Below are 113940 nucleotides of genomic sequence, written 5' to 3' on the forward strand. Positions count from 1 at the left end.
ACTCCCCCGCCCCTCCGCCGGCGCTGCCGAGGCCGCCCTCCATCCGACGCATGCGCTCGCGCAACTGGTCGAGATCGACCCGGTTGCCACCATCGGCGAGGACTACATTCGGCACTCATCCATGTTCGAACATTTGTTCGAACAACGCAAGTGGCGGGGAGGGTCCCCGAAGGTCTCAGGCGCGCATCAGACGAGCGCGGCGACGTACGACTCGACGCCGGCCCGCTCGGAGGCGCCGAGGACCGCCAGGACCTCCGGGGCGGCGAACTGCGGACGCAGGGTGCGGTCGAGGTTCATCGCCCGGAAGAGGTGGGCGACGGTGAGCCCGTGGTCGGGCCTGTGCAGGATCTCGATCTCGTCGCCGGCCTGCAGCGAGCCCTCCTGGAGCACGCGCAGGTACGGGCCCGGACGACCCTCCTGCATGAAGCGCTTCACCCAGGCCGTGTTGTCGTGCCCGGTGACGCCCATCCAGTTCTTGAAGTCGTTGCAGGGGGTGCGGATCGCGCAGATCTCGAGCTCCACCGAGCCGATCCGCCACCGCTCCCCCACCAGCGCCTCGTTGACGTCGATCCCCTCGGTGGTGAGGTTCTCGGCGAACTGGCCGTTGCGCAGCTCGACGCCGAGCCTCTCGCCCCACGCGTCGAGATCCTCGCGGGCGAAGACGTAGACCGCCTGGTCGCGGCCGCCGTGGTGCTTGGTGTCGGAGACGACGTCACCGACCAGGCCGCTGTGGTGGACCTTGACCGCGCCGTCGACCGCGCGCTTGTCGATCGACGTGTAGCCCAGACCGGCCCACTCGACGTCCTTGGGGCGACCGACATTGACGGAGATGACGCGAGGCATGGGCGGCATTCTGCCGTGCCGGAGGGCCTCGTGTCCTACGGGTTCTCCGTGTGGGTCCCCGCCATCTTCGTGAGGCCGGGTCCTCAGCCCTGCACCGCCTTGGTGATCGTCAGCATCATCGAGGTCCAGGAGCGATCCGGCGCGGCGTTGGTCAGCAGCTCGTCCTTGATGTTGACCAGCATCCGCACGATCACCCAGTCGCGCGCGCGGTCCTCGTCGAGCTCGGCGCCGTCGACCAGCGCGAAGAACCGGTCGCGGATGGCCTCGCGCTCGCGGCCGGCGTACTCGTCGAAGCGGTTCCACAGCATCGGCGCCAGCTCGTAGTGCGGGTCGCCGGAGAGCGGCTTGGGGTCGATCGCACGCCAGACGTCGCCGGCGCGGTCGAGCAGGACGTTGGCGAAGTGCAGGTCGGTGTGGACCAGGGTGCCGTCGCACGCCGGGTCGGAGGCGAAGTCCTGCGCGAGGGACCGGGCGTGCTCGACCATCCGGCGGGGCAGCGGCGCGTCCTTGGGCAGCGCGCCGAACTCGCCGACCCAGCGGGTCGCCTGCTCGGAGAGCAGCCGGAGCTGCGGCGGCGCCGGCACGTGCAGCTGCCGGTAGAGCCCGGCCACGATCCCGCAGGCGTCCAGGTCCCACAGGTCGACGAGGTCCTCGGTGTCGAGCCGCTCCAGCAGCAGCGCCCAGCGGTGCGGGTCGGCCCGGAGCAGCTGCACCGCGCCGCGGCCGTGCCAGTGCTGCAACGCGAGCGCCTCGTGCTCGGCCTCGGGGTGCGGCCAGCCGATCTTGAGGACGGCGGGCCGCCCGCCCGTGGTGCGTACGGGCAGGACCAGCGCGGTGTGACCGTGCATCGCCGCGCCGTCCGGGGTCAGCGACCACTCCTCGACCAGCTCGCGCACGAGCCGAGGGAGCCGCTCGATCCACGCCGCCCACACCGGTCCGCGCTCGGCGTACGCCAGCAGGGACTCGGGAAGGGCGGTCACACCGTGACCCTAGCCAGCGTCAGTGCGCCGTGCCGACCAGGTAGGCCGTGCGGAGGGCGCGGTGCTGCACGGTCGTGAGGTCGTAGACCTCGCGCACCCACCACAGCGGGTGAGTGCGGATCACGCCGTCGTCGCGGCGCGGGCCGTACACGTCGCCACCGTCGTCACAGGAGTAGTAGCCGACCCACCGCGGGTGGTCCTTCGGGGTGGCCCAGGCACCGCCGACGCGCAGCCGGCAGGTGTGGCCGTCGAAGAGTCTCATCGCCAGCGGGGTCGGCGTGGCGGGCTTCGCGACCTGCGGGAAAGCGCCGACGTACCGCATCCGGACCAGGGTGTGCTCCAGCGGGTTCCGCAGGCAGAGCACGGTGTGGTGGGCCGATCGCCAGCAGGCCGGGAGATAGGCCGCCGACGGGGAGCACGACACGATGCCCGCGCGTACGGCCGAGACCGCCGCCCCGTCACAGGACGCGCGGCCGCGCTCGCGGTGCACGGTCCAGCCCGCTGCCGGCGTGCCGGCCGCCGTCACCGGCCGCACCACCCGGATCGCGGTCACGGGTCCGGACGCGGTCGCGCGGTCGGAGGAGGCGGCGTACGTCGGCGGGGCGACGGTCACCGCCAGCCCGGTGATGAGCAGCAGAGCGGTCAGGATCGCGCGCACGGAAAACCTCCAGCGGAGAGGACGGGTCGTCCCTAGGACGCTTACCCCTGCCCCTGAGGTTGCATGCTCGCGACACCTCGTGAGGTCAGTAGGCGGCGATGAGCCCCAGCACCGTGACGACTGCGGGGACCGCGACGGCGGCCCGGGCCTTGCCCGAGCGCAGCTCGCCGATCGAGCCGGCCGCGACCATAGCGCCACCGACGGTCGCCGCGCAGCTCAGGATCGCCCAGCCGATGTGGCCGGTGATGAGCATGACGAGGGCGGCGAGGCCGCAGGCCGCGAGCGCCGCCGAGCGGCGGACGACGACGGAGATATCAGCAGAGCGGGACATGGGCAGACCCTACTCGGGCCCTCAGGAGCCGACGTGGTCCCAGGTCTCGGTCAGGATCGCGCGGTGCGTCGGGAGTGCGTCGCGGTGCATCATCGCACCGGCCGAGGTGAGGCAGACGAAGACGCCGCGGCGGTCGTCGGCGCAGATGTCGCGACGGACCAGGCCCGCCTTCTCCAGACGGGCGACAGCGCGCGACAGCGCGCTCTGGCTCAGGTGGCTGTCGCCTGCGAGGTCCTGCATGCGATAGCTGCCGCAGTTGGCGTCGACCAGCCGATCGAGGGTCTCGAACTCACTGAGCCCGATGCCGTGCTTGTCCTGCAGCGCCTTCTCGAGCGCCGCGCTGAGCACCGCGTGCCGGTCGAGCAGGGCCCGCCATTCGTCGAGCCTCTCCCGTGAACAACCGGACGGCGTCGCCACCGCCGAAGGAGCCGCCGAACCTGTTGCCATATCGCGCATCCTAGCCGACTTTGCGGAAGATTGCACCTGCATTATTTGTGCTTGCATTCAATGCACATGCATGGAATCGTCATGGTCATGTCCTCCACAACACCACCCGATGAGCACATCCAGGCGACCGGCATCTCCTGGCAGGCACGCACCTGGGCCATGCTGATCACCCTGTGCATCGTGCTGTTCCTCGACGGACTCGACGTCTCGATGATCGGCGTCGCGCTCCCCTCGATCGGCAAGGAGCTCGATCTCTCCACCTCGACGCTGCAGTGGCTGGTGAGCGGCTACGTCCTCGGCTACGGCGGCCTCCTGCTCGTCGGCGGGCGTACGGCCGACCTGCTCGGGCGCCGGCGGGTCTTCCTGATCGCCCTGGCCGTGTTCGCCGTCGCCTCCCTCGCCGGCGGCCTGGTGAGCACCGGCCCCCTGCTGATCCTCACCCGGTTCGTGAAGGGCCTGGCCGCGGCCTTCACCGCCCCGACCGGACTCTCCATCATCACGACCAACTTCGCCGAGGGCCCGGCCCGCAACAAGGCCCTGTCGATCTACACCGTCTTCGGCGCCGGCGGCTACTCCTCCGGTCTGATCTTCGGCGGCCTGATGACGAACGTGGGCTGGCGGTGGACCTTCCTGCTGCCCGTGCCCGTCGCCCTGATCGCCCTCGCCGCGGCCATCGTCCTGGTGCCTCGCGACCGGCCCGCCGAGGAGGGCGGTCACGACCTGTGGGGTGCGCTGCTGTCCGCTGCGCCGATGCTCCTGCTCGTCTACACGGTCGTCCAGGCGCCCACCCACGGCTGGGCCTCCGTACGGACGATCGGCTCCTTCGCCCTCGTCGCGGTCCTGTTCGCGGCGTTCGTCCTGGTCGAGCAGCGGGTCAAGCACCCGCTGGTGCGCCTGGGCATCCTGCGCAAGCCGACCCTCGCCCGGGCGAGCCTGGCGATCATCGCGATCGCGGGCTCCTACTTCAGCTGGCAGTTCCTGGTGACGCTCTACCTGCAGGACACGCTCGGCTGGTCGCCGATCCACCTCGCCATGGCACTGCTGCCCGTGGGGCTGATGGTCACCGCCTCGGCGTTCGTCTCCGGTCGACTCGTGGACCGCTTCGGCACCGGTCGGATCATCGCGGTGACGATGGCCGTGATGGCGGTCGGCTACTTCGCGTTCCTGCGGATCGACACCGCGCCGTCGTACTGGACGATGCTGTTGCCCGCTGTCGTCCTGATCGGAGTGGGCTGGATCGGCTTCCCCGCCATCAACATCCAGGCCACCAGCGGCATCGACGACGAGGAGCAGGGCCTCGCGGCCGGGGTGCTCCAGACCTCGATGCAGGTGGGCTCGGCGATCGTCCTGGCGATCACCACCGCCATCGTCGCCTCGGCCCCGAGCGGCGACGCATCGCCGCAGGCGGTGCTCGACGGCTTCCGACCGGGCCTGATCTTCGCCGGAGCGGTGGCGATCGCAGGTGCTGTCATCGCCCTGCTCGGGCTGGTCCAGCGCCGGCAGGAGCCCGGCGAGGACGTCGAGCTCGACGTCGACCTCTCGGAGGAGCTCGCCGCCTGAGCGACGATCTCAACCTCCCACCAGCGGGTCCGGGCGCACCACGCGCTCGGGCCCGCCCGGCGTTCGACTACTTCTTGGCCTTCTCCGCCGGCTGGGTAGTGGAGAGGGCGGCGACGAAGGCCTCCTGCGGGACCTCGACACGGCCGACCATCTTCATCCGCTTCTTGCCCTCCTTCTGCTTCTCGAGCAGCTTGCGCTTACGGCTGATGTCGCCGCCGTAGCACTTGGCAAGGACGTCCTTGCGGATGGCGCGGATGGTCTCGCGGGCGATCACGCGGGCGCCGATGGCGGCCTGGATCGGGACCTCGAACTGCTGGCGCGGGATGAGCTCACGCAGCTTGCCGACGAGCATCACGCCGTAGGCGTAGGCGGCGTCGCGGTGCACGATCGCGGAGAACGCGTCGACCGGCTCGCCCTGGAGCAGGATGTCGACCTTCACCAGGTCGGCGGCCTGGTCGCCGGAGAACTCGTAGTTGAGCGAGGCGTACCCCTTGGTCTTCGACTTGAGCTGGTCGAAGAAGTCGAACGCGATCTCACCCATCGGCAGGATGTAGCGCATCTCGACGCGGTCCTCGGAGAGATAGTCCATCCCGAGCAGGGTGCCGCGCTTCATCTGGCACAGCTCCATGATCGTGCCGATGTAGTCGCTCGGCGACAGGATCGTCGCCTTCACGATCGGCTCGCGGACCTCGTTCACCTTGCCGTCGGGGTACTCCGAGGGGTTGGTCACCTCGATCTCGGTGCCGTCCTCCATCTTCACGTTGTAGATCACGTTGGGAGCCGTCGAGATGAGGTCGAGGTTGAACTCGCGCTCGAGCCGCTCGCGGGTGATCTCCATGTGGAGCAGGCCGAGGAAGCCGATCCGGAAGCCGAAGCCCAGCGCGCCGGAGGTCTCCGGCTCGAAGGTCAGCGCAGCGTCGTTGAGCTGCAGCTTCTCCAGGGCGTCGCGCAGCGTCGGGTAGTCGTCGCCGTCGATCGGGTAGAGGCCGGCGAAGACCATCGGGTTGGGGTGCGAGTAGCCGCCGAGGGCCTCGATCGCGCCGTTGTGCTGGCTGGTGACCGTGTCGCCGACGCGGGACTGGCGCACGTCCTTCACCCCGGTGATGAGGTAGCCGGTCTCACCGACGCCCAGGCTGTCGCACTTGAGCGGCTCGGGGCTGATCACGCCGAGCTCGAGCATCTCGTGGGTGGCACCGGAGGACATCATCTTGATCCGGTCGCGGTGGGTGAGCTTGCCGTCGAAGACCCGGACGTAGGTGACCACGCCGCGGTAGGTGTCGTAGACGGAGTCGAAGATGAGGGCGCGCGCCGGGGCGTCGGGGTCGCCCACCGGGGCCGGCACCTGCTTGACGATCTCGTTGAGCAGCTCGGTCACGCCGAGGCCGGTCTTCGCGCTGGTCAGGAGCACGTCCGACGGGTCGCAGCCGACCAGGTTGGCGAGCTCCTCGGCGTACTTCTCGACGTTGGCGCTCGGCAGGTCGATCTTGTTGAGCACCGGGATGATGGTGAGGTCCGCGCCCATCGCCAGGTAGAGGTTGGCCAGCGTCTGGGCCTCAATGCCCTGGGCGGCGTCGACCAGCAGGATCGCGGCCTCGCACGCCTGCAGCGAGCGGGAGACCTCGTAGGTGAAGTCGACGTGGCCCGGGGTGTCGATCATGTTGAGGATGTACGTGCCGGCGCCGGCCTCGATGTCGTGCTCGGCGGCCGCCTCGGGCGTGACGGTCCACGGCATCCGTACGGCCTGCGATTTGATCGTGATGCCGCGCTCGCGCTCGATGTCCATGCGGTCGAGGTACTGCGCCTTGGCCTCACGCTCGCCGACGACACCCGTCAGCTGCAGCATCCGGTCGGCCAGCGTCGACTTGCCGTGGTCGATGTGGGCGATGATGCAGAAGTTGCGGATGATCGCGGGATCAGTGGATCCGGGCACAGGTGCGGTCATGGTGCGGCCATCATCCCTTGCCAGGTCCCGTCGAGCCAAAGGCCCGCACTCCCCTACTCGGGGCTGTCCAGGAACTCCCGGGTCTTGGCGATGGCGAAGCCCCAGCCCTGCTGCACTGTCGGCTTGGGCGGAACGGCGACCTCGTCGGGATTGGTCAGCACGTCGACCAGGACGGGACCGGGGTGGGCCAGCGCCTCGGCGAGCGCCCGGTCGACCGCCCCGGCCTCCGTGACCCGGATCCCCTTCACGCCGACCGACTCCGCTACCGCGGCGAGATCCGGGTTGTGCAGCACCGTGCCGTACTCCGGGAGGCCGACCTGCTCCATCTCCAGCTTCACCATCCCGAGACGCCCGTTGTCGAAGACGAGCAGCTTGACCGGCAGGTCGTGGGTCGCGGCGGTGATCAGATCGCCGAGCAGCATCGTCAGGCCGCCGTCGCCGCAGAACGCGATCACCTGGCGGTCCTTGTCGAGCGCCTGGGCGCCGAGCGCCTGCGGCATGGCGTTGGCCATCGAGCCGAGGTTGAACGACCCGAGCAGGCGCCGCTCGCCGCGCATCCGGACGTAGCGGGCCAGCCAGGTGGTCGCCATGCCGGTGTCGGTGGTGAAGACGGCGTCCTCAGCGGCGAGCCGATCGGCCGCTGCCGCCAGGACCTCGGGGCGCACCCGGCCGTCGGGGTTGTCCACCTTGCGGCGCAGCAGCCCGACGGGCTTGCTCTCGTACGCCGGGTCCGCGATGGCGTCCTGACGCTCGCGCCACGACGCGTACGCCTCGCGGGCCTTGTCGAGGTGCGCCGTGTCGTCCTTGGGACTGAGCTGGGCGAGCAGCGCCTGCAGCGTCAGGCGGCTGTCGCCCACCACCGCATGGTCGACCGGGTGGCGCCGACCGATCGAGCCACCGTCGATGTCGAGCTGCACGACGGTCTTCCCGCTGGGATAGAACTCCTTGTACGGGAAGTCCGTGCCGACCATGAGCAGCAGGTCGCAGCCCTCGAAGGCGACTGCCGAGGCGTGCCCACCGAGCAGGCCGGACTGGCCGACCTCGTACGGGTTGTCGCGCTCCAGACCCTCCTTGCCCTTGAGCGTGATCACCATCGGCGCGCTGAGCCGCTCGGCGACCTCCAGCACCTCCGCGCGCGCATGCCGCGCGCCCTGGCCGACCAGCATCGTCACCGAGCCCGCCGCGTTGATCGCCTCGGCCGCCTCCTGCACGGAGGTCGGGCTCGGCGGCAGCGGCGGGTTGTCGGTGACGAAGCGCGGCGTACGGGTGTGCTTGGCGACGTCGAGGCCGCCGACGTCGCCCGGCAGGGTGAGGACCGCGACACCGCGGTGCTGCAGCGCCGCGTTGCCGGCCCGCTCGATCAGGTTGGGCAGCTGCGCGGGGTCGGTGACGGTCGCGTGGAAGACCGCGACGTCGGAGAAGAGAACCTCGTTGTCGACCTCCTGGAAGAAGTCCGAGCCGATCTCGGGACGCGGCACCTGTCCGCAGATCGCGAGCACCGGCGCATGGGACTTCTTGGCGTCGTACAGGCCGTTGAGCAGGTGGATCGAGCCGGGGCCGACCGTGCCCATGCAGACGCCGAGGCGGCCGGTGAGCTGCGCCTGCGCGCCGGCGGCGAAGGCGCCCACCTCCTCGTGACGTACGCCCATCCAGGTGATCCGGTCCTCCTGCCGGATGGCGTCGGTGACGGGGTTGAGGGCGTCGCCGACGACACCCCACACATGGGTCACGCCATGCTCGGCGAGGGATTCGATGAGCAGCTCGGCAACGGTGGTCACGATGGTCCTCCTCGGGGCCGACGGATCGGCGGATCGATCAGGGGCGAAAGCGGTCGGGGTCGGCCAGCTCCCAGTCGCGCACCCAGGTGGGGGGCGGCGACGTGTACAGCTGGCCGGGGCTCAGGTGGTCGAAGATCTCGTCGTAGCCGAGGATCGTCTGGTGGTCGACGCGCCGGCGCAGCATGTGCGGCCGCAGCTCCTCGAACGAGCTCAGCCCCATCGAGGCGACGACCTGGGCGGCCTGCTCGACGACCGCCTTCTGATAGTTGAAGACCCGCTCGGACTTCGACGGCACGTCGAGGGCGCGCATCCGCTTGGGATCCTGCGTCGCGACCCCCACCGGGCAGTGGTTGGTGTGGCAGCGCTGCGACTGGATGCAGCCCACCGCCTGCATCATCGCGCGGGCGGCGTTCGTGTAGTCGGCGCCCTGGAGGATCCGCTTGACGACGTCGACGCCGCTGGAGACCTTGCCGCTGGCCCCGATCCTGATCCGGTCGCGCAGGCCGACGCCGACCAGGGCGTTGTGCACGGTCATCAGTCCCTCGGTGAGGGGCATGCCGACGTGGTCCTCGTACTCCAGCGGGGCGGCGCCGGTGCCGCCCTCGGCCCCGTCGACCACGATGAAGTCGGGCGTGATGCCCTCCTCGACCATCGCCTTGCAGATCGCGAGGACGTCCACCCGCGAGCCGACGCAGAGCTTGAAGCCGACCGGCTTCCCGCCGGCCAGCTCGCGGAAGCGCGCGAGGAAGCGGACCAGCTCACGCGGCGTGGAGAACACCTGGTGGTACGCCGGGGAGACGCACTTCTCCCCGACCGGGATCCCGCGGGTGTCGGCGATCTCCTGCGTCACCTTGGCCCCGGGCAGGACCCCGCCGATCCCGGGCTTGGCTCCCTGGCTGAGCTTGAGGCTGACCATCTTGACCTGGTCGTCGGCGGCCTTGGCGGCGAACTCCTGCTCGTCGAAGCCCCCGTCCTTGGTGCGGGCGCCGAAGTAGCCGGACCCGATCTCCCAGACCAGGTCGCCGCCGTTGCGGTGGTACGGGCTGATCGCGCCCTCACCGGTGTCGTGGGCGAAGCCGCCCATCGCCGCGCCGCGGTTGAGCGCCTCGATCGCGCGGGCCGAGAGCGAGCCGAAGCTCATCGCCGAGACGTTGAGCAGCGCCATGTCGTACGGCTGGGTGCAGTCCGGCCCGCCGATCCGCACCCGCGGCGGCTCGGGCGCGGGATCCACCGGGACGGTGGAGTGCAGCAGGTACTCGTAGCCGATCTCGTCGAGGTCGCGCTCGGTGCCGTACGGCTGCTCCTCCTTGATCCCCTTGGCGCGCTGGTAGATCGCCGAGCGGGTGTCCCGGTCGAACGGGCGGCCGTCGTAGTTGCGCTCGATGAAGTACTGCTGCATCTCGGGGCGGATGGACTCGAGCAGGTAGCGCATGTGCCCGACGACCGGGTAGTTGCGCAGGATCGAGTGCTTGCGCTGCACCAGGTCGTAGACACCGAGCACCAGGAGCGCGACGACGAAGGCGGCCAGCAGCAGCCAGCCCCACCCGCCGATCGCGGCGGCGAGGACGGCGACCAGTGACAGCGCCGCCAGCACGCCGAGGACCAGGAATCTGAGCACGAGACGCCGTACCCGGCAGGCGACCCGGGCAAGCGCCACCGCACCTGGACAGATCCTGGGAGCGCGGTCCTGGCAGGATGGCGCGGGTGAGTGGTGTGATCCCCGTCGACTATCCCGTCGGGCGGACCGCCCGCCGTCTCGGCTGGGTGCACCTCCCGCCGCGCGTGCGGGCCGAGGTGGAGCGTCGACTCGGCTCGGCGGTCGTCGAGGACCGGTCCAGCGAGGCCGGCTTCACGCCGGGCCTGGCCGCGGTGCTGACCTGTGCCGACGGCTCCCGGCACTTCCTCAAGGCGGCCTCGACCAAGGCGCAGAAGGTCGTCGCCGACGCGTACCGCGGCGAGGTGTCGCAGCTGCGCGCGCTGCCGCCCTCCGCGCCGGCTCCCCGGCTGCGGTGGTCGATGGAGGTCGAGGAGTGGGTGGTGCTGTGCATCGAGCACGTCGACGCCGTCTCGCCTGCCCGGCCGTGGGCTCCTGCTGATCTCGCGGCGTGCTCGGCCATGCTCGTTCGCGCCGCCGAGGCACTGACTCCGGCACCGGGCATCGGCACGCCGTCCTTCGCCGAGGAGGTGGGCAGCTGGGCCGGGCTGTGGCACTCCCAGCTCTCCCACCTGCCGCACGCGGCCGAGTGCGGCGCGCTCGCTGCGCGGATCGACGAGGTGGCCGCCGGCGCGACGCTGGTGCACGGCGACCTGCGCGAGGACAACCTCCTGCTGTCGACGTCGGGCGAGCAGGCGTGGCTGTGCGACTGGGCCTGGCCCTCGCGCGGCGCGGCCTGGATCGACTCGCTGCTGCTCCTCATCGGGCCGCGCGGCGACGGCCTCGACGTCGAGGCGCACCTCGCGGCGCACCCGCTGCTGAGCCGTGTCGCAGCCGAGGACATCGACACCGTCCTCGCGCTCCACCTGGGCTATTTCACCGTCGCCGCGGACCTGCCGCGGGTGAGCAACTCCCCCTGGTTGCGCACGATGGCGGCCTGGCATCGAGACGTGTTGCACGACTGGCTGGCCGAGCGGCGGGGCTGGCGGGTCTGATCGTGGGGCATGAGCGGATTTGAGGGCACTCCCGCGCCGCTGCTAATCTCGGTAGTCGCGTGTTCGCAGTTGGGCCTCTCCCCTCTGATTTCCCCGAGGGGCCGGGCGGATCGCACCGAAGACCTAACTGAGCCGAACCCCAAGGACTGAAAGAAGCACATGGCGAACATCAAGTCGCAGATCAAGCGCAACAAGCAGGCCATCAAGGCGACCGAGCGCAACAAGGCCGTCAAGAGCGAGCTCAAGACCGCCATCCGCAAGTTCCGCGAGGCCGCGGACGCCGGCGCCGAGAACGCCGCCGAGCTGGGCCGCGCCGCGACCCGCCTGCTCGACAAGGCCGCCTCGAAGGGTGTCATCCACAAGAACCAGGCCGCGAACCGCAAGTCGTCGGTCGCCAAGAAGGCCTCTTCGCTCTGATCTTCTGAGCATCTCGTCGGCCCCGTCTCGCAAGAGGCGGGGCCTTCGTCGTTTCGCCGAGTCGGCCCTCCGGCACCGCCGACTCGGCCCTCCCGCACCGCCGACTCGGCCCTCCCGCACCGCTGACTCGGCCCTGCGGCACGGCTGAGTCGGCCGTCCGTCAGCGGCGCAGACCAGTGATCGTCAGCACGAGCCGCTCGAGGGTGTACTCGGGATCGCTCGCCGCGCCCTTGAGGTCGGCGTCGGCCTGGGCGACCGCGCGGATCGCCGCGGCAAGCCCCGCCTCGTCCCAGCCGCGGGCGACGGACGGCAGCTTCTTGAGGGCGTACGGATTGATCGACTTGCGGTTGCCGCCGACGTAGTTGGCCAAGGTGCGGAGCTGTCCCGCGATGCTGCTGAGCAGGTAGACGGCGCTGGTGCCGGACTCGATCGCCCATCGCACGCCTTCCATCGCCTCGAGCCGCTGACCGGCCAGGAGCGCGTCGGCGATCTCGAAGTTCTTCACCTCGGCGCGGCCACCGAAGTACTGCGCCACCTGCTGCTCGCCGATCGTCGTGCCCGGGAAGTCGCTGACCAGCTGTTCGAGCGCCGAGGAGAGCATCCGCAGGTCCTCCCCGACCGCCTGGATCAGGAATGCGGCCGCGTCCGGCTCGATCCGGGCGCCGTGTGCCTTCGCCTCCGCGGTGACGTACTTCGGCAGGTCCCAGGTCTTGATCGACTCGGACTTCACCTCGGTCACGGTGGGCAGCTTGCGAAGCTTGGCCAACGTGCCGCTGCCCTTGGGGCCGCCGCCGTGCACCAGGACCAGCGCGACCTCCTCAGCCGGTTGGGTGGCGTAGTCGACGAGGCCGGCGACGGACTCATCGGGGAGGTTCTCCAGGGCGCGTACGACGACGCAGCGCACGCTGGAGAAGAGACTGGGCGCGCTGAGCTCGCCGAGGGTGCCGAGGGTGAGGTCGTTGGCGAGAGTATCGGCGAGCTCGGCCTCCGGGTCGTACTTCTTGACCGCGGCTCGCACCGAACGCACGGTCCGCTCGCTGAGGAACTCCTCCTTGCCCGTCACCAGGATCACCCGGCCCAGGACGTCGGCAGCGCTCGGTGTGCTCGTCATGATGGCGTCAGCCTGCCACATCGGCCGGAGGGCCGAGTCGGCGGTGCGGGATGGCCGAGTCGGCGGTGCGGGATGGCCGAGTCGGCGGTGCGGGAGGGCCGAGTCGGCGGTGCGGGAGGGCCGAGTCAGCGGGTCTCATAGCCCATTCCGGCGCCATCCACGGTGACCGCGACGGAGCCGTCCTGGTCGGTCCGCAGCACCCTCACACCGTCGGTGGTGAGCGGAATCAGGGTGGAGGGAGCCGGATGGCCGTACTCGTTGTCGGCGCCGACCGAGGCGATCGCGAGCCGGGGGTGGAGGCCGAGGAGCCAGTCCTCGTCCTGGTAGCGCGATCCGTGGTGCGGGATCTTGAGTACGTCGACGTGCAGGCCCGGCACGCTGCGCGCGATCGCCTCCTGCCCGTCGGGCTCGACGTCGCCGGTGAGCAGGATCGAGAGCCCGTGTGTACGGGCGAGCAGCACGACGCTGGCGCCGTTGGCGGTGGAGCCGTCGCCCGGCCCCGTCGTCGGTGAGTCTGCGGTCGGCCAGAGCACCTGGAGCGTCACCTCCCCCACCTGCACGGTCGCCCCGTACGGCGCCGGGAGCGGCACCACGCCCGCCCGGCGCGCCGCGCGCTGGACCTCGGCCACCCCCTCCGGCGGGTCCTGCAGCCGGGTGGTCCAGATCCGGCCCACGCGGCGGCCCTCGACGACCGCCTCGATCCCGCCGACGTGGTCGGCGTGGAAGTGGGTGAGCACCAGCAGCGGCACGTCCCGGATGCCGAGGCGGTCGAGGCAGTCGTCCATCGGCCGCGGATCGGGACCGGCGTCGATGACGACGCCGGCGTGCGGGCCGCTGCGCAGGACCGTCCCGTCGCCCTGCCCGACGTCGCACACCAGATAGACCCAATCCGGCGGTGGCCACCCCGGCGCCGGCCAACGGATGACCGTGACGACAACCAGACCGAGGCAGCAGAAGGCCCCGGTGCCGCGACGCCGCAGCACGCGCGGCATGCAGAAGGCGATCACGACGACGAGCAGCGTGAGGACGCCGATCGCGATCGCCCCGGTCCCCCAGCCGATCGCCGCGGTCGGCAACGCCGCGGTGCGCTGGGCGACCGTGACGATCCAGGCGACGCACCACCAGGCGAGCCAGCCGACGCACCTCCCCAGCCAGGGCCACACCAGCCCGAGCAGACCGCCGAGGAGTCCGAGCACGGTGGCCGGGCCGACCGCCGGCTCGGCCAGCAGGTTCGCCAGCACCGCGACGATGCTGACCTGTCCGGAGATCACCGCGATCAGGGGCGTACAGGCCAGCTGGGCGGCGGCCGGGACGGCGATGGCCTCCGCGAGCCACCGGGGCAGCCAGCGGGCGAGAGCATCCCGCCACGACGGGGCGAGGAGGAGGATCCCGGCGGTCGCCAGCACCGAGAGCGCGAAGCCCATCGAGGTCGCCAGGGTCGGGTCGAGCAGCATCAGCACCAGGACGGCGCCACCCAGTCCGCGCAACCCGCGGGACCGGCCGTTGTGCCCCATCGCCAGCAGTCCGACGGCGCCCATGGCGGCGGCGCGCAGCACGCTGGGCTCTGTCCGGGCGAGCACCACGAAGCCGACGATGCCCAGGGTCGCCACCACCGGCAGCCAGCGCCCACGCACCCCGACCCAGCGCGCCACGATGAGCAGGAAGCCGACGACGAGCGTCAGGTTGGTGCCGGAGACGGCCAGGAGATGAGTGAGCCCGGTCGTCCGGAAGTCATCGCTGATCGTATCGTCGACCCCGCTCTCGTCCCCATCGACCAGCGCCGGCACGATCCCGCGCTCCGGGTCGGGACGGCCTGCCACCGATGCTCGTACGGCGGCACGCAGCTGTGCGGACGCCTGCCACCACACGTCGGGACCGTCGAGGCGCCGCGGATCGGCATCGGCCAACACCAGCGCTGCGGTGTCGGGCTCGTCGGCCACGACCAGGCGTCCCGAGGTGGCGACGGTCTCCCCGAGCGGCACGTGCGCCCAGGCGGTGTCACCGAGCAGCACGACGGGTGCCCGGACCGAGAAGGTGTGGCCGCGGCCCGTCACCACACGCACCTGCGCGCGCAGAAGCTGCCGCGTGCCGTGCGCCTCGACGATCGTGCGCGGATCCGAGGTCACCACCGCGACGACCTGCACCTCTGCACCGCGTTGCGCGAGCCTCGCCACCGGGTCGTGCCGGATCTGCAGGGTCCGGAAGCCGGCCACGGCGAGCACCGCGAGCAGGACCGCGATCGCGCCGACCGCGGTCGCGCGGAGCGCGGGTCGCCGAACGGCCATCGCAGTGGCGCCGCCCAGGGCGACGACGCCCGCGGCGACGGCTGCCCCCGCCTGATGGGCGGCCAGCGCCGCGAGAAGTCCGCCCGCCCAGGCGCACAGGCCGATCAGCGGCAGCCGGAGGTCGCGCGTGGCGACGGATCCATCACCCGACAAGGACGGAGCCATCACTCAGCGTCAGACGGTGACGTGCGGGGTCAGCTTCTCCAGCGTCGCGGGGCCGATGCCATCCACCTCGAGCAGCTCCTGGACCGACGTGAAGCCGCCGTTCTGCTCGCGCCACTCGAGGATCGCTTGGGCGGTCACCGGGCCGACGCCGGGCAGGGTGTCCAGCTCCTCGGCGGTCGCGGTGTTGAGGTTGACCAACCCACCGTCGCCCGTGGCGCCTGGCAGCGGCACTCCCGATCCGAGGCTGGAGGCAGCGACCGGAGCACCCACGACGACCTGCTGGCCGTCGGCGAGCACCGCCGCGAGGTTGAGACCTCGCAGCGTGCCGCGGCGCGGGACACCGCCCGCCGCCTTGAGGGCATCGGTGACCCGCGAGCCGGTCGGCAGGATCACGATCCCCGGTCGGCGGACCTTGCCCTCGACGTCGACGGTCACCATCGCGGCCGCTGACGTCGCGCTCGGTGCGACCACAGCGGTCGCGGTGGCGCCACCTCCGGTGGCAGCGAGCGGTACGAGGGGCGATGCGGCCGCGGTGGGCGCCGAGACCGGGGACAGATCGGTGGCCCGACCACGGGCGAGCCACCAACAGGTGAGCGCGAGGGCGGCGGCGAGGACGAGCGCGATCACGGTGAGCTGGGAGGGCCCCAGCCGAGCGCGCCCCTGGAGGGCCTCCGGGAGCCGCGGCCGCATCGTGAGCGAACGGCGTGCGGCATGGCGCCCGGGCTCCGGGACCAGCGCCACCACCGGTGACTCCGGCACCGCAGGTGACGCCCCCTCCGCCGCCTCCACGCCGGGCCACGCCACCGCCGCGGTGTGCGCCGTCCACCACGCGCTCTTTTCCGGAGTGCCCTCGGCAGCGGTCTCGGCACGCACCAGGGCGAGCCGCCTGCTCAGGGTCTCCTGCTGCACGTCGGGTCGAGTTCGCATGCCGCGACGCTAGGCCGGACCGACGACCGCCGCAGCCGCCCGAAGACGTCCTGGGGACAACGATGCCCGCGGGCCACCCTGTGGACGGGAAGTGGCTCGAACCGCACCCTCCGGCACCCGAGCGACCGCCGAGCGAGGAGCGAGCGCGACGCCTTGGCCACCGAGCGCGGGCAGCGCTAGAGCGCCGGCGCCACCACGACCGAGAGCATGCCCGGACCCACATGCGCGCCGAGGCCGGCGCCGACCTCGCCCACGTGCACGGGGACCGCGAGGCGCTCCCCCAGGCCGGCGGTGAGCGACTCGGCGAGCCGCTCGGCCCGCTCGGCGGCAGCGAGGTGGCCGACGGCCACCTCGACCTGACCCTCGGGCACCGCCACGAGCGCGAGCTCCTCCATCCGGGCGAGCGCCCGCTGCGATGTGCGCACCTTCTCCATCACCACCACCCGGCCGTCCTCGAACGTCAGCAGGGGTTTGACCGCGAGCGCCGAGCCGACGAGAGCGGCCGCAGTGCCGATCCGCCCGCCGCGTCGCAGCGGCTCCAGCGAGTCGACGTACATCAGGGTGCGGGTGGCCTCGGCGCGCGCCTTCGCGATCCGGGCGGCCTCCTCGATCGAGGCGCCGCCGCGTACGGCCTGCAGGGCTGCTGCTGCGGCGAAGCCGACCGAGGGTCCGACGGCCCGGGTGTCGAGCGTGGTCACCGGGATCGACACCTCACGCGCCGCCAGCTGGGCCGACTCCAGAGTGCCGCTCAGCTCTGCGGAGAGGTGGATCGAGAGGATCTGGTCGTGGCCCTCGGCGGCGAGCCGGGCGTAGACGTCGCGCATCGTCGCCGGCGACGGGCGTGACGTGCTGACCTTGCGCTTGGCGGCGAAGGCGGCCAGAACGGCGCTCGGCGAGGCCTCCTCGTCGCCCTCGGCGAAGCACTCCTCGTCGATGACGACCTGCAACGGCACGACCGTCACGCCGGCGGGCATCTCCCCGGTGGGAAGGAGCGCGGTCGAGTCGGTGACGACTGCGATCGACGATGCCATGGCCTAGACCCTAGCGGGTGACGGTCGCCACTCGCTGGGTCGAGATCGGCGTCACGCCGATCACATCGTCCACGTTCGTGACAGTGGACCTCAGACATGGGTACAGAGCACGTCATGACCATCGAGATCAATGAACGTGGGCAGTCCCCCGACGCCGCTGAGCTGCCCGGGGTCATCCTGCTCGTCAGCCTGGTGGCGATCCTGACGCTGATCTGCTGGCTCAGCCTCTGACGTCGTCGGCGCGCCGGCCCCTCTGCCCCGCGACGATCTGAACCTAGGACACAGCCGCACGATCAGAAGACCGGCGCGCCCCGCAGAACGCGTACGTCCGCGACGACCTGGGCGAGGACCAGCGACGGTGCCGTGGAGGAGCGCGACGATTCCGGCGTGCTCGATGCCCGACCGGGCGATGTCAGCCCGGCCGGGCGATGTCAGCCCGGCCGGGCTCGTGGCGCCGACACCGGGTTGCCGACGACCACGCACGCCTCGAGAAGTGACCTCTCGGGCCGCAGAAAGTGACTTCTCGACTCAGACGACGATGTTGACGAGCTTCGGCGCCCGGACGATGACCTTCTTCGGCACCTCACCACCGAGGTCGACCGCAGCCAGCGCGAGCGCCTCCAGGTCGCCCTCCGAGATCGAGGGCGGGACCTCGAGACGGGCGCGGACCTTGCCCTTGACCTGGACGACCGCGGTGACGGTGTCGTCGACCAGCAGCGCCTCGTCGATCGCCGGCCAGCCGGCGCGGGCGACCGTGGTGTCGAGCTGCGGGTTGCGGCCGAGCCGCTCCCACATCTCCTCCGCGGTGTAAGGCGCGACCAGAGACAGCAGGATCGCGACGGCCTCGACGGCCTCCCGTACGGCGGGGTCAGCGGCGCCGGCACCCGAGTCGATGGTCTTGCGGGTCGCGTTGACCAGCTCCATCGTGCGGGCCACGACCACGTTGAAGCGGTAGCTCTCCATGAGGCCCTCGACCTCGTGCAGCGTCTTGTGCGTGACCCGACGCAGCGCGACATCGCCCTCGGCGGCGTCGACGCCTGGGGCCGAGGTCACGTCGGTCGCGAGCCGCAGCGCACGCTGCAGGAAGCGCACCGAGCCGGCCGGCGAGACGTCGGCCCAGTCGATGTTGTCCTCCGGCGGGCCGGCGAAGACCAGCGTCAGGCGGACGGCGTCGACGCCGAACTCGTCGAGCTGCTCGCCGAGGTTGACGCCGTTGCCGAGCGACTTGGACATCTTCTTGCCCTGGTTGATCACGACGCCCTGCGACATCAGCCGGGTGAAGGGCTCCTCGAACTCGAGGTAGCCCTTGTCGTGCAGGACGTAGGTGAAGAAGCGCGAGTAGAGCAGGTGGAGCACCGCGTGCTCGACGCCGCCGACGTACTGGTCGACCGGGCCCCACTGCTTGAGCGCCTCCACGTCGAAGGGCGCGGTGTCCAGGTGCGGGGAGACGTAGCGCAGGAAGTACCACGACGAGTCGACGAAGGTGTCCATCGTGTCGGAGTCGCGCTTGGCGGGACCGCCGCACTGCGGGCACTCGACGTTCGCCCAGGACTCGATCGCGGCCAGCGGGGAGCTGCCCTTGGGCTTGAGCTCCTCGCCCTTCACGTCGTCGGGCAGCCGGACGGGCAGCTCCGACTCGGGCACCGGGACCTCACCGCACGTCTCGCAGTGGATGATCGGGATCGGGGCGCCCCAGAAGCGCTGGCGCGAGAGCAGCCAGTCGCGCAGGCGGTAGTTGACCGTGCCCTGCCCGGTGCCGGCGGCCTCGAGCTTGGCGATCGCCTCGGCGACCGCGGCCGCCTTGTCGTACGGGGGCGCGTCCTCGGAGTCGTCGTAGACCGGCACGATCGGCAGGTCGAACTTCTCAGCGAACTCGCGGTCGCGCTGGTCGTGCGCGGGCACGGCCATGATCGCGCCGGTGCCGTAGTCGGCCAGCACGTAGTCGGCGGCCCAGACCGGGATCTGCTCACCGGTCAGCGGGTTGGTCGCGGTGATGCCCAGGTCGACGCCGGTCTTCGGGCGGTCGGTGGCCAGGCGATCGATGTCGGAGGCCTTGCGGGTCTCCTCGACGTACGCCTCGAGCACGCCGGCCTGCGCGGGGGCGACGACCTCGGCGGCGAGGGCGGCGTCGGCGGCGACGACCATGAAGGTCGCGCCGGCCAGCGTGTCGGGGCGGGTGGTGAAGACCGTGACGGTCCGCTCCTCGCCGGAGGCGAGGCGCATGACGAAGTCGACGTGAGCGCCCTCGGATCGACCGATCCAGTTGCGCTGCGAGGCGACGACGCGGTCAGGCCAGTTGCCCTCGAGCTGGTCGATGCCGTCGAGCAGGCGCTGGGCGTAGTCGGTGATCTTGAAGTACCACTGCGTCAGCTCCTTCTTGGTCACCACCGCGCCACAGCGCTCGCAGGTGCCGTCGGCCAGGACCTGCTCGTTGGCGAGCACGGTCTGGTCGTTGGGGCACCAGTTGACCGGGGAGTTCTTGCGGTAGGCCAGGCCCCACTCGCGGAACTTCAGGAAGAGCCACTGGGTCCAGCGGTAGTACTCGGGGTCGGAGGTGTGCAGGCGCGTGGACCAGTCGAAGGAGACGCCGTAGCGGCGGAAGGACTCCGCCTGGGTCTCGATGTTGGCGTAGGTGTACTGCGCCGGGTGCTCGTTGCGCTTGATGGCCGCGTTCTCGGCCGGCAGGCCGAAGGAGTCCCAGCCGATCGGGTTGAGGACGTCGTAGCCCTTCTGCCACCAGTAGCGCGCGAGCACGTCGTGCAGCGCCATCACCTCGGCGTGGCCCATGTGCAGGTCACCCGACGGGTAGGGGAACATCGTCAGCGCGTAACGCTTCTCGGCGCCCCCGAGCAGCCCCGCCTTGAACGGATCGATCCGCTCCCAGACCGGTCGCCACTTCTCCTGCAGCGCCTCGACGTCGTACGTCGTGGCCTCGTGCTGCTCCTGCGTCATCGCCCTCGTCCCTCTACCGTCCGGTGAAACCTGGACGATCATCCCAGACCGAGGGGTCAGACTCCTACGCAGTGCGCCTTAGCGCTCTCCGCTCACAGGTGCCTACGCGGGCAGCAGCAGGGCGGGCAGCAGCTGGCGCAGCGACAGCTCGATCTGGTCCAGCGCCGGCGTCGGGCGGTCGTGCATCCTGAGCAGCGCCTGCTGGAAGAGGCCGTCGACGATGGCGTACGCGATCTGCGGCGAGACCGCGATCTCGCAGCCGGCGAGCTCGGCGTAGCGCGAGACGACCCGCCAGACCATGTCCAGCAGCCAGCCGTCGATCAGGTCGACGGTCTCGCGCAGCGGCTCCTCGAACATGCTCGCCGAGCGCAGGTCGTACCAGAGGCGGTGCATCGGCGCATCCGAGCTGAGCGTCAGGCGCAGCTTGGCGATGAAGCCCTCGACGAGCTCCTCGGCGGTGGTGGAGCGGGCGATGATGTCGTCGTAGCGCTGCACGCAGCGCGACTTGTGGAACCGCACGCAGTAGACGATGAGCTCGTTCTTGTCGCGGAAGTAGTAGTGCACGACGCCGTGGCTGAACGGGGAGTTCGCGGCGATGTCGCGCAGACCGGTACGGGCATAGCCCAGCTCACCCAGGGTGACGAGCGCCGACTCCGCGAGCTGGTCGCGGCGCGTCTGGTGCTTGTCCTCGGTGCTTCGGCGTGGGTGAAGGACCACGCCCTCCTCGGCGGCAGCGCTACTCGCGACCATGGTGAACTCCAATCAGCGGCCAACCCCCCGAGCAGCAACCCTAACCCCGCGAACGCGTCCCTGGGTACGAATCCGACGGGTCATTGAAGGTCCCGGTTTCCGTGTCTAGACAGGCGTGAAATCCCTCCACCTGACCAGAAATGTTCGACACCGAATGATTTGGTGACGTGTACCTCACGTGTGAAGATGTCCGTGCGCCGCTGACCTGCTGCGTGACCCAGGCGAAGACCCCCCCATTTCGTCAGGGCCACTGCCGGGTCAGCGGCGTCCTTTCATCCCCGGGACGGGTCGATCAGGATCTTGGCGTGCTCGCCGGCATCCGCGAGCTGGTCGAACGCCTCAGCGACGCCCGTGAGGCCGACGGTCCCGGTGACCAGCGGCGCCGGGTCGACGCGGCCGGAGGCGATCCACTGCAGGGTCTCGTGGAACTCGGCCGGGTCGTAGCCGAAGACGAATCGCAGGTCGATCTCCTTGCCGATCGCGACGGCCGGGCGGATCTGGTCGGGCTCCATGCAGACGCCGACGACCAGGACCCGCGAGCGCAGCGGCGCGTCGGCGATCATCCGGTCGATCATCCCGGGGATGCCGACGCACTCGAACACGACCGGGCCCTGGGGGACCTGCCCGGCCCGCTCGGCCAGGCGCATGGCCCGCGCCCACGGCAGGAGCGGTACGGAGCGCAGGCCCCGCATGCTGCCCAGCGCCAGGTCGAAGAGCTCGGTCGCGCTGCGGATGTGCCCGCGACGCTTGCCGTACGCGTCGAACGGGTCGGTCACGCGGGGGTCGACCACGATGTCGGCGCCGCACCGCGCCGCCAGGTCGCGGCGGGCGCCGGACAGGTCGGAGGCGACGACGGTCCGCACGCCGGCGGCCTTGAGCATGAGGATCACGGCCAGCCCGATCGGGCCGCAGCCGACCACGACCGCGACCTCGCGGGTGCCGATCTGCGCGCGCCGCACGGCATGGTGGGCGACCGCCAGCGGCTCGACCAGCGCGGCGTGATCATCAGGCACGGAGTCCGGCACCGGGAACGCGAAGGCCTCCGAGACCAGCACCTGCTCGGCGTAGGCGCCGGGCGCCTTCGGGGAGAGGCCGGTCAGGTGGACGCCCTCGCGGGTGCCGAGCATCGGCAGCGCCACCATCCGCGTCCCCTTCGCCCAGGCTCGCCGCGTCTTGGGACCGTACGCCGCGATGGTCCCGACGAACTCGTGGCCGAGCACGACGCTGTCGCCCGAGCGCATGAAGGCGTCGTAGCCCATCTCGGCGAGCGCGTCGGCGGTCACGTCCCCGTGCGTACGGGCGTGGAGGTCGGATCCGCAGATGCCGCAGCGGGTCACGTCGAGCAGGATCTGGCCGGGACCGGGCTGGAGATCGGCGACGTCGGCGACCTCCAGCCGGCCCTCGTGCGTGGTGACGGCTCTCATGCCGCCGAGTCTGGCACGGCCTCGATCCGGTCGATCCGCGTCGCCGTCAGGTAGACCACGACGGCGAGGATCGCCACCAGGAAGCCGACGCTCGGCCACAGCGTGCCCAGCCCGAGGCCGCCCTCGGACCTCTCGGAGGCGAGGTAGTCGCCGATGTTGGCGCCCAGCGGGCGGGTGAGCACGAAGGCGACCCAGAAGGTCAGCACCGGGTTGATGCCAGCCTTCCAGGCGACCAGGCACAGCGCGATCAGGCCCAGCGGCAGCAGGATCGAGGCCCCCGGGGACCAGCCGGTCAGCTCGACGGTCCAGTCACCCAGGGCGGTGCCGAGGGCGAAGGTGACGAGGATGGTCAGCCAGTACCAGCCCTCACGCGAGGTGGTGTTGATCGCGTGGATCGACAGCGTCCGCTCGCGGGCGTACCAGGCCCCGAAGACGGCGATCAGCAGCACGGTGAAGACGGTGCTGCTGATCCACAGCGGCACGTCGTGACCGTCGGTGAGGTTGTCGGTCAGGAGGGTCCCCTCGACGCTGACCAGCACGACGGTGAGCCAGTAGATCCAGGGCGTGTACGCGCGGGTGCGGAACTGGTAGGCGAGCGCCGCGACCAGGGCCACGCCGAAGAGGACCGTGGTGTTGACCAGGCCGAAGCCGAGGGTCTCGTTGATGTAGTCGGCGAAGCTCTCGCCGACGCTGGTGCACAGGATCTTGATCACCCAGAAGTAGACGGTGACCTCAGGGACCTTGTTGAGCAGCGCCACCCGAGCCGGCGGCGAGGCAATGTTCGTCGTCATGGCCCCACCGTGGCGGCGGCGGGGTGCCGACAACCTGACTGAGCTGCTCAGACGCCGCCGGCGGTCACGATCGCGTCGGTGAGGAACCCGGCGGTCAGGCCGATGAGCAGACCCACGGAGAGGAGGTCCGTGCGACGGGCCCGGGCCGCGACGCCGATCAGCTGGATGACGACGTAGAGGATCGAGCCGGCGGCGAGGGAGAGGAAGACGACGCTGACCGGCTCACTGGTGAAGCCGTGGCCGATGACCGTGCCGAGCAGCGTCGGACCCCCGCCGATGAGGCCGAGGAGCAGCAGGTACGGCCAGCTGGGCCGCTCCCCCTCGGCGCCGAGCGGCGCGACGATGCCGAAGCCCTCGGTGGCGTTGTGCAGCCCGAAGCCGATGACCAGCAGCACCGCGAGACCGATCTCGCCGGACGCGGCGGACTGCCCGATCGCGAGCCCCTCGGCGAAGTTGTGCAGCCCGATGCCGATCGCGATCATCATCGCCAGCTTGCGACCGTCGAGCTCCATGCCGGGCAGGCGGCGCTCGTACCCGACCAGGGCGAGGAGGCCGACGCCGACGCCGACGAGCATCAGCAGTCCGTACCCGATCGCCTTGCCGAGACCGCCGTCGCCCTCGTGCAGCGCGCCGAGCGCGCCGTCGATCGGCTCCCACGCGGCGGAGAGGACGTCCCACACCAGGAAGACCAGGACACCGACCGCGATGGCGGAGAGCAGCTGGCGCAGCACGGGTGCCGGCTTGGTCAGGCGGCCGATCGGGAGGCCGAGCACGATGGTCGCGCCGGCGATCAGGCCCAGGAGGAGGGTCTCGGAGAAGCTCACGGGGTGAAGACTAGGTTTGCCTTACCTCACGTGGCTACCGTGCTGTTCGTCACGTACGCAAAGATGAGGCTCATGCGGGTCCACCATCTCAACTGCGGCACGATGCGGCCGCCCCTGACTCCGGAGCTGGTCGCCCACGTGCTCCTCGTCGAGACCGACCGGGCCGGGCTGGTGCTCGTCGACACCGGGTACGGCCTCGCCGACGCCGCGGACCCGGGTGCCCGCCTCGGCCCCGGCCGGCACCTGATCCGGCCGGTCCTCGACCCCACCGAGACGGCGTTGCGCCAGGTCGAGGCGCTCGGCTTCGCCGGCTCCGACGTACGGCACATCGTGCTGACGCACGCCGACATGGACCACATCGGTGGTCTCGCCGACTTCCCCGAGGCTCGGGTCCACCTGACCACCTCGGAGGCGCGCGCCGCCCAGCAGCCGCGCAGCCGGCTCGAGCGGACGCGCTACCGCGCCGCCCAGCTCGCCCACCGCCCGCATCTGGTCGAGCACTCCCCCGTCGCCGGCGAGGCCTGGCGGGGCTTCGCCGCGGCCCGCGAGCTGACCGAGATCTCGCCGGGCATCGTGCTCGTCGCGCTGCCCGGCCACACCCGCGGGCACGCCGCCGTCGCCGTCGACGCCGGAGAGCGGTGGGTCCTGCACGCCGGGGACGCGTTCTACGACGAGCGGCAGCTCTCCGGCGGCCGTACGCCCGCCTCGATCCTGCTCTCCGAGCGGTCGTTCGCCCACGAGTGGCGCCTCGTGCAGCGCAACCACGGCCGGCTCGCCGAGCTGTGGGCCCAGCGCGACCCGGGGCTGCTGCTGGTCAACGCCCACGACCCGGCGCTGCTGCGGCGCGCTCAGCGATGACGGAGGGCTCAGGCGTGAGCGCATCGGTGCTCTGGTTCCGCCGCGACCTGCGGCTCGGGGACCATCCGGCTCTGGCTGCCGCGGCCGAGTCGGCCGCGGACCGCGGCGTGGTGCCGCTGTTCGTGCTCGACGACGCGCTGCTGCGCGCCTCCGGCCCCGCCCGGACCGCGTGGGTGCTGCGCTCACTGACCGCGCTCGACCGGGATCTGCGCGCCCACGGCTGCGGGCTGCTGGTCCGGCACGGGCGACCCGAGGACGTGGTGCCGGACGTGGTCGCGCAGACCGGAGCCGGCAGCGTGCACGTCAGCGCCGACTTCGCGCCGTACGGAAAGCGCCGCGACGAACGCGTCCGGGCGGCGCTCGCCGCGCTGCCCGAGCCGGTGCCGCTGATCGCCACCGGCTCGCCGTACGCGGTCGCGCCCGGGCGGGTGCACACCAAGACCGACAAGCCCTTCCAGGTCTACGGGCCGTTCTACCGGGCCTGGATGGCACACGGCTGGCGGGCGCCCGCGTCGAGCGACCCGAAGGCGATCGCGTGGGCGTACTCACCCTCCGGCGACCTACGCAGCGAGCCCCTGCCCGTGGAGCCGGACGTCGCCGGGATCGCCCTGCCGGAGCCCGGCGAGGCCGCGGCGCTGGCGGCCTGGGCCGCCTTCCGCGAGCAGCTCGCGGACTACCCCGAGGACCGGGAGCGGGCCGACCGCGACGGGAGCTCGCGGCTCTCGCCCTATCTGAAGATCGGCAGCATCCACCCGCGCACCCTCCTGGCCGACCTCGGCCCGGAGGACGACGTCTTCCGTCGGGAGCTGGCGTGGCGCGAGTTCTACGCAGCCGTGCTCCACGCCTGGCCGGCGAGCGCGCGGGACTACTTCCGCCCGCAGCTGCGCGGGCTGCCGTACGTCACCGGCGAGGAGCTCCGTGAGCGGTTGAGTGCCTGGCAGGACGGCCGGACCGGCTATCCGCTGGTCGACGCCGGGATGCGGCAGCTCCTGGCCGAGGGGTGGATGCACAACAGGGTGCGGATGCTGGTGGCGTCGTTCCTGGTCAAGGACCTGCACATCGAGTGGCAGCACGGCGCTCGCCACTTCCTGCGACACCTGATCGACGGAGACCTGGCCAGCAACCAGCACAACTGGCAGTGGGTCGCGGGCAGCGGGACCGACGCGGCGCCGTACTTCCGGATCTTCAACCCGGTCACGCAGTCGCGGAAGTTCGATCCCGACGGGGCCTACATCCGACGCTGGGTGCCGGAGCTGCGTGGGCTGGCCGGGCGCGACGTGCACGAGCCCTGGCGACGCGTCGAGGGCCCGCCGGCGGGATACCCGCCGCCGATCGTCGACCACGGCGAGCAGCGTGCCGAGACCCTGGCCGCGTACGAGGAGCTGCGCCGCCGCGGGTAGGCGACCAAGCGAGCGACAGCGCGAGCGAGGGACGAGCTCAGGTGCTGGCCGCGAGCGCGGGAGCCAGGCGCGAAGCACCTAGGCGACCAAGCGAGCGACAGCGCGAGCGAGGGACGAGCTCAGGTGCTGGCCGCGAGCGCGGGAGCCAGGCGCGAAGCACCTAGGCGACCAAGCGAGCGACAGCGCGAGCGAGGGACGAGCTCAGGTGCTGGCCGCGAGCGCGGGAGCCAGGCGCGAAGCACCTAGCGCTTCGGCGGGCGCGGCACCAGCTTCGGCGTCCGGGCGGCGTAGTCGGCCCACCCGGGTCGTCCCTGCATGCGTCTCTCGGTCGGCTTCACCCCGGTGACCTCCGCGAGGAACCAGGTCATCGCGATCGGCGCGGGCAGCGTCGCCAGGGCTGCGATCGGACCGGTCGCCACCCCGCCGGCGAGCCACAGGCCCCACCAGACGCAGGCGTCGCCGAAGTAGTTCGGGTGCCGGGTCCAGGCCCACAGCCCGCGATCCAGCACCGGGCCCCGCTCGGGGTCGCGCCGGTAGGCCGCCAGCTGGGCATCGCCGACCGCCTCGAAGGCGACCCCGAGGAGCCACGCGGCCGCCCCGAGCCACACCGCCCAGGGCCACCGGGTCGCGGTGGCGACACCGACCACGACCGGTGCCGAGACGAAGGCAGCCGCCGCGCCCTGGTTGACGAACACCCGCCGGACGATGGTGCCGAAGGGGACCTCCCGGTACGGGCCGCCGAGCATCTCCTCGTAGCGAGGATCGTCATGCTCGGCGGTCGTGACCCGGCGCAGGAGGTGGAGGCTCAGCCGCAGCCCCCACACCGCGACCAGGGCGACCAGCAGCCACCGCCTGATCGGCCCCCCGGCATCGAGCGCCGTGGCGACCACGCCCGCCGCCACCGCGACGGTCACGAACGCGATCCCCCAGGCGGCGTCGACGACCATGAAGCGCTGCAGCCGCCGCGACCACAGTGCCGCGGCCGTCATCACCGCACCGGCCGCGACCAGGGTGGTCGCGACCAGGGCCCACGCCGTGGTCATCGGCTCTCCCGCTCCGTGAGGCTGCCACGCTCGAAGCGCAGCTGGAGGACGTCGAGGTATCCGGCCGCGAAGCCCGCCCGGGAGTACTCCAGGTAGAAGTGCCACATCCGCGCGAAGACCTCGTCGAAGCCCAGCATCGCGACCTCGTCGGCCGCGACCCGGAAGCGCTCGTCCCACTGGCGCAGCGTCTCGGCGTAGTGCGGGCCGAGCGAGGTGCGGTGCGTCAGCCGCAGCGCGTGGCGCCGCCCCTCCTGGGCGAGCGCCTCCTCGGAGGGCAGGAAGCCGCCCGGGAAGATGTACTTGTTGATCCAGGTGTAGGTGTCACGGGTGGCGAGCATCTGGGCGTGCGGCATCGTGATCGCCTGCAGCGCGATCGTGCCGTGCGGGGCCAGCAGGCGTTCCAGGGTGCCGAAGTAGTCGCCCCAGTGCCGCCACCCGACCGCCTCGATCATCTCCACCGAGACGATGGCGTCGTACTGACCCTCGACGTCTCGGTAGTCGCACAGCTCCACCTCGACACGATCCGCGAACCCGGCCGCGGCGATGCGGCGACGAGCGAGCTCCTGCTGCTCCACCGAGAGCGTGACCGTGCGCACGGTGGCGCCGCGCCGGGCCGCCCGGATCGCCAGCTCGCCCCAGCCGGTGCCGATCTCGAGCACCCGCGAGTCGCGCCCGACGCGGGCCAGGTCGAGCAGGGCGTCGATCTTGCGGTGCTGGGCGGTCGTCAGGTCGTCGCCCGGCATCGGGTCCCCGAGGGCGTCGGTGGCGAACCACCCGGCGGAATAGGTCATCGTCGGGTCGAGGAAGAGGGCGAAGAAGTCGTTCGACAGGTCGTAGTGGTGCGCGATGTTGCGCTGGGTGTCCTCCCGGCCGCCCCGGTCCTGGACGGGGGTCCGCTGGCTCGTGATCGCCCGGGCGGCCCGCATCCAACGCGGGGTGAGGTGCTCGACGTCGGCGGCGAGGACGGCGAGGAAGCCGGCCAGGTCCTCGGCGTCCCACGCCCCGGTCAGGTAGGCCTCGCCGAAGCCCACCAGCTTGTCGCGGCCGAGCCGGGCGAAGAGCTCCTCGGGGCGGTGGACGACCATCTCGGGTCCGCCGCGGCCGTACGTCCCGCCGTCGCCCCTCAGGCGCACGGTGACGTCCAGGCGCTCGACGGCGCGCAGGAACACCCGCCGGGCGATGCGGGCGCTCAGCGCCGTGGCCGCGCCGCCGGGGACGCGGTCGAGGTGGGCCCAGGTCTCTCGGGACGGGGCCGTGGGGCAGTCGGTCGTGGTCATGACACGCCTTCCTGGTGGTGGACGGGACGGGGTCGGATCGGGAGGCCACGGCGCCACAGCCGCAGCCCGTGCAGGCGGATCAGCAGCGCGTCACGCAGCCCGGTGAGGCCGGCGGTCCGGGCGGTGACGCTGCCGCGCCCCACCCGCCGGCCGCGCAGCGATGCGTTGAAGACGGTGCCGTCGGCCGTCCGGAGACGGACCGCGATGTCGAGGCGCTCGCCGGGGAGCGGCGCCCGTACGTCGTACTCGCCGTCGACGCCGTGGAAGGGCGAGACGTACATCTGCTTGGCGAGCGGGGCCGGATGCTCCGGATCGAGCAGGTACACGTGCCGGTCGCCGTAGGTGTTGTGCACCTCGACGACCGTGGCCAGCGGGCTGCCGTCCGGTCGCTCGCACCAGAAGACGCTGATCGGGTTGAAGCAGAACCCGAGGGCGCGCGGGTGCGCGGCCAGGAGCACACGGCCCTCGCCGAGGTCGACGCCGTGCCGGGAAAGGAAGCGCGCGAGGTTCTCGCGGACGCTGAGGCCCGGATCGCCGAGGTGGTCGCGGGCCTGGATGCTGCCGCGCCAGAGCGCGCGCCAGCCGCGTGTCGCGGGCAGCGCGTCCAGGTCGGCCAGCCAGAGCGAGGAGCGATGCTCGAACTCCCGGCGCCAGGGCGTCCGGCGCAGGTGGCGCACGGTGGTGCGGTAGACCTGCGGTGCCGTCGGCGCGGCCGGTGCGACCCGTGTGACTGTGCCGGACGCGCCGGTCCTCGTCGGACCCAGCCCGAGCCGGCGGGCGGCCTCGAGGCCGGAGCGCGCCCCGTCCTCGTGGAACCCCCACCCGTGGTACGCGCCGGCGAACGCGATCCGCTCGGTCCCGATCTCGGCCAGCCGGCGTTGCGCCGCGACCGAGTCGGGCGTGTAGAGCGGGTGCTCGTACTCCCGGCGCGCGATGACGAGCGCCGGGTCGATCAGGTCCTCGCCGCCGAGGGTGACGAGGTAGCGCGTGTCGGTGGCGAGTCGCTGGAGTCGGGTGAGGTCGTACGTCACCACGACGGGGCCGGCGTCGTCGCGGACGCGCCGGAAGTTCCATGACGACCAGGCCCGCGGCGCGGAGGGCAGCAGCGAGGTGTCGGTGTGCAGGATCGCGGTGTTGGGCGAGTAGCTGATCGCACCGAGCACCTTCTGCTGGGCCGGGGTGGCCTCGGGCAGCATCGCGAGTGCCTGATGCGGGTGGGTGGCGACAACGACGGCGTCGTAGTGCTCCTCGGATCCTCCGGCGGTGCGCACCCGGACGCCGTTCTCGTCCTCCCGCACCTCCACGACCGGCTCGCCGACCCGGACCTCGTCGAGGCCTTCGGCGATGCGGCGGACGTATTCGTGCGAGCCATCGGTGACGGTGCGCCACGCGGGGCTGCCGGTGATCGAGAGCATCCCGTGGTGCTCGAGGAAGGAGAAGAGGTAGCGCGCCGGATACGTGGTCGCGACGGTCGGGTCGCACGACCAGACCGCCGCGACGAGCGGCTCCATGTAGTCGCGGACGAACCGCTCGGAGTAGTCGCCCACGGCAAGGAAGTCGGCCAGGGTCTGGTCGACGTCCTGCTCGTGCGGCGTCGCGAGCAGGGCACGGGCGCGGCGGTGGAAGCGTGGGATCTCGGCGAGCATCCGCAGGTGCCCCGGATCGGCGAGGCGTCGGCCGGTGGGGAACAGGCCGCCGAGGCCCCGGGCACCGGCCCACTCCACAGCGCGGCGCGGGTCGGCGATGGACATCGACATCTCCGACTCCTGGGTGGCGACCCCGAGCTCGTCGAAGATCCGCGTCAGGACCGGGTACGTGCGCAGGTTGTGCACGATGAACCCGGTGTCGATGCGCAGCGTCCGGCCGTCCTCGTGGACCTCGTGGGTGTCGGCGTGGCCGCCGAGCCGGTCGTCGGCCTCGTAGAGGGTGACGTGCGCGGACGTACGGGCGCTGTGCGCCGCGACCAGGCCGGCCACGCCGGAGCCGATCACGGCCAGGCGCGGCCGCGGGTCGTGGGTCTCCTCGGTGTGCATGCGGGTGATTCGGAGCCGATGCGCGATCGGATGGGTCGCGATCCGATCCGGGGCTCGGCTCCGAACAGTCCTCATGAGCACTCGCCCCGGCCCTCGGGCCCTCCACCTCGCCGTGCGCCTCACCATCGGGCCGGCCGTCGGTGCCCTGGGGCTGGCCGCGGGCCACCTCACCGCCGCGTTGACGACGCCCGCCGCATCGCCCGTGCTGGCGGTGGGATCGACGGTGATCGACCACACTCCGACGCCGGTCAAGGAGTGGGCGATCGCCCACTTCGGGACGCACGACAAGACCATCCTGATCGGCTCGGTGCTGGTCGGTGTGCTCCTGCTCGCCACCGCTGTCGGGCCGCTCGCACGCCGCCGCCTGGTGTACGGCGCAGGGGCGCTGGGGGTGCTGACGCTGGTCGCCGCCGCCTGCGCGCTGCACCGGCCGGCCGCGCACCCGGGCTGGGTCGTCCCGAGCCTGGTCACCGGCGCGGTGGCGATCGGGGCGCTGGCCGCAGTCGTCGGCACGCAGCGGCACAAGACGGTCGACGTCGCGCCTGGCGAGGGCCACCCGACCTCCGGCACCGGAACCACCCGTCGCACCGCGCTCGCGCTCGGCGCTGTCGTCGCCACCGCGGCGACCCTCGGAGAGACCGGTCGCCGCGTGATCGGTCGCCGGGCCCGCGCCGAGGACGTCACGCTGCCGGCGGCCTCCGACCCGGCGGCGCCCTTCCCCGCGGGGATCGACCGGATGGTCCCGGGGATCACGCCGTTCCGCACCCCGATCGACCACTTCTACCGGGTCGACACCCGTCTCGACGTGCCGGTGGTCGACAGCGGCAGCTGGTCGTTGCGGATCGACGGCGACGTCGCGCATCCGTACGAGATCGACTACCGCGAGCTGCTCGCCATGCCGATGATCGAGCGCGACATCACGCTGACCTGCGTCTCGAACAGCGTGGGCGGCCCGTACGTCGGCAGCGCCCGCTGGCTCGGCGTGCGTCTCACCGACCTGCTCGACCGTGCCGGCGTGGGCGGCTCCGCCGACCAGATCCTGAGCACCGACGTCGGCGGGATGACGATCAGCACGCCGCTGGCGCTGGCCACCGACGGCCGCGACGCCATGCTGGCCGTGGGGATGAACGGCGAGCCACTTCCCCGCGAGCACGGCTTCCCGGTGCGGATGGTGATCCCCGGCCTCTATGGCTTCATCAGCGCGACCAAGTGGGTCAACCGGCTCACCCTGACCACCTATGCGCAGAAGCGGGCGTACTGGACCCGGCGCGGATGGGCCACCGACGCGCCGATCAGGATCTCCAGCCGGATCGACACGCCCCGCCCGCTCGCCACCGTGAAGGCCGGCGACCAGGTGATGGGCGGCATCGCCTGGGCGCAGGAGAACGGCGGCGTGGCCCGCGTCGAGGTGAGCATCGACGGCGGCCCCTGGACCGCGGCCCACCTCGGGCCGAGCGCCGGCAACGACTACTGGCGCCAGTGGTACGCCCCGTGGCATGCGACGCCGGGCTCGCACCAGCTCGCCTGCCGCGTCATCGACGGCGCCGGCCACACCCAGTCGCCGATGCGCGCGGAGCCCTTCCCGTCGGGCTCGAGCGGTGTGCAGAGCATCTCGGTCGACGTCGTCTGAGATTCGACCAATCCAGTGGTCGTACCACTCCGAATCACCAGCAGAGGAACAACACCTCACCCTGACTCACCACCGGAAGGCATCGCCATGAAGATCACCACCCTGCGTCGCTCCAGCGCCGTCGTCGTCGCCGCCACCGCCCTGACCCTCGGCCTGGGCGCGTGCGGCAGCAGCGACAACACCGCCGGCGACACGAGCAGCGACTCGACCCCGATGTCCGCCTCCAGCCCGACGAGTGCGGCCGCGATGTCGGGCGCCGCGTCCCAGACCTTCGGCCCGGCCTGCTCGGCGATCCCGAAGAGCGGCGCCGGCTCCTTCGACGGCATGGTCAAGGACCCGGTGGCCACCGCCGCCAGCAACAACCCGCTGCTGAGCACCCTGGTCACCGCCGTCGGCAAGGCCGGCCTGGTCGACACGCTCAACGGCGCCGACGGCCTCACCGTCTTCGCCCCGACCAACGACGCCTTCGCGAAGCTGCCCAAGGCGACGCTCGACAAGGTGCTCGCCGACAAGGCGACGCTCACCAAGATCCTGACCCACCACGTGGTCGCCGGCCAGCTCGACCCGACGAAGGTCGTGGGCGCCCAGACCACGCTCAACAAGGACGGCGTCACCGTCAGCGGCGACACGAACGGCATGAGCGTCGACGGCGCCAAGGTGCTGTGTGGAAACATCCCCACTGCGAACGCGACCGTCTACGTGATCGACACCGTTCTCATGCCGAAGGGCATGTGAGCACGACCTGACGGGGATCGAGGACCCATGAACGACCTACGGCCCGTCCCGGGCGGCGCCCCCGAGGAGGGGGCGCCTCCCGGCGCCGACCTGGCAGCCCTGCTCCAGCGCTCGGCTCGCGGCGACGAGCAGGCCTTCGCCGCCGTCTACGACGCCCTCTCGGCCAAGGCCTACGGCCTGGCTCTGCGGGTGGTCCGCGACCCGGCCCAGGCCGAGGAGGTCGTCCAGGAGTCCTTCCTCGAGGTCTGGCGGATGGCCTCGCGCTACGAGGCCGACCGTGGCAGCGCCGCTGCCTGGATCCTCACCATCGTGCATCGTCGCGCGGTCGACCGGGTCCGCTCCGCGGAGTCGGCCACCCGCCGCGACGCGGCGTACCACGACCGCAACCAGCCGGTCAGCCACGACGAGACCGCCGAGGCGGCCACCGCCTCGCTGGAGGCGCACCGGGTCCGCTCCGCACTGGCGACGCTGACGCCCGTGCAGCGCGAGGCGGTGGAGCTGGCCTACCTGCGGGGCTATACGCACAGCGAGGTGGCACGGATGCTTGACCTACCGGTCGGCACCGCCAAGACCCGGATCAGGGACGGCCTGATCCGACTACGAGACACGATGGGAGTGGGGAGCCTCCGATGAGCATTGATCCGACGCGAGCCGACATCCACGCCCTGTCGGGGGCCTATGCCGTCGACGCCCTGGACGACATCGAGCGCGCCGAGTTCGAGCGGCACCTGACCGGATGCCCGACGTGTCGCGACGAGGTCGACGACCTGCGCGAGACCGCCGCCGCCCTGGCCGAGGCCACCTCGGTCGAGCCGCCGGCCGCGCTGCGCGAGCGCCTGCTCGCCGAGATCCGTACGGTCCGCCCCCTCCCCCCTGTCGTCGAGCCCGCCGCCCACCCGATCCGCGCCCGCCGGCGCTGGATCGCGCTGGTCGCGGCCGCCGCGGTGATCGCGCTCGGCGCCGTGGCCTGGCACCCCTGGACGTCGCCGTCACCGACCCAGCTCACGGCGGTGGCCCAGGTCCAGCAGGCGCCGGACGCCCAGCACTTCACCACGCACCTGGACGGTGGGACGGTCACCGTCTACCGCTCCGTCAGCCTGGACCGTGCTGCGCTGGTCTCCCGTGACGTGGGGGCCGCCCCGGACGGCAAGGTCTACCAGGTCTGGCTGCAGAACCCGGCCGGCGCGATGGTGCCGGCAGGCTTCCTCCAGCCGGGGTCCAGCGCGTCGGTCGCCCTGTCGGGCGAGGCGGCGAGCGCGACCGCGGCCGGCATCACCGTGGAGCCGGCGGGCGGGTCCCCGCGACCCACCTCCGACCCGGTGGCTCTGGTGGCCTTCGCGTCGTGACCGAGATCGCCGGGCCGGCTGCTGGACCGGCCCGGCCGAAGCGTCGACACTGAGCCCATGGCGTACGACGAGGCCCTCGCTGCCCGGATCCGCGACCACGTGCTCGACCTGGCTCCGGACGCGGCCGAGCAGAAGATGTTCGGCGGTCTCGCGTTCCTCATCGGCGGCAACATGGCGGTCGCCGCGAGCGGGAACGGCGGCATCATGCTGCGCTGCTCGCCGGCGGACACCGACCGGCTGCTCGAGGAGCCCGGCGCCGAGACCATGGTGATGCGCGGGCGGGCGATGGACGGCTGGCTCCGCGTCGACGACGCGGAGATCGACGAGGCCGCCTTCGCGCGCTGGGTGCGCATCGGGGTCGACTTCGCGTCCTCGCTGCCGCCGAAGCGCTGAGGAGAGCCGTGCCCTGGATCGTCCTCGCCGTCCTCGCCGTGGTGCTCGTGAGTGGTGGCGTCCTCCACCTCCGCCAGCGCGCCGATCTCCTCGCCGCGCGCTCGCGGGTCCTGGAGCTCGAGGCGGCGGTGCACCGGCTGGAGACGATCGCCGCCGATGCGCTCGGCGAGCGGCCCGAGAGCCGTACGGCCCGCGTCGCACGCGGTGCGGCCCGTGCCGCCGTGGTGGCGACCGGCCGGCTGCGCGAGGGCGGCGTGGGCGGCCTCGTCAGCGCCTCGTTCGACGATCTGGCCCGGTTCGTCACCGAGGACCGCGTCGAGATCGAGCGGATCGCCACCCCCGACGGCACGATCACGATCCTCTTCTCCGACATCGTGGACTCCACCGCGACCAACGAGCGCCTCGGCGACAAGGACTGGCTCAAGGTCCTGCGCGCGCACGACGACGTCATCCGCCGCGAGGTCGGGAGCCGCCGCGGCCACATCGTGAAGTCCCAGGGCGACGGCCACATGGTCGTCTTCCCCGACCCGCTGGCCGGCGTACGTGCCGCGCTCGCCATCCAGGAGTGCCTGCCGGCAAGCCGCCGGCTGCGCCTGGCCGACATCCACGTGCGGATCGGCCTCCACACCGGCCGGGTCCTCTCCCACGAGGGCGACTACTTCGGTCGCAATGTCGCGATGGCCGCCCGCGTCGCCGCGCACGCCTCCGCGGACGAGGTCCTGATCAGCGACGCCGTACGAGAGGCCGTCGTGCACGCCCCCGCCCTCGCCACCGACCTCGTCGCCACGACCGAGCTCAAGGGCCTCGCCGGCGAGCACGACCTCTGGCGAGTCACCACCGTCATCCCCGACTGAGCGACGCCCGCCGTCGGCGCTCGGACGTGCGAAGGAGCCGGCGCCTCCTCCGAGGAACCGGCTCCTTCTCGCTCACGTCAGATCGGTGCGTCGCACCGTTGTCCTCGCTCGCTCACACCACGAGCAAGCTCGAGCGCTCGCTCACTTCAGATCGGTGCTTCGCACCTCGGTCCTTGTTCGCTCGCGCCACGAGCAAGCTCGCGCGCTCGCTCACTTCAGATCGGTGCTTCGCACCTCGGTCCTTGTTCGCTCGCGCCACGAGCAAGCTCGCGCGCTCGCTCACTTCAGATCGGTGCTTCGCACCTCGGTCCTTGTTCGCTCGCGCCACGAGCAAGCTCGCGCGCTCGCTCACTTCAGATCGAAGCGGTCGTTCTCCATGACCTTGACCCACGCGGCGACGAAGTCCTTGACGAACTTCTCCGACGCGTCAGCCGCCGCGTAGACCTCGGCGAGCGCCCGCAGCTGCGAGTTCGAGCCGAAGATCAGGTCGTTGGCGGTGGCGGTCCACTTCACCGCGCCGGTGGCGTTGTCGCGGATCTCGTAGACGTTGGCCTCGTCGGCCGATGCCTTCACCTGGGTGCCCGGGGCGAGCAGGTTGGTGAAGAAGTCGGTGGACAGCACGCCGGCCCGCTCGGTGAGGACACCGTGCTTGCTGCCGGCGGTGTTCGCGCCGAGGGCGCGCATGCCGCCGACCAGCACGGTCATCTCGGGGGCCGAGAGACCCAGGAAGTAGGCGCGCTCGAGGAGGAGCGTCTCGACCGGCAGCTTCTCGTCCGGGCGGACGTAGTTGCGGAAGCCGTCGCCGCGCGGCTCGAGCACCTTGAAGGAGTGGACGTCGGTCTGCTCCTGCGAGGCGTCCGTGCGGCCCGGGTGGAACGGCACGGTGACGCTGACCCCGGCGTCCTGAGCGGCCTTCTCGACGGCCGCGGAGCCCGCGAGCACGATCAGGTCGGCCAGCGAGATCTTCGCGCCGTCGGCGTTGAACTCGGCCTGGATCTGCTCGAGCTTGGCGATCACGTCACCGGTGCCGGCGTTGACCTCCCAGCTCTGCTGCGGCTCCAGGCGCAGGCGGGCGCCGTTGGCGCCGCCGCGCTTGTCGGTCGAGCGGTAGCTCGCGGCCGAGGCCCAGGCGGTGTTGACCAGCTGGGAGACGGTCAGGCCCGACTCGAGGACCTTGGCCTTGAGCGTGGCCACGTCGGCGTCCGAGACGAGCTCGTGGTCGACGGCCGGGACGGGGTCCTGCCACAGCTGCGGCTCGGGCACCCACGGGCCCAGGTAGCGGCTGACGGGGCCCATGTCGCGGTGGAGCAGCTTGTACCAGGCCTTGGCGAACGCCTTGGCGAACTCGTTGGGGTTCTCCATGAAGCGGCGCGAGATCGGCTCGTAGATCGGGTCGAAGCGCAGCGCGAGGTCGCTGGTGAGCATGGTCGGCTTGCGCTTCGGGGAGTCGGCGGCCGGACCGGGGATGATGTCCTCGGCGTCCTTGGCGACCCACTGGTGCGCGCCGGCGGGGCTCTTGGTGAGCTCCCACTCGTAACCGAACAGGATCTTGAAGAAGTCGTTGCTCCAGCGCGTCGGCGTGGTGGTCCAGGTGACCTCCAGGCCCGACGTGATCGCGTCGGCGCCCTTGCCGGAGCCGTACGACGACTTCCAGCCCAGGCCCTGCTCCTCGAGCGGCGCGCCCTCCGGCTCGGGGCCGACGAGCGCGGCATCCCCGGCTCCGTGCGTCTTGCCGAAGGTGTGACCACCGGCGATGAGGGCGACGGTCTCCTCGTCGTCCATCGCCATCCGCGCGAAGGTGTCGCGGATGTCGAGCGCCGAGGCCAGCGGGTCGGGGTTGCCGTTCGGGCCCTCGGGGTTCACGTAGATCAGACCCATCTGGACCGCGCCGAGCGCGTCGTCGAGACGGCGCTCCTCGGCGGTCGCGTAGCGCTCGTCGCCGAGCCAGGTGTCCTCGGGACCCCAGAAGATCTCCTCCGGCTCCCAGACGTCCTCGCGACCGAAGCCGAAGCCGAAGGTGGTGAAGCCCATGTCCTCGAGCGCGACGTTGCCGGCCAGGACGAGCAGGTCGGCCCAGGAGATCTTCTGGCCGTACTTCTGCTTGACCGGCCACAGCAGGCGGCGGGCCTTGTCGAGGTTGCCGTTGTCGGGCCAGGAGTTGAGCGGCGCGAAGCGCTGGGCGCCGTCACCGGCGCCACCGCGACCGTCGTAGATGCGGTAGGTACCGGCGGCGTGCCAGCTGAGCCGGATCATCAGACCGCCGTAGTGACCGAAGTCGGCCGGCCACCAGTCCTGCGAGGTGTTGAGCACCTCGACGACGTCGCGGCGCAGCTCGGCCAGGTCGAGCGTGGCGAACGCGGCCGCGTAGTCGAAGTCCTCGCCCAGCGGGTTGCCGGTCTTGTTGTGCGCGTGCAGCACGCTCAGGTCGAGCTGGTTGGGCCACCAGTCCTTGTTGGTGTGCGGGCGACCACCGGTCTTGGGCTGCGGGGAATCCAGGCCGGGGTTCTCGCTCTCGCTGCCCTGGCCGGTGGCGCCGTCGTGCATGACGGGGCAGCCGCCCTCCGCCTTGCGGTCGATGCCCTGGGGGCTCTCCTCGGTCATGTTCAATCCCTTCGTATGGGTCCGTGCGGGTTGTCAGATGCGTGCGGTGGAGCAGTCGGAGCAGGTGCCCCAGTAGATGACCTCGGCCTCGTCGATGTGGAAGCCGTTGTCATCGCTCGCGTTCAGGCACGGCGCGTGCCCGACCGCGCAGTCGACATCTGCGATGGCTCCGCAGACGCGACACACGACGTGGTGGTGGTTGTCCCCGACCCGGGACTCGTAGCGGGCGACGGTGCCGCGCGGCTGGATGCGGCGGACGAGGCCTGCCTCGGTCAGCGCGTTGAGACCGTCGTAGACCGCCTGGTGGGAGACCTCGGGCAGCGCGACGCGCACCGCGCTCAGGATCGAGTCGGTGTCGGAGTGCGGGTGCTGGTGCACCGCGTCGAGGACGGCCAGCCGCGGGCGGGTGACCCGCAACTCGGCGCCCCGGAGCATCTGCTCGTAGTGCGGCCGGGACGACATGTTCCGCAGTCTTCTCTCTAATCTTGAAAGAGTCAAGAAAAGAATCAGGGAAGATCCGGTGACCCCTCGGGGACCGTGCGCGCCGTCCTCAGCAGCACGCTCGCAAGCCCGGTCGCCGCCGCCCGTACGGCCGCCACGTGCTGCTCGGGACGGAACCTGCCGACCGGCCCGGTGACGCTGATCGCGGCCAGGGCGGCTCGGCCGGAGACGTCGAGGACCGGGGCCGCCACGCAGCGCAGCCCGACGGTCGACTCCTCCTGCTCGAAGGCGACGCCCTGCTCCAGGACGGCGTCGAGCTGGCGACGCAGCATGCCCGGCGCGACGACCGTGTGCGGCGTGCGCCGCTCGAGAGGCCCGGTGAGCACGGCGCGCTGGGTCGCGGGGTCGGCGTGCGCCAACAGCACCTTGCCGATGGCGGTGCAGTGCATCGGCATCCGCCCGCCCGTACGCGACGGGGCGGCGACCTGCCGGTGGCCGCCGATCTTGGCCACGTAGACGACCTCGCGGCCCTCCGCCACGCCGAGGTGGACCGTCTCGTGGGTGCGCTCGTACAGGTCCTGCAGGAACGGCATGGCCAGCTCGAGCAGGCTGCGCTCGGCCGAGGCGCGCAGGCCCAGCTCGAAGAGGCCGCCACTGAGCCGGTAGCCGCCCTCGACCTTGTCGAGCAGGCGCAGCTCGACCAGGTCGGCGGCCATCCGGTGGACGGTGGCCTTCGGGATCGCGGTGCGGCGCGCGAGCTCTGCCAGGGTCAGGACGGGCTCCTCGGGGCCGAAGGCGCGCAGCAGCGCGACCGCCCGGCCGAGCACACTGTCGAGTCCGGCACCCATCGCGCTACTCCTCGACCTGCCAGCACATCACCCAGTACTGCACGCCGTAGGGCGCGTCGTCGTAGAGCACCTCGGCACGGGCGCCATCGACGAGCGCGGCGAGCTCCGGCAGGGCGGCGACGTCGGCCCACAGCTCAGCGGCCAGGGCCGCGTCGGGATCGGCGAGGGCCGCCGGGTCCTCGGTGAGGGCACGGCGCAGGGCGTCGTCGTACGCCGCGGCACGCTCGTCGAGGAAGCCCGGCGCCTTCTCCGTACGACACGCGGAGCCGTTGGCCACCACGAGCACCGAGCGCTCGTCGGTCGCCGCGGGCCGCACCGCGGCGAGCACGGCCTCCGCGACCGGGCTGCCCTGCTCGGTGGCGATGATCTCGACGTTCTCCCCGAGCCGGGAGACCGCATCGTTCACGGCGGCGCGCAGCTCGGCGACGGGGTCGTGCAGCGACGCGTGCTGGGGCAGCAGCGCGAGCACACCGGGGATCAGGACGACTCTCACTGGATCCCCCGGATGGCGCGGGCCGGCGCGCGGCGCCCGGCGATGGTCCAGGCCATGTCGACGACCTGGCGGGTCTCCTCGACCTGGTGGACGCGGTAGATCCTGGCGCCGGCGCTCGCGCAGATGGCGGTGGCGGCCAGGGTGCCGAGGAGGCGCTCGCCCACCGGGCGGTCGAGGGTCTCGCCGACGAAGTCCTTGTTGCTCAGCGAGACCAGGACCGGCCAGCCGGTCCCGACCATCTCCCCCAGCCGGCGGGTGACCTCGAGGGAGTGGAAGGTGTTCTTGCCGAAGTCGTGGGCGGGGTCGATGACGATCGACTCGCGGTCGACGCCGGCGGCGTGGGCCCGCTCCGCGTACGCGAGGGTGTCGTCGAGCACCGCGCGCATCACGTCGTCGTACTGGATCCGGTACGGGCGGGTGCGGGGCGTGACCCCGCCGGTGTGGGTGCAGATGATCGCGGCGTCGTACTGCCCGGCGACGTCCACCAGCTCGGGGTCGGCGCCGCCCCAGGCGTCGTTGAGCACGTCGGCGCCGGCCTCGCAGACCGCGGCGCCGACCTCGGCGCGCCAGGTGTCGACCGAGATGACGAGCCCCGGGAACTCCTCACGGACGCGCGCGACGAAGTCCACCACCCGGGCCTTCTCCTCCGCGGCCCCGATCTCGACGCCGGGTGCCGCCTTGATGCCGCCGATGTCGACGATCTCGGCGCCCTGCTCGACGACCAGCCGAACCCGCTCGAAGGCGGCGTCCTCGGCCCAGGTGGCGCCCTTGTCGAAGAACGAGTCGGGCGTGCGGTTCACGATCGCCATCATCAGCGTCTCGTCATCGGCGAAGCGGTGCTTGCGCAGGCGCAGCGTCATCGGACCTCCAGGGCCGGGGGGCGCTCGTGGATGCCGACCTCGCGGGGCGTGCGCGCGATGCCGGTCTCGCTGGGCAGGAACTGCTGGACGCCGATCCGGTCGACGCCGTCGACGGCCGCGGCGGCGGTGCCGCCCTGACGGCGCGCGACCGCGGCGAGCAGCTGGGTGGCCATCAGGCCGAGGTCGAAGAGGTCCTGGTGGCGGTGGCCGCGCCGGCCGAGGTCGACCTGGGCGATCGCGTCGACGCCGGGGCCGGCGAGGGTGTCGACCAGGGCCGCGATCTCGACGGCGTACCCGACCGGCACCGGCAGCGTCTCGAAGAGCGAGCGTCGTACGGCCCACTCCCCCGCGAGCGGTTGCACGAGCCCGGCGAGCTCCGGGTAGTGCAGCGCGATCAGGGGGCGTGCGACCAGCTCGGTGACCCGGCCGCCGTCGAGGCCGTGCTCGCCGGGGCGGCGGTAGAAGCCCTTGACCAGGTCGATCTCGGGACGGGTCAGCAACGGCCCCAGCAGACCGGGCACGAAGTGGGTGTCCCACTCGACCAGGTCGGCGTCCATGAAGACGATGAGGTCGCCCTCGGTGACGAAGAGCGACTTCCACATCGCCTCGCCCTTGCCCGGGAAGGTCCCCAGCTCGGGCCTGATGGAGGCGGAGGCGTGGACTGCGGCGCCCGCCTCGGCGGCGATCCGCGCGGTCGCGTCGGTGGAGTCGGAGTCGATGACCACGATCTCGTCGACCAGGGCAGCCGTCTCCATCAGTGCCTCACGGGCGCGGGTGACGACGGCGCCCACGGTCGCGGCCTCGTTGCGGGCCGGCACGACCAGACTGACGCGGTGACCGGCCTTGGCGGCGACCAGGGAGTCGAGGGTCCACTCGCGCCCGTGGTGGGTGTTGCGCTCGGACCAGGTCACCGACGCCCTCCGTTCACTCGCACTGCGACCGCGCCGACGACGAGTAGGGGACGCCGCGGTCCGCAGCGGCGGCAGGCATGCTCACAGGGCGACCCTATCGACAGGGAGAAGCAGCCGATCAGTGGACCGTACGGGCCAGCGTGGCGGCCCCGACGATCCCGGACTCGGGGCCGAAGCGGCCGCGCACGATCGGCGGGATCACCCGGTGCTTGGCGCCGACCAGGGACTGCTCGAGCGCGGCACGGGCCGGGTCGAGCAGCAGGTCGCCGGCGGACGAGACGCCACCGCCGATGACGACCAGCTCCGGGTCGAAGGCGGCCACCAGGTTGGCGATGCCGACGCCGAGCCAGACGCCGACCTCGTCGAACGCGTCGAGGGCGATCCGGTCGCCCCCATGGGCGGCCTCGGTCACCATCGGTCCGGTCAGGGCGGCCGGTTTGCCGCCGGTGAGCTCCTCGAGGAGCGTGGTCCCGGCGTAGGACTGGATGATCCGGCCGCGGGCGTAGCGGACCAGGGCGTTGCCCGAGGAGTACTGCTCCCAGCAGCCCTCGCCGCCGCACTCGCAGCCGCGGCCGTCGGGGACGACCTGCATGTGGCCGAACTCGCCGGCCATGCCGTTGCGGCCGCGCAGCAGGGTGCCGCCGAGCACGACGGCGCCACCGATGCCCGTGCCCATGGTCACCATCAGCACGTCGGAGGCGTCCTTGGCGGCGCCGAGCGCGATCTCGGCGCGGGCCGCGCAGTTGGCGTCGTTGTCGAGCACCACCGGCACCTGCCAGCGCGCCTCGAGACGGGAGCGCGTCGGGTCGTCGCGCCAGGGCAGGTGCGGAGCGAACATGACCCGCTCGCCGGCGGCGTCGACGAAGCCCGCCGCGCCGATGCCGACCGCAGCGATCGGCTGGCCGCCGGCGGCCTCCTGGATCGCCTCGGTGAGTGCGTCCTCGACGAGCGAGACCTCGACGCGCCGCCCCGGGGTGGAGCGGCGGGCCAGCGGGCCGACCTCGCCATCGGCGGCGACGGTCGCGGCGATCACCTTGGTGCCGCCGATGTCGACGCCGATGTGGACGCCGTCGTCCGTCCCGCTCGCAGTCATGTCGCTCGCCTAGTGCCGACCGAGGTCCGCCGCGCCGACCAGGCCGGCGCGGTTGCCGAGGGAGGCCTTGCGGATCTCCAGCTCGGGGCGGAAGCCGCGGCCGGTGAGCTGCGCCTGGAAGCCCGCACGGGTCGGGTCGAGCAGGAGCGCCTCGGCATCGGCGACGCCACCGCCGATCGTGACGACGGCCGGGTCGAGGACGGCGGTCAGGGAGGCGATGCCCTCGCCGAGCCAGGTGCCGAGGGTGGCCAGCGCGTCGACGCAGAACGCGTCGCCGCTACGGGCGAGGTCGGTGACCATCGGGCCGGTGATCGCGTCGACGACTCCGCCGGCGCGCTCGATCAGCGCGGCGGCGCGGGGGTCGCCCGGTGCGGCGGTACGGACCTGCTGGACCAGCGCGCTGCCGGAGGCGTACTTCTCGAAGCAGCCGAGCTTGCCGCAGCCGCACACGATGCCGCCGGGCACGACCCGCATGTGGCCGATCTCGCCGCCGACGCCGAAGGCGCCGCGGTAGAGCTCGCCGTCGAGGACCAGGCCGCCGCCGATGCCGGTGCCGACGGTGACCATCAGCATGTCATCGACGTCCGCGCCGGCGCCGAAGGCGAACTCGCCCCAGGCCGCGGCGTTGCCGTCGTTCTCGATGACGACGGGCAGGGAGATCTTCTTCTCCAGGCGGTCGGCGAGGTCGACGTCGCGCCAGGCGATGTTGGGGGCGAACATGACCGTACGACGGGCTTTGTCGACGTAGCCGGCCGCGCCGACGCCGACGGTGGCGATCTCGTGACGGCTCTTGAGCTCGAGTACGACCGAGGCGATCGCGTCCTGGATCGCGTCGGGGTCGGTGGCGGGCGAGGTGACCCGGACCTCCTCGACGATGGTCCCGTGGTCGTCGATCACGCCGCCGAGGATCTTGGTCCCGCCGACGTCCACGCCACACGCGAGTGCGGTCACTGCTCGTTCTCCTGTCGATCACTGCGCCCGCTGTCGGGCCAGTCGTCTGATTCGTCGGTGGGCCACCCGTGATCCATGTCGAGGTCGATCTTCTCGACGGACGGCTCACGGCGCGAGCCCTGATGAGGGGTGCCGGCGGCCGCGAGGACCGCCGAGGCGGCCTGCAGCAACGAGGCTGCGGCCGTCGCGAGGTGCGCGAGCACCTCGGGCGAGGCCTCGCGCACGATGTGCACGGTGCGGCAGATGGGGCAATAGGTGCACTCGGGCGTACCGGTCGCGAGGTTCTCGTTCAGCGCCTGCCCGGCGTCGGAGGCCGCGGCCTGGGAATGGCTGGCCAGCCCGGCGAGACCCGCGGTCAAGCCGACGGCGAGATTGTTCGCGACGTCGCCGCTGTGATGCTTGGCCCAGTCGCCGAGTGCGCCGAAGAGCTTGGCGGCCTCCTCGGCCGCGCTGCCGACGTCGTACGGGTGGGAAGGGTCCTGACCCTCGGTCACGGCCGATCCTCCCCTGCATCAGACACCGGTCGCCGCGGATCGCTGATCCGCTCGCGGAACCGTACCTGCAACTCACCTTGCTCCACACGGGCACCCTGCACCTGGAGACGAGCCAGGCCCGCGGGGAGTGTGAGCAGTCGCCGGTACGAGCCGACGGTGACGACCAGGTCGTCGCCGTTGCGGCCCAGGTGCACCTGGTCGCGCTCGGCGCCCGGGAGCCCCAGGTGGGCGATCGCGCCCTCGGCCGTGCGGGTGACGCGGAACGGGCCCGGACCGGTGGGGACCGCGAGCGGGTCGGAGTCGGCGTAGACCTCCGCGGCGAGCGCCCGGAGTGCGGGCACGCCGACCGGCTCACCGGAGCGGTAGACCGAGCGCCACACCGGCAGCCCCGGGAAGGAGGCCTCGACCTCGGCGAGCACCTCGTCCTGGGCGAGCACCCAGCCGGCGCGCCAGTCGTCGGCGCCCTCGGCCGGGAAGACGCGGTTGGCGATGACGCCGTCCACGCGGTAGCCGTACAGGGACAGCGTGGTGAAGGAGCGGCGCGCCTCGGCGGCGACCACCCGCTCAGGGGTCAGCACGAGCCGGACCGAGGCGTCCGGGCCGGCGAGCAGCTGGCGCACCTCCTGCAGCTCGTGGTGCAGCCGCTCGACGGCGTCGAAGACGGTGTCGCCGGGCATCGGCACCCCGGCGGCCTTGGTCAGCATCGGCTTGAGCGCCTTGGTGAGGCGGCGCTGCATCGGCAGGATCCGCTGCATGTACCAGCCGAGCGCCTCGGGCAGGGCGAGCAGCCGCAGCGTCTCGGCGGTCGGGGCGCAGTCGACGACGATGACGTCCCAGCGACCCGAGCGGGCCTGCTCGCGCAGCTCCAGGAGGGCGAGGACCTCCTCCGCGCCGGGGATGACGGTGAGCTCCTCAGCCGCGACCGGGTCGACACCGACGACCTCGAGCACGCTCAGCAGGTAGCCCTGGATATCGGCCCAGGACTCCTCGAAGCGGCGCTGGGCGTCGATCTGCTGGACGAAGAGCAGCGGCGAGACCTCGGTGGGCGAGCCGTCCGGGATCGGAGCGCCGTACGCGTCCGCGAGCGAGTGCGCGGCGTCGGTCGACATGACCAGTGTGCGATGACCGGAGGCCGCCGCCTGCGCGGCAGTGGCGGAGGCGACGGTCGACTTGCCGACGCCGCCCTTCCCGGTGAAGAGGAGGACGCGCATCTACAGGGACTCGACGCGCGTCTTCAGCCCTCGGAGCGCGGTCTCGATGAGGATCTTCTCGCCCTTGCGCTTCAGCATCCCGATGAGCGGGATCGCCAGGTCGAGGGCCAGCTGATACGTGACCTCGGTGGTCCCGTCGCCCAGGTCGCGCAGCAGGTACGCGCCGTTCATCGTCTTGAGGAGCGTGCCGTCGACGAGGGTCCAGGAGACCTTGCGGTCGCCGTCCCAGGTGTAGGCGAGGGTGTAGTCGTCCTTGATCGGGGGGACGTCGAGGACGAAGCGGACCTTCTCGGCGCGACCCTCGGGCGTGCTGCCGCTGGCCTGCGCGACGGCCATGCCCTTCACCCACTGCGGGTAGGCCGGGAAGTCGGCGATCACGTCCATCACGGCCGTCGGGGACGCCTGCACGATGATGGAGGAGGTGGTCTGATCGGCCATGGGATGCCTTCGCATTTCGGGCCCTGGTGGCGGGCTCGCTTGACGGGCGCCGACGGGGGTCGGACAGACTGGCAGCCTACCGGATGTCGATGCCCCGTTCCCGGGGGCTGGTTACCGAGCGGTAGTGTGCCCGAGTTCACCTACCAGCAGTATGTGCGGAGGAAGTAGTGCGCGAGTTCTCCACCCCGGCAACCTTCGAGCTCCAGGCCGCGGGCAATCTGACCGACGACGTGGTGCGCAATGCCCGCGACTTCGCGCAGACGGTTGTCTTCAGCCGCCCCAGCGCCTCCGGGGCCTGGGAGGACGTCACGTCCGAGCAGTTCCACGCCGAGGCGATCGCGGTCGCCAAGGGCCTGGTCGCGGCCGGCATCCAGCAGGGCGAGCGGGTCGCGATCTTCTCCAAGACGCGGTACGAGTGGACCCTGCTCGACTACGCCATCTGGTTCGCCGGTGCCGTGACCGTCCCGATCTACGAGACCTCCTCCACCGAGCAGGTGCGCTGGATCCTCGAGGACGGCGGCGTGAGGGCCGTCGTCGCCGAGGGCGGTGACCACGTCACCCGCGTCAACGAGGCCCGCGACGGTCTCGACGTCACGAACGTGTGGTCGTTCAACGACAACGCGATCTCGACCCTGACCGCGCTCGGCACGGACGTCTCGGACGACGAGATCGAGAAGCGCCGCTCGTCGGTCACCTCGGCCGACCCGGCCACGCTGATCTACACCTCCGGCACGACCGGCCGCCCGAAGGGCGTCGTGCTCACCCACGGCAACTTCATGGTCGAGCTCGGCGTGGTCGTCGAGGAGCTCGAGACGCTCTTCAAGCTCGAGGACGGCAGCACGCTGCTCTTCCTTCCGCTGGCGCATGTCTTCGCCCGGATCATCCAGATCGGCTGCATCCGCTCCCGGACGCGCCTGGGCCACTCCCCCGACATCAAGCACCTGCTGGACGACCTGGGCGCCTTCCAGCCGACGTTCATCCTCGCGGTGCCGCGCGTCTTCGAGAAGGTCTACAACACCGCCTCGCAGAAGGCCGCGGCCGACGGCAAGGGCAAGATCTTCAACCTCGCGACCGACGTCGCGATCGCCTACTCGCGCGCCGAGGCGGCGGGCCGGGTGCCGCTGGTGCTGCGCGCCAAGCACGCCCTGTTCGCCAAGCTGGTCTACGGCAAGCTGCTCAACGCCCTGGGCGGCAACTGCCGGTACGCCGTCTCCGGCGGCGCGCCGCTGGGCGAGCGCCTCGGTCACTTCTACCGCGGCATCGGCCTCACCGTGCTCGAGGGCTACGGCCTGACCGAGACCACCGGTGCGGTCACCGTGAACCTGCCCGACGCGATCAAGGTGGGCTCGGTGGGCCGTCCGATCGGCGGCACGACGGTCCGCGTCGCCGATGACGGCGAGCTGCTCTTCAAGGGTGGCCAGGTCTTCGAGCGCTACTGGAACAACCCCACCGCGACGGCCGAGGCGATCGTCGACGGCTGGTTCCACACCGGCGACCTCGGCGAGGTCGACGACGAGGGCTTCGTGCGGATCACCGGTCGCAAGAAGGAGATCATCGTGACGGCGGGCGGCAAGAACGTCGCCCCAGCCGTCCTCGAGGACCGCCTGCGCGCCCACGTGCTGGTCGACCAGTGCATCGTCGTCGGTGACGGCGAGCCGTTCATCGGCGCGCTGGTCACCATCGACCCGGAGTCCCTGCCGACGTGGGCGAACACCCACGGCAAGCAGGGCGGCGTCGAGGAGCTCTACCACGACGCCGACCTGCGGGCCGAGATCCAGAAGGCCGTCGATGACGCCAACAAGGCCGTCTCGCAGGCGGAGGCGATCAAGAAGTTCACGATCCTGCCGGACGCGTGGACCGAGGAGGGTGGCCAGCTCACCCCGAGCCTCAAGCTCAAGCGGAACGTCGTGATGCGCGAGTTCAAGGACGAGGTCGACGCGCTGTACCGGCGCTGATCAGGGGATCGCCGGAGGCGCACAGACCACTTCGGCCACACCCGTCACACAGGCAGAACACAGCCGAGGGCCGGAGCGATCGCTCTGGCCCTCGGTCGTGGTCGTCCTCAGGACAGGTGTTCCACGCCCGAAGAGAAGATCTGAAAGCGCTACCACACACCCCCCGCAGTCCCTACAGTCGTCACGAGTGACCGATGGACGGAAGGCCGAGATGGACCGACGCAAGCTTCTCGTCGTAGCTGCCGCGATCGTGGCCGCGCTCGGGGTCGTGCTGGTGCTCATCTACGCGAAGGGCGCCGACAACCGCGCCCAGGACAAGTACGACACCGTCGAGGTCCTCACCGCCACCGCCCAGATCAATCCCGGCGAGTCGATCGACCAGGCCTCCACCGGCGGCAAGCTGGCGCTCAGGCCGGTCACCCGCGGCGAGCTGCTCGCCGGCTACCAGACCGCGACCACCGCGCTGGCCGGCCAGGTCGCGCTCGCCACGATCTACCCCGGCGAGCAGATCATCGCGGGCAAGTTCGGCACCAGCGCGGTGCCGGTCTCGGCACTGCCCATCCCCGACGGCAAGACCGCGATCTCGATCAGCCTCAGCGACCCGGCGCGCGTCGCCGGCTTCGTGAACCCGGGGTCCGAGATCGCCGTCTTCATGAGCGGCACCGCCGGCGGCCAGCCGTTCACCCGCCTGCTCCTGCCCAAGGTGACGGTCATCGGCGTCGGCGCGACCGCCGAGACCGCCGCCGGTGGCGCCAGCGCCGACAGCGCCCCGGCGAACACCGAGCAGCTCCCGGCCACGCTGATCACGCTGGCCGTCACGCAGCAGGAGGCCCAGAAGATCCTGTTCGCCCAGGGCAACGGCCAGCTGGCCGTCTCCCTCACGACCGGGACGACCAAGGTGACGCCGGGTCCGGCCACGACACTCGCCAACCTGTTCGGGTAACGGACTGCCATGCCTGTCGTCGTCGAGCCCGATCACGTGATCGCTGATGCGCTGCTGCGCAGCCTGCCCCCGGGCACGCAGGCCGTCCCCGACACGGGCCGGGTGCACGGTTGGATGAGCCAGCACCCCGACGAGTACGTGATGCTGATCGGGCCCAGCGTGCCTTTCTCCGACGCTCTCGAGGCCTGCGACGGCCTGCGCCTGACGCGCCCGGCCGCCTCGGTCGTGCTGGTGCGCGACGAGGTCTCCACCGACACCTTCGCCCGGGCGGTCGCCGCCGGGGCCCGCGAGGTCGTCCCGAGTGGATCACCGGAGAACGTCGCCGCCGCGGTCGACCGGGCGTACCGGCTCTTCTCCGCCCTGCGCGGAGCCGCCTCCGCCGGCCCCAACGAGGGCAAGGTGATCACCGTGTGGTCGCCCAAGGGCGGCGTCGGGAAGACCACGATGGCGGTCAACCTGGGCCTCGCCCTGGCCGAGAAGGGTGCCCGGCGGGTCTGCCTGGTCGACCTGGACCTCGCCTTCGGCGACGTCTCGATCACCATGCAGCTCTTCCCGACGCACTCGATCGAGCACGCGATCGGCTCCGAGGACGCGATCGACACCGCGCTCCTCGACGGCCTGCTGACCCCGCACCAGGACTCGATGATGGTGCTGGCGGCGCCGTCCCACCCCGACGTACGGGACCGGATCTCGGCGACACTGATCTCCCAGGTCATCCGCACGTTGCGCCAGACGTTCGACTTCATCGTGGTCGACACGGCGCCGGCGCTCGACGAGCAGACGCTGACCGCGCTCGACGAGACCGACGAGATCTGCATCGTGGCCACGCTCGACGTGCCGACCCTGAAGAACGTCAAGGTCGCCCTCGAGACCCTCGACATGCTGAACATCGCGCCGGACCACCGCCACCTGCTGCTCAATCGTGCCGACGACGAGGTCGGCATCAGCGCCGACCGCGTCGAGGGCATCCTCGGGATGCGACCCGAGGCGCGGATCGCGACCTCGATGGACGTCGCGGCCGCCACCAATGCGGGCAAGCCGATCGTCGTGCGCAACCCCCACCACCCGATCAGTCTCGCCGTGGCCGAGATGGCCTCGCAGCTCGCCGGCCAGCGGGTCGCCCCGCCGCGCGGCGAGGCGGTCGCGGCTCCGGCCACCGCCGCTCCGGCGCGCGGCTTCTGGAAGCGCAGGTGATCGCGTGACCAGCCTCGCCGAGCGGCTGGCCGCGGCCCGCCAGGAGGCGGCGCAGGCCGCCGCGGCCCGCCCCACGACGCAGGAGCCCGCGCCCGCCGACACCACCGCTCCCGACACGACCCCCGGCGAGAGCGTCGAGCCGGCGCTGGAGGACGCGGCCGCCGAGGCCGAGTCGCGTCCTGCCGCGACCCCGTCCACTCCGGGCAAGCGCCGCGCCGAGGGTCCCGTCCGTACGCCCGCGAGCACCCCGACGAGCGACATCCCGCAGCGCCGCTCGCTCGTCGCCCAGCAGCAGGAGCGCACCGAGGAGCTCAAGGCGAGCGTCCACGCCGAGCTGCTCAAGCAGCTCGGCCCGCACCTCTACGACGTGGAGATGGATCAGCAGGAGCTCGACCGGCAGGTCCGTACGGTCCTCGCCGACGTCCTCGGCAGCCAGGAGCGTCCGCTGTCGACCAGCGACCGGGCCCGGGTGACGCAGGAGATCACCGACGACATCCTGGGCTACGGCCCGATCGAGACCTATCTGCGCGACCCGGACGTCTCCGAGGTGATGGTCAACGGCCATGACAGCGTCTGGCTGGAGCGGCACGGTCGGCTGGAGAGGGCCGACGCCCACTTCACCGACGAGGCCCACCTGCGCCGCACGATCGACAAGATCGTCTCCCGGATCGGCCGGCGCGTGGACGAGTCCTCCCCCATGGTCGACGCCCGTCTCGCCGACGGCTCCCGCGTCAACGCCGTGGTCCCCCCGCTGTCGATCGACGGCTCGGCGCTGACGATCCGCAAGTTCGCCACCGATCCGTACACGGTGGCCGACCTGGTCCGCTTCGGCTCGTTGACGGACGCGTCCCGCGACTTCCTCGAGGCGGCGGTGCGTGGGCGGCTGAACATCATCGTCTCCGGCTCCACCGGCGCCGGGAAGACGACCACCCTCAACGTGCTGTCGGGCTTCATTCCCGACGACGAGCGGATCGTCACCATCGAGGACGCCGCCGAGCTCCAGCTCAAGCAGGCCCACGTGGTCCGCCTGGAGTCACGCCCGGCCAACATCGAGGGCAAGGGCGCCGTGACGATCCGCGACCTGGTCCGCAACAGCCTGCGCATGCGCCCCGACCGGATCATCGTCGGCGAGGTCCGCGACGCCTCGGCTCTCGACATGCTGCAGGCGATGAACACCGGCCACGACGGCTCCATCTGCACCCTGCACTCCAACGGCCCCCGCGACACGCTCTCGCGCCTGGAGACGATGGTGCTGATGGCCGGGATGGAGCTGCCCGTGCGCGCCATCCGCGAGCAGGTCGCCTCCGCGGTCGACCTGATCGTGCACCAGACCCGCTTCAAGGACGGCTCGCGCCGGATCACCCACATCACGGAGGTCGAGCGGATGGAGGGCGAGGTGATCACCCTCCAGGACATCTTCACCTTCGACACCGCCGCCGGTTTCGACAAGGACGGGCGCGCACTGGGCCACCTGCGCCCAACCGGCCTGCGCCCCAAGGTCCTGGACAAGATGTCGTACGCCAACGTCACCGTCGACCCGCTGCTCTTCGCGACGGACCGCTACCGATGATCCGGCGGCTGCTGCTCGCCTGCGCCGTGGTCCTGCTGGCGCTGGTGGGTCTCACGCCCGCGTACGCCGCCGACGGCGGGGCCCGGATCAGCCACTTCGAGCAGCGCCCCGGCGGAGTCTCGCTGCTGGTCTCGGTCCCGGCCGACAGCGCCGTCGACCTGGGCGCAGTGACCGTGTCGATCGCCGGCCAGGACGCTCCCGCCACCGCGCAGGCCGGGGACTCCGGCGAGATCCGGCGCACGGCGATCCTGGCGATGGACACCAGCACGTCCATGACCGGCGCGAAGTTCGCGGCCGCGAAGAGCGCCGCCGCCGCCTTCATCGCCGCCCTCCCGAAGGACGTCTACCTCGGCGTGGTCACCTTCGGCGGCGCGGTGCGCACCGCGCTCCCACCGACCCAGGACCGCAGCCACGCCGCCAGCACCCTCGCCGGGCTCACGCTCAGCGGCGGCACCCTGCTCTACGACGGCGTACGGACAGCGCTCGACGACGCGGGCTCCGAGGGCCAGCGCTCCCTGCTGGTCCTCTCCGACGGCGCCGACACCCGCAGCGGCGCCTCCCTCACCAGGACGGCCGCCGCCATCAAGCAGGTCGACGCGCTGGTGCAGGTGGTCGCCGTCGACCACGGCGGCAAGGCCAACGCCGCGCTCCAGCAGCTCGCTGCGGCCGGCAAGGGCGCCGTGATCGCGTCCGACACGTCCGCGCTGGCCACCGCGTTCGCCGACCAGGCGAGCGCGCTGGCCCGACAGGTGCTGGTGACCGCCGACATCCCCGACGGCCTGACCGCGACCCAGGGCACCGTCTCGGTCACCCTCCCGACGAGCGACGGCGACAGCCTGAGCGCCTCCGCGTACGACAACGATCTGCAGGCGGCCGCGCCCACCTCCGCCCCTGCGGAGGCGACCCCCGAGCACGGCCGGACTCTGCCGGGCTGGTCGCTCTACGCGGGCGGCGCCGCGATCGCCGTGGGCCTCTTCGGGATCGTGGTCGCCCTCCTCCCCCGCTCCACCACCTCACCCGCCGAGGCGCTGGTGACCACCTACACCGAGCGCACCAGCGGCACGCATCCGGAGGCGGCGCCCGGCGGCGCCCGGATCGAGGCGCAGCAGGTGCTCTCCTCGGCCCGTACGGCCGCCGCGGACCTGCTCAAGCGCAACGCCTCGATGGAGGCCCGGATCGCGCGGGCACTCGACGGCGCCGGCAGCGACCTCAAGCCGGCCGAGTGGCTGCTGCTCCACATCGTGCTGGCGGTCGGCGTCACCCTGCTCGGGCTGCTGCTCGGTCGCGGTGGCGTCGTGGTCGGGCTGCTCTTCCTGGCCCTCGGGCTCGTCGGCCCGTGGCTCTACCTCTCGCTGCGCCGCAGCCAGCGTCGCCGGCGCTTCGCCGAGGCGCTGCCCGACACGCTCCAGCTCATGGCCGGCTCGCTCTCGGCCGGGCTCTCGCTCCCCCAGACGGTCGACACCGTCGTCCGCGAGGGCGCGGAGCCGATCGCCGGCGAGTTCCGCCGCGCGCTGGTCGAGACCCGGCTCGGCGTCGACGTCGAGGACGCCCTCGAGGGCATCGCGGCCCGCTTCGACAGCCCCGACTTCGGCTGGGTCGTGATGGCGATCCGGATCCAGCGCCAGGTGGGCGGCAACCTCGCCGAGCTGTTCAACACCGTCGCCGCGACCCTGCGGGAACGGCAGTACCTGCGACGCCAGGTCGGTGCGCTCTCCGCCGAGGGGCGGCTGTCGGCATGGATCATCGGCGGCCTACCGCCGGTCTTCATGCTCTACCTGCTGCTCACCAATGCGGCGTACCTCCATCCGCTGTTCCACGACCCACGTGGCATCGTCATGCTGCTCTTCGGCGTGGTCTGGCTGGGTATCGGGGTCTGGTGGATGAGCAGGATCGTCAAGGTGGAGGTGTGAAGTGGTCCTGATCCTGGTCCTGGCGGTGTTGCTGCTGATCGCCGCGCTGGTGCTGTTCACCCTGGCATTGCGCACGGACGAGGAGTCGGCGGGCGTCAACCGATCCCTCGCAGTGCTCGAGGCGATGGGCGGCGCGCCCAAGGAGCTCACCCGCGAGCTCGACCTGCCGTTCGCCGACCGCGTGATCGAGCCCCTGCGGGCACGGGCGCTGACCGTCGGTCGCCGCATCAGCGGCGCGGGCGCCGCCGACCGGATTCGGCGACGGCTCGACGCCGCCGGCAATCCGGCCGGCTGGACCGTCGACCGGGTCGTCTCCAGCAAGGTGCTCGGGGCCTGCGTCGGACTCGCTCTCGGAGCGCTGATCGGCGTGCTGCTGGACCGCACCTTCCTCACCGGCGTGGTCATCGCCGTGATCGGTCTGGTGCTGGGATTCTTCGCGCCCGACCTGTACCTCTACCAGCGCGCCTACGACCGCGCCGAGCGGATCCAGCGGGACCTCGCCGACGCGATCGACCTGATGACGATCAGCGTCGAGGCCGGCCTCGGCTTCGACGCGGCCGTGCAGCAGGTGGCGACCAAGACCGAGGGGCCCCTCGCCGACGAGTTCATGCGCATGCTGCGGGAGATGCAGCTGGGCAACGGCCGCTCCGGCGCCCTGCGCGGGCTCGCCGACCGGTGCAACGTCGACGACGTGCGGACGTTCGTCGGTGCGATGGTGCAGGCGGACAGCTTCGGCATCCCGGTCGGTCAGGTCCTCCGGGTCCAGGCCAGCGAGATCCGGGTCAAGCGCCGCCAGTGGGCGGAGGCGAAGGCGCAGCAGGTGCCGGTGAAGATGACGGTGCCGTTGATCTTCTTCATCCTGCCGTGCCTGTTCATCCCGGTGATGGGCCCGGCCGTCCTCAACATCATGAACGCCCACTTCTAAGACCCATGCCCAACAGTCTCGCGTCCGATCAGTCCGCTCCGACGGTCGATCTCCACCACCGACGGGCAGCGGCCCTCGCGCGCGCCTTCGCCGTCGCGGCGATGATCGTGCCGCTCCTCTGGGCCCGCGACGGCGGCGCGCTGGTGGCTCTCGGCGCGATCGCAGTGATGTGGACCGTCGTGACCGTGCTGGAGTGGCGCAGCAGGGTCGGCATCGACGTGCTCGGTGGTCTGGAGGCCGCGGGCATCGGGCTCATCTCAGGCACGGTGATCGACCACCAGCCGGTCGTGCTGGCGGGACTCGCGGTCGTGCCGTTCACCGCTGGGGTCTACCGCGGCATCTGGGGGGCGGTGCTGGCCCTCTCGACCTCGCTGTTCGCGGTGATCACAGCGGCCCTCGCCGTCGCCCATGGCATCACGACCGACGAGGGCTACAACATCTTCAGCTGGTGCTTCGCCGGCATCGGCGTCGGCATGATCGGCAGCTTCCTGCACACGGCGCTGCAGCAGCGGGCCGATCCGCTCGCGCCCTACCGCTACGCACAGTCCCTGCTGCGCCGGCTGATCGACCTGAGCGACGAGTTCGACGAGGGCCTGGACGCGATGGCCCTCGGTGGCGGGATCCTCGCCCAGGTCACCGACGAGCTGCCGACCGGGGCGCTCTCGCTCTACATCCCGCGCGGCGACGCGCTCATCCCCCTGGTCTCGCACGAGCACGAGATCCCGCTCAACGACGGCGCCGAGAGCGCCGCGGTGACCGCCTGGAACACCGCCGCCGTGCACCGTCGCGGCAACCTCTTCGCCATCCCGCTGACGTCCACACACGACGCGACCGTCTCGGGGGTCGTGGTCGGCGAGCTCTCCGGCCGAGTCTCGGCCGAGGGGCTGGACCTGTACGGGCGCCTGACGAAGCTGCACCGGCACCTCCAGGCCAGCACCGTCCACCTGGACACCGCCCTGCTCTTCGCCGCCTTCCGCGACTCGGCCACCGCCGAGGAGCGCCGCCGCCTCGCCCGCGAGATGCACGACGGCGTCGCGCAGGACATCGCCGGGCTCGGCTACCTCGTCGACGCCCTCGCCGGCACGGCCACCACCCCGCAGCAGACCGAGCGCATCGCGGTGCTGCGCGAGCGGATCACCGCCGTGGTCGCCGAGATCCGCCGCTCCCTGGTCAACCTGCGCACCTCGGTCGGCACCAGCGAGAGCCTGGGCGCCGCGATCGGCTCGATCGCGCGCAATCTGACCGAGGTCTCGGGGGTGCCGATCCACGTGATCCTCGACGAGACCACCGACCGGCTGCGTCCGGAGGTCGAGGCCGAGCTCTTCCGGATCACCCAGGAGGCGATGAACAACGCGATCAAGCACGCCCGCGCCAGCGCCATCGAGGTGCACTGCCAGGTGCGCGCACCCCACGCCAGGATCACAGTGAGCGACGACGGCCGCGGGATGCAGGCGCCCCGCCAGGACTCGCATGGTCTGTCGATCATGCGGGAACGGGCCTTGCTCATCAACGCTTCCCTCGACATCGTGGGGCGTGAGAGTGGCGGGTTGAGCGTCACGGTCGAGATCGTCGGGACATGACAGAGGAGATTCGCATGACCACGGTGCTGTTGGTGGACGACCACGAGCTCATCCGCGAGGGCCTGGCCGGGGTGATCAACCTCGAGGAGGACCTCGATGTGGTGGCGCAGGCGGGCTCGGTCGCCGAGGCGCTGGCGACCTACGAGCGGATCTCGCCCGACGTCGTCGTGGTCGACCTGCAGCTCCAGGACGGCACCGGACTCGACATCCTGCGCGCCATCCGGGCCAAGAGCGACAAGACCGGCGTGGTGGTGCTGACCATGCACTCGGGCGACGACCAGATCTTCGCCGCCATGGAGGGCGGCGCGTCCGGCTTCGTCGGCAAGGACGCCCCCTCCCAGGAGGTCGTACGGGCCGCGCGCCACGCCGCGGTCTCGCCGCGATCCTTCGTGTGCTCGGGCCTCGTCGGGGCGATGATGCGCCGCCAGAGCAGCGAGTCGACCCGGCTCTCCGAGCGCGAGCACGACGTGCTCCTGCTGCTGGCCGACGGACTGGGTGCGGCCGCGATCGGCGAGCGGCTCTACCTCTCCGAGTCGACCGCGAAGTCGCACATCGCCCGGATCTACCAGAAGCTCGGCGCCGCCAACCGCGCCCAGGCGCTGGTCACCGCGATGCGTACCGGCCTCCTCTCCAGCATCAGGCCCAACGGCGCCTGAGTCGTCAGCGAGGTCCTGACACTAGTCAGAAAGGACTAGGGCCTCAGGCACCTTCGCCCGATCCGGGAGACACCCTCCACCCCTCACCATTGTCGTGTCCGGCGGTGCAGCAGCCTCGCCGGTGGGGGAACGAATCAAGGGGGGCTTCCCATGCTGAACTACCTGAACAACATGTTCACGATGCGACGCCGCGACAACGACCGCGGCGCCTCGGCCGTCGAGTACGGCCTGCTGGTCGCGGGCATCGCCGCGGTGATCGTCGCGGTGGTCTTCACCTTCGGCGGCAAGATCAAGAACATCTTCGACGACACCTGCCAGACCATCGCCGCCAACGGCACTGCCCCGGCCGCGGGCACCAACTGCACCTGAGCACGTGATTCCGAGGGAGCACGAGGCGCCGCAGCCCCGCTGCGGCGCCTCACCTCGATCGCCACATCATCGGGAGGGATGAGGATGACCAGAACGTCACGGCGTACCGACCGAGCCGCCTCGGCCGTCGAGTACGCACTGCTCGCGGCCGGCGTCGCGGCCCTCATCGCGCTGGTGGTCTTCACCTTCGGCGGCAAGGTCAGCAACATGTTCCACAACACCTGCAACACCGTCGCAGCGCAGACCAGCCAGGCCGCCTGCTAGACCACCCACCGCTCGTCCGGCTCACCGACCGCCCAGCACCCGCCCCGCCAAAGCGATCCTCTGCAGGGCCGTCGGATGGGAACCGAAGACGAACTGTGACCACGCCGGCGGCGTCGGATCGGCCAGCGAGCTGATCGCGAGCCGCTTCTGCAGCGCCACGAACGACGCCTCGTCCTGCGTCACCCGCAGCGCCGTCACATCGGCCCGGGTCTCGATCTGCCGGCTGATCGTGTTCTGCACCGGCAGCGACAGCACCGACCCGATCGCGAACAGGGCGAGCAGGAGTGGGACGAGCCCCGCTGAGTCGGCACCTGTGACCGCCGAGTCTGCACTTGGGTCTGCCCATCGTCTGGTCAGCGGCCCGAGCAGCAGCCCCAGCAGACCGACGCCGAAGAAGGCAGCAGCCACCCCGAGCAGGGTGCCCACGAGCACGTCGTCGTGCTTGGCGTGGCCGAGCTCGTGCGCCACCACCGACAGCACCTCGCCGCGCGGCAGCGAGTCGATGAGGTTGTCGTAGAGCACGACCCGGCGGGTCGAGCCGAAGCCGGTGACGTACGCGTTGATCTGGGTGGTGCGCCGCGAGGCGTCCGCGACCAGGACGTCGTCGAGCCGCACACCCTCCTGGGCCGCGATCTGCATGACCTGCGTGCGCAACGTGCCGTCCGGCAGCGAGCGGAAGTCGTTGAACAACGGCTGCACGAGCACCGGATAGACGAACGACCCGATCAGCACCAGCGCCGCGAGCACGGTGCCGGCGATGGCGGGCCACACCCGAGGCCAGCGGCGCATGATGCCGAGCAGCACCAGGATCGCGATCGAGGTCGCGACCACCGAGACCAGGGTGCCGAGCGCCAGATCCTGGAGGTACGACGGCCAGCTCTGCCGCGAGAGGCCGTAGCGGCGCTGCTGGTGCTGGAGCACGACCCCGAAGGGGAGCGTGACGATCCTGCCCAGGACGGTGACCAGCACCACGAGCGCCAGCGCGCGCAGCCACCACGGGCGGGGCAGGCGCCGTGCCACCGCGGGGCCGAAGCGGGTGAAGCCGAGCACGCAGGCGAAGGCGAGCGAGACCAGGAGCGACGTACGGCCGACCCAGCGGGCGACGTGGGAGTACGTGGTGGCGCGCTGCAGCTGCTCGGCGGTGAAGACGGTGTCGACGCCGGGGGCCCGGAGCGCACCACCCGGGTAGGGATGCCACGGCACCAGGACGATCGCGAGGACGATGAACGCGATGGCCGCTGCGGCGGTCATCGCGACCGGCAGTCGCCGCACCGTGCTCGTCATCGAGCGAGCTCCGTGAGCTCCTGCCGCCAACGTGCGGTGAAGGCGGCGACGCTGAGCCCGGTCTCTCGGCGCAGCGCGGCATCGATGGCTGCGCCGTCCCGGACGTCGTCGTAGACGCGGACCAGCGCCGGCTCCCCCGCGATCCGGGCGAGGAGACGGCAGGCCAGCCAGGCGGCCTCGTACTCGGCCCCGAAGGTCTCGGACTGGTCGTTGAACTCCGCCGCGCCGGGCAGCCGGTGCGGCACCCCGTCCGCGCGTACCTCCGCGATGATCTGGCGGGCGGTGGTGCTGAGCGGCAGCCGCACATCGCGCAGCGCCACGTAGTCGGCGAAGCCCTCCAGCAGCCAGGACGGGACCGCCGCATCGGCGGCGAAGGTGGCGGCGTGGACGGCCTCGTGGCTCAGCACGATCTGCGCGCCCTCGGTGTTGAGACCGCCGATCACCTGCGGGTTGACCAGTACGTGCACCGGGCCGGACGCGCTGCCGTCGACGGTCGCGGTCACCGCGGCGACACCGTGGAAGCTGTCGGTCTCGGCGCCCATCATCTGCTCGAGGCCGGCCTGGTCGGCCGGCACCTCGAGCACCAGGGCCGGGTGGGGCCAGGGCAGCACCCGGCGGACCGTCGCGACAGCGCGGACCGCGAGGGCGTCGAAGCGGTCGGCACGCTGCCCGGCGGCCGCGTCCGATCCGGCGAGCACTACCATGGTCTCGCCCGTACGCCGCACCTGCACCGGGCCGCTGAGCCACACGGGCAGTCGAGCGCCGCCACCGCCGAACCTGGTGATCTCGACGCCGTCACCGCTGTCGGAGGGCGCGAAGGTCACCCCCACCTCCTCGCTGGCGTCGGCGGTGTCGAATCCGGCGAAGCGCCAGGTCAGCGCCACGTCGGCCGTCCAGGACCCGTCGGCGGCGACCGCGCCGTCCACCGCGAGGTAGCGAGCGCTGAAGTGCTGTACCCGGAGCCGGTCCGCGTTCTCCGCGGCCGTCCTCGCAGCGGAGCCGGGAGCCTCGCCGGGCCGGTGGTCGGCGATGGACCTGCCCCAGGCCGCCAGGGCCGCGGCGGCGGCCGTCGGCTGCTCGGCGGCAGGCCGCTCGGCGCTGCGGCCGGCGGCCGGGACGACGTAGGTGTCGTCCCGCGCCCGCCAGACGAGCAGGCCGGCCACGAGGACCACGATCACCAGGCCCACGAGCACACCGGGCCAGAGACGACTGCGGACCGCCCCTCGCGAGGAGGAACGGTCCGTGGCAGTCATGGCGCCGAGTCAATCAGACCCGTGGTCGGGTCTGTCGACAGGCTCGGTCGCTCAGCCCGGGCGGACGGCGCCGACGTACGGCATCTCGTGCAGGCTGGTGACCTTCACGCCGACGCTCGGGTTCTCGGCGTTCACGATCATGCCGTTGCCGATGTACATGCCGACGTGGCTGATCGGGCTGTAGTAGAAGACCAGGTCGCCGGGCTGGAGCTCGGACTCGGAGATGTGGCGACCGGAGTTGTACTGCGCGGCCGAGGAGTGCGGCAGCGAGACGCCGGCGGCACCCCAGGCGCGCATGGTCAGGCCGGAGCAGTCGTACGCGCTGTCGCCGGCGGCGCCGTAGACGTACGCCTTGCCGACCTGCGCCATCGCGAACGCGATCGCGGAGGCGGCGCTGCCGCTCGCGCCGATGTCGGCGGCCGAGACGCGGGTCGAGTCACGGGACAGGAGCGCCTCGCGCTGATCGGCCTGGAGGCCGTCGAGCACCTTCTTGGCCTCGGCGAGCTTGTCGTCGATCTCGGCCTTGGCCTTCTTGAGGTCGGCCTCGGTGTCCGCGACCTGATCGGTGCGGTGGGCGGTGGCCTCGCGACGCAGGTCGAGCGCGTTGACCTGGTTGGCGTAGTCGGTGAGCAGGCTGTTCTGGATGCCGTCGTAGGCCGACATCGTGGAGAGCCCGGCGAGGAAGACCTTCGGGTCCTCGCTGGTCACGACCTGGCCGACCGCGGACATGTTCGAGCCCTCGAACTGGCTCAGCACGGAGTCGCGGACCTGGTCGCGCACGCCGCTGAGCTGCTCGCCCTGGTGCTTCTGGTCGGCCTGGAGGTCCTCCAGCTCGGCGCGGAGCTGCTTGAGACGCAGGTTGGCGGCATCGAAGCGCTCGCCTGCGACCTCGGCCTGGCGGTAGAGGTCGTCGACCTTCGCCTGGACGTCCTTGATGGAGGGGGCTGCCTGTGCGGGCGTGCTGGGCAGCATCCCGACGACTCCGGCGACGGCGAGCGTCGCAACACCAGCAGCGATGAGTCGGTTCCGGCCGTGGGTCACGAGCGGGCGTTCTCCCTTGTTCTGTCGTACGCCTACCGGGTGAGCTGACGGATTCGGACACGACATGTCCTACCTCCGCTCCTCGCGCCCTGGGTGGGCACGCCTCGCGGAAGATTCACCCCAGATGACGGCCAGGCCGTCGATGGTTCCCCGGCTCGTGGGCCACCCGGAGGCGACTCACGACTCAGCGCGGTGCCCGCGTGGATCTGTTGATCCACTGCCTCGGGCACCAAGTGTCCTAGACCATAACCGAGGCCTCCCGGGGCGTGCCAATCGCTCCGGGCGCGTGTTGTGCCTCATTGGTCACAGTGGCCACTTCCGACTCACCTTTCTCAGGCGGACTCCACGATCGGGCCCTCCGTCGGCTCGACGAGACGCAGCGGCGGCACCAGGCCGCCGTCGGCGAGGATCTCGAGCGCGAGACGCTCGTCCTCCCCCATGGTCAGCTCGGGAGGCATCCCGAGCAGCACCGTCACCACGCAGTCGTGGCACTCCAGCCCTCGCACCACGCAGGTGCCGCAGTCGATCGTTGTGCTCATGTCAGGGACGTTCGCAGGCACCCCTGACAGTTTCGGCCGCGCGCCGACTTCCGCGTGTCGTACGGCGCGTCGTGCACCAGACTGGGCGCCATGCCCGCTCTGGATCGTCGCCTCGTCGCCCTGCGGGCGGCGGCGATCCTCGTCTACCTCGGGCTCCTGGCGCTGTGGACCGCCCTGGTCGGCATCCCCTCCGACCCGCTCAGCCTGTTCGTCTCGCTGTGGGCGGCGACGATCGCGTGCCGCGCCGGTGCGCCGCTGCGCTCGCACGTGGCGTTCGCCCGCGACTGGTCACTGCCGGTGCTGTTCCTGCTGGCGTACAGCTACAGCTACGGCCTGATCTACCTGCTCGGCCTGCCGGTGCACTTCGAGCCGGCGATCGCGGTGGACCGCTGGCTCGGCGGCGGCGAGATCCTCGCCCAGCGCCTCCAGTACGCCATCTGCGACGGCCCGTGCGGGCCGCAGGGCGCCACCTGGCTCGACGCGATCCTCACCACCACGTACCTCTCCCACTTCCTCACCGCCTGGGTCCTCGCGTGGATGCTCTGGATGCGCCACCGCGCCGCGTGGAAGCAATGGATGACGCGGTTCGTCTCCCTCAACCTGGCCGGCCTGGTCGGGTACCTGCTCTTCCCGATGGCGCCGCCGTGGATGGCCGCCCGCGACGGGCTCGTCTCCACCCCGATCTGGGCCGCCCCGACCCGCGGCTGGTCGGGGATCGGGCTGCAGCTGACCCGGGTGCTCGACGGGCCGCTGACCAACCCGGTCGCCGCCATGCCCTCGCTCCACGCCGCGACCGCGATGCTGGTCGCCCTCTTCGCGATCCACCGCAGCACCCGCTGGTGGCGCTGGCTCGCGCTGCTCTACCCCGCGCTGATGTGCTTCACCCTCCTGCTCTACGCCGAGCACTACGTGCTCGACGAGGCCGTGGGCATCGCGCTGGCGCTCGCCGTGCATGCCGTGGTCGGCCGCCTCGAGCGACGGCCGGCGGCGATCAGCGCACGGCCCGCAGCAGCAGACCGGTCGGCACCGGCCGACCTCCGCTGAGCGCGACGTCGCGGGCGACCGCCTGGTCGTCGCTGACCACCAGCAGCACCCGTCCGGCCGGCTCGGCGGCGACCAGGTCGCGGATGACGTCGTCGGCGATCACGCCGGGCGGGCTGAAGAGCACGCGTACGCCTCGCGGCGCGCCCGCGACGTGGCGCGCGGCCGCGCCCGGCACGGTCGCCGCGTCGAAGACGACGGTGGTCTCGGCCCCGGTGCGCGCGACAAGGGGCGCGAGCGCCTGCATGAGCCTGATCCGCTGGGCGTCCAGCGCCGAGCTCGGCCAGGCCTGCTTGGTGACGTTGTAGCCGTCGATGATCAGGCGGGCCCGGGGCATCGCGAGGTAGCCCTCGAGCTCCCCGATGCTCGCCACGCCCCGCATACGACCCGGCTCGGGAGCCTCGAGCACCGCATAGCCGGCCTCGGCGGCCTCCCCGGGCGTGCTGCTGGCCGGCGGCAGGCCCAGCTCGCGCTGGAGGCCGGAGGAGGCCTCCAGGAGCGTGTCGAGGAGGAGGCGGGTACGCAGGGTCGCGGACTCGCGCTCCGTACGAGCCGCGCGGCGGTCCTCCCCGGCCTCCGACTCCAGCTGGGCGACCCGGGCACGCAGCTGGCGCACCTCGCGGGCCAGTGCCTCCGCGCTCGCCTCCGCCTCGGCCCGCGCGGCCTCGGCCGCGGCGATGGTCTCCTCGACGCCGGCCAGAGCCTCCTTGCCGCTCGCCCGGGCCTCGCCCAGGCGCCGGCGCAGCACGGTGTGCTCCTGCTTGGCCGCGGCCGCCTCGGAGCGGCGGCGTTCGCGGGACTCGGCCAGGTCGGCCTCGAGCACCTCGACGCGCCTCTGCAGCCGGACGAGGTCCTGCTCAGCCACGCTCGGCCGGGCCTCGAGCGCCTCGACCGCGGCGCCGACCTGGTCGGACCAGCCGTCTGGCCGGCTCAGCCACGCGTACGCGGCGGCGTCAGCCGGCTCGGCGCCGGCCTCGATGCCCGCGGAGCGCAGCTGCGCCGCCACCTGAGCGCGCAGTCCGGTCTCGGACTCCGTCTCCTGGTCGAGCACGGCGAGGATCGCCGTGCCGCCGCTCCTGGCGCGGCGTGCGGGCGCGAACGCCGCGACGCGCCGCAGCGGAGCGGGAAGGTCGGGGACCTGCGGCAGGACCGCGGCCGCGAGCGCGGCGATCCGCGCTCGTACCGGCTCCGGAAGCTCTGCCAGGGTGCTCACCGGAGAAGGATAGGTGCCGCACGCCGCGTGCCCTCCCGGAATTGTCGGTGGGCCCGTCTACGGTCACGAGCATGAGAGAGCGAAGCGAGCGAATCATCCAACGCAACGCCCCTCGTGCCTCGCGTCCGCACGGAGCGAAGCGAGTACGGGGGTGAGTGTCGCAGCACCTGTGCGGCCCCGGTCGTCGAGCGCATGGGAGACCCAGCGCAGCTTCGACGAGCTCGGCCGGCCGCTGCGCGACATCACCTTCTGCGTGGTCGACCTCGAGACGACCGGCGGGTCGGCCGAGGGCGGCTCGATGATCACCGAGATCGGCGCGGTGAAGGTCCGCGGCGGCGAGATCCTGGGCGAGTTCCAGACCCTGGTCAACCCGCACACCGCGATCCCGCCGTTCATCGCGGTGCTCACCGGGATCAGCAACACGATGGTGGCCGACGCCCCCGGGATCGAGTCGGCGCTGCCGGCGTTCCTGGAGTTCGCACAGGGGTGTGTGCTGGTCGCCCACAACGCGCCGTTCGACGTCGGCTTCCTCAAACACTTCGCCGCCCAGCAGGGCCGGCCCTGGCCCGCGTTCGAGGTGGTCGACACCGCCAAGCTCGCCCGCCGGGTGATCACCCGCGACGACGCCCCCAACTGCAAGCTCTCCTCGCTCGCCGTGCTCTTCCGCGCCGGCACGGAGCCCAACCACCGGGCCCTGTCCGACGCGCGGGCCACCGTGGACGTGCTGCACGGCCTGATGGAGCGCCTCGGCGGTCTGGGCGTCCACACCCTGGAGGAGCTGCAGACGTTCTCCGCTCGGGTCTCCACCGCGCAGCGCAAGAAGCGCCACCTGGCCGAGACCCTCCCCCACGCGCCGGGCGTCTACCTGTTCCGCGACGACCGGGAGCGCGTCCTGTACGTGGGCACCTCACGCGACCTGCGCACCCGGGTGCGCTCCTACTTCACCGCCTCCGAGACGCGCTCGCGGATGGGCGAGATGGTCGGGCTGGCCGCCACCGTGACCGGCATCGAGTGCGCCACCACCCTGGAGGCGCAGATCCGCGAGCTCCGGCTGATCGCCGAGCACAAGCCGCGCTACAACCGGCGCTCGCGCTTCCCGGAGAAGATGCACTTCGTCAAGCTCACCCGCGAGCCCTGGCCCCGTCTCTCGCTGGTCAAGCGGGTCCTCGACGACCAGGCCGACTACCTGGGGCCCTTCTCCTCGCGCAAGGTCGCCGAGAAGGCGCTCCAGGTGCTGCACGACACCTTCCCGGTCCGGCAGTGCTCCGACCGGCTCGCGCGCAAGGCCGCCCGTACGCCGTGCGTCCTGGCCGAGATGGGCCGCTGCCTCTCCCCCTGCGACGGCAGCGCGGACGAGGCCGCCTACGACACCGTCGTGCGCCAGCTGCGCGACACGCTCCTGCACCGCCCCGACGAGGTGATCGACGCGATCAGCGAGCGGATGAGCACACTCGCCGCCGCCGAGCGCTTCGAGGAGGCCGGTGTCCACCGCGACCGGCTGGCCGCGTTCCTGCGCGCCGCGTCCCGCACCCAGCGGCTCTCCGCCCTCTCCCGCTGCGCCGAGATGGTCGCGGCTCGCCGCGGCGACGACGGACGCTGGGAGGTGCACGTGGTCCGCCGCGGACGCCTGGCCGCCGCCGGCACGATGCCGCCGGGTGGCGACGCCCACGGCTACGTCGAGCAGCTGCGCGCCTCGGCCGAGACCGTGCTGCCCGCTCCCGGTCCCGTGCCGGCGGCCAGCGCCGAGGAGAGCGAGCTGGTGCTGCGCTGGCTCGAGTCCCCCGGCATCCGGCTGATCGACATCGACGGCGAGTGGACCTGCCCGGTCGCCGGCGCCACCCGCCACCTGGCCGTGCACGACGCGGTCGAGTCCTCCCGCCGCGACCTGGTCCCCTTCGACGAGCGTCGCGACCTCACCCCGGTGCACCGCCCGACCCGGTAACGTCGCCCCCGTGATCACCGCCATCGTCCACGTCTCCGCCGAGGTCTCCCAGATCCCCGAGGTCGCCACCGCGATCGCGGCCATCGACGGCGTCAGCGAGGTCTACTCCGTCACCGGCCCGATCGACCTGATCGTCCTCGTCCGGGTGCGCAGCCACGACGACATCGCGACGGTGGTCGCCGACAAGCTCAACAAGGTGCCCGGCGTGAAGGACACCGAGACGCACATCGCGTTCCGCGCCTACTCCCGCCACGACCTCGAGGCGGCCTTCGCCATCGGTCTGGACTAGGCGACCTCGCGAGCAGCAGCGCGAGTGATGGATCCGTCCCGGTCGGGTGACGGATCCGTCCGCGGCCGGTCAGCCGGCCGAGCCGGCGACCCAGCGCTCCAGCGCGGCCGCCGCAGCACCTGAGTCGATCGCCGCAGCGGCGCGCTCGACTCCCGCGGCGAGCCGGTCCTCGACCGCGCCCTCGGCGTCGTCGTAGACCGCCAGCGCCGCACCGGCGTTGAGCACGACGGCGTCCCGGACCGGCCCGGTCTCGCCGGCGAGCACCCGCCGCACCACGTCCGCGTTGTACGCGACGTCGCCACCGCGCAGGTCCGCCGCGCTGACCCGGGCGATGCCGAGCCGCGTGGGGTCGATGGTGTGCTGCGTGACCTCACCGCCGCGCACGGCCCACAGGGACGAGGTCGTCGTGGTGGTGAGCTCGTCGAGGCCCTCGTCCCCGCGGAAGACCCACGCGTCGATGCCGCGCTCCACGAAGACGCCGGCCATCACCGGGGCCATCCGGGCGTCAGCGCAGCCGATGGCGTTGGCCTGAGGCCGAGCGGGGTTGCTGAGCGGGCCGAGGAAGTTGAACGTCGTGCCGATGCCCAGCTCTCGCCGCGGCACGGCCGCGAAGCGCATCGCCGGGTGGAAGGCGGCCGAGAAGAGGAAGGTGACGCCGGCCGACTCGGCGAGCGCCGCGACCTGCGGGATCGGGAGGTCGAGCCGGATGCCGAGGGCCTCGAGCACGTCGGCGGAGCCTGACTGCGAGGACGCGGAGCGGTTGCCGTGCTTGACGACCTTCGCACCGGCGCCCGCGGCGACGATGGCCGACATCGTGGAGATGTTCACCGACATGGAGCGGTCCCCGCCCGTGCCGACGATGTCGAGCAGCCGGCCCGAGACGCTGATCGGATTGGCGACGGCGAGCATCGCGTCGGAGAGCGCGCGGAGCTCGTGGCTGGTCTCGCCCTTCGCTCGGAGCGCGACTGCGAAGCCGGCGATCTGGGAGTCGGACGCTGCGCCGGCGAGGATCTCGCCCATCGCCCAGGCGGCCTGCTCGGAGCTGAGGTCGGCGCGCGCGACCAAGGACCCGAGCACGTCGGGCCACGTGATGGTGGTCATCCGGGGATCAGGCGGGCACAGCGGTGCCGAGCAGCAGACCGGTCACGGTCTCGGCCAGCACGATCGGGTCCATCGGCTGCGGCACCGCGGCGTCGGCACGCGACCAGGTCGCCAGCCAGGCGTCCTGCGGGCGACCGGTCAGCACGACGATGGGCGGGCAGGCCGCGATCTCGTCCTTCATCTGCTTGGCGATGCCGATACCGCCCGCAGGGACCGCCTCGCCGTCCAGGATCGCCAGGTCGATCGTGCCCGCGTCGAAGTTCTGCACGACGATCGGCTCGGTGGCCACCTCGACGTACTCGACCTCGGGGAGATCGGGGTGCGGTCGGCGTCCGAGAGCCAGGATGGCCTGCTTCCGGACGTTGACGTCGTCGCTGTAGACGAGCACCTTGAGCGGCTTCGTGGAGGCGGTCACGGCGGCGACTCTACTCGCGAGCGGCCTACGGCGGGAGCATCGATCCTGAGGTTGGGATGAGGTAGTGCCCGACCCACCCGACCTGCACCCGGATCCCGAGGGCCAGCACGACGCCGAAGACCAAGGCCTGCACCCACCTGCGCGTGCCCGCGGGCGCGAGGGCGGTCAGCGGCAGCCACGGGATCGCGACCAGCAGCATGTACCGCTCGATCGAGGAGGTCGGGCGCAGCGCCAGCATCAGGTAGAGCGCGTAGCCGAGCGCCCACAGCCGCAGCTCGAGCGGCCAGACCCGAGCAGCGGGCACGACCACGGTCACCAGCAGCACCAGCAGGACCAGGACCGCGGTCACCGCGGTGTCGCGACTCGATCCGTCGGCCCCGCCGCCGAAGAGCCACCCCAGATAGCTGTGCTTCAGCTCCAGCTGGTTGCCCCAGGCCCGCTGGGTGGCGAAGTACGCGTCGCGGCGACCGGTCACGACCGCCGCCACCCCGGGCCACAGCAGGACGAGCACACCTGAGGCGGCGAGGAGCCCGCCCATCCACCAGCGCTGCCGCACCGTCGACGAGCGCCAGCGGAGCAGGCCGTGCACGAGGAGCAGCGGCGCGGCGGCGATCACGAGCGGCCTGGTGAGCGCGAGTCCGAGCAGCGTGACGAGCGCGATGTCGTACGAGCGTCGCGACAGCGACCAGACCAGCAGCACGATCAGCAGGAGCGCGAGGCCCTCCGTGTAGGCGGCCTGCAGGATCGGCGCCGAGGGCAGCGCGCACAGCCCCAGCACCGTGATCGCGGCGGCGAAGGCGCCGCCGCGGTCCAGGACCATCCGGTAGAGCAGCACCATCCCCGCGCCCGCGCACGCGAGACTCACCAGCGAGGCGGCCGGCGCGAAATCGAGTCGCGTGATGATCATCACGAGCCGCACGATGGCCGGATAGAGCGGATAGAACGCCCAGGCGGTCTGCGGGACCGGTCCGGTGAGGGGCAGGTCCCGGGGGTAGCCGTGCCGTGCCACGGTCTCGTACCACTGGCCGTCCCAGTTGCTCAGCACGGGGAAATAGCCGGGATCCGCGGGCTTGGGGGTCTCCACATGGATGCCGTACGAGCCGTCCATCGCGACCTGATGCTGGGAGGCATGCGCGATCACGAACACGTCGGCGAGGCGTGTCAGAGCGAAGATTCCGAGGGGGGCCAGCCACCACGGCAGCCGGTCGATGAGCCTCACAGGACGGAAAACTATCGCCAAGACAGGGGGTCGGGGTGCCCTCATGGTTCGGACACCGACATAATGGCGCTCGTGGCGACAGTTTCGACTCTTCCGGCCTCCCGTCTGCACGGGCAGCACGACCGGCCCAGCATGGTCAGCGTGGGCACGATCATCTGGCTCTCCAGCGAGCTGATGTTCTTCGCGGCCCTCTTCGCGGCCTACTACACGATCCGTGCGGTCAGTCCCGATCTGTGGGCGCAGGAGACGCAGCACCTCAACGTCCCGTTCGCCTCGGTGAACACGACGATCCTGGTGCTCTCCTCCTTCACCTGCCAGTGGGGCGTCTTCGCCGCCGAGCGCGGGCAGGTGGGCCGCAGCGGCTCGCTGCTCCAGATCAACAAGTGGGGCCTGCGCGAGTGGTTCGTGCTGACCTTCATCATGGGTGCGGTCTTCGTCGCCGGTCAGGCGACCGAGTACGCGAGCCTCATCCACGAGGGCATCACCATGCCGAGCTCCGGATACGGCACGGTCTTCTACCTGACGACCGGCTTCCACGGCATCCACGTCACCGGTGGTCTGATCGCGTTCCTCTTCGTGATCGCCAGCACCTTCGTGGCCCGTCGCTTCACCCATGAGCAGGCGGTTCGCGCCATCGTCGTGTCGTACTACTGGCACTTCGTCGACGTCGTGTGGATCGGTCTGTTCGCGACCATCTACCTCATCAAGTAGCCCGACTGCCAGCGAAGATCAAGGACTGATTGTGCGTCTCCTGAACCGCTCCGCCGGTCGCCTCTCGCGGCACCGTCGCGGCCCCATCGCCGGCCTGGTGATGCTGCTCGTGGGCCTGGCCCTCTCCGGTGGTCTGTACGCCACCTTCTCGCCGTCCTCCTCCGCCGACGAGGCGCAGGACCAGGCTGCGATGGCGGCCAAGGGCCGCCAGCTCTTCCTCGTCAGCTGCGCCTTCTGCCACGGGCAGAACGGCGAGGGCCTGACGGCCAAGGACGGCCAGCTGATCGGCCCCGCCCTCGCCGGCGTGGGCGCCGCCGCGGTCGACTTCCAGGTCGGCACCGGCCGCATGCCGATGGTCCAGCCCGGTGCGCAGGTCCAGAAGAAGCGGCCGAACTTCAGCGAGACGGAGATCGAGCAGCTCGCTGCCTACGTCGCCTCGCTCGCCCCCGGCCCCGCCATCCCGACCCGTGAGGACTACAGCACGGACGGCATGAGCGACCAGGCCAAGCAGGAGGCGATCGTCCGCGGTGGCCAGATCTTCCTGACCAACTGCACCGCCTGCCACAACTTCACCGGTGAGGGCGGCGCCATGCCGCGCGGTGGCTTCGCGCCGAAGCTGCTCGACACCGACCCCAAGCACATCTACGAGGCCATGCTCACCGGCCCGCAGTCGATGGACACCTTCTCCAACGGCAACATCACGCCGGAGATGAAGCGTGACGTCATCGCCTACATCGAGTCGATGAAGACCCAGCCCGGCTACGGCGGCTTCGGCCTCGGCAACCTGGGCCCGGTCAGCGAGGGCCTCTTCGCGTGGATCGTGGGCCTCGGCTCCTTGGTGGCCTTCGCCGTCTGGATCGCCGCCCACTCCGCCCGTACGAACAAGAAGAAGGGAACGGCCAAGTGAGCGACTCCCACGAGATCCAGGCGCACACCGACGCGCTGCTGCCGGATCCGGGGCATCCGGAGCACCACTGGCGTCCGACCGACGTCGACCCGAGGGCCGAGCGCCGCGCCGAGCGCCAGGTCGCCTCGCTCTTCGGTCTCTCGATCCTCTGCACCATCCTCTTCGTCGTCTTCTACGTGACGATCGAGGGTGGCATCGGCGGCCCGACCGTGATGGGTCTCGGCGCCTCCAACCTGGCGCTGGGCCTCTCCCTGGGCGGCGCGCTGCTGTTCATCGGCATCGGCGTCATCCAGTGGGCCCGCAAGCTGATGGCGGATGTCGAGCTCGTCGAGGAGCGCCACCCGGCGTCCTCCTCCGAGGCCGACCGCTCCGCCACCGTCGCCGCGCTGCAGGCCGGCCTGGAGGAGTCGGGCATCGCCCGTCGCCCCCTGATCCGTAACACCCTGATCGGCTCGGTCGGCCTCCTGGTCGCCCCCGCCGTCGTGATGCTGCGCGACCTCGGTCCGCTCCCGGGCGACAGGCTGCGCCACACGGTGTGGGCCAAGAACATGCGCGTCGTGCGTGACGTCGTCGGCACCCCGATCCGCCCGGCGGACCTGGAGATCGGCGATCTGGTCAACTCCTCGGCCGAGATCCTCTTCGGCACCGACAAGGGCCAGCCCGTCCCCGAGGCCGACGTCATCGAGGGCACCGAGCTGCAGGTCGAGAAGGCCAAGGCCGCGACCGTCCTGCTCCGGATGGACCCCGACGACATCGTCTCCGACGCGACCCGCAACTGGTCGGTCAGCGGCATCGTCGCCTACTCCAAGATCTGCACCCACGTCGGTTGCCCGATCTCGCTGAACGAGCGCACCACGCACCACCTGCTGTGCCCGTGCCACCAGTCCACGTTCGACCTGGCCGACTCCGGCAAGGTCATCTTCGGTCCCGCCGGCCGGCACCTGCCCCAGCTTCCGCTGGGTCTGGACGACGAGGGCTTCCTGGTCGCGCTGAGCGACTACCCCGAGCCCGTCGGCCCCAGCTTCTGGGAGCGTGAGACGAAGTCGCCGGGCGCGGTCTTCAACGAGTGGAACAAGGAGAACGCCCAGTGAGCGTCGACACGAGCAAGGTTGCCGCGAGCAACACCTCGGCGGCGACCGCGAGCAAGCCGACCAAGGTCGGCGCCATCGCGGCGTGGTCCGACGAGCGTCTCGGCCTTGCGGCCATGGGCAAGAAGAACCTCCGCAAGATCTTCCCGGACCACTGGTCCTTCATGCTCGGTGAGATCGCGCTGTGGAGCTTCGTCGTCCTGCTGATCACGGGTGTCTTCCTGACCCTGTGGTTCCAGCCGTCGATGGCCGAGACCACCTACCAGGGCGCCTACCCGAACCTGCGCGGCGTCTCGATGTCGCAGGCGTACGCCAGCACCCTGCACATCTCCTTCGACGTCCGCGGCGGCCTCCTGCTGCGCCAGATGCACCACTGGGCCGCGATGCTCTTCGTCTCGGCGATGATGATCCACATGCTGCGCGTCGCCTTCACGGGTGCGTACCGCAAGCCGCGTGAGCTCAACTGGGTCATCGGCTCGACCCTGCTGATCCTCGGCACCATCGAGGGCTTCACCGGCTACTCGCTGCCCGACGACCTGCTCTCGGGTACGGGTGTCCGCGCGGCCGCCGGCTTCATGCAGGCGATCCCGATCGTCGGCACGTACATCACGTTCTTCCTGTTCGGCGGCGAGTTCCCGGGTGACTCGATCATCCCGCGCCTCTACACGATCCACGTGCTGCTGATCCCGGGCATCCTGCTCGGTCTCGTCGCCGCCCACATGCTGCTGCTCGTCTACCACAAGCACACCCAGTGGGCCGGCCCGGGCCGCAAGGAGACCAACGTCGTCGGCTACCCGATGCTCCCGGTCTACGCCGCCAAGGCGGGCGGCTTCTTCTTCATCACGTTCGGCGTCGCCGCCCTCATGGGTGCGCTGCTGTCGATCAACGCGGTGTGGAAGTTCGGCCCGTACGACCCGACCAAGGTCACCGCGGGCGCTCAGCCCGACTGGTACATGGGCTGGCCCGACGGCGCGCTGCGCATCATGCCGGGCTGGGAGTCGCACTTCTGGGGCTCGACGTGGTCGTGGAACATCTTCATCCCCGTCATCCTGATGCCGATGCTCTCGTGGCTCCTCGTCACCATCCTGCCGTTCCTTGAGAACTGGATCACCGGCGACCAGCGTGAGCACCACCTCCTCCAGCGCCCGCGCAACGCGCCGACCCGTACGGCGTTCATCGTCTCGCTGATGACCTGGTACGCGATGTTCTGGCTGGCCGGTGGCAACGACATCATCGCCACGCAGCTGCACTCCTCGATCAACAACATCACCTACGCCCTGCGCGTGCTGGTGTTCGTGGGTCCGGCGATCGCCTTCTTCATCACGCGTCGCTGGTGCATCGCGCTGCAGCGTCACGACAACGAGGTCCTGCTGCACGGCTACGAGTCCGGCGTCATCATGCGCTCCGCGCAGGGTGGCTACGCCGAGATCCACAAGCCGATCAGCGAGAGCAAGGCGTACGCCATCACGGTCCGCGACCGTGGCACCGAGGGTGCCGGCCTTGCCGACGGCCCGAAGGCCAACGGCAAGCTCACCCTCCGCGACAAGCTCCGCACCCTCTACTACGAGGACGACGTGCAGAAGCCCACCGTCGACGAGTACGACGAGGCCCAGGCCCACCTGGCCCACGCCGACCACGGTGACGCCCACGAGCTCGAGGGCGGCCACGGCCACTGATCGACCAGCACGACATACTGAGGGCCCGGGAGCACTGCTCCCGGGGCCTCGGTCCATTTCGGGGCAAGGGCAGCCCATGCACGCCCTGAAGCTCGGCCTCGCCACCTTCGGTGACGTCACCGGCGACGCGTCCGGCACCCCCCTCCCCCACGCCCAGGTGCTGCGCAACGTCGTCGCTGAGGGAGTGCTCGCGGACCGGGTCGGCATCGACGCGTTCAGCGTCGGCGAGCACCACCGGCCCGACTTCGCCATCAGCGCCCCCGACATCGTGTTGGCGGCCCTGGCGGCGCAGACCGAGCGGATCACCCTCGGGACCGCTGTCACGGTGCTCAGCTCGGACGACCCGGTCCGGGTCTACGAGCGGTTCGCCACGATCGACGCGCTCTCCCACGGCCGCGCCGAGGTGACCCTCGGGCGCGGCTCGTTCACCGAGAGCTTCCCGCTCTTCGGCTTCGACCTGGCCGACTACGAGGTGCTCTTCGAGGAGAAGCTGGAGATCTTCGCCGCGCTGCGCGCGGAGGGACCCGTACGGTGGCAGGGCACCACCCGGCCGCCGCTGGAGGGCGAGGTCTTCCCGAAGACCGAGCACGGCGTCTCCGCCTGGATCGGGGTCGGCGGCTCTCCCGAGTCGGTCGTCCGGGCGGCGCGGCACCGCTTCCCGCTCATGCTGGCGATCATCGGCGGCGCGCCGGAGCGGTTCGCCCCGTACGTCGACCTCTACCACCGCGCTCTGGACCAGCTCCACCCCGAGCAGCCGCGACTGCCGATCGGCGTGCACTCCCCCGGCTTCGTCTGGGACGACGACGCCGAGGCCCGCGAGCTGCTCTTCCCGCACTTCAAGGCGAGCCGCGACCGGATCGGCCGCGAACGTGGCTGGGCGCCGAGCACGATCGCTGAGCTGCACGAGGAGGCGGACCACGGCGCGCTCTTCGTCGGGTCGGCGGAGACGGTGGCGCAGAAGATCGCCACGACGGTGCGCACGCTCGGGCTGAGCCGCTTCGACCTCAAGTACAGCAACGGCGCGATGCCGCACGAGCAGCTGATGCGCTGCATCGAGCTCTACGGGACCGAGGTCATCCCGCGGGTCAAGGAGCTGCTCGCCCCCTGAGCGGGCCGTCGCTCAGAGAGCGGAGCCCGCCTTGTAGTCGGCGTACGACATGTTCCAGTCGCCGTAGCCGTTCGTGACCTCCATGGGCCGGTCCGTGCCGAACTCGTTGACCACGTCGCCGATCTGGGTGAAGTGGAAGAGCCAGTCGGCGTTGGCCGTGCTCATGCCGGTGCAGCCGTGCGAGACGTTGGCGTGACCCTGCGAGCCGACCGACCACGGGGCGGCGTGGATGAACTCACCGGAGTAGGTCATCCGCATGGCCCACTGGACGTCCTTCATGTTGTAGTAGTTGGGGTCGCCCTTGGGGATGCCGATGGTCTCGGAGTTCATCGTGTGCTTCTCGTCCTTCTCGATGATCACCTTGATGCCGGAGCGGGTGATGAACCCGGGCTGGCCGGTGGTCACCGGGATCGTACGGACGAGCTTGTCGTTGGAGTAGACCTTCATCTGGTCGGTGTCCATGTTGACCCGGTAGACGTGCTTGTCACCGACCTTGAAGGTCGCCGTCTTGTCGCTCTGGCCGTAGATGCCGCCGCCGGCGGCGACGCTGTTGACGTCGGCGTTCACCGTGACGGTGCTGCCGGCCTTCCAGTACGTCTTGGGCCGCCAGTGCACCTCGGTGTCGGAGAACCAGTGCCACGAGCCCTTCTGGGCCGGCGTGGACTGCACGCTGAGGTGTTTCTCGAACGACGCCTTGTCGGTCACCGGGACGTCGAAGTGGATGACCACCGGCATGCCGACGCCGACGGTGCCGCCGGAGGGCGAGATCGAGGCGTACGTCTGCTGGTCCAGGCTCAGGTCCTCGGTGTGGAACCTCCGGGTCCACTTCGCGCCGCCATCGGCCGGCGTCGCGTTGATGACGTACGAGGTGCCCGGCTCCAGCGCGCCGCCGTCAGCGGTCCAGCCGGACCCGTCGGCGCTCAGGGTCCCCTGGAGCTTCTTGCCGCCCACAGCGCGCACGACGACGTCCTGGAGGGCGCCGCCGGTCGCCGAGACGGTCACCGCCGTGTCGACCTTCACCGCCTTGGCAGGCCGTATGTTGGCGCTGATCTTGATCGGGGTCGCCGAGGCACTGGGGTCGCTCGCCGCAGTCGCGCCGCCCACGTTGGCCGCGCTGTCCGGGCCGGCGCCACCGTTGCCGCCGGAACAGCCGGTCAGGGCCAGTGCGGCGATCGCCAGGGCAGCACTGCTCCCCATCCGCAGGCGCGTCCCCAGGGGGGCACGACGCGACGACGGTACGGATGACGGCATACAGACTCCCAGATCGAGGAACATCGGATCCGACCCCCATGGCGAATCCGATGTCCAGCGTAACCGCTCGGACCCACAGACGACCGAACCCCGCGTGCTGGGTGTCCAGCATCACGGGGTCCGGGGCGTCGTTCAGGCGGTGAGGTCAGTGGCTGAACTCACCGCGGTAGTACTCGAAGATCCAGCCGCACAGCGCGATCGCACCGACGACGCCGCCGATGATCGCGAGCCACCAGGCCGCCATCGCGAGGGAGAACGTGATCGTCGTGAGGCACAGCGCGGCCCACAGCGGCCACCAGGAGAACGGCGGGAAGAACCCGAGCTCCCCGGCGCCGTCGGCGATCTCGCCGTCCTTGCGGTCCTCGGGACGGTCGTCCATCTGACGCGCGTGGAATCCGAGGTAGGCCGAGATCATGGCCAGCAGCAGCGTGCACATGACCAGAGCGGACGTACCGGTCCAGTCGCCACCGTGCTCGGAGCCCGCGGTCACGAACCAGTAGGTGGGCGTCACCAGCACGAGGAAGACCGTGCAGGCGACGAACATCCAGGCTTCAGCCTTCATCGGGCGTCTCCCTCATTCTCGACGGACATGCCGGGCACGTGAGCCGCCAGCTCCTGCTCGGACTCGAGCTCCAGCGCGGCGATCTCCGGGTGGTGGAGGTCGAAGGCCGGGGACTCCGACCGGATCCGCGGGAGGGTGTGGAAGTTGTGGCGCGGCGGCGGGCACGAGGTGGCCCACTCCAGCGAGCGACCCCAGCCCCACGGGTCGTCGACGAGGACCTTCGGCGCGTGCCGAGAGACGTAGAGGTTCATGAACCACGGGATCATCGACAGGCTCAGCAGGAACGCGCCCACCGTGGAGAGCTGGTTGAGACCGGTGAAGCCGTCGGTGGGCAGGTAGTCGGCGATACGACGCTGCATGCCCTCGACACCGAGCCAGTGCTGCACCAGGAAGGTCGTGTGGAAGCCGACGAACAGCAGCCAGAAGTGGACCTTGCCGAGGCGCTCGTTGAGCATCTTGCCGGTGATCTTGGGCCACCAGAAGTAGAAGCCAGCGAACATCGCGAAGACGACGGTGCCGAAGACGACGTAGTGGAAGTGCGCCACCACGAAGTAGGAGTCGGACACGTGGAAGTCGAGCGGCGGGCTGGCCAGGATGACGCCGGTGAGGCCGCCGAAGAGGAAGGTCGTGAGGAAGCCGATGGACCACAGCATCGGGGTGTCGAAGCTGACCGACCCTCCCCAGATGGTGCCGATCCAGTTGAAGAACTTCACGCCGGTCGGGACCGCGATCAGGAACGTCATGCCGGAGAAGAACGGCAGGTCGACGGCGCCGGTGACGAACATGTGGTGGGCCCACACGGCGACCGACAGGATCGCGATGCCGAGGGTCGCGCCGACCAGGCCGATGTAGCCGAAGACGGGCTTGCGGCTGAACACCGGGAGGATCTCGGTCACGATGCCGAAGAACGGCAGCGCGATGATGTAGACCTCCGGGTGGCCGAAGAACCAGAACAGGTGCTGCCACAGGATCGGGCCGCCGTGGCTGGCGTCGAAGACGTGGGTGCCGAACTGGCGGTCCGCCTCGAGCATCAGCAGCGCGCCGGCGAGGACCGGGAACGCGATCAGGACGAGCAGCGACGTCACCAGCGTGTTCCACACGAAGATCGGCATCCGGAACATGGTCATGCCCGGTGCGCGCATGCAGATGATGGTGGTGATGAAGTTGACCGCGCCGAGGATGGTGCCGAGGCCGGCCATCCACAGACCCATGATCCACAGGTCACCGCCGACACCGGGCGAGCGGACCGCGTTGGACAGCGGCGTGTAGGCGAACCAGCCGAAGTCGGCCGCACCCTGCGGGGTGAGGAAGCCCGAGCCGGCGATGATGCCGCCGAACAGGAAGAGCCAGTAGCTGAACATGTTCAGACGCGGGAACGCGACGTCCGGGGCGCCGATCTGCAGCGGCATGATCAGGTTGCCGAAGGCGAAGAACAGCGGCGTCGCGAAGAGCAGCAGCATGATCGTGCCGTGCATCGTGAACAGCTGGTTGTACAGCTCGTCGTTGACCAGCTGCTGACCCGGGAAGGCCAGCTCGGAGCGGATGAGCAGGGCCATCACGCCGCCGACGAGGAACCAGCAGAACGAGGTGACGGCGTACATCTTGCCGATCAGCTTGTGATCGGTGGTGGTGAGCAGCGCGTAGAGCTGCTGACCGAGCGGCTTGCGGCCGCTCACAGTGGTAGCGGGTGCTGCCGTGGTGGTCACTCTGCGTCTCCCTCAGACTGGAGGCCGGCCTGCGTGTAGGCGTCGGCACCGCCGATGAGCGGCGTGTCGGACGTGAAGCCCTTCGCCTTGAGGTCCTCGAGGTACGACTGGTAGTCGGCCTGCGAGACGACCTTGACGTTGAAGAGCATCCGCGAGTGGTAGAGACCGCACAGCTCGTAGCAGGCGCCGCGATAGGTGCCCTTCCGGGTCGGGGTCACGTCGTAGTGGTTCACTCGGCCCGGCACGACGTCCATCTTCATGTTGAAGTGGTCGACGCCGAGGTCGTGGATGACGTCGGGCGAGTGGAGGTTGAACCGGGTGGTCTCGTCGACCGGCAGGACCAGCGTCGGGATGTGCGAGGCGGTGCCCGCGTCGTAGACGTAGCTGCTGTACGGGAACTTGAGGTCGGCGGCGTTGTCGTTCGCCGCGGCGTCCATGTCACCGACGCCGTAGTTGAAGGTCCACGTCCACTGCTGGCCCGTGACCTCGACCGTGTTGTCGACCTTCACGTTGTCGTCGAGGATCGCGTCCTGCGCCTTGACGGTGTGGAAGAAGAACACGATCACCATCAGCACCGGCGCGATCGTGTAGAAGATCTCCAGCGGGAGGTTGTACCGCGTCTGCACGGGCACCTCGTCCTCGCTGCGACGGCGGAAGCGCCAGATCGCGTAGAAGATCAGTCCCCACACGATGGCGCCCGTCACCAGGGCGGCGATCCAGGCGCCCTGCCACAGGTTCAGGACGTGCTCACCCTGCGTGGTGGCAGGCTCCGGCATTCCGAAGTTCTTGGCGGCGGTGGAGCAGCCTCCCAGCAGGACGGCGCTGGCGCCAAGCCCAGCGGCGAGGGCGAAGCGGCGCGCGCTTGCGGCCATCCCCTTGCGCTTGGACCCGGGCGATCCGGGCATCTGCAGACCCACGAACGAGCCTCTCTCTCTACGACCAGTCACGGATATGCCGCAGACTATCGGAATCGGCTCGGACAGGTCAGGCCGGGGCGGCCCCGATGACCGGTCGGTAGGCTCCGCGAGTGGCAAATGCGGCGGTCTACCTCGACACCGCGTCTTCCGAGCCGCTTCATCCTGCGGCCCGCGAGACGCTCCTGGCCGCGCTCGATCACGGCTACGCGGATCCCCGCCGCCTGCACGGACCCGGTCGGACCGCCCGGCTCCTGCTCGACAACGCCCGCGAGGCGATCGCCGGCGCGCTGGGCGTACGGCGCGACGAGGTGACGTTCGCCTCGTCCGGATCCCGGGCGGTTCAGCGCGGGCTGCTCGGGCTCGCCGGTGCCCGCGCCGAGCGTGGCCGGCCGATCGCGCACAGCGCGGTCGAGCACCAGGCGGTCACCGACGCCGCGGCGTGGTGGGGTGCGCCCCGCGAGCTGGGCGTGGACGCGTACGGGCGCCTCGACCTCGACGCGGTGCGCTCGCTCGCGCCCGACACCGCCGCCCTCGCGCTCCAGAGCGCCAATCATGAGGTGGGCACCCTCCAGCCGGTCGCCGAGGCCGCCGAGATCGCCGGCGGAGTGCCGCTCCTCGTCGATGCCTGCGCGTCGATGGGACGGGTCCCCCTCCCCCATGGCTGGGACGCGCTCGCGGGCTCCGCGCACAAGTGGGGCGGCCCGAGCGGGATCGGCGTGCTGCTGATCCGGCACCGGGCCCGCTGGATCGATCCGTTCCCGGCAGGCGACCCGTTCGCCCGTACGGACGAGCCGGTGGACATCGCCGCGGCGCTCGCCGCCGCGGCCGCGCTCCAGGCGGTCGTCGCCGAGCGTGACCAGATCGGCAGCCGCCAGCGGGCACTGATCGACCGGATCCGGGCCCGCGTGGCCGACATCGCGGACGTCGACGTGGTCGGCGACCCGGTCGAGCGCCTCCCCCACCTGGTGACGTTCTCCTTCCTGTACGTCGACGGCGAGGCGCTGGTCACCGAGCTGGACCGGCTCGGCTTCGCGGTCGCGAGCGGCTCCGCGTGTGCCGTCGACACCCGCGAGCCCTCCCGGGTCCTCGCCGCCATGGGCGCGCTGACCCACGGCAACGTCCGGCTCTCGCTGGGCCGGGAGACAACGCCGGCCGAGGTCGAGCGCTTCCTCGACGTCCTGCCGGGCGTGGTCCACACGATCCGCGAGCGGGCCGGGCTGTGAGCGAACGGCGACGGCCTGTGAGCGAGCCTCGCGAGACCCTCGACTGCCGCGGCATGCTCTGCCCGGCGCCGATCATCGCGCTCGGGCGCTCGCTCGGGTCGGTCGCGATCGGCGACCTGCTCGCCGTCGCCGCCGACGACCCCGCCGCACGCCACGACGTCCCGGCCTGGGCGCGGATGCGCGGACAGGAGTACCTCGGCGAGCGGGCCGCCGAGGACGGCGTCCCGGTCTACGTGGTCCGCCGCCTCAGCTGAGGCGCAGCCTCAGGCGAGGTGCGGGGCGACGTCGGCCGCGGCCTCGGCGCCGTACGAGGCCTCGAGGCGGGCGACGAACTCTGCGGTGGTGAACGCGTACTCCTGGGTGCCCACCGTCTCGACGACGTAGGCGGCCAGGACGCAGCCGACCTGGGCGGCACGCTCGAGGCCGAGGCCCCACGCGGTCGCGGCGAGGAAGCCGGCACGGAACGCGTCGCCGACACCGGTCGGCTCGACCGGCGTCACGCCGGTGGCGGCCGGGAGCACGATGGGGGCCCCGTCCTGGCGGGTGATCCGAACGCCGTCCTTGCCGAGCGTGGTGACCTGGATGCCGACGCGCTTGAGGATCTCCTCGGCCGACCAGCCGGTCTTCTGCTCGATCATGTGCGACTCGTACTCGTTGGAGAACAGGATCGCGGCGCCGTCGATGAGGTCGCGGATCAGCTCGCCGGAGCCGAAGGCGAGCTGCTGGCTCGGGTCGGCGATGAAGCGGTAGCCGCGCTGGCGGCACTCCTGGGTGTGGCGCAGCATGCCGTCCGGGTCGTCGGCGCCGACCAGGACGTAGTCGGGCTCGCCGACCGCCTCGACGATCGGTCCGAGCTCGATCAGCCGGGCCTCGGCCATCGCGCCCGGGTAGAAGCTCGCGAACTGGGCCATCGTCTGGTCGGTGGTGCACACGAAGCGCGCGGTGTGGCGTGCCTCGGAGACGCGGACGTGGTCGCAGTTGACGCCGTGGCGCTCGAGCCAGGAGCGGTAGTCGGCGAAGTCCTCGCCGACGGCGCCGACCAGCACCGGCCGCAGGCCGAGCCGACCGAGACCGAAGCTCATGTTGGCGGCGACGCCGCCACGGCGGATCTCGAGGTCGTCGACCAGGAAGCTGACCGACAGCTTGTCGAGCTGCTCGACGACCAGGGAGTCGGCGAACGTGCCGGGGAAGGTCATGAGGTGGTCGGTCGCGATCGATCCCGCGATCAGGAGGGTGCCCATGACACGAAACACTACCGAGCGGTATGCCTTGGGGTACCTATCGGTAACGCTTAGCGTCTCTGGTATGACCTCCAGCCTCACCGCCTACGACGACCTGTCGACCACCGATGAGATGGTCGCCGACTGCCGCGAGACCGAGCGCCGTCTCGCGTTCACGAGCGTTGCTCGCGACGCTCTCCGTCCCGCACCGAGCATCCGCTTCGAGGACCAGCGCCAGGGCCTTCCCAAGCGCGACATCGACCTCCTCGAGGCCGCCCAGCGCATCTCGGGCGCACTGGGCCTCGACCTGGACTGACCTCGGGCCCACCTTCTGACACGGTCCGCGGTCGCCTCACGCAGGCGGTCGCGGATCATGTGTTTACCGGGCCGGATCGCGGGAAGTGTCCACACGTGAACTTCCCAGCTGATGGCGGCGGATCGCCGCAACTGCGCATGGACCCGGCGCTGGCCGAATCCGTGCACCAGACGTTCCAGACCATGGCGGCGGATCTGCAGGGACACTCCACGTCGATCAGCAGCGCCCGTACGGACATCGTGGCCGGCGCCGGCGAGTTCTCCAGTGCGCTGAGCGCCGAGGCCACCATCTTCTCGACGGGCTGGAGCGACGGGCTCGACGTCCTGTCCACGTCGGCCGGGCTGATCGCCCACAACACCAACCAGCTGTCGCTGGACCTGACCAAGGTCGACCGCGGCGGCAGCATCGACATCAGCATCGTGCCCCAGGTCAAGGTGCCCTGATGGCCGACCACTTCACCCTCGACATCCATCCGCACCAGCTGCGGATGGCGGCGCACTCCCTCGACACCATCCGGGAGAACCTCGCCAAGCACGCCAAGACCGCGAGCAACGAGCCTGCCGCCATCGGGAAGAAGTGGACCGGCTCCGCCGCGACCTCGGTCACCGGTGAGATGACCGCTGTCGGCGGCCACCTCAGCACCTTCGCGACCCAGCTGCTCCACTGCAGCGACGCCCTGACCACGCTGGCCGGGCATTACGAGAGGGCGCAGACGACGCTCGCCGAGCTCAACACCAAGTGGGCGAACGCGGAGTCGGCCTACAACTCGGCGTGCGACGACGCCGACAAGGCCTACAACAAGTCGGTCGGCGACCTGCGCGAGGCCAACGGCGGCGCGATGCCCAACCGCGGCATCACGATGGACCTCGACGACACCCGCAGCTCGGCCAAGAGCTCGGCGTACACCACGCGCCAGGCGGCCCAGAGTGCGCTCGACACCGACTTCACGAGCCTCAAGCAGCACCTCACCACGCAGACGACCACCTGCGGGACCACGCTCTCGGCCAACATCCCGGTGAAGAACCTGGGCATGTGCACGGCCGACCACCCCACCGGCCTGGACCACTCCAACCTGCTCACCGACCTGACGATGGTCGCCGACTACGAGGACCTCGAGAAGGCGGCCGAGGAGGACCAGAAGACGGTCGATGCGGCCGCCCCGGAGATCAAGGCCCTCCAAGACGCTCTGAAGGGCGACGACCCCTCCGCGATCGACGCGGCACTCAAGGCGATCCAGGGCCACGTCAACGGCCCGTACGGCTCGGACTACTCCAAGGCGATGCTCGATGCGCTGGGCAACGACCCCGGAGCCGTCGCGAAGGCCGTCAACTCGCTCTACAACAACCTCGACTGGGCGGTGCGCAGGAACGAGGTCAACCCGTATGACCAGAAGGACCAGATCCTGGCCCTGACCAACGGCCTGGCCGACGGCCTGAGCCAGTACCAGGACGCCGACTACGGGAAGTTCTACGGCACGCTCAGCGACATGGACCAAGGCGCCGCGCAGCTCGCGCTGATCGCCTCGTCCGGCCGCGCCGACGCGCGCCAGACCAGCGGCGCACTCGCGCTGCAGAGCCGGTGGTACCACTACCCGTCCGGCTCGCGGGAGCTCTTCCCCGAGATGTTCCAGTACGCCTACGACCCGCCCCAGGACATGGTCAAGATCCTCAGCGCGCGCTCGAACGCCAGCGCGCTCGCCACCGACCTCGAGAACGTCGACCCGAGCAAGCTCGACTTCATCCTGCAGTCGCTCACGCTGGTCACCCGGGGCGATCGCAACATGACCGACGACGAGGCCAACATCCAGTACGGGCTGTTCAGCAAGACGCTCGAGGTCCTCAAGAACCGCTTCATCAGCACGTCGGACAGCGACGGCGTGCCGTCGGTCGCGCTGGTTCACGCTCTGAAGGTGGCGAAGGACGGCCACTGGGGATCCGACGACATCATGCAGCGCGACGATCTCGACGCCAAGATGCTCGCCGAGCTGACCTCGATCATCAACGACGGCGACTTCGTCCGGACCTACATCGATCAGTCGCTGCGCTCGGCGGACTACCCGAAGACCCTGCTCGCCGATCTCATCCACGACACGCACGCCGACAGCAAGAAGATGATCAACTCCTTGATCGTCTCCGAGCTCGGCCACAACCGCGATCCGAAGCAGATCGCGACACTGATCGGCAACCTGATGCGAGACGACGACCTCGCCAAGATGGGGCTGGACTGGAAGGGCGCCGGGATGAAGGGGGTGGAGGAGGCGATCAACGATCTCATCGGCAAGGGCGTCGAGACGCTCGCCGAGACCAACCCGGCCATCGCCGCCGTCTACGGCCCCCTGAAGGCGGTCTTCGATGACCTGAGCGAGCAGCAGGAGAAGATCGACCAGGCTTACAAGGGCTGGAACGACGCCCAGATCAAGGACATGACGCAGCACCAGCTGGCCGTGGCGCTCTACATCAAGGCGCACGCCGACGACGGCGCCTTCGCGAAGGACTTCAGCGACTACATGAACCGACCCGAGATGAAGGGCCAGCCGGACGCCATCAACCGGTACTACGAGCACCTGATGGACGAGGGCGGGAAGACCGCCGACGAGCTGCGCGACTACGCCGACATCATCAACGGCACCCGGGACGACAACTGATGCGACGTCACCATCTCAGCGCCCTGCTCGTCGGCGCCTCCGCCCTGACGGCCGCCCTCGCCGCCTGCGGTGGTGCCAAGCCGGCGCCCCTGCCCGACGACGCGGGCTTCCGATCCTGCCTGCGCGAGGCGGGGGTCTCGACCAGCTCTCTCGACACCTTCGAGGCCCGCCGCAAGGCGTTCGAGGCGTCGGCGCCGTGGGACTGCGTGCTCACGCTCTCGTCCGTCGGCGATCGGCACGCGGTGCTCCAAGGTGTCTTCCCTGCCGATGGCGCCTCGCTGTTGAAGGCGATGACGGCCTGGATCGGCGCCCAGAAGAGCGACGGTGAGGCGATCGCCCGCGACGTCGGCACGCTGATCGCGGCCACCGACGATCCGATGCCGCAGGACCGCGACAAGGCCTCGCTGCGCTCGCAGTCCGATGGGATCTTCAACGACCGGCTCGCCTTGGACACCTACCTCCACGCCGACGGCAAGCCACCCGGGTACGACAGCTATCTCAACCGCCCCGACATGAAGGGGCACCCGGACGCGCAGAACCGCTACTTCAGGCACCAGCTGGACGTGGGCGGTGCCGCAGCGGATCGCCTTGGCAGCTACACCGACATCATCGGCGCCACCCGTGACCGTCTCAGGGCGAAGTAGCCGATCTCCGATCAGCACACCTAGCGGGCGTCGGTGACCAGCGTCTGGATCTCCCCCACCTCGAGGGTCTGCGGGGCACTGGTCGCGGCGACCAGGTCGGTCTCGACGTGCTGCCCCAGCAGGTCGAACACCACGTGGTAGGAGGTCGTCACCGTGATGTCGTACGCCCCCGTGGTCACGTACGCGTGCTCCACCGCTCCGGCCTGTCCCACGCCTGCGCTCTCGATGCCGACGCCCTCACCGGTCGAGCCGTCACCGAAGTCCCAGCGGACCGTGCCCGCGCTGAACCTCACCGGGATCGTGTTGCCGAAGAGGGTGATCGGCACCGTCTCGTCGGGGGCGGTGGCGTAGAAGTTGTTCGGGATGTTGACGTAGCTCTGCGCTGCCGGCTGCATGGCGAAGGTCGCCTTCGGGGCGAGGGCCTTCGCGGCGTCGATGACGTTCTGGCGGGTGATCTTCGGGACCACCTCGGTCGGCGCGTCCGGACCCCGGCACTCCGAGCCCTTCATCTCCCAATCGGTCGGCTTCTTGTCAGGATCGGCGAAGACGGTCCTGACGTAGACCCAGAAGCGGATCGCGCCGTCCTCCGCACAGGTGTTGACCGCCGCCCCGCACAGCACGTCGGCGCCGTCCTCGGGACCGTTGGTCGAGCACGTCGGGATGTAACGGGTCTCGCTCCACTCGGTCGGCGGGGTCCAGGTGCCCTGGGTGCCACCCTGGCTGCCGTCCTGCGTCTGGGTCGCCGTGTCGGTGCAGCGCCACTCCATGCCGTCCGAGGTCGCGGCCCAGCCGCACACCTTGCCCGCTGACGCCGGCTGGGCGGAGCCGACCACCATGCCCACCAGCATCATCGACCCAGCGACCAGAGTCAGCGCCAGTCTCCTCACGACGCGTCATCCCCGATCTGAGCCTGGAAGTCCAGGAGCCGCCAGCCCGCGGAGGCGTCATCCCACTTCATGTGGACCTCGGTGAAGTTGTCCGGGTAGGCCTTCAACGTCCCTAGACCCTTGCCGGAGGCGTCGAGGACCTTCACCGGAGCGGTCTCGAACGCCACCCCCACGACGTACTCGTCGCCCTTGGTCGAGCGCGGGACGACCCCGAGGATCTTCGGGTCACGCTGCGGCACGCCGAAGACCTTCTGCTGCGCATCGCTCATCGCCTGCCGGACCTTCTCGCATGCGCTGCAGCGCGACCCCGGCGGGACGAGCGCGAACAGCGGGCTCGCGTCCCGGGTGTAGATCACCCGGTAGTCGAGCATCGCGACGTAGGTCGCGAAGGCGTTGGCCGACTCCTGCGTCCTCGCCGCGCCGGAGGGCGCCGGTGGCAACTGGGTCGGCACGCCGGCCGGCACGACCGGCGCGGCCGCGCTGGCGCTGGCCGATGGCGTGACCGAGAGCGGCACCGTGGTCGGCGCCGCGTCGTCGCTCGACCCGCAGGCCGCGAGCGGGACAGCGAGCAGCGCGACCGTTCCGAGAGCGAGGGCGCGACGGGGGAAGCGCATCAGGCCTCCTGGACGTGCTCGGGAAGGAGCTCGGCGATGAGCGCCTCGGTCTCGGACTCCAGCGCCGCGCCTGCAGCATCGAGGCTCACGACCATCTCCTCCACGACCGCAGCCGCGTCGGGGCCATCGGGGTCCTCGTGCTCCGCGCGCAGCAGGTCGCGCCACAGCACCTGGGCGATCGGCGCGAGCCGGAGGCCGGCGCGGGCCGCCTGGGCGGCCCCGCCGGGGTCGTCCTGGACGGTGATCTCGAAGAGCCGGTGGGCGGTGTCGACGACCACGTCGGCCACCTGCTGCTCGAGCCGGGTGCGCGGCAGCCAGGCGTAGCGCTGGGTGGGGCGCCGGGACAGGAACGGACCGCGCACCAGCCGGAGCGCCCGGCCGAGCAGGTCGCGCTCCTCGCGTACCGCAGCGCCGCGGGAGCGCTGCACCAGCGCGACGAAGGCGTGCCAGTCGACACCGACCTCATCGGCGAGGAAGAGGCGGCCGTCGTCGGTCTGACGCAGCAGATAGCCGCCCGAGCTGTCGGCGCCGAGCCAGTCACGGACCCGCTCGATCGTGGCGTCGCGGACCTCGGGCGTGACGCCGCGCGGCCAGATCGAGGCGCCCACGACGCTGGCGTGGACCGGAGCCGGCTGCAGCGCCAGGAAGGTCGCCACCTCGGTCGCGAGCTCGAGCCGGCTGGCGTCGAGGCGCCCCTCGGTGCGCAGCTCCAGGGCACCGAGGACACCGATCCGCACCGAGGCGGTGCTCCAGGTGACGTCGTCCGAGCCGCGGCTCGTCGTCGGCAGGGTCGCCCGGCCCGGCGCGTACGGCTCCTCGGTGCGCGCTCGGGCGAAGAGCGCGGCGATCTCCTCGGCAGCGGAGGCGCCGAGGCGGACGGCGTCGACCTCGATCTCCAGCAACGGGATGGTCATCCGGCCGGCCTCGTCGACGGTGAGGCGCCAGCGGGCGCCGTCGAGCGGCTGCGCGGCCAGGACGCCGATGCCGCGGCTGCCCCCGCGGGCGAGCTCGCCGAGCCGGGCCCCGGTCTCGGCATCGCCGACGGTGCTGCCGAGCACGAGGTACTCCGGCGGGACGCCCGGGTGGCGGCCGAGGCGGCCGGTGAGGACGTCCTCGGCGGCGCGCGGCGCGTTCGCGGCCCACCGGGCGACCAGAGCGTCGACGTCGTCGACCGTCTCGATCGTGGCGCCCGCGATCTCGGCGAGGGCCGGGGCGAGGTGGTAGCCGTGCACGACCTGGTCGTCGCCCCACGGCGAGGTGGCGAGCTGCACGGCGAGGGCGGAGACGACCTCGGTGGCCACGGTTGAGGAGCCGGAGATCGAGACGATGCCGCCCGCGGCCTCGAGGTCGACCAGCACGTCGGCGCCGCTGTCGTCGCGACCGACGCAGACGAGACCCGGGTAGGGGGCGTGACCGCTCTCCCCCGGCGTGAAGGAGGCCCGCTCGAGCCGCCAGGTGCGACCGCCGTCGTGGGCGGACCACGGAGTGACGGCCTGCGGCATCGGCGGGGCGATCTTGAGCTCGACGGCGTCGTCGGTGAGCACCACGGCGTACGCCTGCGGCAGCGGCGTGCGCTCGCTGCGGCAGGCGGCCGAGAGTCCGCGCAGGGCCTGGTCGAGCCAGTCCGTACGGTCCACGTCGGCACCGACCCGCAGTGCCACCTCGGTCTCGATCTCGGCGTCATCGGGGGTCCGGCCGCGGCGACGGCGCCGCTCCGCGAGCAGCGCGCCGAGCAGGACCGCGCCGAAGAGCCCCCCGCCCACGACCGGAAGGATGCCGCGATCGCTGCGGGTCTCCTCGGCGGCCGAGTCGCCCTGCCGCTCGTGTCCGCTCTGCTCGGCCCGGTCGCCACCCTGGTGGGGCGCGACGCTGCCGTCGGCGACGGCGTGTACGCGATTGACCGTGGCGCCGCTGGCGTCGCCGGGCAGGATCAGGACCCAGCCGGGCTGGATGAGCCGGCCGAGGACCAGCTGACCCTGGTCGGGCTGGACCCGCCCCTTGTTGAGCTCGTAGATCTCCTTCCAGCGCCGGCCGTCGCCCAGGGTGCGCTCGGCGATGTCCCAGAGGTTGTCGTGGTGGCGACCCTCCGGCGGCTGCACGATCGTGACCTTGTGGCCGATCACGTCGGTCATCTCCGAGGGGACGCCCGGAACGTGCTCCATCCGCTGCGTCTCGTGCGAGGCGGGCGCCTGAGCCTGGTCGGCGGCCTGAGCGGCGTCGTCCCGCTGGTCCTGGACCACGGTGTGCGAGACCGCCGTGGCGGCGACCGGTGCCGCCGGGGCGACGGCCTGTGCGGCGCCGGAGGTGCCGAGGAACGAGGCGCCGATCAGGAACGTGCCCACCAGCGCGCGAGCCAGCGCCTGGGAGCGGCCCGACAGCGGCACCGGCCGGGGCAGGCCTCCCCCGCGGACCAGGCTGGCCGCCTCGACCAGGACGCACGCGGTGAACTGCAGCCAGGCGAGCCACACCACGACGCGCAGCACGCCGATGAGCGTGTCGGTGGTGATCGGCTGGGTCAGGGTGTCGCGCGTCGGCAGGCTGTGCGGCACCGGCGGCGGACCGGTCAGCAGGATGAGGGCGAGGGGGATCCCTGCCACGAGGACGAGAAGTGCGAGCCCCGCGCCCAGGGCCTGCAACGCGCTGGGGCGCTCCTGGCTCGGCCCGGCCTGGCCGGCGAACCGCTCCGGTCCACGGACCGGCCCGGTGGTGTTGACGATGCTCATGCACGTACTCCCGATGCTCGCTGGCCCAGCGCTCCGTGCGCGCAGGAGGCCCATCGCGCGCTGTGTTGGATGGTGATCTCGCTCCGCTCGTTCACTGCGTGACTTCCTCTGCTGTGGCGGTGGCGTGGACGGTGAAGGTCGAGAATCCGACCAGCCCGAGGATCTGGGTGTCGCCGGTGGCGGAGCCGGTGACCGAGACCCGTCCGTCGTCGTCGATGCGGACCTGGGCGTCGGGATAGCCGGCTGCCCTCATCCAGTCGCTCGCGGCCTGCCGCGCCGCCTCGGTGTTGACCTCGAGCGCGCCACTGTTGCGCAGCGCCTCGACGTCGATCTGGTCGGCACCGGCACGGGCGGCCTGCTCGGCGACGTCGGCGAGCCGCATCCGGGCGTTGAGTGCGCTGCCACCGTCGAAGACGAGGCCGGCGCACGCGAAGAGCACGACGACCAGCATCAGGAAGAACGCGGTCGCCGCTCCCCGTTCGGTCCGCTCACCGCGGCGGAGGCGGCTCACTGGTAGCTCCGGTAGGTGTCGAGGGGCACGGTGCTGCTCGCTCGGATGGTCTTGGTCCCGTGGAGGCCGACCAGACCGAGATCGCTGAGCGGGACGTGGCAGACCAGGTCGACGCGGACGGTGGTCTGCGTGGGAATCAGCCTGGCCGGGTCGCAGCGGCTCTCCAGCGAGGCCGCGACGACCCGGTCCATCGCGGAGCTGTCCAGCGTGCGGGTCAGGGTGACGGCACGTGCGGCGTCGCGCGCGGTCGCGTCGACATCGCCCTGGTAGGAGACCAGCCGGCCGCAGAAGACGATGAAGAGCACGAAGGCGAAGATCACCGGCACGATCAGCACCATCTCGACGGCCATCGAGCCCCGGTCCGACCGGCTGCGCCGCGACAGCAGGCAGCCACGGCACCTCATGGTCGTGGTCACGGCTGCGCCACCACCAACTGCTCGCGCGGCGCCAGGACGCGCTCAACGACCTGAGGCACGACGAAGTCGGGGAGGTACTGCTGGGCGCGGCCGCGCACGACGACCTCCACGTATCCGTCCGTCTTGTCCTCGATGGTCACGCCGTCGGAGGCGTCGGAGAACTCCAGGGTGCCGGCGCCGATCGTGCGCGCGTAGTCCATCCCCGCCTTGGCGGCGGCCGCCCGATCGTGGGTGGTGCGGTAGACCCGGGCCGTCTCGCGCGCGACCGCGTTGGCCTCCTGGTTGCCCAGGTAGACCAAGCAGAACTGGACGGCGAAGAGGATGACGACCATCAGCAGCGGCGCGTAGAGCACGAGCTCGACGTTCGACACCCCGCGCTCGTCACGGCGCGGGGGACGGATCATCAGTTGACGCCGCCCCCACCGCCACCGGGCTCCTTGTTGAGGTCGAGGCTGTCGGCCTTGCCCTTGAGCTTGTTCATCAGGATGAGGCCGATGGCGGCGGCGATCGCGATCAGGATCGCGGAGATGACCACCCATTCGACGGCGGAGGCGCCGCGCTCGAGACGCTGCGCCTTGGCGATCCGGCCGCGCAGCATGGTGGCCAGGAACTGGACCTGGGAGACGGTCATGGGAAGGGGTGTCCTCTCGGGTAGTGCATTCGATCGGACTCTTCCCGATCGAGGGGGCGGTCAAACGCCCGACGTGCCCGCAATCCGGGCGAGAGCGGGATAGATCAGGAAGACCAGGAAGCCGGCGCACAACAGCAGCTGGGCGACCAGCATCGACTGGGACCTGGCCGAGGCGCGGCCCTCGGCGTCGGCGAGCTCACGGCGGCGCATCGACTCCGCGCGCGCCGTCAGCGAGTCACGTACCTTGGCGCCGTCCTCGGCCACGAGGGCGAGGGCGGCGGCCAGGTCGCGCAGCTCGTCGACGTTGACCTCGTCGCCGAGCGAGCCGAGCGCGGCCCAAGGGGTGTTCCCCTGCAGCCGGGCTGCCTCGAGGGTGTCGCGGATGCGGGTCATCGCCCAGCCGTCGGAGATGCCGGAGGCCGCCTGCAACGCCTCCGGGACGCCCCGGCCGCCGGCGAGGTTCATCGCGACCAGGTCGAGGAACGAGCTGACCACGTGCCGGAAGGAGCGACGCTTCTCCTCGGCCTCGCGGGAGAGCGCCAACGCGGGCCAGACGAGTCCGAGCAGCGCGCCGATGAGCAGCACCCACAGCGGCAGCACCGAAGTGGTCACCCCGGCTGCGGTGAGCGGGATCAGCACGACCAGCGGGACGAAGAAGCCGATCAGCGCGCCGATGACCGAGCGGGCCAGGAACATCTCCTGGGACATGCCGACCATGCTGAGGCTGGCGGCCAGGCCTCGCGGGAGGCCGAGGCCGCGCTTGTCCATCGCCTGGGCGACGTCGGCCCCGAGCCGGCGCAGCCGCTGCGACTCCGTCTGGTGGCGGCGATCGCGGGTCAGGCCGTGGTCGCGACGCCCGCGGGCGATGCGGGCGTCGAGCTGGGCGAGCTGGGCCGCGCCGCTGGGCGGCGGCTGGAGCACGAGCCAGGCGCCGAGCAGCAGGCCGGCGCCGACGAGGCCGCCCGCGAGCATGACGAGCATCATCAGCGCGCCACCTCCCCGCGGAAGAGCAGGAAGCGCTCGGGCTGCTCGAAGCGCGACAGCCGCCGCAGCCACATGATGCCGGCGCCGAAGAGCGCGATGATCAGCACCATCACCAGCTGCCCGACGGCGGTCCGGTACGGCGCCAGGTAGGTCGGGTTGAAGACCGCCAGACCCAGCACGAACGCGAGCGTGACGGTGATGATGATCTGCACGCTGCGCTGCGTGCTGCGCCGTCCGGCGTTGATGCGCTGACGCATCTCGAGCTCGGCGCGCGCGGAGCGGGCGAGCGAGGAGAGCACGTCGCGCAGACCGGGGCCGCGGAGCTTCGAGTTGAGGATCAGCGCCGCGATGATCAGGTCGGCGCTCGCGTCGTCCATGTCCTCGGCGAATCGCTCGAGGGCGTCGGGCAGCGGCACCCGTACGCGGAGCCGGTCGGCCATCGTCATCAGACTGCTCTGGATCGCCGGCGCCGCGGCGTACGCGGTCGCGGGGATCGCCTGCTCCAGACCGACGGCACCGGCGACGGTGTCGCGCAGCGACTCGGTCCACGCGGCCAGCCCCTCGATCTTGGCAACGCCGTCCTTCTCGCGGCGGGTGCCGCCGAAGAGACGGCTCCAGAAGGTCACCAGCAGCCCGACGGCGATCGCGGTGACGACCCAGCGGGTCACCACCAGGACGCCGAGACCGGCCAGGATCCCGAGCGGGAGCAGCCGGCCCTGGGTCCGGATCTGCTCGAGCAGGCGGGTGGGTCGCTTGACCACGCCGGACGGCTCGTGCGGGATGAGGGCGTAGCCCAGCAGCGCCAGGCCCCCGCCGATGATCGCGCCGGCGACGATGATCAGCGGGACGCTCAGGTCGCCGTTCACACCCGCACTCCCTCGGTCTCGATCCAGGTCGGCGCAGCACCCGGGACGTACCCGACCGCCTCGAGCTCGCGCAGGCACGAGATCGCCGCGGCCGGCACGGCGTTGCCCTCCGGCCCGACGGCGAACACCTCGCTGGACAGCACCCGGCCGTCGACGCCGTTGACCTCGCGGATCGAGGTCACCATCCGTCGCAGGGTGCCGCCGTCGTGGTAGAGGTTGACCCGCTCGCAGAAGACGACGAAGTCGATGGCGCCGCCGATCAGCATCATCGCCGCCTCGGCCGGCAACCGCTCCGCGCTCTGGATGGCGTAGGTGCAGATCCGGTTGAACACCTCGGCCGAGGAGTTCGCGTGGATGGTCGACAGCGAGCCGTCGTTGCCCTGGCTCATCGCGTTGAGCATGGTCACGATCTCGTCACCGAGCACCTCGCCGACGATGACGCGGCTGGGGTTCATCCGCAGCGAGCGGCGGACCAGCTCGGCCATGTGGATCGCACCCTGGCCCTCGGAGTTGGGCAGCCGCTCCTCGAACGCCACCACGTTGGGGTGCAGGTCCTGGAACTCCCCGAGGCCGAGCTCGAGCGCGCGCTCCACGGTGATGAGTCGCTCGTGCGGCTCGATCTCGTTGGCGAGGGCTCGCAGCAGGGTGGTCTTACCGGCGTTGGTCGCACCGGCGATCATGATGTTCTTGCGAGCCCGGACAGCGGCGGAGAGGAAGGCCGCCACCTCCGGCGACATCGAGCCGTAGCCGACCAGGGTGTCGAGGCTGACGCGGGAGAGGCGCGCGCGACGGATCGACAGCGACGGCCGCTGGCACACGCCCATCACCGCCGACAGCCGCGAGCCGTCCGGCAGCCGCAGGTCGAGCTGCGGGTTGGCGGTGTCGAAGGGACGCGACGTCAGGCCCGAGTAGGCGCCCAGCGTCTGCACCAGCTCGACCAGCTCGTCGTCGCTGTCGGCGACCGGCTCGCCGATGACCTCACGACCGTCGGCGTAGCCGATGAAGACCTGGTCACAGCCGTTGATGTCGATGTTCTCCACGTCCGGGTCGTCCAGCAGGGGCTGGAGCCGGCCGACGCCGAAGAGGGCGGCGTGGATGCCGTCGGCGAGCTGGGCCTCCTCGTCCTGGGCGGGAGGCGTACGACCGGCGCGGATCTCCTCGCGGGCGTACGCGTCCAGGACGCGGGTGACGACCGCGCGGGCGAACTGCCGCTCGTCCTCCGCGGTCATCGGCGGCAGGCCGTTCGAGGCGTCCTCGCGGCGCTGGCGGGCGAGGACGTCGGCGACCTCCTCGCGCAGGCGGCGGACCAGGTTCTGATCGGTCATGCCGACACCTCCACCGCAGCGGTGAAGCCGGCCAGATCGCGGACAGCGGCGGAGAGGGTGACCGCGGAGCGGCCGAGCAGCGAGCGCCGCACCGAGCCGATCCGGGTCGAGGAGAGCACCGCGGCGCCCTTCTCGTCCTCGGCGACCACTCCGAGCACGACGGCGCCGAGGCCGTGGGCGTCGAGGAGCTGCTGCAGGTCCGCGCCGGAGCGGGTGTCGCGGTAGGTCGTCCGGACGATCACGCCGACCCGTCCGGCCTCGAGCTGTCCGGAGAGGGAGGCGAGCCGCTCGCGGAGCTGGGCGATCCCCTCCACGTCGGGGCGGACCACGAAGACGACGGCGTCGGCCTTGGCGAGCACCGGGAGGACGGACGAGCCGGGCACGACCCGGCCGCAGTCGACGATGACGTCGCCGTGGTGGGCCGCGAAGACGGCCGGCAGCTGGCCCCAGACGGCGCCGAGGCCGGAGAGCAGCTCCGGCGAGGGCACGCCGACGAGGACGGGGACGCCCTGGGACGTCTCCTGCAGGTGCAGCACCAGTGCGGTCTCACCCGCGCCGCGGCGGGTCGCCGCGCCGAGCGCGAGCAGGCCGCGGTCGGGGTCGAGCGGGTCGCCGCCCTCCGTACGGGTGCGCCAGATGAGGTCGCCGCCGGCGGGGTCGATGTCGGCGAGCGCCACCCGCTCGGGCCACACCGAGGCCAGTGCGAGCGCGGTCATCGTGACCCCGGGTGAGCCCTTGGCCGAGACGAGGGCGATCACGCTCACTCGGCGACCTCCAGCTTCACCGTCGTGGGCTGGCCGCGCTTGAGCAGGGCGGCGCCGGCCTGGCCGGCGGCGGAGGCGTCGATGATCTGGGGCGCGACGCTCCTCGGGACGAGCAGGACGGCGGTGGTCGAGCCGCTGCTGAGCGAGTCGCTCGCGCCGGTGGAGATGCCCATCACGAGCGCCTGGCTGATCACCTGCGGAGCCGCGGCGGCCGAGCTGCTCTTGTCTCCGGCGGTGCGCACGACCTCGATGAGGTCGCCGCCGCGCAGCGTCGAGGACGGGGCCAGCGCGGCGCTGAGGGACATCGAGACCATCACCTTGTCGTCGCCGTAGGGCGCCGTCTGGTTGACGAGGTTGCGGTCGAGCAGGGTGCCGGGGCGGATGTCCTGGGCGGCGTACCAGCTGCCGTCGGCGAGCTGGGCGGCGTCGTCGGCGGAGATCAGCGACAGTCCGCTGGCCGACACGCTGACGGCGCGCAGGTCCTCGGCGGTGATCCGGGACCCGGGCACGATCTCCCGGGCGGCGACCAGCACGGAGGTGCGCGAGTCCATCCGTACGGCGAGCAGCCCGGCGATCAGGGCTCCGCCCACGACCAGGAGGACGGCGAGTGCGGCGAGGGCGGGGCGGCGCTGGCGGGGCGGCTTCACGACGGGCCGGGCGGACCCACCCGGGGCCCGCCCGTTGGCGGCCAGCCCACGGAACGCGCGACTGCGCTGCTGGTCGGCCAGGCTGGTGCTGGAATCAGTGGTCACTGTGTCAGTACTGCCCCGATACGCTGCCTGCCAAACAAGAAGAATCGGGGTCTTCTGTGCGATTCAGCGTGACGGCGATCGACGGCGCGAGCGGCCGCAGTGCCGACGTGCTCCTGGATGCTCTGCCCGAGCAGCGGGTGTCCGACGTCCTGCCGGCGCTGCTCGGCGTGCTCGGGGAGCCGGTGCATCCGCGTTTCCTGTCGGGTCTGGCCGTCTACGTCGACGGCCGCCCGGTCGCGGTCGAGCAGACCGTGCGGGACGCGGGGCTGCGTGCCGGCGTACGGATCGCCGTGCACGAGCCTGACTCCTGGCAGCCTTCCCTGCCCACCGGCGTCGTCGAGCTGCGGGTCGTCTCGGGTCCCGGCGCCGGACGCATCCACCGGCTCGGCCTCGGCGAGCACGTCATCGGGTGTGGCGGCTCCGGCATGTCGCTGCCCGACCTGCTGCTGCCGGTCGACGCGCTGACCGTGTCGGTGGGCACCGACGGCGAGCTGTCGATCCTCGCCGTGACGGTGCCCGTGCGGATCGACGGCGTCGACCCCGACGCCCCCGACGACGTCGTCCTCGAGGACCCCGCCGAGGACGTCGACAACCTCCCCGACGACCTGCTCACCAGGCGCGAGCGCGCCGAGCGCGCCCGCCGAACGGCCGACGCCGACACCGGCCCCGCTCCCCTGGCGTGGCCGCGCGGCGCCGATCTGCGCATCGGGCAGACCGTGCTGCAGTGGCACCACGTCTGGCAGCCGGACGCGGACGCGACGCCGAGCACCGAGCGGCTCGGCCTGGACTTCAACCGCCCGCCGCGGATGCTGCCGCCCGTACGGGAGGGCGCCTTCACCATCCCCGCGGAGCCGAGCGCGCCGAGACGCCAGGGCATCCCGTGGGCGATGGTGATCGCCCCGATCATCATGGCCGGTCCGATGGCGATGTTCTTCGGCAGCCCGCGCTACCTGGTGATGGCCGGTCTCTCACCGGTGATGGCCATCTTCAACTGGGTGTTCAACCGGCGCAGCGGCGCGCAGGAGCACCGCGAGCGGATGATCGAGTACAAGAACGAGGACCGGTCCGTACGCCGCCGGATCGCCCGGGCGTGGACCCTCGAGCGCGACGACCTGCGCCGCCAGCAGCCCGACGCGGCCGGCCTGCTCCTGCAGGCGGTCGGCCCGGGGCACGACCTGTGGGTGCGCCGCCGGCGCGACCCCGACTACCTCACCCTGCGCATCGGGGTGGCCGATCGGCCCTCCGCGCTCACGATCAACGACCGTGCCCGCAAGGAGACCGACGAGCCGCGTGCGCCGCATGAGCTCGGTGACGTCCCGGTCGGCATCCGGATGCGGGCCGAGGGCGTCGTCGGTCTGTGCGGCGACGGCTCGGGCGTCGACGCGCTCGGCCGCTGGCTCCTGGGCCAGGCCTCGGTCCTGCACGCCCCCGACGACCTGCGGATCGTGGTGCTGACCGGCTCCGAGCGTGAGCAGCAGTGGGGCTGGCTGCGCTGGCTCCCGCACTGCCGCGTCACCGGCGAGCCCGTCGGAGCGGTGATCGGCACGGAGCAGGGCTCCGTCTCGCGCCGGGTCGGCGAGCTGGGTCAGGTCATCGCCGAGCGCAGCATGAAGGACGGCATGGTCCCGCCGGGCGGCGACGTGCCGCCGCGCCCGGACTTCCTGGTCGTCCTCGACGGCGCCCGGCGCCTGCGTACCCTGCCCGGTGTCGTCCAGCTGCTCCGCGAAGGCCCCGCGGTCGGGGTCCACGTGCTCTGCATCGACGACGACGCCCGCTCCCTGCCGGAGGAGTGCCGGGCGATCCTCCAGGTCTCCGAGGGGCTGGTCGAGCTGCGCCGTACGGGCAGCGAGGCGGTCTCGCGGATCAGCCCGGACCTGGTCGAGCAGGCCTGGACCGAGCGGATCGCCCGGGCGATGGCGCCCGTACGCGACACCACCCCCGACGAGCAGGTCTCCGGTCTGCCGGCGAGTGCCCGCCTGCTCGACTCGGTCCGGATGCCCGACCCGACACCCGACCAGATCCGGCACCGCTGGGGTCCCGAGGCGCAGACCGAGGTGGTCATCGGCGAGGGCTTCGACGGCCCGTTCCGGCTCGATCTGCGCAAGGACGGCCCGCACGCACTGATCGCGGGCACCACCGGCTCCGGCAAGTCGGAGTTCCTGCAGACGGTCGTCGCCTCGCTCGCGATCTCCAACAGCCCCGAGCAGATGACCTTCGTACTGGTCGACTACAAGGGCGGCTCGGCGTTCAAGGACTGTGCGCAGCTGCCACACACCGTCGGCATGGTCACCGACCTCGACACCCATCTGGTCGGTCGCGCGCTCACGTCGCTGGGCGCGGAGCTGCGCCGCCGCGAGCACCTGCTCGCCGTCCCCGGCGCGAAGGACCTCGAGGACTACTGGGCGCTGCAGCGCCATGACCCGTCACTGCCGGTGATCCCGCGACTGGCGATCGTGATCGACGAGTTCGCCTCGCTCAAGTCCGAGCTGCCCGACTTCGTCGACGGCCTGGTCACCATCGCCCAGCGCGGCCGCTCGCTCGGCATCCACCTGGTGCTCGCCACCCAGCGCCCCTCGGGTGTCATCTCCAACGACATCCGCGCCAACACCAACCTCAGGATCGCGCTGCGCGTCACCGACGACGCCGAGTCGCGCGATGTCATCGACGCACCCGACGCCGCGACCATTGGCGCCCACCAGCCCGGCCGCGGCTACGCCCGCCTGGGCCACTCCTCGCTGCTGCCGTTCCAGTCCGGCCGGGTCGGCGGGGCGCGCCCCTCCGTGAGGACCAGCGAGGCGGAGCTCCCGCCCGCTCTCGCGTGGGCGCTGCCGTGGACCGACATCGGCCTGCCGGCGCCCGCGCGCCCGAAGGTCCAGGGCGGCACCACCGACGAGGGCGAGACCGACCTCAAGGTCCTGGTCGAGGCGATCCAGGGCGCCAACGACGCGCTCGGCCTGCCGCCGATGCACTCCCCCTGGCTCGCCTCGCTCCCCACCACCGTCACCGTCCCGGGGCTGGGTGTTCGCGAGTCCACCCGCGAGGACGCGACCGAGCAGGTCATCGGCTTCTCCGCACCCTGGGCGATGGACGACGTCCCGCAGGACCAGGCCCAGCGACCGCGCCGGTTCACCCTCGGTGGCTCCGGCCACCTCTACATCGTGGGCGGGGCCCGCAGCGGCCGGTCCACGGCGCTGCGCACCATCGCGGCAGCGCTCGCCGAGACCACGGCGGTCCGCGACCTGCACCTGTACGGCCTCGACTGCGGCAACGGCGCGCTGCTGCCGCTCTCGGCACTCCCCCACACCGGTGCGATCGTGCAGCGCACCGAGGTCGAGCGCGCCGGCCGGCTGCTCGACCGGCTGCTCGACGAGGTCAAGCGGCGCCAGGACGTGCTCGGGCGCGACGGGTTCGCCGACATCGACGAGCAGCGCCGGGCGGCCTCGCCCGGCGAGCGCCTGCCGTACGTGCTGTTGCTGCTCGACCGCTGGGAGGGCTTCGTCTCCGACCTCTCCGAGGTCGACCTGGGCCGGCTCAACGATGCGATGCTGACCCTGCTGCGCGAAGGTGCCTCGGTCGGTCTCCAGGTCGTGATGACCGGCGACCGCAGCCTGCTCAGCGGCCGCGTCGCCGGTCTGGTCGAGTCCAAGCTGCTGCTGCGCCTGCCCGACCGCACCGACTACAGCCTGGCCGGGCTGAAGGTGAAGGACGTCCCGGAGAACATGGCCGAGGGCCGCGGCGTGTGGTCCGACTCCGGCCTGGAGAGCCAGGTCGCGGTGCTCGTCGACGACACCTCGGGCGCCGCCCAGAGCGGGTACGTCCGTGAGCTCGGCGAGCGGCTGCGCGCGGCCGGCGTGGTGACCCCGCCTGAGCTGCGGCCGTTCTCGTTGGCCGCGCTGCCGAGCGCGGTCAATGCCGACCAGGCGCTGGCCGGTGGTGTCGGCGCGACCGTCCCGGCCGGGACGATCCCCGTCGGCGTCGGCGGCGACGACCTGGGCCTCCTCACCGTGGAGGCGGTGCAGAGCCCCGCGCTCGTGGTCGGCCCGCCGCGCAGCGGCCGGACCAACTCGCTGCTCTTCGCCGCGCGCTGGGCGCTGGCCCAGGAGCGCCAGATCCTGGGGTTCACCCCGGCCGAGAACGCCCTCACCCAGCTGCTCGCGCAGGCCGGCGCCGAGTGCATCAGTGGCACCTCCGCCGGACCCGACGACGTGGTCAAGCGGCTGCAGGCGCTGGGCGACGGCGCGCTCGTCCTGATCGACGATGCTGAGCGGCTGCGCGAGGCCGAGATGGCGCCGGTGCTGATGGCGCTCGTACGACAGGCACGCGACCGCGACTTCCACGTCCTGGTGGCGGGCGGGGCCAACGAGCTCGCGGCCGGCTACTCCGGCTGGATCACCGAGGCCCGCAAGGGCCGCAAGGGTGTCGTGCTCTCGCCGATGGAGGCGCTCGCAGCTGACGTCTTCGGCGGCAGGGTCGGGCGGATGTCGCTGGTCGCGCGCCTCACCCCGGGACGCGGTGTGCTCTTCGACGGCACCGGCGACCAGATCCCGGTGCAGACCCCGCTGTGCGGCTGAGCCCGGAATCCGTCAGGTTTAGGGTGCGTCGCCCACGGGCAGAAGTACCTCCGACAGGCACCAAACCTCTATTGGGAGTACGGACTCATGGGCGCTGAGAAGAGCATCTCCATTGACCACGGCAGCATTGCTGCTCAGGCCAAGAACCTGGCCAACCTCAAGAACCAGCTCGAGCAGCTGCTCGACACGACCAAGGGTCAGGTCGACAGCCTGATCGCCGACGGCGGCTTCCAGGGCTCCGCCGGTGGCTCGTTCCAGACCACCTACACGGACTGGACCGACGCCAACAAGAAGAGCGTCGGCCTCCTCGAGGAGATGTCCACCTACCTGACGAAGGCGTCGCAGGCCTTCGCCGACATCGACAACGCGTACACGCTCAAGGGCTGACGAGCGCGGCAGAACCTCGAGTCCCCTCGAACGCAAGAAGCCCCCGCCAATGGCGGGGGCTTCTTACGTTGTCGCTAACTATCTGCGGCGCCTGGGACGTGCGATCGCAAGGCGGAGGCCCGATGGCGGCCTTGGAGCGGAGCGGCCGTTGAGGGCCGACAACGCAGCGAGCGTGCGTGCCAGGTGTCTCAGATCAGTGGAACGAGTCGCCGCAGGCGCAGGAACCCGTCGCGTTCGGGTTGTCGATCGTGAAGCCCTGCTTCTCGATCGTGTCCACGAAGTCGATGGTCGCGCCGTTGAGGTACGGAACGCTCATCCGGTCGACGACGACGCCGACGCCGTCGAAGTCGGTGATGACGTCACCGTCGAGGCTGCGCTCGTCGAAGAAGAGCTGGTAGCGCAGGCCCGAGCAACCGCCCGGCTGCACCGAGATGCGCAGGTTGAGGTCATCGCGACCCTCCTGCTCGAGCAGGCTCTTCACCTTGGCGGCAGCGATGTCGCTCAGGTTGATCTGGTCGGTGCGGGTGCCGAGAGCCACCGAGACCGGCGCCGTGGCAGCCGGAGCGCTCGCGCTCTCAGCACTGTGGTTGTGACCGCCGCCGCAGCATGCGTCGCCCATGAGGACCTCCAAAGTCAGGATTTCAGCGTCGTACGACAGGCCCAAGTCTCGCACATGGGTGGTTATTCCCCGTGGTCGCGAACGCTCCAGGTCCGCGCGACACGCTCGGCGAGATCGGCCAGCGCCCGCGCCGGATCACCGAGCGCACGGTCCTCACCCACCGCGTCCACCAGGGAGTACGCCGCCTCGATGCCGAGTGCGCGCGTCTCCCGCGAGCCGAGGCCGACATGGCCGGCCAGGACGACCGTGGGGCGAGCCCGCGCCGCCGCCATCGCCGCCAGCGCCACCGGCACCTTGCCGCCGCGACTGGACGCGTCGAAGGATCCCTCGCCGGTGATCACCAGGTCCACCTCGGTGATCCGGTCGCCGAGGGCGGCGGCCGACGCGATGACCTCCAGGCCGGGCTCCCGGGTGGCCCCGAGCAGGAGCAGGGCGTAGCCGAGGCCGCCGGCGGCCCCGGCGCCCTTCTCCAGGGCCTTGACCCGGCCGGCCAGCGCGGCCAGCTGGGTGAGCGCCAGATCGGCGCGCTGCTGCGCGTCCTCGTCGAGACCCTTCTGGGCACCGAAGACCTTGCTCGCGCCGAAGAGGCCGGTCAGCGGGTTGTCCACGTCGCTGGCGGCGACGATCTCCACGCCCGCCGTCGCTGACGGGTCGGGGAGGGTGAGCGCGGCGATGCCGGCCAATCCTTCCGCGCCGTCGTCGAGCGGTACGTCCGCGGTGGCTCCCAGGGCGGCCAGCAGGCCCGCTCCCCCGTCGTTGGTGCCGCTGCCGCCCAGCCCGATCACGATCCGCTCGGCACCGGTGTCGAGGGCGGCGAGGAGCAGCTCGCCGACGCCGTACGTGCTCGCCCTCTCGCCCCGCTCGCCGCGGGTGAGGTCGATCCCGCAGGCCTGAGCGCTCTCCACGTAGACGGTGCGACCGACGACCAGCACCGTGGCGGGGGTCGGGTCGCCGAAGGGGCCGCGGACGGTGACGGCCTGCAGCTCACCGCCGAGCGCGGCGTACAGCGCATCGACGAATCCGGGGCCGCCGTCGGACAGCGGCGCCAGGTCCAGCACGTCGTGCGGGGCGGTGCGGCGCCACCCGGTCGCGATCGCCTCGGCGGCCTCGGTGGCTGTCAGGGTGCCGGCGTACTTGTCCGGGGCGATGAGCACGCGCATGGGCACACACTAGGGGTCACGGTGGCGCCACCTAGGATGACTCCATGAGCACCGTGGACCTTCCGCTGCTGCCGCTGGGCCGCGGCGTCGATCCTGACTCCGAGCGTGGCGTCGACTGCCCCGGCGACCTGCCGCCCGCCTCGGACCCCGATCTGGTCGAGCGCGCCCGCGCAGCCAAGGAGAAGCTGGGCGAGCGGGTCTTCGTCCTGGGTCACCACTACCAGCGCGACGAGGTCATCCAGTTCGCCGACGTGACCGGCGACTCCTTCAAGCTGGCGAAGGACGCCGCTGCGCGTCCCGACGCCGAGTACATCGTCTTCTGTGGCGTGCACTTCATGGCCGAGTCCGCCGACATCCTCACCAGCGACCGGCAGCAGGTCGTGCTGCCGGACCTGGCCGCCGGCTGCTCGATGGCGGACATGGCTCGCCTGCAGCAGGTCGAGGCCGCCTGGGAGGCGCTCGAGGCCGCTGGCATCGCGGATCAGGTCGTCCCGGTGACGTACATGAACTCCTCGGCCGACATCAAGGCGTTCTGCGGCCGTCACGGCGGCGTGGTCTGCACCTCCAGCAACGCCGAGACGGTGCTCAACTGGGCCTTCGAGCGCGGCTCCAAGGTGCTCTTCCTGCCCGACCAGCACCTCGGGCGCAACACCGCCGTGCTCAAGCTCGGCATCCCGCTGGAGAAGAACGTCGTCTGGAACCCGCGCGCCGCGAACGGCGGGCTGACCGACGAGCAGCTCCAGGACGCCACCATGATCCTGTGGCAGGGCCACTGCTCGGTGCACGGCCGCTTCTCCCCCGACACGATCGACGCGCTGCGCGCCGAGATCCCGGAGATCAACATCATCGTCCACCCGGAGTGCCAGCACTCCGTGGTCACGAAGGCCGACTTGGTCGGCTCGACCGAGTTCATCATCAAGACGATCGAGGAGGCTCCGGCCGGATCGGCGTGGGCGATCGGCACCGAGCTCAACCTGGTGCAGCGGCTCGCGAAGGCCCACCCGGACAAGCGGATCGTCTTCCTCGACAAGACGGTCTGCTACTGCTCGACGATGAACCGCATCGACCTCCCGCACCTGGTCTGGGCGCTCGAGTCCCTCGTCGAGGGCAACGTGGTCAACAAGATCGAGGTGGACGAGCAGACCACGGCCGAGGCCAAGCTCGCGCTGCAGCGCATGCTCGACCTGCCCGGCAAGATCGCGCACCATGACTGACGCGCTGCCCGCCTGTCCCCGCTGCGCCTCGGAGTACGTCTACGAGCTGGGCGACCTGCTGGTCTGCCCGGAATGCGCCCACGAGTGGTCGCCCGCCGAGGAGGCCGACGCCGCTGCCGCCGCCGCGATCCGCGATGTCAACGGCACCGTCCTGGAGGACGGCGACGACGTCGTCATCGCCAAGGACCTGAAGGTCAAGGGCGCCGGCGGTGGCACGATCAAGGTCGGCACCAAGGTCCGCGGCATCCGCCTCATCCAGGGCGTCGGCGACCACGACCTCGAGGCCAAGGTCGACGGCTTCGGCTCGATGCAGCTCAAGTCGAGCGTGGTCCGGAAGGCCTGACACGGCCCGCTGAGCTGCTCGACGCCCGGGTCGCGGGCCGTCAGCCCGGTCGACGGGTCGGACCCGTCACGTGCGCGACGGGCGGGCGACACGGCGGCCCGGCCGGCCTCGCTGCACGCGGATGTTCAGTCCGGGAGGTGTACGCCGAGGGTCGTGCTGCCGGGGCGGGAGTCGAGGGTGACCATGCCGCCGTGTGAGGTCACGATCGCCTGGACCAGCGACAGACCGAGCCCGGCGCCGCCGTCGCGGTGCTCGCGGTGGCGCGACTGGTCGCCGCGGCTGAAGCGCTCGAAGGCGTGGTCGATGAGCTCCGGCGGGAAGCCGGGCCCGTCGTCGTGGACGCTGAAGCCGCCCGGTTGCACGGACACGGTCACGGTGGTCCCGGGCGGGGTGTGCTTGCGGGCGTTGGTGAGCAGGTTGGTGATCACCTGGTGCAGGCGCAAGGGGTCGCCGGTGACGTGCACCGGCGCGGGCTCCTCCGGGTCGCCGTCGGCGGGCAGCACGAGCCGCCAGCGATGCAACGGCCCGATCACACGCGCATCGGAGACCGCCTCGAAGCACAGCTGGGTGAGGTCGACCCGATGCCGCTCCAGGGCACGACCGGAGTCGAGACGCGCGAGCAGCAGCAGGTCCTCGACCAGCGCCGACATGCGGCCCGCCTCCTCCTGCACCTTCGCCAGCGCGGTCTTCGTGGCCTGCTCATCGTCCGGGCGGCCGGCGGCGAGCTCGGTGTAGCCGCGGATCGTCGTCAACGGCGTGCGCAGCTCGTGCGAGGCGTCGGCGACGAACTGGCGGACCTGCTGCTCGCTGCGATGCCGCACCCGCAGGGATGCCTCCACGTGCTGGATGAGGGTGTTGAGCGCCGCGCCGACCTGGCCGACCTCGCTCTCCTCGTCCGTCAGATGCGCCGGCACCCGTACGGTCATCTCGATCGCGCCGGACGCCAACGGGAGCGCAGCGACGGCGTGGGCCGTGCCTGCCACCTCCCGCAGTGGGCGCAGCTGGCGCCGCACCACGACCACGCCGATCGCGCCGGCGACCGCGACGCTGAGCAGGGTCAGGAGCGCCCCCCAGCCGACGAGGTTGTGCAGGGTCGACTCGACGTCGGCGGTCGGCAGCCCCGAGACCTGCAGCATCGACTCGGTCTGCCCGGAGGTGCCGCGTCGCACGATCACCCGGTAGCCACCGAAGCCGGGTACCCGGCGGGTGTGCACCCGGCCGTCGCGCGGGACCGTGAGCAACGCGTCCGTGGCGGTGTCGGAGAGCCCGCGGAACTCGCCCGAGACGTCGGTCAGTACTCCCCCCTGGGCCGGGGTGAAGGAGTTGAGCGGGATGAGCGCCAGCAACGTGCCCGGGCCGTGGTTGTGCGTGTCGGGCGAGCTGATGCTCGTCGGCAGACGCCGTACGTCGTCGTCGAGACGGTCCATCAGGAAACCGCGCATCGCGACCACCGTGAGCACCCCGCTGAGCAGGCACACGACTGCGACCAGGGTGACCGCCGTGACGACCAGCCGCGAGGTCAGCGACACCCAGCCGCGGGAGTGCGACGCGGCCGGCGGGAGGGTGGACACGGGTCAGTCTTGCGTGCCAGGACCGTTCGCGGGGGCGGGTTTGAGGACATAGCCGGCACCGCGCATGGTGTGGATCATCGGCAGACGGCCGGCGTCGATCTTCTTGCGCAGGTAGGAGATGTACAGCTCGACGACGTTGGCCTGACCGCCGAAGTCGTAGTTCCAGACCCGGTCGAGGATCTGTGCCTTGCTCATCACGCGGCGCTGGTTGCGCATCAGGTAGCGCAGCAGCTCGAACTCGGTGGCGGTCAGGCTGATCTCGTCGCCTCCGCGGAAGACCTCCCGGCTGTCCTCGTCGAGCTCGAGATCGCCGACGGTGAGCACCGGCCGGGCCTCGGTACGGCGCGCGCCCGCGCGGCGCATCAGCGCACGCAGCCGGGCCACGACCTCCTCGAGCGAGAAGGGCTTGGTGACGTAGTCGTCACCGCCGGCGGTCAGCCCGGCGATGCGGTCCTCGACGGCGTCGCGGGCGGTGAGGAACACGACCGGGACCTCCGGATCCTCGCGGCGCACCCGGCGCATCACCTCGAGCCCGTCGATGTCGGGCAGCATGATGTCGAGCACGATCGCATCCGGCTCGAAGGTCCGCGCGGTCTGTACGGCCTCGGCGCCGCTCTGCGACGAGCGCACCTCGAAGCCCTCGTAGCGCAGCGCCATCGTGATCAGCTCGGCGATGTTGACCTCGTCATCGACGACGAGGACGCGCAGCGGCGTGCCGTCCGGTCGGGTCAGCTCGGACACAGCAGCGGTCATGGCCCCCAGGTTCCCGCATCGGGCTATGTAAAACCTGTGCGAGCGGCCCTCGAGAGCGGTCAGCCGGCTCGGCCACTGGACCCTCCCCCGAACGCTCCGCTCGGGAGTCCGCCACTCGGGAAGCTCCCGAATCCGCGGGTGGTGCCGGTTTGCCCATCGCTCGTCGGCAGGTCCGCGGAGAGGTCGGCGAGGACGACCTGCTGGCCCGCTGTGAGGCCGTCGGTGATGACCGTGCGGGCGCGCCCGACCAGGCCGGTCGTGACCCGGACCCGGCTGACCTCGCCGTCGGCGTAGACCTGCACCGCGCCGTTGCTCACCGCGGAGGTGGGGACCGTCAGCACGTCGCTGGCCGAGCCGAGGGTGATGTCGACCGCCGCGGTCGAGCCGGCGAGGGCGTCGAGTCCCTGCGCCGCCAGCGTGACCGTCACCGGGTACGTCGTCGTGCCGCTGGACGACGTGGTGGGGATCCGGCTGATCCGGGTGACGGTACCCGGGTGGACATCGTCGGCGCCGGCCACGGTCACGTGGGCCTTCTGACCGACCGCGAGCTGGGTGACCTGGGTGCTGCTCACGCTGAGCTCGACGGTGGTCGTGCCGGGCGCGATCACCACGACCGCGGCGCTGCCCGTGCTCGCCGATCCGCCCTTCGTGACGGACACCTGTGCCACGGTGCCGCCGTGCGGCGCCTTGATCGTGGCCCCGGACAGCGCCTGGGCCGCCTTGATCAGGCTCGCCCGCGCGGCGTCGATCGACGCCTGGTCCTTGGCGAGCGTGGCGGCTGTGACGCTCTGCGCACCGCTGAAGCCACTCGTGCTCGCTGCGCCCGACTGGGCGCCGGACACCGTCTGCTGGGTCTGTTGGGTCGATGCCTGGCTCGCCTGCGTGGTGGTCGCGCCCGTCTTCGTACCGGACTTCGCGCCCGTCTTCGTGGTGCCCTTCTGCTGGCCGGCGGCGGACGGCGCCGGGGCGCTCGAGGTGCCGGCCGACTTGGCGGCGTCGGTCAGCGTCGTCGACAGCGCGGCGAGGGCGTCCTTGAGGTTGCCCGACCCGGAGTACTCCGCGGCCGCGACGGCCTGCTGGGCTGCCTGGACGGCCTCGATCGCGGCCCGGCAGGCGTCGGTGTCCGACGCCTCTACGGCGGCGCTCGGCGCCGAGGACGGATCCGCCGATGCCGACGAGGCGGTGTGGGCCGCGCAGGCGGACTGCTCCTGCGTGAGCGCCTCCTGGGAGGCGGCGATCGCCGTGTCGACCGCCTTCTGGGCGACCTCGACAGCGTGCTGACCGGCAGCCAGCTGAGTCAGGACCTTGCCGGCCGTGGCCGCCGGTGTCGTGGCCGTCGGTGTCGTGGCCGTCGGTGTCGTGGCCGTCGGTGTCGTGGCCGTCGGTGTCGTGGCCGTCGGTGTCGTGGCCGTCGGTGTCGTGGCCGTCGGTGTCGTGGCCGTCGGTGTCGTGGCCGTCGCGCCGGTGCTGGTGGTGGACGTGCTGGTGACCGTGCTCGCCTGGGCGTCCTCGTCCTGGGCGAGTTGCGCCCGCGCGGCGGCGAGCTGTGCGTTCGCCTGGGTGACAGCGGTCTTGAGCGTGGTGGTGTCGAGCGCGGCGAGGAGCTGGCCGCGGGTGACCTTGTCCCCCACGCCGACAGCCAGCCTGGCGACCGTCCCGGAAGCGCCGAAGGCGAGGTCGGAGCGCCCGGAGGGGTCGACCGTGCCCGACAGGGCGAGGATCTGGTCGACGTCGCCGCGGGTGACGCGCGCAGTGCGGTACTCGTCGGGTGCGTCGCTGTGCGCGGCATAGGCGGCGACGCCACCACCCACGACCACGGCGATGACGGCGATGCCGGCGCCGACCCGCACGACGCGAGCACGCCAGCGGCTCGGGCTGGCGGCGGTGGGCTGGTTCATGCCGCGCCGCCCTGGTTGTCGGTGCCCGAGCGCCCGAAGCCGAACCCGACGCTGCACTCACCGTCGACCGGTGCGCTCACGATCAGCTGCGAGGCCGCGACCGTGCCGGTGTCGTCGGCCTGGCCGGTGGCGACCACGCACTGACCGACCTTCAGCGCCGAGGCGTCCGAGGACTTCGTCGTGGTGTACGTGGTCGAGCCGTCGACCGTGACGGTGGTGTCCGTCGTGGTGCCGTCACTGCCCGGGAGGCTGGACTTCACGGTGAGGCTGGTGCCGTGCACGGCGGTGACCGACCCGTTGGCGCCGAGGCCGCCGGGACGGCCCGGGGCACCGCTGGGGCCGCCGCTCGGCATCGCGCCGCCCTGGGCCGGACCGCCGAGGTCGGTGGGGCGGCCGCTGGGCGCACCGCCCGGGAATCCGCCACCGGCACCGCCGCCGAAGCCTGAGGTGCACTGGCCGCCGACCGGCTGGCTGATCCGTACCGTGCCCGCGGTGACCGCGGTCTGGGTGCCGGTGTCGCCGGAGGCGGCCGAGTCCGTACGGGCCGGGGTGATGCTGACGCAGCTGCCGACGGTGACGTCCGTGAGCGCGGCGGCGACCTGCGCGCTGACCGCTGTCTCGCCGGTGAACGTCACCGCGACCTGACCGTCGGTGGCGTTCTGCACCTGCAGGGTGCTGCCCTGCTTGGCGGCGATCTTGCCGCTGGCGCCCGGCATCCGGCCTTGGGTGGCGCCGCCCGATCCGCTCGCACCGGAGCCGGTGGCACCGGTGCTGGTGCTGGCCGACGTGGCCGGCTGGCCCGCGGCCGAGGTGGTGTCGGAGCCCGAGCCGCAGGCCGAGAGCGAGAGGAGGGCGACGGCGGCCGTCGTGGCGGCGGCCCCGGTGATGACGTGGTGGCGGAGGTTCATGGCGGTTTCCTTACTCAGAACGCAGGGCGTCGATGGGGGTGAGGCGGGCGGCGCGGCTGGCTGGATAGACGCCGAAGCCGATGCCGAGGACGAAGGAGGTGAGGAGCGCACCGGTCGTGGCGAGCAGGGACAGCGAGACCGGCTGGTCGATCAGCCCGGGCAGGACCTGGGCGCCCGCCACGGCGATCAGGACACCGACGACGCCCCCGGCGAGTCCCAGCAGGGAGGCCTCGACCAGGAACTGGCGACGGATCACCTTCGGTGCCGCGCCGAGCGCCTTGCGCAGCCCGATCTCGCGGATCCGCTCGGTCACCGATACCAGCATGATGTTCATGACCCCGATGCCGCCGACCAGCAGCGAGATCGCGGCGATGCCGGCCAGCAGGACCGTCATGGTCTTGTTGGTGGAGTTGGCGGTCGCGACCAACGACTGCTGGCTCGCGATCGAGAAGTCGGCCGCCGACGCCGTCACGCCGTGCAGGTTGTCCAGCAGCCCGGTGATCTCCTGGTAGGCGGCGGAGAGCGACCTCTCGCTCCTGGCCTCGACGTAGATCGTCGAGACCGAGGCGTTCGTCGCGCCGGAGAGCCGCTTCGCCGTCGTCATCGGCGTGATCGCCTGGTCGTCCTCGTCGCTTCCGTTGGACGAGGCGCCGCTCGCGGCGAGGACGCCGATCACGGTCAGCTGGGTGCCGTCCACCGCCACGCTCCGGCCCACCGGGCTGACCGGTCCGGCGAAGAGCTCGCTGGCGGTCTCGGAGCCGAGCACCACGACGTGCGCCGCGCTCGTCACCTCGGACTCGGTGAAGAACCGGCCCGCGGAGAGCGTGCGCTTGCGCACCTCCGGCCAGGTCGTCGTCGTCCCGACGACGGAGGTCGTCCAGTTGGTCGTGCCGTTGACCAGGGACGCGTTGGTCGAGGTCTGCGCAGCGACCTGCTTGACGTCGGGGGCGGCCGTCTCGTCGCCGATCGCCTCGGCGTCCTGAAGCGTCAGGGTGGAGGCCGACCCGAACCCGCCGCGTACGCCGGTCGAGCTCGTCGACGAGCCCGGGGAGACGATCAGGAGGTTGGAGCCGAGCGCGCTGATCTGGCTCTTCACCTGGTCCTGGGCGCCCTGGCCGAGGCCGACGGTGAGGATCACCGAGGAGATGCCGATGACGATGCCCAGCATCGTCAGGATGCTGCGCAGCCGGTGAGCGCGGATCGCGTCGCCGCCGGCCCGGAGAGTCTCGAGCCAGTTCATACCGCCGCACCTCCTGATGCGACGAGGGTGTCGGCCGTGATCTGGCCGTCGCGGATCACCAGGTTTCGCTCCGCGCGCGCGGCGACCTCGTGCTCATGGGTGATGAGCACGATGGTGCGCCCCGCTCGGTGCAGCTCGTCGAGCAGACCGAGGACGGCGTCCGTCGAGGCGGAGTCGAGGTTGCCGGTCGGCTCGTCGGCCAGGATCATGTCCGGCTCGGTGACCAGGGCCCGGGCCACCGCGACGCGCTGCTGCTGGCCACCGGAGAGCTCCCCGGGACGATGGTCGATACGGTCGCCGAGCCCCACCCGCTCCAACGCCCGTACCGCCCGAGAGCGACGCTCGGCCCGGCCGGTCCCGGCGTAGATGAGCGGCAGCTCCACGTTGCGCCATGCCGGCAGCGAGGTCAGCAGGTGGAACTGCTGGAAGACGAAGCCGATCCGGCGGTTGCGCACATGTGCCAGCTGCGCCTCGGACATCGTCGAGACGTCCTCGCCGCCGAGGTGGTAAGTGCCCTCGGTCGGGATGTCGAGGCAGCCGAGGATGTTCATCAGGGTGGACTTGCCCGATCCGGAGGGGCCGATCACGGCGACGTACTCGCCCTGGTCGATCCGGATGTCGATGCCGCGTAGCGCCTCGAACTCGAGGCTCCCGCCGCGATAGGTCTTGCGGATCGCGTCCAGCTCGACGACCGCCGTGCTCACTGGCCACCGCCCGGAGCGCCGCCGGGGAACGCGCCGCCGGCCGGGAGGCCGCCGCCGGGGAAGCCGCCGTCGTTGCCGGTCCGGGAGCCACCGGAGCCGCTGCCGGAGCCGCTCGGGATCGTGATGCCGGGAATCTGGACCGTGTCCCCGTCGGCGAGCCCCGAGGTGATCTCGGTGGTCGAGCCGTAGACGGTGCCGACCTCGACCGGAGTCTTGACCGCCTTCCCGCCGACCATCTTCATGACATAGGTCGCGTTGTCGTCGGCCGCGTCCGTCCGGATCGCCCGGCTGCTGACCGTGAGGACGTCGTCGGTCTGCTTGACCGTGATGGACGCCGTGGCGGTGGTGCCGGCGTACACGCTCCGCTGCGCGCCGGTGACGGCGATCTCGACCGGGAACGCCGCCGCGCCGCTGCTGCTGGTCTGGGCGACCAGGCCCACCGAGGACACGGTCCCGTAGATGGGCGCGCTCGCACCGGTCAGCGTGATCTGGGCCTGCATGCCCTTCTTCACGGTGGCGGCATCATCGGCGGACACGGTGGCTGACACGACGAACGCGTTGGTGGAGGTCACCGTCACCGCGGTGCTCGAGGTGGTGCTCCCGGTGCTCGCAGCGCTGGACACGCCGGCGCCGCCGGACCCCGAGCCGCCGGACGACGAGCCGGAGCCGCTGACGACGTCACCGACGGCGAGGTCGATCGATGACACGGTGCCCTTGATCGTCGAGCGCAACACGGCGTCCTTGACGTCCTGGATCGCAGCGTCGAGCTGCGCCTTCGCCGAGAGGACGGCCGTCTGGTCGGCGGCGAGCTGGACGTCGGAGGCATCGGCGTCGACATCGGTGGCGTGCTGGGTGAGCGCGGCGTCGTAGGACGCCCGGGCGGCCGTACGGGAGGCGATCAGCGCACTGTCGTCGACCGCGGCGATCGCCTGGCCCTCGGCCACCCGGTCACCGGCCTTCACATAGACCTTCGTCACCGTGCCGGCGACCGCGAAGTCGAGGTCGGCGGTCCTGGCCGGCTCGATCGTGCCGGTCGCGCTGACCGTCTGCTTGACGGTCCCGGAGCTGGCCTGCGCGGTCAGCGGCGTCGCCGTGGCGGCGTCGTCACCGTGGAGCAGCAGCCAGCTTCCGCCGCTGCCGACGATCACGAGCAGCGCGATCAGGATCGCCCAGCCCCTCTTCCCGGGTCTCACCATGGGTTTGTTCACGACGAGAACACTCGTGACGGGACCTGAGAAAAGCGGGTACGGCTGACACAGACCTGACTGAGACTTGGTGGTCTAGACGTCTCAGAGTCCGGGGCCTCCCCACAGCGCCATCCAGCGGCCGAGGTCGCCCTCCAACGGCAGCTCGTTCTTCAGGGTGTCGCGGATCTGGATCTCGAGCAGGTTGTCGCGCTGATCCGTGCCCGAAGGGGCGAACGGGTAGAACGTGCCCTGCTTGTAGAGATAGACGAGCGCGACCTTCCGGCCGGCGGAGTCCTGGAACGGGATCAGCGAGCAGAGCAGCCCCGGCCCGAAGCCGTCCATCTCCAAGGTCGTGTTGACGGCGTGCAGGTCGGTGCACAGCCCGGTCAGGTCGGGATGGGCCGGGTCGATCTGGTCGTGATCGACCAGCAGCCAGGTGAAGCCGAACGTGTCGGTCTGGGTGCTCACCCGCGGCGCTCCCTCGCCCTGCCCGATGAGCGCGACCAGGTCCTGCTGGGCGTCGGCGAAGCCGGCACCCGCCGCCGCGCGGTAGCAGACCGCGCCGTCGCCGGTCGGCACGAAGCCGAGTGAGGCCTGAAGGGTCAACGCCGCGGACGGCACGCCGAAGAGGGCGTCGAGGTTGGCCTGCTTCGGCTTCGTACGACCGGTGATGCTGTCCCAGAACCCCATGCTCGTCCTAGGCGTTGGGCCGACCGAGCTCGGCCTCGATCCGGGCGAGCTGCGCGAGGCGCTGCTCGAGCGAGGGATGCGTCGAGGTGAGCGTGGCCATCGAGACGCCGCCGATCGCCGGGGCGATGAAGAAGGCGTTCATGTGCTGGGCGGCGCGCAGGTCCTGCTGCGGGATCCGGTTGATCTCGCCGGCGATCTTCTGCAGGGCGCTGGCCAGAGCCCGCGGCTTCATCGTCAGCTGTGCGCCGGCGCGGTCGGCGGCGAGCTCGCGGTAGCGAGACAGCAGCCGCAGCAGCACGAAGCTGACGGCGTACACGACCATCGAGAAGACCAGGACGAGGAGCCAGATCGGGACCCCGCTGTTGTTGTTGCGGCGGTTGCCGCCGCCGAACCACATCCCGTACTGCGCCCCGCGGGTGAGCCCTCCGGCGATGATGCCGGCGCTGGAGGCCACCGTCATCACCAGCACGTCGCGGTGCGCGACATGGGACAGCTCATGGGCGAGCACGCCCTCGAGCTCCTCGGCGTCAAGGCGCTGCATGATGCCGGTCGTGACGACGACGACCGCCCGCGACGGGGAGCGGCCCGTGGCGAACGCGTTCGGCAGGTCGGTGTCGGCGACACCGACGCGCGGCATCGGCATGTCGGCCAGCGTGCAGAGCCGCTGGACCATGCCGTAGAGCTCCGGCGCCTCCTGGGCGGTGACCTCCCGGGCGCGCATCGCCTTCATCGCGACGGTGTCGGAGTTGTACCACTGCCACCAGACCACGCCGAGGCCACCGATGGCGATCAGCACGGCGATGCCCGGGCTGCTCTGCCAGAAGATGCCCATCAGGCCCACGATCAGGACGACGAAGACGAGTCCCATCAGGAACATCACCGTGGTCATCCGGGCGGTGAGCCCGTGGTCGGGCGCGAAGCGGGTACGAGCCATGTCAGCCTGGGATCAGACCGTCATCGGCGAGCATCTCGCGGACCTCGTCCATCGTCGCGTCCGCCGGCGGCAGGATCAGGTCGGACTCGGCCAGGTCGTCCTCCGCGTGCGGGGCGCCGACGGTGCGGACGCCGTCGAGCAGCGCGGCGAGGGCCGTACGGAAGGCGCTCTCGTCGCCGGCCTCGATCGCGGAGGCGACTGTCGAGTCGAGCGCGTTGAGCTGATCGAGCGCGGCGTCCGAGACGTCGTACTGGCCCTCGGTCAGGATCCGGACGATCACGGCTGCGTCTCCGGCTTGACCTCGGTCGCGGTGACGTCGATCGGCGCGGCGGCTGCATCGCCCTGCCCGATCGCCTGCGGAGCGGCCGGGGCGTTGAGGCCCTTGAGCTTGGCGAGCTCCGCCTCCACGTCGGACTGGCTGCTCAGCTCGTTGAGCTGGCGGGCGATGTCGTCGCCCGGAGCGGCGGTGAGGTCGCTGAGCGCGCCCGAGGCGAGCAGCTCGTCGACGGCGCCCGCACGGGCCTGCATCTCGGCCGTCTTGTCCTCGGCACGCTGCATCGCGAGGCCGATGTCGCCCATCTCCTCGCCGATGCCGGCGACGGCGCTGTTGATCTTGGTCTGCGCCTCGGCGGCCGTGTAGGTCGCCTTGATGGTCTCCTTCTTGGTGCGGAAGGCCTCGACCTTGGCCTGCAGCCGTTGCTGGGCCAGGACGAGCTTCTCCTCCTCGCCCTGGAGGTTGGCGTGCTGGGTCTGCAGATCGGTGATCTGCTGGGCGAGCGCCGACTTGCGGGTGAGCGCCTCGCGAGCGAGGTCCTCGCGGCCGACGTTGATCGCCTG

The 113940-nt window shown here is 71.4% G+C and carries 109 protein-coding genes and 1 riboswitch (2 of these 110 cut by a window edge); of the genes, 39 read left to right on the top strand and 70 right to left on the bottom strand.

Features of this window, described 5'->3' with window-relative positions:
* From imuA' to KSO98_RS13620, 6 genes are all read right to left on the bottom strand, one after another.
* A protein-coding gene (imuA', locus tag KSO98_RS13595; RefSeq protein WP_225286174.1) for a DnaE2-dependent mutagenesis accessory factor ImuA' crosses the window boundary here: on the bottom strand, positions 1 to 115 show its 5' portion. 587 nt of this gene lie to the left of the window's left edge; the window shows 115 of its 702 coding nt (coding positions 1–115); its start codon is at positions 113 to 115; the stop codon falls past the left edge of the window.
* A 71-nt stretch (positions 116 to 186) separates the two neighbouring features.
* On the bottom strand, positions 187 to 843 hold the full coding sequence (locus tag KSO98_RS13600) for an MOSC domain-containing protein (protein WP_225286175.1): 657 nt from the start codon (positions 841 to 843) through the stop codon (positions 187 to 189).
* Positions 844 to 926: 83 nt separating this feature from the next.
* The gene (locus tag KSO98_RS13605; protein WP_225286177.1) at positions 927 to 1823 is read right to left on the bottom strand and encodes an aminoglycoside phosphotransferase family protein; all 897 of its coding nucleotides are present in this window, start codon (positions 1821 to 1823) and stop codon (positions 927 to 929) included.
* A gap of 19 nt (positions 1824 to 1842) precedes the next feature.
* Positions 1843 to 2481 carry a hypothetical protein gene (locus KSO98_RS13610; protein ID WP_225286178.1) on the bottom strand — a complete coding sequence of 213 codons (639 nt, stop codon included), beginning with the start codon at positions 2479 to 2481 and terminating at the stop codon, positions 1843 to 1845.
* Positions 2482 to 2566: 85 nt separating this feature from the next.
* Positions 2567 to 2812, bottom strand: a complete 246-nt coding sequence (locus KSO98_RS13615) for a hypothetical protein (protein ID WP_225286179.1) — start codon at positions 2810 to 2812, stop codon at positions 2567 to 2569.
* A 21-nt stretch (positions 2813 to 2833) separates the two neighbouring features.
* Entirely contained in the window at positions 2834 to 3259 is a 426-nt protein-coding gene (locus KSO98_RS13620) for a MarR family winged helix-turn-helix transcriptional regulator (RefSeq protein ID WP_225286180.1), read from the bottom strand.
* An 87-nt stretch (positions 3260 to 3346) separates the two neighbouring features.
* Between KSO98_RS13620 and KSO98_RS13625 the strand changes: the two genes are divergently transcribed.
* Positions 3347 to 4819 carry an MFS transporter gene (locus KSO98_RS13625; protein ID WP_225286181.1) on the top strand — a complete coding sequence of 491 codons (1473 nt, stop codon included), beginning with the start codon at positions 3347 to 3349 and terminating at the stop codon, positions 4817 to 4819.
* Between the two features lie 67 nt (positions 4820 to 4886).
* Here KSO98_RS13625 and lepA read toward each other — a convergent pair whose 3' ends face one another.
* From lepA to KSO98_RS13640, 3 genes are read right to left on the bottom strand one after another with little or no spacing between them, the layout of a single operon-like run.
* The gene (lepA, locus tag KSO98_RS13630; protein WP_225286182.1) at positions 4887 to 6761 is read right to left on the bottom strand and encodes a translation elongation factor 4; all 1875 of its coding nucleotides are present in this window, start codon (positions 6759 to 6761) and stop codon (positions 4887 to 4889) included.
* Between the two features lie 53 nt (positions 6762 to 6814).
* A complete protein-coding gene (locus tag KSO98_RS13635; RefSeq protein WP_225286183.1) occupies positions 6815 to 8539 on the bottom strand; it encodes a thiamine pyrophosphate-dependent enzyme in 1725 nt (574 codons plus the stop codon).
* A 37-nt stretch (positions 8540 to 8576) separates the two neighbouring features.
* Positions 8577 to 10157: an FMN-binding glutamate synthase family protein gene (locus tag KSO98_RS13640; protein WP_225286184.1), complete on the bottom strand. Its 1581-nt coding sequence runs from the start codon at positions 10155 to 10157 to the stop codon at positions 8577 to 8579.
* A gap of 86 nt (positions 10158 to 10243) precedes the next feature.
* On the opposite strand from KSO98_RS13640, the gene KSO98_RS13645 reads away from it, so the two are divergent.
* Complete coding sequence (locus KSO98_RS13645) at positions 10244 to 11188, top strand: phosphotransferase (protein ID WP_225286185.1); 945 nt, start codon at positions 10244 to 10246, stop codon at positions 11186 to 11188.
* Positions 11189 to 11347: 159 nt separating this feature from the next.
* Positions 11348 to 11605 carry a 30S ribosomal protein S20 gene (rpsT, locus tag KSO98_RS13650; protein ID WP_225286186.1) on the top strand — a complete coding sequence of 86 codons (258 nt, stop codon included), beginning with the start codon at positions 11348 to 11350 and terminating at the stop codon, positions 11603 to 11605.
* 160 nt (positions 11606 to 11765) lie between these two features.
* Here the strand turns inward: rpsT and holA are convergent, their stop codons facing one another.
* The 9 genes from holA to KSO98_RS18970 form a co-directional block, all read right to left on the bottom strand.
* On the bottom strand, positions 11766 to 12716 hold the full coding sequence (gene holA, locus KSO98_RS13655; protein ID WP_225286187.1) for a DNA polymerase III subunit delta: 951 nt from the start codon (positions 12714 to 12716) through the stop codon (positions 11766 to 11768).
* 125 nt (positions 12717 to 12841) lie between these two features.
* Positions 12842 to 15166: a DNA internalization-related competence protein ComEC/Rec2 gene (locus KSO98_RS13660; protein ID WP_225286188.1), complete on the bottom strand. Its 2325-nt coding sequence runs from the start codon at positions 15164 to 15166 to the stop codon at positions 12842 to 12844.
* A 9-nt stretch (positions 15167 to 15175) separates the two neighbouring features.
* Positions 15176 to 16093: a ComEA family DNA-binding protein gene (locus KSO98_RS13665; RefSeq protein ID WP_225286189.1), complete on the bottom strand. Its 918-nt coding sequence runs from the start codon at positions 16091 to 16093 to the stop codon at positions 15176 to 15178.
* 176 nt (positions 16094 to 16269) lie between these two features.
* Entirely contained in the window at positions 16270 to 17124 is an 855-nt protein-coding gene (locus KSO98_RS13670) for a DegV family protein (RefSeq protein WP_225286190.1), read from the bottom strand.
* Positions 17125 to 17652: 528 nt separating this feature from the next.
* Positions 17653 to 20076, bottom strand: coding sequence for a leucine--tRNA ligase (gene leuS, locus KSO98_RS13675; protein ID WP_225286192.1), 2424 nt, complete (start codon positions 20074 to 20076; stop codon positions 17653 to 17655).
* A gap of 102 nt (positions 20077 to 20178) precedes the next feature.
* On the bottom strand, positions 20179 to 20826 hold the full coding sequence (locus tag KSO98_RS13680; RefSeq protein ID WP_225286193.1) for a TetR/AcrR family transcriptional regulator: 648 nt from the start codon (positions 20824 to 20826) through the stop codon (positions 20179 to 20181).
* A gap of 272 nt (positions 20827 to 21098) precedes the next feature.
* Positions 21099 to 22250, bottom strand: coding sequence for a zinc-binding dehydrogenase (locus KSO98_RS13685; protein WP_225286194.1), 1152 nt, complete (start codon positions 22248 to 22250; stop codon positions 21099 to 21101).
* Positions 22247 to 23041, bottom strand: coding sequence for a COG4705 family protein (locus tag KSO98_RS13690; RefSeq protein WP_225286195.1), 795 nt, complete (start codon positions 23039 to 23041; stop codon positions 22247 to 22249). Before KSO98_RS13690 ends, KSO98_RS13685 begins: the two co-directional genes overlap by 4 nt.
* Positions 23042 to 23088: 47 nt before the next feature.
* On the bottom strand, positions 23089 to 23865 hold the full coding sequence (locus tag KSO98_RS18970) for a ZIP family metal transporter (RefSeq protein ID WP_225286196.1): 777 nt from the start codon (positions 23863 to 23865) through the stop codon (positions 23089 to 23091).
* A gap of 72 nt (positions 23866 to 23937) precedes the next feature.
* Here KSO98_RS18970 and KSO98_RS13700 point away from each other — a divergent pair, with 72 nt between their 5' ends.
* On the top strand, positions 23938 to 24723 hold the full coding sequence (locus KSO98_RS13700; protein WP_225286197.1) for an MBL fold metallo-hydrolase: 786 nt from the start codon (positions 23938 to 23940) through the stop codon (positions 24721 to 24723).
* Positions 24724 to 24737: 14 nt separating this feature from the next.
* The gene (locus tag KSO98_RS13705; protein ID WP_225286198.1) at positions 24738 to 26123 is read left to right on the top strand and encodes a cryptochrome/photolyase family protein; all 1386 of its coding nucleotides are present in this window, start codon (positions 24738 to 24740) and stop codon (positions 26121 to 26123) included.
* Between the two features lie 242 nt (positions 26124 to 26365).
* Here KSO98_RS13705 and KSO98_RS13710 read toward each other — a convergent pair whose 3' ends face one another.
* Genes KSO98_RS13710 through KSO98_RS13720 form a run of 3 tightly spaced genes read right to left on the bottom strand, consistent with a single transcriptional unit; the run spans position 26366 to position 30476 of the window.
* Positions 26366 to 27166, bottom strand: coding sequence for a DUF1295 domain-containing protein (locus KSO98_RS13710; RefSeq protein WP_225286199.1), 801 nt, complete (start codon positions 27164 to 27166; stop codon positions 26366 to 26368).
* Positions 27163 to 28443, bottom strand: coding sequence for an SAM-dependent methyltransferase (locus tag KSO98_RS13715; protein WP_225286200.1), 1281 nt, complete (start codon positions 28441 to 28443; stop codon positions 27163 to 27165). Before KSO98_RS13715 ends, KSO98_RS13710 begins: the two co-directional genes overlap by 4 nt.
* Positions 28440 to 30476, bottom strand: coding sequence for an FAD-dependent oxidoreductase (locus KSO98_RS13720; RefSeq protein WP_225286201.1), 2037 nt, complete (start codon positions 30474 to 30476; stop codon positions 28440 to 28442). The genes KSO98_RS13715 and KSO98_RS13720 overlap by 4 nt, the downstream gene beginning before the upstream one ends.
* Positions 30477 to 30549: 73 nt before the next feature.
* On the opposite strand from KSO98_RS13720, the gene KSO98_RS13725 reads away from it, so the two are divergent.
* The 6 genes from KSO98_RS13725 (at position 30550) to KSO98_RS13750 (ending at position 35434) form a co-directional block, all read left to right on the top strand.
* Positions 30550 to 32106: a molybdopterin-dependent oxidoreductase gene (locus KSO98_RS13725; RefSeq protein ID WP_225286202.1), complete on the top strand. Its 1557-nt coding sequence runs from the start codon at positions 30550 to 30552 to the stop codon at positions 32104 to 32106.
* A gap of 87 nt (positions 32107 to 32193) precedes the next feature.
* On the top strand, positions 32194 to 32841 hold the full coding sequence (locus tag KSO98_RS13730) for a fasciclin domain-containing protein (RefSeq protein WP_225286203.1): 648 nt from the start codon (positions 32194 to 32196) through the stop codon (positions 32839 to 32841).
* A gap of 27 nt (positions 32842 to 32868) precedes the next feature.
* Complete coding sequence (gene sigK, locus KSO98_RS13735) at positions 32869 to 33474, top strand: ECF RNA polymerase sigma factor SigK (RefSeq protein WP_225286204.1); 606 nt, start codon at positions 32869 to 32871, stop codon at positions 33472 to 33474.
* A complete protein-coding gene (locus KSO98_RS13740) occupies positions 33471 to 34187 on the top strand; it encodes an anti-sigma factor (protein WP_225286205.1) in 717 nt (238 codons plus the stop codon). The genes sigK and KSO98_RS13740 overlap by 4 nt, the downstream gene beginning before the upstream one ends.
* A 57-nt stretch (positions 34188 to 34244) precedes the next feature.
* A complete protein-coding gene (locus KSO98_RS13745) occupies positions 34245 to 34580 on the top strand; it encodes a TfoX/Sxy family protein (protein WP_225286206.1) in 336 nt (111 codons plus the stop codon).
* 8 nt (positions 34581 to 34588) lie between these two features.
* A complete protein-coding gene (locus tag KSO98_RS13750) occupies positions 34589 to 35434 on the top strand; it encodes an adenylate/guanylate cyclase domain-containing protein (RefSeq protein ID WP_225286207.1) in 846 nt (281 codons plus the stop codon).
* 348 nt (positions 35435 to 35782) lie between these two features.
* Here the strand turns inward: KSO98_RS13750 and katG are convergent, their stop codons facing one another.
* The 11 genes from katG to KSO98_RS13805 all read right to left on the bottom strand — a co-directional run bounded on the left by katG (position 35783) and on the right by KSO98_RS13805 (position 45775).
* The gene (gene katG, locus KSO98_RS13755; RefSeq protein ID WP_225286208.1) at positions 35783 to 38035 is read right to left on the bottom strand and encodes a catalase/peroxidase HPI; all 2253 of its coding nucleotides are present in this window, start codon (positions 38033 to 38035) and stop codon (positions 35783 to 35785) included.
* A 33-nt stretch (positions 38036 to 38068) separates the two neighbouring features.
* The gene (locus tag KSO98_RS13760) at positions 38069 to 38497 is read right to left on the bottom strand and encodes a Fur family transcriptional regulator (RefSeq protein ID WP_225286209.1); all 429 of its coding nucleotides are present in this window, start codon (positions 38495 to 38497) and stop codon (positions 38069 to 38071) included.
* 44 nt (positions 38498 to 38541) lie between these two features.
* Positions 38542 to 39324 (bottom strand): IclR family transcriptional regulator, encoded by a 783-nt coding sequence (locus tag KSO98_RS13765; protein WP_225286210.1) that lies wholly within the window; start codon positions 39322 to 39324, stop codon positions 38542 to 38544.
* Positions 39325 to 39328: 4 nt separating this feature from the next.
* On the bottom strand, positions 39329 to 39817 hold the full coding sequence (locus KSO98_RS13770; protein ID WP_225286211.1) for a class III extradiol ring-cleavage dioxygenase family protein: 489 nt from the start codon (positions 39815 to 39817) through the stop codon (positions 39329 to 39331).
* The gene (folP, locus tag KSO98_RS13775) at positions 39814 to 40677 is read right to left on the bottom strand and encodes a dihydropteroate synthase (RefSeq protein ID WP_225286213.1); all 864 of its coding nucleotides are present in this window, start codon (positions 40675 to 40677) and stop codon (positions 39814 to 39816) included. Before folP ends, KSO98_RS13770 begins: the two co-directional genes overlap by 4 nt.
* Complete coding sequence (locus tag KSO98_RS13780; RefSeq protein WP_225286214.1) at positions 40674 to 41588, bottom strand: glucosyl-3-phosphoglycerate synthase; 915 nt, start codon at positions 41586 to 41588, stop codon at positions 40674 to 40676. Before KSO98_RS13780 ends, folP begins: the two co-directional genes overlap by 4 nt.
* Positions 41589 to 41706: 118 nt before the next feature.
* On the bottom strand, positions 41707 to 42681 hold the full coding sequence (locus KSO98_RS13785; RefSeq protein ID WP_225286215.1) for an ROK family protein: 975 nt from the start codon (positions 42679 to 42681) through the stop codon (positions 41707 to 41709).
* Between the two features lie 9 nt (positions 42682 to 42690).
* Entirely contained in the window at positions 42691 to 43632 is a 942-nt protein-coding gene (locus tag KSO98_RS13790) for an ROK family glucokinase (protein WP_225286216.1), read from the bottom strand.
* On the bottom strand, positions 43629 to 44126 hold the full coding sequence (locus KSO98_RS13795; RefSeq protein ID WP_225286217.1) for a hypothetical protein: 498 nt from the start codon (positions 44124 to 44126) through the stop codon (positions 43629 to 43631). The genes KSO98_RS13790 and KSO98_RS13795 overlap by 4 nt, the downstream gene beginning before the upstream one ends.
* Entirely contained in the window at positions 44123 to 45337 is a 1215-nt protein-coding gene (locus tag KSO98_RS13800) for an ArsA family ATPase (RefSeq protein ID WP_225286218.1), read from the bottom strand. The genes KSO98_RS13795 and KSO98_RS13800 overlap by 4 nt, the downstream gene beginning before the upstream one ends.
* A complete protein-coding gene (locus KSO98_RS13805) occupies positions 45338 to 45775 on the bottom strand; it encodes an SRPBCC family protein (RefSeq protein ID WP_225286219.1) in 438 nt (145 codons plus the stop codon).
* Positions 45776 to 45942: 167 nt separating this feature from the next.
* Between KSO98_RS13805 and KSO98_RS13810 the strand changes: the two genes are divergently transcribed.
* The 10 genes from KSO98_RS13810 (at position 45943) to KSO98_RS13855 (ending at position 57141) form a co-directional block, all read left to right on the top strand.
* Entirely contained in the window at positions 45943 to 47730 is a 1788-nt protein-coding gene (locus tag KSO98_RS13810) for an AMP-dependent synthetase/ligase (protein WP_225286220.1), read from the top strand.
* A gap of 187 nt (positions 47731 to 47917) precedes the next feature.
* Positions 47918 to 48673: a Flp pilus assembly protein CpaB gene (cpaB, locus tag KSO98_RS13815; protein WP_225286221.1), complete on the top strand. Its 756-nt coding sequence runs from the start codon at positions 47918 to 47920 to the stop codon at positions 48671 to 48673.
* Between the two features lie 9 nt (positions 48674 to 48682).
* Positions 48683 to 49867 (top strand): CpaE/TadZ family protein, encoded by a 1185-nt coding sequence (locus KSO98_RS13820; RefSeq protein WP_225286222.1) that lies wholly within the window; start codon positions 48683 to 48685, stop codon positions 49865 to 49867.
* 4 nt (positions 49868 to 49871) lie between these two features.
* Complete coding sequence (locus KSO98_RS13825; RefSeq protein WP_225286223.1) at positions 49872 to 51437, top strand: TadA family conjugal transfer-associated ATPase; 1566 nt, start codon at positions 49872 to 49874, stop codon at positions 51435 to 51437.
* A complete protein-coding gene (locus tag KSO98_RS13830; protein WP_225286224.1) occupies positions 51434 to 53347 on the top strand; it encodes a type II secretion system F family protein in 1914 nt (637 codons plus the stop codon). Before KSO98_RS13825 ends, KSO98_RS13830 begins: the two co-directional genes overlap by 4 nt.
* A gap of 1 nt (position 53348) precedes the next feature.
* Complete coding sequence (locus KSO98_RS13835) at positions 53349 to 54272, top strand: type II secretion system F family protein (RefSeq protein WP_225286225.1); 924 nt, start codon at positions 53349 to 53351, stop codon at positions 54270 to 54272.
* A 5-nt stretch (positions 54273 to 54277) separates the two neighbouring features.
* Positions 54278 to 55852, top strand: coding sequence for a sensor histidine kinase (locus KSO98_RS13840; protein WP_225286226.1), 1575 nt, complete (start codon positions 54278 to 54280; stop codon positions 55850 to 55852).
* A 14-nt stretch (positions 55853 to 55866) separates the two neighbouring features.
* Positions 55867 to 56508, top strand: coding sequence for a response regulator transcription factor (locus KSO98_RS13845; protein ID WP_225286227.1), 642 nt, complete (start codon positions 55867 to 55869; stop codon positions 56506 to 56508).
* Between the two features lie 150 nt (positions 56509 to 56658).
* The gene (locus tag KSO98_RS13850) at positions 56659 to 56877 is read left to right on the top strand and encodes a Flp family type IVb pilin (RefSeq protein ID WP_225286229.1); all 219 of its coding nucleotides are present in this window, start codon (positions 56659 to 56661) and stop codon (positions 56875 to 56877) included.
* Between the two features lie 84 nt (positions 56878 to 56961).
* A complete protein-coding gene (locus tag KSO98_RS13855) occupies positions 56962 to 57141 on the top strand; it encodes a Flp family type IVb pilin (RefSeq protein ID WP_225286230.1) in 180 nt (59 codons plus the stop codon).
* A 21-nt stretch (positions 57142 to 57162) separates the two neighbouring features.
* On the opposite strand, the gene KSO98_RS13860 is transcribed toward KSO98_RS13855, so the two are convergent.
* The 4 genes from KSO98_RS13860 to KSO98_RS13875 form a co-directional block, all read right to left on the bottom strand.
* Positions 57163 to 58425 carry a M48 family metallopeptidase gene (locus KSO98_RS13860; protein ID WP_225286231.1) on the bottom strand — a complete coding sequence of 421 codons (1263 nt, stop codon included), beginning with the start codon at positions 58423 to 58425 and terminating at the stop codon, positions 57163 to 57165.
* Positions 58422 to 59678 carry a hypothetical protein gene (locus KSO98_RS13865; RefSeq protein ID WP_225286232.1) on the bottom strand — a complete coding sequence of 419 codons (1257 nt, stop codon included), beginning with the start codon at positions 59676 to 59678 and terminating at the stop codon, positions 58422 to 58424. The genes KSO98_RS13860 and KSO98_RS13865 overlap by 4 nt, the downstream gene beginning before the upstream one ends.
* Before the next feature lie 51 nt (positions 59679 to 59729).
* Positions 59730 to 60719 carry a C40 family peptidase gene (locus KSO98_RS13870; RefSeq protein ID WP_225286233.1) on the bottom strand — a complete coding sequence of 330 codons (990 nt, stop codon included), beginning with the start codon at positions 60717 to 60719 and terminating at the stop codon, positions 59730 to 59732.
* Between the two features lie 14 nt (positions 60720 to 60733).
* A riboswitch (cyclic di-AMP (ydaO/yuaA leader) is annotated at positions 60734 to 60904 on the bottom strand.
* A 147-nt stretch (positions 60905 to 61051) separates the two neighbouring features.
* Complete coding sequence (locus tag KSO98_RS13875) at positions 61052 to 61258, bottom strand: hypothetical protein (RefSeq protein WP_225286234.1); 207 nt, start codon at positions 61256 to 61258, stop codon at positions 61052 to 61054.
* 90 nt (positions 61259 to 61348) lie between these two features.
* On the opposite strand from KSO98_RS13875, the gene KSO98_RS13880 reads away from it, so the two are divergent.
* Positions 61349 to 62302, top strand: coding sequence for a phosphatase PAP2 family protein (locus KSO98_RS13880; protein WP_225286235.1), 954 nt, complete (start codon positions 61349 to 61351; stop codon positions 62300 to 62302).
* On the opposite strand, the gene KSO98_RS13885 is transcribed toward KSO98_RS13880, so the two are convergent.
* Positions 62250 to 63512: an NYN domain-containing protein gene (locus tag KSO98_RS13885; RefSeq protein ID WP_225286236.1), complete on the bottom strand. Its 1263-nt coding sequence runs from the start codon at positions 63510 to 63512 to the stop codon at positions 62250 to 62252. The two genes, KSO98_RS13880 and KSO98_RS13885, sit on opposite strands and share 53 nt — an antisense overlap.
* A 169-nt stretch (positions 63513 to 63681) precedes the next feature.
* Between KSO98_RS13885 and KSO98_RS13890 the strand changes: the two genes are divergently transcribed.
* Both KSO98_RS13890 and KSO98_RS13895 read left to right on the top strand, forming a co-directional pair.
* Positions 63682 to 65454, top strand: coding sequence for a DEDD exonuclease domain-containing protein (locus KSO98_RS13890; RefSeq protein ID WP_225286237.1), 1773 nt, complete (start codon positions 63682 to 63684; stop codon positions 65452 to 65454).
* A gap of 10 nt (positions 65455 to 65464) precedes the next feature.
* Positions 65465 to 65743: an Lrp/AsnC family transcriptional regulator gene (locus tag KSO98_RS13895; protein WP_225286239.1), complete on the top strand. Its 279-nt coding sequence runs from the start codon at positions 65465 to 65467 to the stop codon at positions 65741 to 65743.
* A 69-nt stretch (positions 65744 to 65812) separates the two neighbouring features.
* Here the strand turns inward: KSO98_RS13895 and trpD are convergent, their stop codons facing one another.
* The 3 genes from trpD to KSO98_RS13910 are packed head-to-tail and all read right to left on the bottom strand — an operon-like array spanning position 65813 to position 68478.
* On the bottom strand, positions 65813 to 66844 hold the full coding sequence (gene trpD, locus KSO98_RS13900) for an anthranilate phosphoribosyltransferase (RefSeq protein ID WP_225286240.1): 1032 nt from the start codon (positions 66842 to 66844) through the stop codon (positions 65813 to 65815).
* 7 nt (positions 66845 to 66851) lie between these two features.
* Complete coding sequence (locus KSO98_RS13905) at positions 66852 to 67259, bottom strand: Rv3143 family two-component system response regulator (protein WP_225286241.1); 408 nt, start codon at positions 67257 to 67259, stop codon at positions 66852 to 66854.
* Positions 67260 to 67284: 25 nt separating this feature from the next.
* Entirely contained in the window at positions 67285 to 68478 is a 1194-nt protein-coding gene (locus KSO98_RS13910) for a hypothetical protein (RefSeq protein WP_225286242.1), read from the bottom strand.
* 63 nt (positions 68479 to 68541) lie between these two features.
* Between KSO98_RS13910 and ctaE the strand changes: the two genes are divergently transcribed.
* From ctaE to KSO98_RS13935, 5 genes are all read left to right on the top strand, one after another.
* Positions 68542 to 69189, top strand: coding sequence for an aa3-type cytochrome oxidase subunit III (ctaE, locus tag KSO98_RS13915; protein ID WP_225286243.1), 648 nt, complete (start codon positions 68542 to 68544; stop codon positions 69187 to 69189).
* Between the two features lie 31 nt (positions 69190 to 69220).
* Positions 69221 to 70096 (top strand): cytochrome bc1 complex diheme cytochrome c subunit, encoded by an 876-nt coding sequence (qcrC, locus tag KSO98_RS13920; RefSeq protein WP_225286244.1) that lies wholly within the window; start codon positions 69221 to 69223, stop codon positions 70094 to 70096.
* Positions 70093 to 71187, top strand: a complete 1095-nt coding sequence (qcrA, locus tag KSO98_RS13925; RefSeq protein WP_225286245.1) for a cytochrome bc1 complex Rieske iron-sulfur subunit — start codon at positions 70093 to 70095, stop codon at positions 71185 to 71187. The genes qcrC and qcrA overlap by 4 nt, the downstream gene beginning before the upstream one ends.
* Positions 71184 to 72860 (top strand): cytochrome bc1 complex cytochrome b subunit, encoded by a 1677-nt coding sequence (gene qcrB, locus KSO98_RS13930; RefSeq protein ID WP_225286246.1) that lies wholly within the window; start codon positions 71184 to 71186, stop codon positions 72858 to 72860. The genes qcrA and qcrB overlap by 4 nt, the downstream gene beginning before the upstream one ends.
* A 76-nt stretch (positions 72861 to 72936) precedes the next feature.
* Positions 72937 to 73968 (top strand): LLM class flavin-dependent oxidoreductase, encoded by a 1032-nt coding sequence (locus tag KSO98_RS13935; protein ID WP_225286247.1) that lies wholly within the window; start codon positions 72937 to 72939, stop codon positions 73966 to 73968.
* Between the two features lie 12 nt (positions 73969 to 73980).
* On the opposite strand, the gene KSO98_RS13940 is transcribed toward KSO98_RS13935, so the two are convergent.
* The 4 genes from KSO98_RS13940 to ctaC all read right to left on the bottom strand — a co-directional run bounded on the left by KSO98_RS13940 (position 73981) and on the right by ctaC (position 78404).
* Positions 73981 to 75165 carry a L,D-transpeptidase gene (locus tag KSO98_RS13940; RefSeq protein WP_225286248.1) on the bottom strand — a complete coding sequence of 395 codons (1185 nt, stop codon included), beginning with the start codon at positions 75163 to 75165 and terminating at the stop codon, positions 73981 to 73983.
* 199 nt (positions 75166 to 75364) lie between these two features.
* Complete coding sequence (locus KSO98_RS13945) at positions 75365 to 75781, bottom strand: cytochrome c oxidase subunit 4 (RefSeq protein WP_225286249.1); 417 nt, start codon at positions 75779 to 75781, stop codon at positions 75365 to 75367.
* A complete protein-coding gene (ctaD, locus tag KSO98_RS13950) occupies positions 75778 to 77457 on the bottom strand; it encodes an aa3-type cytochrome oxidase subunit I (protein WP_225286251.1) in 1680 nt (559 codons plus the stop codon). Before ctaD ends, KSO98_RS13945 begins: the two co-directional genes overlap by 4 nt.
* Positions 77458 to 77483: 26 nt before the next feature.
* Positions 77484 to 78404 carry an aa3-type cytochrome oxidase subunit II gene (gene ctaC, locus KSO98_RS13955; protein WP_225286252.1) on the bottom strand — a complete coding sequence of 307 codons (921 nt, stop codon included), beginning with the start codon at positions 78402 to 78404 and terminating at the stop codon, positions 77484 to 77486.
* A gap of 110 nt (positions 78405 to 78514) precedes the next feature.
* Here ctaC and KSO98_RS13960 point away from each other — a divergent pair, with 110 nt between their 5' ends.
* Both KSO98_RS13960 and KSO98_RS13965 read left to right on the top strand, forming a co-directional pair.
* Positions 78515 to 79627, top strand: a complete 1113-nt coding sequence (locus KSO98_RS13960) for a cysteine desulfurase family protein (RefSeq protein ID WP_225286253.1) — start codon at positions 78515 to 78517, stop codon at positions 79625 to 79627.
* A 17-nt stretch (positions 79628 to 79644) separates the two neighbouring features.
* Positions 79645 to 79881, top strand: coding sequence for a sulfurtransferase TusA family protein (locus KSO98_RS13965; protein ID WP_225286254.1), 237 nt, complete (start codon positions 79645 to 79647; stop codon positions 79879 to 79881).
* Between the two features lie 9 nt (positions 79882 to 79890).
* Here KSO98_RS13965 and KSO98_RS13970 read toward each other — a convergent pair whose 3' ends face one another.
* Complete coding sequence (locus tag KSO98_RS13970; protein ID WP_225286255.1) at positions 79891 to 80868, bottom strand: carbohydrate kinase family protein; 978 nt, start codon at positions 80866 to 80868, stop codon at positions 79891 to 79893.
* Positions 80869 to 80932: 64 nt separating this feature from the next.
* On the opposite strand from KSO98_RS13970, the gene KSO98_RS13975 reads away from it, so the two are divergent.
* The 4 genes from KSO98_RS13975 to KSO98_RS13990 all read left to right on the top strand — a co-directional run bounded on the left by KSO98_RS13975 (position 80933) and on the right by KSO98_RS13990 (position 84451).
* Positions 80933 to 81163 carry a hypothetical protein gene (locus KSO98_RS13975; protein WP_225286256.1) on the top strand — a complete coding sequence of 77 codons (231 nt, stop codon included), beginning with the start codon at positions 80933 to 80935 and terminating at the stop codon, positions 81161 to 81163.
* Between the two features lie 95 nt (positions 81164 to 81258).
* Entirely contained in the window at positions 81259 to 81606 is a 348-nt protein-coding gene (locus tag KSO98_RS13980) for a hypothetical protein (protein ID WP_225286257.1), read from the top strand.
* The gene (locus KSO98_RS13985; protein WP_225286258.1) at positions 81606 to 83807 is read left to right on the top strand and encodes a hypothetical protein; all 2202 of its coding nucleotides are present in this window, start codon (positions 81606 to 81608) and stop codon (positions 83805 to 83807) included. Before KSO98_RS13980 ends, KSO98_RS13985 begins: the two co-directional genes overlap by 1 nt.
* Positions 83807 to 84451: a hypothetical protein gene (locus KSO98_RS13990; RefSeq protein ID WP_225286259.1), complete on the top strand. Its 645-nt coding sequence runs from the start codon at positions 83807 to 83809 to the stop codon at positions 84449 to 84451. Before KSO98_RS13985 ends, KSO98_RS13990 begins: the two co-directional genes overlap by 1 nt.
* Positions 84452 to 84471: 20 nt before the next feature.
* On the opposite strand, the gene KSO98_RS13995 is transcribed toward KSO98_RS13990, so the two are convergent.
* From KSO98_RS13995 to KSO98_RS14050, 12 genes are all read right to left on the bottom strand, one after another.
* A complete protein-coding gene (locus KSO98_RS13995) occupies positions 84472 to 85338 on the bottom strand; it encodes a PKD domain-containing protein (protein ID WP_225286260.1) in 867 nt (288 codons plus the stop codon).
* On the bottom strand, positions 85335 to 85952 hold the full coding sequence (locus KSO98_RS14000) for a hypothetical protein (RefSeq protein WP_225286261.1): 618 nt from the start codon (positions 85950 to 85952) through the stop codon (positions 85335 to 85337). Before KSO98_RS14000 ends, KSO98_RS13995 begins: the two co-directional genes overlap by 4 nt.
* Positions 85952 to 88675, bottom strand: a complete 2724-nt coding sequence (locus KSO98_RS14005; protein WP_225286263.1) for an AfsR/SARP family transcriptional regulator — start codon at positions 88673 to 88675, stop codon at positions 85952 to 85954. Before KSO98_RS14005 ends, KSO98_RS14000 begins: the two co-directional genes overlap by 1 nt.
* 91 nt (positions 88676 to 88766) lie before the next feature.
* Positions 88767 to 89186, bottom strand: coding sequence for a TadE/TadG family type IV pilus assembly protein (locus tag KSO98_RS14010; RefSeq protein ID WP_225286264.1), 420 nt, complete (start codon positions 89184 to 89186; stop codon positions 88767 to 88769).
* Complete coding sequence (locus KSO98_RS14015; RefSeq protein ID WP_225286265.1) at positions 89183 to 89602, bottom strand: TadE/TadG family type IV pilus assembly protein; 420 nt, start codon at positions 89600 to 89602, stop codon at positions 89183 to 89185. Before KSO98_RS14015 ends, KSO98_RS14010 begins: the two co-directional genes overlap by 4 nt.
* On the bottom strand, positions 89599 to 90006 hold the full coding sequence (locus KSO98_RS14020) for a TadE/TadG family type IV pilus assembly protein (RefSeq protein ID WP_225286266.1): 408 nt from the start codon (positions 90004 to 90006) through the stop codon (positions 89599 to 89601). The genes KSO98_RS14015 and KSO98_RS14020 overlap by 4 nt, the downstream gene beginning before the upstream one ends.
* Positions 90006 to 90233, bottom strand: coding sequence for a hypothetical protein (locus tag KSO98_RS14025; RefSeq protein WP_225286267.1), 228 nt, complete (start codon positions 90231 to 90233; stop codon positions 90006 to 90008). Before KSO98_RS14025 ends, KSO98_RS14020 begins: the two co-directional genes overlap by 1 nt.
* A gap of 60 nt (positions 90234 to 90293) precedes the next feature.
* Entirely contained in the window at positions 90294 to 91217 is a 924-nt protein-coding gene (locus KSO98_RS14030; protein WP_225286268.1) for a type II secretion system F family protein, read from the bottom strand.
* Entirely contained in the window at positions 91217 to 92083 is an 867-nt protein-coding gene (locus KSO98_RS14035; RefSeq protein ID WP_225286269.1) for a type II secretion system F family protein, read from the bottom strand. Before KSO98_RS14035 ends, KSO98_RS14030 begins: the two co-directional genes overlap by 1 nt.
* The gene (locus KSO98_RS14040; protein ID WP_225286270.1) at positions 92080 to 93408 is read right to left on the bottom strand and encodes a TadA family conjugal transfer-associated ATPase; all 1329 of its coding nucleotides are present in this window, start codon (positions 93406 to 93408) and stop codon (positions 92080 to 92082) included. The genes KSO98_RS14035 and KSO98_RS14040 overlap by 4 nt, the downstream gene beginning before the upstream one ends.
* The gene (locus tag KSO98_RS14045) at positions 93405 to 94172 is read right to left on the bottom strand and encodes a CpaE/TadZ family protein (RefSeq protein ID WP_225286271.1); all 768 of its coding nucleotides are present in this window, start codon (positions 94170 to 94172) and stop codon (positions 93405 to 93407) included. Before KSO98_RS14045 ends, KSO98_RS14040 begins: the two co-directional genes overlap by 4 nt.
* Positions 94169 to 94924, bottom strand: a complete 756-nt coding sequence (locus KSO98_RS14050) for an SAF domain-containing protein (RefSeq protein ID WP_225286272.1) — start codon at positions 94922 to 94924, stop codon at positions 94169 to 94171. The genes KSO98_RS14045 and KSO98_RS14050 overlap by 4 nt, the downstream gene beginning before the upstream one ends.
* Positions 94925 to 94980: 56 nt before the next feature.
* Here KSO98_RS14050 and KSO98_RS18975 point away from each other — a divergent pair, with 56 nt between their 5' ends.
* Both KSO98_RS18975 and KSO98_RS14060 read left to right on the top strand, forming a co-directional pair.
* Complete coding sequence (locus tag KSO98_RS18975) at positions 94981 to 99495, top strand: FtsK/SpoIIIE domain-containing protein (RefSeq protein ID WP_225286273.1); 4515 nt, start codon at positions 94981 to 94983, stop codon at positions 99493 to 99495.
* An 87-nt stretch (positions 99496 to 99582) separates the two neighbouring features.
* Positions 99583 to 99882 (top strand): WXG100 family type VII secretion target, encoded by a 300-nt coding sequence (locus tag KSO98_RS14060; protein WP_225286274.1) that lies wholly within the window; start codon positions 99583 to 99585, stop codon positions 99880 to 99882.
* A 193-nt stretch (positions 99883 to 100075) separates the two neighbouring features.
* Here KSO98_RS14060 and erpA read toward each other — a convergent pair whose 3' ends face one another.
* Positions 100076 to 100501: an iron-sulfur cluster insertion protein ErpA gene (erpA, locus tag KSO98_RS14065; protein ID WP_225286276.1), complete on the bottom strand. Its 426-nt coding sequence runs from the start codon at positions 100499 to 100501 to the stop codon at positions 100076 to 100078.
* Positions 100502 to 100563: 62 nt separating this feature from the next.
* On the bottom strand, positions 100564 to 101661 hold the full coding sequence (locus tag KSO98_RS14070; protein WP_225286277.1) for a glycerate kinase family protein: 1098 nt from the start codon (positions 101659 to 101661) through the stop codon (positions 100564 to 100566).
* Between the two features lie 44 nt (positions 101662 to 101705).
* Between KSO98_RS14070 and nadA the strand changes: the two genes are divergently transcribed.
* Entirely contained in the window at positions 101706 to 102875 is a 1170-nt protein-coding gene (gene nadA, locus KSO98_RS14075; protein ID WP_225286278.1) for a quinolinate synthase NadA, read from the top strand.
* Positions 102868 to 103218, top strand: coding sequence for a zinc ribbon domain-containing protein YjdM (locus tag KSO98_RS14080; RefSeq protein ID WP_225286279.1), 351 nt, complete (start codon positions 102868 to 102870; stop codon positions 103216 to 103218). The genes nadA and KSO98_RS14080 overlap by 8 nt, the downstream gene beginning before the upstream one ends.
* 125 nt (positions 103219 to 103343) lie before the next feature.
* Here the strand turns inward: KSO98_RS14080 and KSO98_RS14085 are convergent, their stop codons facing one another.
* The 11 genes from KSO98_RS14085 to KSO98_RS14140 form a co-directional block, all read right to left on the bottom strand.
* On the bottom strand, positions 103344 to 104789 hold the full coding sequence (locus KSO98_RS14085) for a sensor histidine kinase (protein WP_225286280.1): 1446 nt from the start codon (positions 104787 to 104789) through the stop codon (positions 103344 to 103346).
* A 3-nt stretch (positions 104790 to 104792) separates the two neighbouring features.
* The gene (locus tag KSO98_RS14090; protein WP_308012770.1) at positions 104793 to 105542 is read right to left on the bottom strand and encodes a response regulator transcription factor; all 750 of its coding nucleotides are present in this window, start codon (positions 105540 to 105542) and stop codon (positions 104793 to 104795) included.
* A 59-nt stretch (positions 105543 to 105601) separates the two neighbouring features.
* The gene (locus KSO98_RS14095) at positions 105602 to 107440 is read right to left on the bottom strand and encodes an efflux RND transporter periplasmic adaptor subunit (RefSeq protein ID WP_225286281.1); all 1839 of its coding nucleotides are present in this window, start codon (positions 107438 to 107440) and stop codon (positions 105602 to 105604) included.
* Positions 107437 to 108348 carry a hypothetical protein gene (locus KSO98_RS18685; protein ID WP_263642778.1) on the bottom strand — a complete coding sequence of 304 codons (912 nt, stop codon included), beginning with the start codon at positions 108346 to 108348 and terminating at the stop codon, positions 107437 to 107439. Before KSO98_RS18685 ends, KSO98_RS14095 begins: the two co-directional genes overlap by 4 nt.
* A 10-nt stretch (positions 108349 to 108358) precedes the next feature.
* The gene (locus tag KSO98_RS14110; RefSeq protein ID WP_225286283.1) at positions 108359 to 109588 is read right to left on the bottom strand and encodes an ABC transporter permease; all 1230 of its coding nucleotides are present in this window, start codon (positions 109586 to 109588) and stop codon (positions 108359 to 108361) included.
* On the bottom strand, positions 109585 to 110292 hold the full coding sequence (locus KSO98_RS14115) for an ABC transporter ATP-binding protein (protein ID WP_225286284.1): 708 nt from the start codon (positions 110290 to 110292) through the stop codon (positions 109585 to 109587). The genes KSO98_RS14110 and KSO98_RS14115 overlap by 4 nt, the downstream gene beginning before the upstream one ends.
* Positions 110289 to 111488, bottom strand: a complete 1200-nt coding sequence (locus KSO98_RS14120) for an efflux RND transporter periplasmic adaptor subunit (RefSeq protein WP_225286285.1) — start codon at positions 111486 to 111488, stop codon at positions 110289 to 110291. Before KSO98_RS14120 ends, KSO98_RS14115 begins: the two co-directional genes overlap by 4 nt.
* A gap of 93 nt (positions 111489 to 111581) precedes the next feature.
* Complete coding sequence (gene pspAB, locus KSO98_RS14125) at positions 111582 to 112169, bottom strand: PspA-associated protein PspAB (RefSeq protein ID WP_225286286.1); 588 nt, start codon at positions 112167 to 112169, stop codon at positions 111582 to 111584.
* Between the two features lie 7 nt (positions 112170 to 112176).
* Positions 112177 to 113103, bottom strand: coding sequence for a zinc metalloprotease HtpX (gene htpX / locus KSO98_RS14130; protein ID WP_225286287.1), 927 nt, complete (start codon positions 113101 to 113103; stop codon positions 112177 to 112179).
* 1 nt (position 113104) lies between these two features.
* Positions 113105 to 113383 carry a PspA-associated protein PspAA gene (gene pspAA / locus KSO98_RS14135; RefSeq protein WP_225286288.1) on the bottom strand — a complete coding sequence of 93 codons (279 nt, stop codon included), beginning with the start codon at positions 113381 to 113383 and terminating at the stop codon, positions 113105 to 113107.
* A protein-coding gene (locus tag KSO98_RS14140; protein WP_225286289.1) for a PspA/IM30 family protein crosses the window boundary here: on the bottom strand, positions 113380 to 113940 show its 3' portion. Its footprint extends 228 nt past the window's final position; 561 of the gene's 789 nt are visible here — the last part of the coding sequence; the start codon falls outside the window, past its right edge; its stop codon occupies positions 113380 to 113382. The genes pspAA and KSO98_RS14140 overlap by 4 nt, the downstream gene beginning before the upstream one ends.

This window comes from Nocardioides nematodiphilus (genome assembly GCF_020216525.1).
Classification (GTDB): domain Bacteria; phylum Actinomycetota; class Actinomycetes; order Propionibacteriales; family Nocardioidaceae; genus Nocardioides; species Nocardioides nematodiphilus.

Coding starts and splice junctions, on each gene's coding strand:
- KSO98_RS13665 (WP_225286189.1), bottom strand. CDS start 16,093: ATGCGAACTCGACCCGACGTGCAGCAGGAGACCCTGAGCAGGCGGCTC.
- KSO98_RS14120 (WP_225286285.1), bottom strand. CDS start 111,488: ATGGTGAGACCCGGGAAGAGGGGCTGGGCGATCCTGATCGCGCTGCTC.
- KSO98_RS13760 (WP_225286209.1), bottom strand. CDS start 38,497: ATGTCGTCCCGGCCGCACTACGAGCAGATGCTCCGGGGCGCCGAGTTG.
- erpA (WP_225286276.1), bottom strand. CDS start 100,501: ATGGGCGACGCATGCTGCGGCGGCGGTCACAACCACAGTGCTGAGAGC.
- KSO98_RS13875 (WP_225286234.1), bottom strand. CDS start 61,258: ATGAGCACAACGATCGACTGCGGCACCTGCGTGGTGCGAGGGCTGGAG.
- KSO98_RS13935 (WP_225286247.1), top strand. CDS start 72,937: ATGCACGCCCTGAAGCTCGGCCTCGCCACCTTCGGTGACGTCACCGGC.
- KSO98_RS13685 (WP_225286194.1), bottom strand. CDS start 22,250: ATGAGAGCCGTCACCACGCACGAGGGCCGGCTGGAGGTCGCCGACGTC.
- KSO98_RS14070 (WP_225286277.1), bottom strand. CDS start 101,661: ATGCGCGTGCTCATCGCCCCGGACAAGTACGCCGGCACCCTGACAGCC.
- KSO98_RS13880 (WP_225286235.1), top strand. CDS start 61,349: ATGCCCGCTCTGGATCGTCGCCTCGTCGCCCTGCGGGCGGCGGCGATC.
- KSO98_RS14005 (WP_225286263.1), bottom strand. CDS start 88,675: ATGAGCATCGTCAACACCACCGGGCCGGTCCGTGGACCGGAGCGGTTC.
- KSO98_RS13990 (WP_225286259.1), top strand. CDS start 83,807: ATGCGACGTCACCATCTCAGCGCCCTGCTCGTCGGCGCCTCCGCCCTG.
- KSO98_RS14040 (WP_225286270.1), bottom strand. CDS start 93,408: ATGACCGATCAGAACCTGGTCCGCCGCCTGCGCGAGGAGGTCGCCGAC.
- KSO98_RS13710 (WP_225286199.1), bottom strand. CDS start 27,166: ATGACCACGGCGTGGGCCCTGGTCGCGACCACCCTGGTCGCGGCCGGT.
- holA (WP_225286187.1), bottom strand. CDS start 12,716: ATGACGAGCACACCGAGCGCTGCCGACGTCCTGGGCCGGGTGATCCTG.
- KSO98_RS14025 (WP_225286267.1), bottom strand. CDS start 90,233: ATGACCGTCTCCCAGGTCCAGTTCCTGGCCACCATGCTGCGCGGCCGG.
- KSO98_RS13940 (WP_225286248.1), bottom strand. CDS start 75,165: ATGGGGAGCAGTGCTGCCCTGGCGATCGCCGCACTGGCCCTGACCGGC.
- sigK (WP_225286204.1), top strand. CDS start 32,869: ATGAACGACCTACGGCCCGTCCCGGGCGGCGCCCCCGAGGAGGGGGCG.
- trpD (WP_225286240.1), bottom strand. CDS start 66,844: ATGACCACCATCACGTGGCCCGACGTGCTCGGGTCCTTGGTCGCGCGC.
- KSO98_RS13720 (WP_225286201.1), bottom strand. CDS start 30,476: ATGCACACCGAGGAGACCCACGACCCGCGGCCGCGCCTGGCCGTGATC.
- KSO98_RS13660 (WP_225286188.1), bottom strand. CDS start 15,166: ATGGCTCCGTCCTTGTCGGGTGATGGATCCGTCGCCACGCGCGACCTC.
- folP (WP_225286213.1), bottom strand. CDS start 40,677: ATGACGCTGCGCCTGCGCAAGCACCGCTTCGCCGATGACGAGACGCTG.
- rpsT (WP_225286186.1), top strand. CDS start 11,348: ATGGCGAACATCAAGTCGCAGATCAAGCGCAACAAGCAGGCCATCAAG.
- KSO98_RS14080 (WP_225286279.1), top strand. CDS start 102,868: ATGACTGACGCGCTGCCCGCCTGTCCCCGCTGCGCCTCGGAGTACGTC.
- KSO98_RS13865 (WP_225286232.1), bottom strand. CDS start 59,678: ATGACTGCCACGGACCGTTCCTCCTCGCGAGGGGCGGTCCGCAGTCGT.
- KSO98_RS13700 (WP_225286197.1), top strand. CDS start 23,938: ATGCGGGTCCACCATCTCAACTGCGGCACGATGCGGCCGCCCCTGACT.
- KSO98_RS13725 (WP_225286202.1), top strand. CDS start 30,550: ATGAGCACTCGCCCCGGCCCTCGGGCCCTCCACCTCGCCGTGCGCCTC.
- KSO98_RS13840 (WP_225286226.1), top strand. CDS start 54,278: ATGCCCAACAGTCTCGCGTCCGATCAGTCCGCTCCGACGGTCGATCTC.
- KSO98_RS13670 (WP_225286190.1), bottom strand. CDS start 17,124: ATGGCATCGTCGATCGCAGTCGTCACCGACTCGACCGCGCTCCTTCCC.
- KSO98_RS13620 (WP_225286180.1), bottom strand. CDS start 3,259: ATGGCAACAGGTTCGGCGGCTCCTTCGGCGGTGGCGACGCCGTCCGGT.
- KSO98_RS13625 (WP_225286181.1), top strand. CDS start 3,347: ATGTCCTCCACAACACCACCCGATGAGCACATCCAGGCGACCGGCATC.
- KSO98_RS13600 (WP_225286175.1), bottom strand. CDS start 843: ATGCCTCGCGTCATCTCCGTCAATGTCGGTCGCCCCAAGGACGTCGAG.
- KSO98_RS14060 (WP_225286274.1), top strand. CDS start 99,583: ATGGGCGCTGAGAAGAGCATCTCCATTGACCACGGCAGCATTGCTGCT.
- KSO98_RS13805 (WP_225286219.1), bottom strand. CDS start 45,775: ATGGCCGATCAGACCACCTCCTCCATCATCGTGCAGGCGTCCCCGACG.
- pspAB (WP_225286286.1), bottom strand. CDS start 112,169: ATGGGGTTCTGGGACAGCATCACCGGTCGTACGAAGCCGAAGCAGGCC.
- KSO98_RS13860 (WP_225286231.1), bottom strand. CDS start 58,425: ATGACGAGCACGGTGCGGCGACTGCCGGTCGCGATGACCGCCGCAGCG.
- ctaE (WP_225286243.1), top strand. CDS start 68,542: ATGGCGCTCGTGGCGACAGTTTCGACTCTTCCGGCCTCCCGTCTGCAC.
- htpX (WP_225286287.1), bottom strand. CDS start 113,103: ATGGCTCGTACCCGCTTCGCGCCCGACCACGGGCTCACCGCCCGGATG.
- KSO98_RS13715 (WP_225286200.1), bottom strand. CDS start 28,443: ATGACCACGACCGACTGCCCCACGGCCCCGTCCCGAGAGACCTGGGCC.
- KSO98_RS13985 (WP_225286258.1), top strand. CDS start 81,606: ATGGCCGACCACTTCACCCTCGACATCCATCCGCACCAGCTGCGGATG.
- KSO98_RS13740 (WP_225286205.1), top strand. CDS start 33,471: ATGAGCATTGATCCGACGCGAGCCGACATCCACGCCCTGTCGGGGGCC.
- KSO98_RS18685 (WP_263642778.1), bottom strand. CDS start 108,348: ATGAACCTCCGCCACCACGTCATCACCGGGGCCGCCGCCACGACGGCC.
- KSO98_RS13845 (WP_225286227.1), top strand. CDS start 55,867: ATGACCACGGTGCTGTTGGTGGACGACCACGAGCTCATCCGCGAGGGC.
- katG (WP_225286208.1), bottom strand. CDS start 38,035: ATGACCGAGGAGAGCCCCCAGGGCATCGACCGCAAGGCGGAGGGCGGC.
- nadA (WP_225286278.1), top strand. CDS start 101,706: ATGAGCACCGTGGACCTTCCGCTGCTGCCGCTGGGCCGCGGCGTCGAT.
- KSO98_RS13850 (WP_225286229.1), top strand. CDS start 56,659: ATGCTGAACTACCTGAACAACATGTTCACGATGCGACGCCGCGACAAC.
- KSO98_RS13975 (WP_225286256.1), top strand. CDS start 80,933: ATGACCTCCAGCCTCACCGCCTACGACGACCTGTCGACCACCGATGAG.
- KSO98_RS13855 (WP_225286230.1), top strand. CDS start 56,962: ATGACCAGAACGTCACGGCGTACCGACCGAGCCGCCTCGGCCGTCGAG.
- leuS (WP_225286192.1), bottom strand. CDS start 20,076: ATGACGCAGGAGCAGCACGAGGCCACGACGTACGACGTCGAGGCGCTG.
- KSO98_RS14110 (WP_225286283.1), bottom strand. CDS start 109,588: ATGAACTGGCTCGAGACTCTCCGGGCCGGCGGCGACGCGATCCGCGCT.
- KSO98_RS13680 (WP_225286193.1), bottom strand. CDS start 20,826: ATGGTCGCGAGTAGCGCTGCCGCCGAGGAGGGCGTGGTCCTTCACCCA.
- KSO98_RS13785 (WP_225286215.1), bottom strand. CDS start 42,681: ATGACTGCGAGCGGGACGGACGACGGCGTCCACATCGGCGTCGACATC.
- KSO98_RS14095 (WP_225286281.1), bottom strand. CDS start 107,440: ATGAACCAGCCCACCGCCGCCAGCCCGAGCCGCTGGCGTGCTCGCGTC.
- KSO98_RS14000 (WP_225286261.1), bottom strand. CDS start 85,952: ATGCGCTTCCCCCGTCGCGCCCTCGCTCTCGGAACGGTCGCGCTGCTC.
- KSO98_RS13690 (WP_225286195.1), bottom strand. CDS start 23,041: ATGACGACGAACATTGCCTCGCCGCCGGCTCGGGTGGCGCTGCTCAAC.
- KSO98_RS13730 (WP_225286203.1), top strand. CDS start 32,194: ATGAAGATCACCACCCTGCGTCGCTCCAGCGCCGTCGTCGTCGCCGCC.
- lepA (WP_225286182.1), bottom strand. CDS start 6,761: ATGACCGCACCTGTGCCCGGATCCACTGATCCCGCGATCATCCGCAAC.
- KSO98_RS13820 (WP_225286222.1), top strand. CDS start 48,683: ATGCCTGTCGTCGTCGAGCCCGATCACGTGATCGCTGATGCGCTGCTG.
- KSO98_RS14020 (WP_225286266.1), bottom strand. CDS start 90,006: ATGATCCGTCCCCCGCGCCGTGACGAGCGCGGGGTGTCGAACGTCGAG.
- KSO98_RS14030 (WP_225286268.1), bottom strand. CDS start 91,217: ATGATGCTCGTCATGCTCGCGGGCGGCCTCGTCGGCGCCGGCCTGCTG.
- KSO98_RS13765 (WP_225286210.1), bottom strand. CDS start 39,324: ATGGGTGCCGGACTCGACAGTGTGCTCGGCCGGGCGGTCGCGCTGCTG.
- KSO98_RS13830 (WP_225286224.1), top strand. CDS start 51,434: ATGATCCGGCGGCTGCTGCTCGCCTGCGCCGTGGTCCTGCTGGCGCTG.
- KSO98_RS13615 (WP_225286179.1), bottom strand. CDS start 2,812: ATGTCCCGCTCTGCTGATATCTCCGTCGTCGTCCGCCGCTCGGCGGCG.
- KSO98_RS13945 (WP_225286249.1), bottom strand. CDS start 75,781: ATGAAGGCTGAAGCCTGGATGTTCGTCGCCTGCACGGTCTTCCTCGTG.
- KSO98_RS13800 (WP_225286218.1), bottom strand. CDS start 45,337: ATGCGCGTCCTCCTCTTCACCGGGAAGGGCGGCGTCGGCAAGTCGACC.
- KSO98_RS13970 (WP_225286255.1), bottom strand. CDS start 80,868: ATGGGCACCCTCCTGATCGCGGGATCGATCGCGACCGACCACCTCATG.
- KSO98_RS13745 (WP_225286206.1), top strand. CDS start 34,245: ATGGCGTACGACGAGGCCCTCGCTGCCCGGATCCGCGACCACGTGCTC.
- KSO98_RS14090 (WP_308012770.1), bottom strand. CDS start 105,542: ATGACCGCTGCTGTGTCCGAGCTGACCCGACCGGACGGCACGCCGCTG.